105 protein-coding genes, 1 rRNA gene and 1 pseudogene (1 of these 107 only partly in view) are annotated in these 113,721 nt (G+C 70.8%); 73 read left to right on the top strand and 34 right to left on the bottom strand.

What is annotated here, in order from left to right; translation table 11 throughout:
- The 9 genes from rrf to EOT10_RS36185 form a co-directional block, all read left to right on the top strand.
- A 5S ribosomal RNA gene (gene rrf / locus EOT10_RS43280) occupies window positions 1-67 on the top strand; the annotation flags it as partial.
- A gap of 89 nt (window positions 68-156) precedes the next feature.
- Window positions 157-801, top strand: a complete 645-nt coding sequence (locus EOT10_RS36150) for an HAD family hydrolase (protein ID WP_127832635.1) — start codon at window positions 157-159, stop codon at window positions 799-801.
- A gap of 86 nt (window positions 802-887) precedes the next feature.
- Window positions 888-2,114 (top strand): MFS transporter, encoded by a 1,227-nt coding sequence (locus EOT10_RS36155; protein ID WP_127832636.1) that lies wholly within the window; start codon window positions 888-890, stop codon window positions 2,112-2,114.
- On the top strand, window positions 2,065-3,240 hold the full coding sequence (locus tag EOT10_RS36160; RefSeq protein WP_127832637.1) for an acetoin utilization protein AcuC: 1,176 nt from the start codon (window positions 2,065-2,067) through the stop codon (window positions 3,238-3,240). Before EOT10_RS36155 ends, EOT10_RS36160 begins: the two co-directional genes overlap by 50 nt.
- A 175-nt stretch (window positions 3,241-3,415) precedes the next feature.
- Window positions 3,416-4,231, top strand: a complete 816-nt coding sequence (locus EOT10_RS36165; RefSeq protein ID WP_127832638.1) for a phosphatase — start codon at window positions 3,416-3,418, stop codon at window positions 4,229-4,231.
- Between the two features lie 129 nt (window positions 4,232-4,360).
- Window positions 4,361-4,573, top strand: coding sequence for a helix-turn-helix domain-containing protein (locus EOT10_RS36170; protein WP_127832639.1), 213 nt, complete (start codon window positions 4,361-4,363; stop codon window positions 4,571-4,573).
- A 120-nt stretch (window positions 4,574-4,693) separates the two neighbouring features.
- Entirely contained in the window at window positions 4,694-4,792 is a 99-nt protein-coding gene (locus EOT10_RS36175; RefSeq protein WP_003948845.1) for a 30S ribosomal protein bS22, read from the top strand.
- A 276-nt stretch (window positions 4,793-5,068) separates the two neighbouring features.
- Window positions 5,069-6,130 carry an NAD-dependent epimerase/dehydratase family protein gene (locus EOT10_RS36180; RefSeq protein WP_127832640.1) on the top strand — a complete coding sequence of 354 codons (1,062 nt, stop codon included), beginning with the start codon at window positions 5,069-5,071 and terminating at the stop codon, window positions 6,128-6,130.
- A 14-nt stretch (window positions 6,131-6,144) separates the two neighbouring features.
- On the top strand, window positions 6,145-7,194 hold the full coding sequence (locus tag EOT10_RS36185) for a lysophospholipid acyltransferase family protein (RefSeq protein ID WP_127832641.1): 1,050 nt from the start codon (window positions 6,145-6,147) through the stop codon (window positions 7,192-7,194).
- Window positions 7,195-7,283: 89 nt separating this feature from the next.
- On the opposite strand, the gene EOT10_RS36190 is transcribed toward EOT10_RS36185, so the two are convergent.
- From EOT10_RS36190 to EOT10_RS36200, 3 genes are all read right to left on the bottom strand, one after another.
- A complete protein-coding gene (locus EOT10_RS36190; RefSeq protein ID WP_127832642.1) occupies window positions 7,284-8,489 on the bottom strand; it encodes a DUF5667 domain-containing protein in 1,206 nt (401 codons plus the stop codon).
- A gap of 257 nt (window positions 8,490-8,746) precedes the next feature.
- The gene (locus tag EOT10_RS36195; protein ID WP_127832643.1) at window positions 8,747-9,538 is read right to left on the bottom strand and encodes an ECF subfamily RNA polymerase sigma factor, BldN family; all 792 of its coding nucleotides are present in this window, start codon (window positions 9,536-9,538) and stop codon (window positions 8,747-8,749) included.
- Window positions 9,539-9,864: 326 nt separating this feature from the next.
- Window positions 9,865-10,809: an HAD family hydrolase gene (locus EOT10_RS36200; RefSeq protein ID WP_127832644.1), complete on the bottom strand. Its 945-nt coding sequence runs from the start codon at window positions 10,807-10,809 to the stop codon at window positions 9,865-9,867.
- A 127-nt stretch (window positions 10,810-10,936) separates the two neighbouring features.
- Between EOT10_RS36200 and EOT10_RS36205 the strand changes: the two genes are divergently transcribed.
- From EOT10_RS36205 to hemB, 6 genes are all read left to right on the top strand, one after another.
- Window positions 10,937-11,233, top strand: a complete 297-nt coding sequence (locus EOT10_RS36205) for a glutaredoxin family protein (protein ID WP_127832645.1) — start codon at window positions 10,937-10,939, stop codon at window positions 11,231-11,233.
- Window positions 11,234-11,562: 329 nt separating this feature from the next.
- Window positions 11,563-12,363, top strand: coding sequence for a redox-sensing transcriptional repressor Rex (locus EOT10_RS36210; RefSeq protein WP_127832646.1), 801 nt, complete (start codon window positions 11,563-11,565; stop codon window positions 12,361-12,363).
- A complete protein-coding gene (locus EOT10_RS36215) occupies window positions 12,360-13,727 on the top strand; it encodes a glutamyl-tRNA reductase (RefSeq protein ID WP_127832647.1) in 1,368 nt (455 codons plus the stop codon). The genes EOT10_RS36210 and EOT10_RS36215 overlap by 4 nt, the downstream gene beginning before the upstream one ends.
- Window positions 13,724-14,683 carry a hydroxymethylbilane synthase gene (hemC, locus tag EOT10_RS36220; RefSeq protein WP_127832648.1) on the top strand — a complete coding sequence of 320 codons (960 nt, stop codon included), beginning with the start codon at window positions 13,724-13,726 and terminating at the stop codon, window positions 14,681-14,683. The genes EOT10_RS36215 and hemC overlap by 4 nt, the downstream gene beginning before the upstream one ends.
- The gene (locus tag EOT10_RS36225; protein ID WP_127832649.1) at window positions 14,680-16,365 is read left to right on the top strand and encodes a bifunctional uroporphyrinogen-III C-methyltransferase/uroporphyrinogen-III synthase; all 1,686 of its coding nucleotides are present in this window, start codon (window positions 14,680-14,682) and stop codon (window positions 16,363-16,365) included. The genes hemC and EOT10_RS36225 overlap by 4 nt, the downstream gene beginning before the upstream one ends.
- Before the next feature lie 115 nt (window positions 16,366-16,480).
- A complete protein-coding gene (hemB, locus tag EOT10_RS36230) occupies window positions 16,481-17,473 on the top strand; it encodes a porphobilinogen synthase (protein ID WP_127832650.1) in 993 nt (330 codons plus the stop codon).
- 77 nt (window positions 17,474-17,550) lie between these two features.
- On the opposite strand, the gene argS is transcribed toward hemB, so the two are convergent.
- Window positions 17,551-19,317, bottom strand: coding sequence for an arginine--tRNA ligase (gene argS / locus EOT10_RS36235; protein WP_127832651.1), 1,767 nt, complete (start codon window positions 19,315-19,317; stop codon window positions 17,551-17,553).
- 118 nt (window positions 19,318-19,435) lie between these two features.
- Window positions 19,436-21,745, bottom strand: a complete 2,310-nt coding sequence (locus tag EOT10_RS36240; RefSeq protein ID WP_127832652.1) for a PA14 domain-containing protein — start codon at window positions 21,743-21,745, stop codon at window positions 19,436-19,438.
- Between the two features lie 157 nt (window positions 21,746-21,902).
- Between EOT10_RS36240 and lysS the strand changes: the two genes are divergently transcribed.
- Window positions 21,903-23,705, top strand: a complete 1,803-nt coding sequence (lysS, locus tag EOT10_RS36245) for a lysine--tRNA ligase (protein ID WP_127832653.1) — start codon at window positions 21,903-21,905, stop codon at window positions 23,703-23,705.
- Between the two features lie 57 nt (window positions 23,706-23,762).
- On the opposite strand, the gene EOT10_RS36250 is transcribed toward lysS, so the two are convergent.
- The 3 genes from EOT10_RS36250 to EOT10_RS36260 form a co-directional block, all read right to left on the bottom strand.
- Window positions 23,763-25,019, bottom strand: a complete 1,257-nt coding sequence (locus EOT10_RS36250; protein ID WP_189492551.1) for a DUF2637 domain-containing protein — start codon at window positions 25,017-25,019, stop codon at window positions 23,763-23,765.
- Between the two features lie 200 nt (window positions 25,020-25,219).
- Window positions 25,220-26,044: a DUF3558 domain-containing protein gene (locus EOT10_RS36255; protein ID WP_127832654.1), complete on the bottom strand. Its 825-nt coding sequence runs from the start codon at window positions 26,042-26,044 to the stop codon at window positions 25,220-25,222.
- 129 nt (window positions 26,045-26,173) lie between these two features.
- Entirely contained in the window at window positions 26,174-27,055 is an 882-nt protein-coding gene (locus EOT10_RS36260) for a DUF3558 domain-containing protein (RefSeq protein WP_127832655.1), read from the bottom strand.
- 204 nt (window positions 27,056-27,259) lie between these two features.
- Here EOT10_RS36260 and EOT10_RS36265 point away from each other — a divergent pair, with 204 nt between their 5' ends.
- Window positions 27,260-28,453, top strand: coding sequence for an RtcB family protein (locus EOT10_RS36265; protein WP_127832656.1), 1,194 nt, complete (start codon window positions 27,260-27,262; stop codon window positions 28,451-28,453).
- Between the two features lie 26 nt (window positions 28,454-28,479).
- Here the strand turns inward: EOT10_RS36265 and EOT10_RS36270 are convergent, their stop codons facing one another.
- The 3 genes from EOT10_RS36270 to EOT10_RS36280 all read right to left on the bottom strand — a co-directional run bounded on the left by EOT10_RS36270 (window position 28,480) and on the right by EOT10_RS36280 (window position 29,851).
- Entirely contained in the window at window positions 28,480-28,662 is a 183-nt protein-coding gene (locus tag EOT10_RS36270) for a hypothetical protein (RefSeq protein ID WP_127832657.1), read from the bottom strand.
- A complete protein-coding gene (locus EOT10_RS36275; RefSeq protein WP_127832658.1) occupies window positions 28,662-29,438 on the bottom strand; it encodes an SDR family NAD(P)-dependent oxidoreductase in 777 nt (258 codons plus the stop codon). Before EOT10_RS36275 ends, EOT10_RS36270 begins: the two co-directional genes overlap by 1 nt.
- 74 nt (window positions 29,439-29,512) lie before the next feature.
- Window positions 29,513-29,851: a YnfA family protein gene (locus EOT10_RS36280; RefSeq protein WP_127832659.1), complete on the bottom strand. Its 339-nt coding sequence runs from the start codon at window positions 29,849-29,851 to the stop codon at window positions 29,513-29,515.
- Window positions 29,852-30,014: 163 nt separating this feature from the next.
- Here EOT10_RS36280 and EOT10_RS36285 point away from each other — a divergent pair, with 163 nt between their 5' ends.
- The gene (locus tag EOT10_RS36285) at window positions 30,015-30,512 is read left to right on the top strand and encodes a hypothetical protein (protein ID WP_127832660.1); all 498 of its coding nucleotides are present in this window, start codon (window positions 30,015-30,017) and stop codon (window positions 30,510-30,512) included.
- Between the two features lie 30 nt (window positions 30,513-30,542).
- On the opposite strand, the gene EOT10_RS36290 is transcribed toward EOT10_RS36285, so the two are convergent.
- Window positions 30,543-31,358, bottom strand: coding sequence for a helix-turn-helix domain-containing protein (locus tag EOT10_RS36290; RefSeq protein WP_127832661.1), 816 nt, complete (start codon window positions 31,356-31,358; stop codon window positions 30,543-30,545).
- Between the two features lie 61 nt (window positions 31,359-31,419).
- On the opposite strand from EOT10_RS36290, the gene EOT10_RS36295 reads away from it, so the two are divergent.
- The 3 genes from EOT10_RS36295 to EOT10_RS36305 all read left to right on the top strand — a co-directional run bounded on the left by EOT10_RS36295 (window position 31,420) and on the right by EOT10_RS36305 (window position 33,938).
- A complete protein-coding gene (locus EOT10_RS36295) occupies window positions 31,420-32,040 on the top strand; it encodes a TIGR03086 family metal-binding protein (protein WP_127832662.1) in 621 nt (206 codons plus the stop codon).
- Window positions 32,041-32,166: 126 nt separating this feature from the next.
- The gene (locus EOT10_RS36300; RefSeq protein ID WP_189492554.1) at window positions 32,167-33,327 is read left to right on the top strand and encodes an LLM class flavin-dependent oxidoreductase; all 1,161 of its coding nucleotides are present in this window, start codon (window positions 32,167-32,169) and stop codon (window positions 33,325-33,327) included.
- Window positions 33,324-33,938, top strand: a complete 615-nt coding sequence (locus tag EOT10_RS36305) for an FMN reductase (RefSeq protein WP_127832663.1) — start codon at window positions 33,324-33,326, stop codon at window positions 33,936-33,938. Before EOT10_RS36300 ends, EOT10_RS36305 begins: the two co-directional genes overlap by 4 nt.
- 9 nt (window positions 33,939-33,947) lie before the next feature.
- Here the strand turns inward: EOT10_RS36305 and EOT10_RS36310 are convergent, their stop codons facing one another.
- Window positions 33,948-35,804, bottom strand: coding sequence for a hypothetical protein (locus tag EOT10_RS36310; protein ID WP_223281407.1), 1,857 nt, complete (start codon window positions 35,802-35,804; stop codon window positions 33,948-33,950).
- Window positions 35,805-35,822: 18 nt separating this feature from the next.
- On the bottom strand, window positions 35,823-37,103 hold the full coding sequence (locus EOT10_RS36315) for a glycosyltransferase family 4 protein (protein WP_127832664.1): 1,281 nt from the start codon (window positions 37,101-37,103) through the stop codon (window positions 35,823-35,825).
- Window positions 37,104-37,315: 212 nt separating this feature from the next.
- On the opposite strand from EOT10_RS36315, the gene EOT10_RS36320 reads away from it, so the two are divergent.
- From EOT10_RS36320 to EOT10_RS36330, 3 genes are read left to right on the top strand one after another with little or no spacing between them, the layout of a single operon-like run.
- Window positions 37,316-38,020: a response regulator transcription factor gene (locus EOT10_RS36320; protein WP_127832734.1), complete on the top strand. Its 705-nt coding sequence runs from the start codon at window positions 37,316-37,318 to the stop codon at window positions 38,018-38,020.
- Window positions 38,021-38,023: 3 nt separating this feature from the next.
- Window positions 38,024-39,496 (top strand): sensor histidine kinase, encoded by a 1,473-nt coding sequence (locus EOT10_RS36325; protein ID WP_223281408.1) that lies wholly within the window; start codon window positions 38,024-38,026, stop codon window positions 39,494-39,496.
- On the top strand, window positions 39,493-40,692 hold the full coding sequence (locus EOT10_RS36330; RefSeq protein ID WP_223281409.1) for an MFS transporter: 1,200 nt from the start codon (window positions 39,493-39,495) through the stop codon (window positions 40,690-40,692). The genes EOT10_RS36325 and EOT10_RS36330 overlap by 4 nt, the downstream gene beginning before the upstream one ends.
- Window position 40,693: 1 nt before the next feature.
- Here the strand turns inward: EOT10_RS36330 and EOT10_RS36335 are convergent, their stop codons facing one another.
- The 3 genes from EOT10_RS36335 to EOT10_RS36345 are packed head-to-tail and all read right to left on the bottom strand — an operon-like array spanning window position 40,694 to window position 43,414.
- Window positions 40,694-41,314, bottom strand: a complete 621-nt coding sequence (locus tag EOT10_RS36335; RefSeq protein ID WP_127832665.1) for a DedA family protein — start codon at window positions 41,312-41,314, stop codon at window positions 40,694-40,696.
- A gap of 34 nt (window positions 41,315-41,348) precedes the next feature.
- Complete coding sequence (locus EOT10_RS36340) at window positions 41,349-42,746, bottom strand: sensor histidine kinase (RefSeq protein WP_127832666.1); 1,398 nt, start codon at window positions 42,744-42,746, stop codon at window positions 41,349-41,351.
- Complete coding sequence (locus tag EOT10_RS36345; protein WP_127832667.1) at window positions 42,743-43,414, bottom strand: response regulator transcription factor; 672 nt, start codon at window positions 43,412-43,414, stop codon at window positions 42,743-42,745. Before EOT10_RS36345 ends, EOT10_RS36340 begins: the two co-directional genes overlap by 4 nt.
- A gap of 234 nt (window positions 43,415-43,648) precedes the next feature.
- On the opposite strand from EOT10_RS36345, the gene EOT10_RS36350 reads away from it, so the two are divergent.
- Genes EOT10_RS36350 through EOT10_RS36360 form a run of 3 tightly spaced genes read left to right on the top strand, consistent with a single transcriptional unit; the run spans window position 43,649 to window position 46,028 of the window.
- Window positions 43,649-44,338 (top strand): DUF4956 domain-containing protein, encoded by a 690-nt coding sequence (locus tag EOT10_RS36350; protein ID WP_127832668.1) that lies wholly within the window; start codon window positions 43,649-43,651, stop codon window positions 44,336-44,338.
- Window positions 44,335-45,177 (top strand): polyphosphate polymerase domain-containing protein, encoded by an 843-nt coding sequence (locus EOT10_RS36355; protein WP_127832669.1) that lies wholly within the window; start codon window positions 44,335-44,337, stop codon window positions 45,175-45,177. The genes EOT10_RS36350 and EOT10_RS36355 overlap by 4 nt, the downstream gene beginning before the upstream one ends.
- On the top strand, window positions 45,174-46,028 hold the full coding sequence (locus tag EOT10_RS36360; RefSeq protein ID WP_127832670.1) for a phosphatase PAP2 family protein: 855 nt from the start codon (window positions 45,174-45,176) through the stop codon (window positions 46,026-46,028). Before EOT10_RS36355 ends, EOT10_RS36360 begins: the two co-directional genes overlap by 4 nt.
- A 172-nt stretch (window positions 46,029-46,200) precedes the next feature.
- Here EOT10_RS36360 and EOT10_RS36365 read toward each other — a convergent pair whose 3' ends face one another.
- Window positions 46,201-46,809 (bottom strand): hypothetical protein, encoded by a 609-nt coding sequence (locus EOT10_RS36365; protein WP_189492557.1) that lies wholly within the window; start codon window positions 46,807-46,809, stop codon window positions 46,201-46,203.
- A gap of 216 nt (window positions 46,810-47,025) precedes the next feature.
- Between EOT10_RS36365 and hemL the strand changes: the two genes are divergently transcribed.
- The 8 genes from hemL to EOT10_RS36410 all read left to right on the top strand — a co-directional run bounded on the left by hemL (window position 47,026) and on the right by EOT10_RS36410 (window position 55,402).
- Entirely contained in the window at window positions 47,026-48,390 is a 1,365-nt protein-coding gene (hemL, locus tag EOT10_RS36375; protein WP_127832672.1) for a glutamate-1-semialdehyde 2,1-aminomutase, read from the top strand.
- Window positions 48,387-49,085: a histidine phosphatase family protein gene (locus tag EOT10_RS36380; RefSeq protein ID WP_127832673.1), complete on the top strand. Its 699-nt coding sequence runs from the start codon at window positions 48,387-48,389 to the stop codon at window positions 49,083-49,085. The genes hemL and EOT10_RS36380 overlap by 4 nt, the downstream gene beginning before the upstream one ends.
- 141 nt (window positions 49,086-49,226) lie before the next feature.
- Window positions 49,227-50,468 carry a polysaccharide deacetylase family protein gene (locus EOT10_RS36385; RefSeq protein ID WP_127832674.1) on the top strand — a complete coding sequence of 414 codons (1,242 nt, stop codon included), beginning with the start codon at window positions 49,227-49,229 and terminating at the stop codon, window positions 50,466-50,468.
- A 99-nt stretch (window positions 50,469-50,567) separates the two neighbouring features.
- Window positions 50,568-51,188: a TlpA family protein disulfide reductase gene (locus tag EOT10_RS36390; RefSeq protein WP_127832675.1), complete on the top strand. Its 621-nt coding sequence runs from the start codon at window positions 50,568-50,570 to the stop codon at window positions 51,186-51,188.
- 6 nt (window positions 51,189-51,194) lie between these two features.
- Complete coding sequence (locus EOT10_RS36395; RefSeq protein WP_127832676.1) at window positions 51,195-51,971, top strand: cytochrome c biogenesis CcdA family protein; 777 nt, start codon at window positions 51,195-51,197, stop codon at window positions 51,969-51,971.
- A 3-nt stretch (window positions 51,972-51,974) separates the two neighbouring features.
- The gene (resB, locus tag EOT10_RS36400) at window positions 51,975-53,711 is read left to right on the top strand and encodes a cytochrome c biogenesis protein ResB (RefSeq protein ID WP_127832677.1); all 1,737 of its coding nucleotides are present in this window, start codon (window positions 51,975-51,977) and stop codon (window positions 53,709-53,711) included.
- A complete protein-coding gene (gene ccsB / locus EOT10_RS36405) occupies window positions 53,708-54,802 on the top strand; it encodes a c-type cytochrome biogenesis protein CcsB (RefSeq protein WP_127832678.1) in 1,095 nt (364 codons plus the stop codon). Before resB ends, ccsB begins: the two co-directional genes overlap by 4 nt.
- A gap of 48 nt (window positions 54,803-54,850) precedes the next feature.
- The gene (locus tag EOT10_RS36410; RefSeq protein ID WP_127832679.1) at window positions 54,851-55,402 is read left to right on the top strand and encodes an SRPBCC domain-containing protein; all 552 of its coding nucleotides are present in this window, start codon (window positions 54,851-54,853) and stop codon (window positions 55,400-55,402) included.
- A gap of 7 nt (window positions 55,403-55,409) precedes the next feature.
- Here EOT10_RS36410 and EOT10_RS36415 read toward each other — a convergent pair whose 3' ends face one another.
- From EOT10_RS36415 to EOT10_RS36425, 3 genes are all read right to left on the bottom strand, one after another.
- Window positions 55,410-56,003: a TetR/AcrR family transcriptional regulator gene (locus tag EOT10_RS36415; protein ID WP_127832680.1), complete on the bottom strand. Its 594-nt coding sequence runs from the start codon at window positions 56,001-56,003 to the stop codon at window positions 55,410-55,412.
- Between the two features lie 236 nt (window positions 56,004-56,239).
- On the bottom strand, window positions 56,240-56,698 hold the full coding sequence (locus EOT10_RS36420) for a nucleoside deaminase (RefSeq protein ID WP_127832737.1): 459 nt from the start codon (window positions 56,696-56,698) through the stop codon (window positions 56,240-56,242).
- A gap of 17 nt (window positions 56,699-56,715) precedes the next feature.
- The gene (locus EOT10_RS36425) at window positions 56,716-57,114 is read right to left on the bottom strand and encodes a PLD nuclease N-terminal domain-containing protein (RefSeq protein ID WP_127832681.1); all 399 of its coding nucleotides are present in this window, start codon (window positions 57,112-57,114) and stop codon (window positions 56,716-56,718) included.
- Window positions 57,115-57,202: 88 nt separating this feature from the next.
- Between EOT10_RS36425 and EOT10_RS36430 the strand changes: the two genes are divergently transcribed.
- Genes EOT10_RS36430 through EOT10_RS36440 form a run of 3 tightly spaced genes read left to right on the top strand, consistent with a single transcriptional unit; the run spans window position 57,203 to window position 60,265 of the window.
- Entirely contained in the window at window positions 57,203-58,654 is a 1,452-nt protein-coding gene (locus EOT10_RS36430; protein WP_127832682.1) for a menaquinone biosynthesis decarboxylase, read from the top strand.
- Entirely contained in the window at window positions 58,651-59,553 is a 903-nt protein-coding gene (gene mqnP, locus EOT10_RS36435; RefSeq protein ID WP_127832683.1) for a menaquinone biosynthesis prenyltransferase MqnP, read from the top strand. The genes EOT10_RS36430 and mqnP overlap by 4 nt, the downstream gene beginning before the upstream one ends.
- Before the next feature lie 31 nt (window positions 59,554-59,584).
- The gene (locus EOT10_RS36440) at window positions 59,585-60,265 is read left to right on the top strand and encodes a UbiX family flavin prenyltransferase (protein WP_127832684.1); all 681 of its coding nucleotides are present in this window, start codon (window positions 59,585-59,587) and stop codon (window positions 60,263-60,265) included.
- Here the strand turns inward: EOT10_RS36440 and EOT10_RS42710 are convergent.
- On the bottom strand, window positions 60,262-60,393 hold the full coding sequence (locus tag EOT10_RS42710) for a hypothetical protein (protein ID WP_262985465.1): 132 nt from the start codon (window positions 60,391-60,393) through the stop codon (window positions 60,262-60,264). The genes EOT10_RS36440 and EOT10_RS42710 overlap by 4 nt on opposite strands.
- Window positions 60,394-60,565: 172 nt before the next feature.
- On the opposite strand from EOT10_RS42710, the gene EOT10_RS36445 reads away from it, so the two are divergent.
- Together EOT10_RS36445 and mqnE are read left to right on the top strand one after the other, a co-directional pair.
- The gene (locus EOT10_RS36445) at window positions 60,566-61,021 is read left to right on the top strand and encodes an Lrp/AsnC family transcriptional regulator (RefSeq protein ID WP_127832685.1); all 456 of its coding nucleotides are present in this window, start codon (window positions 60,566-60,568) and stop codon (window positions 61,019-61,021) included.
- A gap of 89 nt (window positions 61,022-61,110) precedes the next feature.
- Window positions 61,111-62,274: an aminofutalosine synthase MqnE gene (gene mqnE / locus EOT10_RS36450; protein WP_127832738.1), complete on the top strand. Its 1,164-nt coding sequence runs from the start codon at window positions 61,111-61,113 to the stop codon at window positions 62,272-62,274.
- Between the two features lie 127 nt (window positions 62,275-62,401).
- Here the strand turns inward: mqnE and EOT10_RS36455 are convergent, their stop codons facing one another.
- Window positions 62,402-62,923, bottom strand: a complete 522-nt coding sequence (locus EOT10_RS36455) for a GNAT family N-acetyltransferase (RefSeq protein ID WP_127832686.1) — start codon at window positions 62,921-62,923, stop codon at window positions 62,402-62,404.
- Between the two features lie 98 nt (window positions 62,924-63,021).
- Here EOT10_RS36455 and EOT10_RS36460 point away from each other — a divergent pair, with 98 nt between their 5' ends.
- From EOT10_RS36460 to EOT10_RS36470, 3 genes are all read left to right on the top strand, one after another.
- Window positions 63,022-63,312, top strand: coding sequence for a DUF4229 domain-containing protein (locus EOT10_RS36460; protein WP_127832687.1), 291 nt, complete (start codon window positions 63,022-63,024; stop codon window positions 63,310-63,312).
- 389 nt (window positions 63,313-63,701) lie between these two features.
- The gene (locus tag EOT10_RS36465; protein ID WP_127832688.1) at window positions 63,702-65,039 is read left to right on the top strand and encodes a dicarboxylate/amino acid:cation symporter; all 1,338 of its coding nucleotides are present in this window, start codon (window positions 63,702-63,704) and stop codon (window positions 65,037-65,039) included.
- A gap of 114 nt (window positions 65,040-65,153) precedes the next feature.
- On the top strand, window positions 65,154-65,801 hold the full coding sequence (locus EOT10_RS36470) for a TetR/AcrR family transcriptional regulator (RefSeq protein ID WP_127832689.1): 648 nt from the start codon (window positions 65,154-65,156) through the stop codon (window positions 65,799-65,801).
- A gap of 210 nt (window positions 65,802-66,011) precedes the next feature.
- Here EOT10_RS36470 and EOT10_RS36475 read toward each other — a convergent pair whose 3' ends face one another.
- Together EOT10_RS36475 and EOT10_RS36480 are read right to left on the bottom strand one after the other, a co-directional pair.
- Window positions 66,012-66,875: a MaoC family dehydratase gene (locus EOT10_RS36475; protein ID WP_127832739.1), complete on the bottom strand. Its 864-nt coding sequence runs from the start codon at window positions 66,873-66,875 to the stop codon at window positions 66,012-66,014.
- Between the two features lie 5 nt (window positions 66,876-66,880).
- Window positions 66,881-68,194, bottom strand: coding sequence for a 3-oxoacyl-ACP reductase (locus EOT10_RS36480; protein WP_127832690.1), 1,314 nt, complete (start codon window positions 68,192-68,194; stop codon window positions 66,881-66,883).
- A 70-nt stretch (window positions 68,195-68,264) separates the two neighbouring features.
- On the opposite strand from EOT10_RS36480, the gene EOT10_RS36485 reads away from it, so the two are divergent.
- Window positions 68,265-69,566 (top strand): acetyl-CoA C-acetyltransferase, encoded by a 1,302-nt coding sequence (locus EOT10_RS36485; RefSeq protein WP_127832691.1) that lies wholly within the window; start codon window positions 68,265-68,267, stop codon window positions 69,564-69,566.
- A 55-nt stretch (window positions 69,567-69,621) separates the two neighbouring features.
- Here the strand turns inward: EOT10_RS36485 and EOT10_RS36490 are convergent, their stop codons facing one another.
- Entirely contained in the window at window positions 69,622-70,494 is an 873-nt protein-coding gene (locus EOT10_RS36490) for a helix-turn-helix domain-containing protein (protein ID WP_127832692.1), read from the bottom strand.
- Window positions 70,495-70,940: 446 nt separating this feature from the next.
- Between EOT10_RS36490 and EOT10_RS36495 the strand changes: the two genes are divergently transcribed.
- Complete coding sequence (locus tag EOT10_RS36495; RefSeq protein ID WP_127832740.1) at window positions 70,941-72,359, top strand: MFS transporter; 1,419 nt, start codon at window positions 70,941-70,943, stop codon at window positions 72,357-72,359.
- Window positions 72,360-72,377: 18 nt separating this feature from the next.
- Here EOT10_RS36495 and EOT10_RS36500 read toward each other — a convergent pair whose 3' ends face one another.
- Together EOT10_RS36500 and EOT10_RS36505 are read right to left on the bottom strand one after the other, a co-directional pair.
- Window positions 72,378-73,412: an AAA family ATPase gene (locus tag EOT10_RS36500; protein ID WP_127832693.1), complete on the bottom strand. Its 1,035-nt coding sequence runs from the start codon at window positions 73,410-73,412 to the stop codon at window positions 72,378-72,380.
- 488 nt (window positions 73,413-73,900) lie between these two features.
- A complete protein-coding gene (locus tag EOT10_RS36505) occupies window positions 73,901-74,104 on the bottom strand; it encodes a cold-shock protein (protein ID WP_006138897.1) in 204 nt (67 codons plus the stop codon).
- 337 nt (window positions 74,105-74,441) lie between these two features.
- Here EOT10_RS36505 and EOT10_RS36510 point away from each other — a divergent pair, with 337 nt between their 5' ends.
- The 8 genes and pseudogenes from EOT10_RS36510 (at window position 74,442) to EOT10_RS36545 (ending at window position 82,207) form a co-directional block, all read left to right on the top strand.
- The gene (locus EOT10_RS36510) at window positions 74,442-75,305 is read left to right on the top strand and encodes a menaquinone biosynthetic enzyme MqnA/MqnD family protein (protein ID WP_127832694.1); all 864 of its coding nucleotides are present in this window, start codon (window positions 74,442-74,444) and stop codon (window positions 75,303-75,305) included.
- A gap of 390 nt (window positions 75,306-75,695) precedes the next feature.
- Window positions 75,696-77,483, top strand: a complete 1,788-nt coding sequence (locus EOT10_RS36515; protein WP_127832695.1) for a serine/threonine-protein kinase — start codon at window positions 75,696-75,698, stop codon at window positions 77,481-77,483.
- Between the two features lie 31 nt (window positions 77,484-77,514).
- Window positions 77,515-78,261, top strand: a complete 747-nt coding sequence (locus tag EOT10_RS36520) for a prepilin peptidase (RefSeq protein WP_127832696.1) — start codon at window positions 77,515-77,517, stop codon at window positions 78,259-78,261.
- Between the two features lie 79 nt (window positions 78,262-78,340).
- Window positions 78,341-79,540, top strand: a complete 1,200-nt coding sequence (gene mqnC, locus EOT10_RS36525) for a cyclic dehypoxanthinyl futalosine synthase (RefSeq protein WP_127832697.1) — start codon at window positions 78,341-78,343, stop codon at window positions 79,538-79,540.
- 43 nt (window positions 79,541-79,583) lie between these two features.
- Window positions 79,584-80,183, top strand: coding sequence for a hypothetical protein (locus tag EOT10_RS36530; RefSeq protein ID WP_127832698.1), 600 nt, complete (start codon window positions 79,584-79,586; stop codon window positions 80,181-80,183).
- A 50-nt stretch (window positions 80,184-80,233) separates the two neighbouring features.
- Window positions 80,234-80,923 carry a demethylmenaquinone methyltransferase gene (locus EOT10_RS36535; RefSeq protein ID WP_127832699.1) on the top strand — a complete coding sequence of 230 codons (690 nt, stop codon included), beginning with the start codon at window positions 80,234-80,236 and terminating at the stop codon, window positions 80,921-80,923.
- A gap of 195 nt (window positions 80,924-81,118) precedes the next feature.
- Window positions 81,119-81,187: pseudogene (locus EOT10_RS43285) on the top strand (zinc-ribbon domain-containing protein); the annotation flags it as partial.
- Between the two features lie 123 nt (window positions 81,188-81,310).
- The gene (locus tag EOT10_RS36545; RefSeq protein ID WP_189492560.1) at window positions 81,311-82,207 is read left to right on the top strand and encodes a hypothetical protein; all 897 of its coding nucleotides are present in this window, start codon (window positions 81,311-81,313) and stop codon (window positions 82,205-82,207) included.
- Window positions 82,208-82,345: 138 nt separating this feature from the next.
- On the opposite strand, the gene EOT10_RS36550 is transcribed toward EOT10_RS36545, so the two are convergent.
- Together EOT10_RS36550 and EOT10_RS36555 are read right to left on the bottom strand one after the other, a co-directional pair.
- The gene (locus EOT10_RS36550) at window positions 82,346-82,687 is read right to left on the bottom strand and encodes a PASTA domain-containing protein (protein WP_127832702.1); all 342 of its coding nucleotides are present in this window, start codon (window positions 82,685-82,687) and stop codon (window positions 82,346-82,348) included.
- A 98-nt stretch (window positions 82,688-82,785) separates the two neighbouring features.
- The gene (locus tag EOT10_RS36555) at window positions 82,786-83,292 is read right to left on the bottom strand and encodes a GNAT family N-acetyltransferase (protein ID WP_127832703.1); all 507 of its coding nucleotides are present in this window, start codon (window positions 83,290-83,292) and stop codon (window positions 82,786-82,788) included.
- Window positions 83,293-83,390: 98 nt separating this feature from the next.
- Between EOT10_RS36555 and EOT10_RS36560 the strand changes: the two genes are divergently transcribed.
- The 3 genes from EOT10_RS36560 (at window position 83,391) to EOT10_RS36570 (ending at window position 86,987) form a co-directional block, all read left to right on the top strand.
- Window positions 83,391-84,674, top strand: coding sequence for a geranylgeranyl reductase family protein (locus tag EOT10_RS36560; RefSeq protein ID WP_127832704.1), 1,284 nt, complete (start codon window positions 83,391-83,393; stop codon window positions 84,672-84,674).
- Window positions 84,675-84,735: 61 nt separating this feature from the next.
- Window positions 84,736-85,062, top strand: coding sequence for a putative quinol monooxygenase (locus EOT10_RS36565; protein WP_127832705.1), 327 nt, complete (start codon window positions 84,736-84,738; stop codon window positions 85,060-85,062).
- A 122-nt stretch (window positions 85,063-85,184) separates the two neighbouring features.
- A complete protein-coding gene (locus EOT10_RS36570) occupies window positions 85,185-86,987 on the top strand; it encodes a hydroxysqualene dehydroxylase (RefSeq protein WP_127832706.1) in 1,803 nt (600 codons plus the stop codon).
- Between the two features lie 69 nt (window positions 86,988-87,056).
- On the opposite strand, the gene EOT10_RS36575 is transcribed toward EOT10_RS36570, so the two are convergent.
- Window positions 87,057-87,860 (bottom strand): C40 family peptidase, encoded by an 804-nt coding sequence (locus EOT10_RS36575; RefSeq protein WP_127832707.1) that lies wholly within the window; start codon window positions 87,858-87,860, stop codon window positions 87,057-87,059.
- A gap of 715 nt (window positions 87,861-88,575) precedes the next feature.
- On the opposite strand from EOT10_RS36575, the gene EOT10_RS36580 reads away from it, so the two are divergent.
- The 15 genes from EOT10_RS36580 (at window position 88,576) to recQ (ending at window position 106,678) form a co-directional block, all read left to right on the top strand.
- On the top strand, window positions 88,576-88,935 hold the full coding sequence (locus EOT10_RS36580; RefSeq protein WP_007383963.1) for an NADH-quinone oxidoreductase subunit A: 360 nt from the start codon (window positions 88,576-88,578) through the stop codon (window positions 88,933-88,935).
- Between the two features lie 13 nt (window positions 88,936-88,948).
- Window positions 88,949-89,503, top strand: a complete 555-nt coding sequence (locus EOT10_RS36585) for a NuoB/complex I 20 kDa subunit family protein (RefSeq protein ID WP_016640165.1) — start codon at window positions 88,949-88,951, stop codon at window positions 89,501-89,503.
- Window positions 89,500-90,240, top strand: a complete 741-nt coding sequence (locus tag EOT10_RS36590; RefSeq protein ID WP_127832708.1) for an NADH-quinone oxidoreductase subunit C — start codon at window positions 89,500-89,502, stop codon at window positions 90,238-90,240. The genes EOT10_RS36585 and EOT10_RS36590 overlap by 4 nt, the downstream gene beginning before the upstream one ends.
- Entirely contained in the window at window positions 90,240-91,583 is a 1,344-nt protein-coding gene (locus EOT10_RS36595; protein WP_127832709.1) for an NADH-quinone oxidoreductase subunit D, read from the top strand. Before EOT10_RS36590 ends, EOT10_RS36595 begins: the two co-directional genes overlap by 1 nt.
- A gap of 41 nt (window positions 91,584-91,624) precedes the next feature.
- Window positions 91,625-92,383, top strand: coding sequence for an NADH-quinone oxidoreductase subunit NuoE (nuoE, locus tag EOT10_RS36600; RefSeq protein WP_127832741.1), 759 nt, complete (start codon window positions 91,625-91,627; stop codon window positions 92,381-92,383).
- Window positions 92,380-93,738: an NADH-quinone oxidoreductase subunit NuoF gene (gene nuoF / locus EOT10_RS36605; RefSeq protein ID WP_189492564.1), complete on the top strand. Its 1,359-nt coding sequence runs from the start codon at window positions 92,380-92,382 to the stop codon at window positions 93,736-93,738. The genes nuoE and nuoF overlap by 4 nt, the downstream gene beginning before the upstream one ends.
- Window positions 93,735-96,233, top strand: coding sequence for an NADH-quinone oxidoreductase subunit G (locus EOT10_RS36610; protein ID WP_127832711.1), 2,499 nt, complete (start codon window positions 93,735-93,737; stop codon window positions 96,231-96,233). The genes nuoF and EOT10_RS36610 overlap by 4 nt, the downstream gene beginning before the upstream one ends.
- Window positions 96,230-97,612: an NADH-quinone oxidoreductase subunit NuoH gene (nuoH, locus tag EOT10_RS36615; RefSeq protein ID WP_127832712.1), complete on the top strand. Its 1,383-nt coding sequence runs from the start codon at window positions 96,230-96,232 to the stop codon at window positions 97,610-97,612. The genes EOT10_RS36610 and nuoH overlap by 4 nt, the downstream gene beginning before the upstream one ends.
- Window positions 97,605-98,216: an NADH-quinone oxidoreductase subunit NuoI gene (gene nuoI, locus EOT10_RS36620; protein ID WP_127832713.1), complete on the top strand. Its 612-nt coding sequence runs from the start codon at window positions 97,605-97,607 to the stop codon at window positions 98,214-98,216. Before nuoH ends, nuoI begins: the two co-directional genes overlap by 8 nt.
- Window positions 98,213-99,037 carry an NADH-quinone oxidoreductase subunit J gene (locus EOT10_RS36625; protein WP_127832714.1) on the top strand — a complete coding sequence of 275 codons (825 nt, stop codon included), beginning with the start codon at window positions 98,213-98,215 and terminating at the stop codon, window positions 99,035-99,037. The genes nuoI and EOT10_RS36625 overlap by 4 nt, the downstream gene beginning before the upstream one ends.
- Complete coding sequence (nuoK, locus tag EOT10_RS36630; protein WP_004927567.1) at window positions 99,034-99,333, top strand: NADH-quinone oxidoreductase subunit NuoK; 300 nt, start codon at window positions 99,034-99,036, stop codon at window positions 99,331-99,333. Before EOT10_RS36625 ends, nuoK begins: the two co-directional genes overlap by 4 nt.
- Before the next feature lie 14 nt (window positions 99,334-99,347).
- Window positions 99,348-101,249 carry an NADH-quinone oxidoreductase subunit L gene (gene nuoL, locus EOT10_RS36635; RefSeq protein WP_127832715.1) on the top strand — a complete coding sequence of 634 codons (1,902 nt, stop codon included), beginning with the start codon at window positions 99,348-99,350 and terminating at the stop codon, window positions 101,247-101,249.
- Between the two features lie 5 nt (window positions 101,250-101,254).
- Window positions 101,255-102,826 carry an NADH-quinone oxidoreductase subunit M gene (locus tag EOT10_RS36640; protein WP_127832716.1) on the top strand — a complete coding sequence of 524 codons (1,572 nt, stop codon included), beginning with the start codon at window positions 101,255-101,257 and terminating at the stop codon, window positions 102,824-102,826.
- The gene (nuoN, locus tag EOT10_RS36645; protein WP_127832717.1) at window positions 102,823-104,472 is read left to right on the top strand and encodes an NADH-quinone oxidoreductase subunit NuoN; all 1,650 of its coding nucleotides are present in this window, start codon (window positions 102,823-102,825) and stop codon (window positions 104,470-104,472) included. Before EOT10_RS36640 ends, nuoN begins: the two co-directional genes overlap by 4 nt.
- A gap of 190 nt (window positions 104,473-104,662) precedes the next feature.
- Complete coding sequence (gene recQ, locus EOT10_RS36650) at window positions 104,663-106,678, top strand: DNA helicase RecQ (RefSeq protein ID WP_127832718.1); 2,016 nt, start codon at window positions 104,663-104,665, stop codon at window positions 106,676-106,678.
- Window positions 106,679-106,730: 52 nt separating this feature from the next.
- On the opposite strand, the gene fahA is transcribed toward recQ, so the two are convergent.
- The gene (gene fahA, locus EOT10_RS36655; RefSeq protein WP_127832719.1) at window positions 106,731-107,987 is read right to left on the bottom strand and encodes a fumarylacetoacetase; all 1,257 of its coding nucleotides are present in this window, start codon (window positions 107,985-107,987) and stop codon (window positions 106,731-106,733) included.
- Between the two features lie 181 nt (window positions 107,988-108,168).
- Here fahA and EOT10_RS36660 point away from each other — a divergent pair, with 181 nt between their 5' ends.
- Window positions 108,169-108,990, top strand: a complete 822-nt coding sequence (locus EOT10_RS36660; RefSeq protein WP_127832720.1) for an HAD family hydrolase — start codon at window positions 108,169-108,171, stop codon at window positions 108,988-108,990.
- A gap of 62 nt (window positions 108,991-109,052) precedes the next feature.
- Here EOT10_RS36660 and EOT10_RS36665 read toward each other — a convergent pair whose 3' ends face one another.
- A complete protein-coding gene (locus EOT10_RS36665; protein WP_127832721.1) occupies window positions 109,053-111,146 on the bottom strand; it encodes a CocE/NonD family hydrolase in 2,094 nt (697 codons plus the stop codon).
- A 10-nt stretch (window positions 111,147-111,156) separates the two neighbouring features.
- A complete protein-coding gene (locus EOT10_RS36670; RefSeq protein ID WP_127832722.1) occupies window positions 111,157-112,671 on the bottom strand; it encodes a peptide MFS transporter in 1,515 nt (504 codons plus the stop codon).
- 224 nt (window positions 112,672-112,895) lie between these two features.
- On the opposite strand from EOT10_RS36670, the gene EOT10_RS36675 reads away from it, so the two are divergent.
- On the top strand, window positions 112,896-113,721 hold the 5' portion of the coding sequence (locus EOT10_RS36675; RefSeq protein WP_127832723.1) for a polyprenyl synthetase family protein. It continues 185 nt past the right edge of the window; the window shows 826 of its 1,011 coding nt (coding positions 1-826); it begins with the start codon at window positions 112,896-112,898; its stop codon lies off the right edge, out of view.

Consider the following 113,721-nt stretch of genomic DNA (forward strand, 5'->3'; position numbering starts at 1 on the left):
AGCTAAGCCTCACAGCGCCGATGGTACTGCAGGGGGGACCCTGTGGGAGAGTAGGACGCCGCCGAACTAATTTTGAAGAAAACCCCCGTAACGGATGAGAATCCTGTTACGGGGGTTTTCTGCGTTCTGGTCTTGTCCGGAGTTTAGGGTCGAGCCATGCGATACGACCTGGTCATCTTCGACAATGACGGCGTTCTCGTCGACAGCGAGCCGATTTCCAACAAGCTTCTCGCCGGGTATCTCACCGAACTTGGGCACCCCACCTCGTACGAGGACTCCCTCAGGGACTACATGGGTGCCGCAATGCACCGCGTCCACGATCTCGTCGAGGAGCGGACCGGGCGGCGGCTGCCGGCCGACTTCGACGATGTTTTTCACCAGCGGGTATTCGCTGCATTCGAGCGGGAGCTGGCGCCGGTGCCCGGGGCCGTAGAGGTTCTGGAGAAGCTGGCCGCAGATGGGGTGCCGTATTGCGTGGCCTCTTCCGGGAGTCATGAGCGGATCCGAGTCGGGCATCGCATGACCGGGCTCGACAAGCGGTTCGATGACGGGCGGATCTTCAGCTCGCAGGATGTCGGGCGGGGGAAGCCGGCGCCGGATCTCTTCCTGTACGCGGCTCAGCGCATGGGTGTGGCGCCGGAGCGGTGTGTGGTGGTCGAGGACAGCCCGCTCGGGGTGCGGGCCGCCGTGGCCGCCGGGATGGACGTGTACGGGTTCACCGCCATGACGCCCGCCGGCAGGCTCAGCGAGGCCACCGAACTGTTCAGTGACATGCGGGAGTTGCCCGACCTGCTCTCATGACCGACGACGACGGCGGCCGGGAATTTGTTCGAGATCTTCGAGATCCATCTACCCACGGGTAGCTCTGACGCATACGCTGTGCCGCCATGACGGAAGTACTGCGGCGTGGCAGAGGCTCGCTGGCGTTCAGTTTCTTTGTGCAGGGTGCCGCGTTCGCGCTCCTGGTGACCCGAATACCGGCGATCCAGGATCAGTACGCGATATCGGACGGGCTGTTGCCCGTGTTCCTGGCCGCGGTGCCGATCCTGGCGGGTGTCGGGAGTGTGTGCACCGAGAAGCTGGTGAAACGGGTGCGGCCGAGCCGCGTCCTGAGGTGGTCGCAGCCGGTCGTGCTGCTCGCGCTGCTCGGTGCGGGGGCGGGGGACGCGCTGTGGCAAGCGGCCCTGGCGCTGGGGGCGTTCGGGCTCGCGGTGGGCGCGCTGGACGCGTCGATGAACATGCTCGGGGTGAGCCTGCAGCGGGCGTACGGGCGCAGCATCATGCTCGGGTTCCACGCGGCGTACAGCCTGGGCGGGATCGTGGGGGCGTCGCTGGCCTGGGTGGGGGCGCACTGGCAGCTTTCGCTGTTCGTGTCGTATCTGCCGGTGGTCGTGCTGCTGCTGCCCGCGGCCTTCGTGGGGAGCCGCTGGTACGTCGACGGGGACGGCGGGGCCGGCGAGGGTGTGGACGGCGCGGAGGGGGCCGCGGGCGGGTCCTCGGTGGTCTTCAAGATGCTGCTGCCGCTGTGCCTGGTGATGACGTTCGCGTACATCGGGGACTCGACGGTCTCCAACTGGAGTGCGAAGTACCTCCAGGACGTGCTGGGGAGTTCGGAGCAGCTGTCGACGGTTCCGTACAACGTCTACATGGTGATGACGCTCGTGGGCCGGGCGCTCGGGGACCTCGGGGTGCGGCGGTTCGGGGCGGTCGTCGTGGTGCGGTTCGGGGCCGTGGTGGCGGCGGCCGGGTTCGGGGTCGTGGCGGTGGCGCCGGGGGCCTGGGTGGGGATGCTCGGGTTCACGCTGCTGGGGCTCGGGTTGTGTGTGATCGTGCCGCAGACCTTCGCGGCGGCGGGCCGGCTCTTCCCGAACGCCTCGGACTCGGCGATCGCACGGCTCAATGTCTTCAACTATGTGGGGTTCCTGGTCGGTTCGCCCCTTGTGGGAGCTCTGGGCGATGCGTGGAACTACCGCGGGGCGATGCTCGTTCCCATGGTGTTGGTGCTCGTGACTCTCGTGTACGCCCGGTCCTTCGCCCCCGGAGCGGACCGATACGGTGACGGGCATGAGCGGCCGCGCACAGTTGATGTGGGACGAGGCAGTAACGGGCTATGACTTCGGTCCGGATCACCCGATGGATCCGGTCCGGCTGGCCCTGACGAGGAGTCTCGTCGGGGCTCTTGGGCTCGATCGTGAGGTGGAGGTCGTCGCCGCCAAGCGGGCGGGCGAGTCGACGCTGCGCCTCGTGCACCGCGAGGACTACGTGGAGGCGGTCAAGGCCGCGTCCGCCGATCCGGCTTCGGCGGACGGGGCCTACGGTCTCGGGACGGTCGACGACCCGGCCTTCGCGGGGATGCACGATGTGTCGGCGCTGATCGCCGGGCAGTCCGTGGGTGCGGCGGAGGCCGTGTGGGGGGGCGACGCGCTGCACGCGGTGAACTTCGCGGGCGGGCTGCACCACGCGATGCCCGGGGGCGCCTCCGGGTTCTGTATCTACAACGACGCGGCGCTGGCCATCGCGCGCCTGCTGGAGCTGGGTGCCGAGCGGGTGGCGTACGTCGATGTGGACGTGCACCACGGGGACGGGGTGCAGGCGGCGTTCTGGGAGGACCCGCGGGTGCTCACCGTCTCGCTGCACGAGCATCCCCGGACGCTGTTCCCGCAGACCGGGTGGCCTCAGGAGACGGGCGCCGACGGTGCCGCGGAGGGTTCGGCGGTCAATGTGGCGCTGCCGGCGGGGACGGGGGACGCGGGCTGGCTGCGGGCCTTCCACGCCGTCGTGCCCGAGGTTCTCGCGGAGTTCCGGCCGCAGGTCCTGGTGACCCAGCACGGGGCCGACACGCACTTCGAGGACCCGTTGGCGCATCTCGCGGTGTCCCTCGACGCGCAGCGCGCCGTACAGGTCGCCTGTCATGAGCTGGCGCACGAGCACGCGGACGGGCGGTGGGTCGCGCTGGGCGGTGGCGGTTACGCCGTGGTGGACGTGGTGCCGCGGTCCTGGTCGCATCTGGTGGGGATCGCGGCGGGGCACGAGGTGGCGCCCGAGACGGTGATCCCGGACGGCTGGCGGCAGGAAGTGTTCGCGAGGACGCGGCAGTTGGCGCCCACGCGGATGACGGACGGGCGGTGGCCGGTCGCGTACCGGGAGTGGGAGGCGGGGTACGACCCGGCCGACCGGCTCGACCAGGCGGTCCTGGCGACGCGGCGGGCGGCGTTCCCCCTACGGGGGCTGCTGCCGTAAGGATGCCGTTGCGGTAAGCGTGTGGCAGCCGTAAGGGTGTTGTGCAGGGGCCGTTGTCGAGGCGGGCGGCCTGCGAGGGCACTGACGGTACTGAGGGTACGGGGTGTTACGCCAAGTGTGCGGTGTTCTGGGGTTTTAGCGATGCCGGGGACCCCAATGCGCCAGCATTTCAGGCGTGTTGAGCACCGGAGCGTTGCGTGCGCATCTGCTGGCCGCCCGCCTGGCCGGGCCCGTGGCGACGTCCCGCGAGGAGAGTCTGCGCAGTTATCGGCTCTTCGCGGCGAGGGATCCCCGGATACTGCTCGGCCTGGACCCCGAGTGGAGCTGGGGGCAGCGGGACCTGCTCGCGCTGATGGCGGACAAGTGCGGGGTCTCGGGCGATCCGCGGGACACCTCGGGGTACGACGTGATCGACCCGGAGCGGACCCTGGTGGCGCTCGACGCGTTCGCGAAGCGGCTCGGCGAGGCCGCGCGGGGCCGCGTCCCGGTGCTCTTCGGGACGGGTCACCCGCATCGACTCCTCGGTTTCTACGCCGGGTTGGCGGACGCCCTGTCGGCGGCGGGATGTCCCGTCCTCACCCCCGCGCAGGGTGAGAGTGTCGACATAACGACCCGGTTCGGACTACGTACGTACAACCTCGACTACGTACAGGGAGTCGCGCTGGTGCGGGAACCCGGCGCGCGTTCGCCCGGGAGTGAGACCGGCGCGCACACCCACTCACCGCTCCCTGTTCGCACGGTCCTCGCGGCGGCCGCGCAGTCCGGCGGGCTGCTGCCGGAACTGGTCGTGGGTGACCATGGATGGGTCTGCGGCGCAGGTCAGTTGGGGTTCGACGCGATCGGGCTCGCGGACACGGACGATCCCGCGCTGTTCGTGGGGGAAGCCGAGGGGCAGGTGTCCGTTGCCGTTCCGCTTGATGATGCTGTGCGGTCCGATTACTACCGGCCGCTTACTCGCTATGTACTCAATCGAGCGTGTCTGTCACAGTAGGCGGCCATACGCTGCTCCTCTTCCCCACTCGCACCACACGCCCCTACTCTGGGGAGTGAGCACGCAACGACGTTGAGTCACCGGAAGGGGAAGCCGGGGGCCGTCGAGTGCGGAAGGTTCAGGTGTGTCATGGCTGCTGGTGAGAGTAGGCCTCTGAACGAGGTGCAGTTCCTGACCGTGGCGGAAGTCGCCTCGGTGATGCGAGTCTCGAAGATGACCGTGTACCGGCTGGTGCACAGTGGTCATCTGCCCGCCATCCGGGTCGGAAGGTCTTTCCGAGTCCCGGAACAAGCGGTTCACGAGTACCTCCGCGAGTCCTACGTGGGGGTGGGAACAGCCTGACGGCATCCTTCGGGATCCCTCGATTACAGGCTCAGCGCTGGGCCGGGTAGGCTAGGCCGACGTAGGTCGTGTGGGCCCAGACGCCCCGCACCGAGTGAAGAGAAGTGAGCGAGGGTAGTCGTGGGCTCTGTTATCAAGAAGCGGCGTAAGCGGATGGCCAAGAAGAAGCACCGCAAGCTGCTGAAGCGCACCCGCGTGCAGCGTCGCAACAAGAAGTAAGCGACCGCTGCATCAAGCGCGCTCTGTGGCCCCTCCACCGTCCGGTGGAGGGGCCACAGTCGTTCCACGGGCCTGATGGGGCCGCTTTCGCGGGGTTGTGTGGGAACGTAGGGCCACGTTCCGGCGACCTCGGGCTGTACGTACGTCTGTGGCTGTCGTCACTTCCTGCATCGTGCGGTCATCACAGCGCAACATCCAGCCGCTAACGTTGTGGCCAGAGCCTGGCGGTGCGGAACCGGGGCCCGGCAGGGCTGCGACGGAAGGTAGGCGCTGATCTTGGGCAAGGTCGTGCTCGTGACCGGGGTGGCCCGGCAGCTCGGGGGCCGTTTCGTGCGGCGGATCCAGCGTGACCCCGAGGTGGACCGGGTGATCGGCGTGGACGCGGTGCCGCCCGCGCATCACCTGGGGGGCGCCGACTTCCTCCAGGCGGACATAAGGCAGCCCGCGATCGCCCGGGTGCTCGCCGAGCATTCCGTCGACACGGTGGTCCACCTGGACGTCACGGGTACCCCGCTGGGCGGCGGCGGCCGGGGCTCCGTGAAGGAGGCCAACGTCATCGGCACGATGCAGCTGCTCGGCGCCTGCCAGAAGTCGCCGGCGGTGAAGCGGCTCGTCGTGAAGTCCAGTACGAATGTGTACGGGTCCGCGCCGCGCGACCCGGCCGTGTTCACGGAGACGACGCCGCCCAAGTCGCTGCCCAGCGGCGGCTTCGCGAAGGACACCGTGGAGGTCGAGGGGTATGTGCGCGGGTTCGCCCGGCGCCGGCCCGACGTCGCGGTGTGTGTCCTGCGGTTCGCGAACATCCTTGGGCCCGCCGCCGACTCGCCCCTCGCCGAGTACTTCTCGCTGCCGGTCCTGCCGACCGTCCTCGGCTACGACCCGCGGCTGCAGTTCGTGCACGAGGACGATGTCATCGAGGTGCTGCGGATCGCCTCGCACGATCCGGCGCGGGGCACGCTCAACAGCGGCACGTTCAATGTCGCCGGTGACGGCGTGCTGCTCCTGTCGCAGTGCTCGCGCCGGCTCGGGCGGCCGACGGTGCCGGTGTTCCTGCCGGCCGTGACCTGGGTGGGATCGGCCCTGCGTACGCTGGGCGCGACGGACTTCTCGCCCGAGCAGATCAGGCTGCTCACGCACGGGCGGGTGGTGTCGACAACCCAGATGCGCGAGACGCTCGGCTACCGGCCCAAGTACACGACGGCGGAGACCTTCGCGGAGTTCGTCCGTGGCCGCGGGCCCGGACTGCTGCCGCCGGAGGCCCTCGCGGGGGCCGTCGACCGGATCGCCTCGCTGCCCTTCCTGGGCGGCGGCCACCCCCCGACGCACAGCGCCAGCTGAGGAGCGCATCAACGATGGCGGATGCCAAGGTCATTCCGTTCGACGACGACCGGTCGCGCGGCGGCGCCGGCAAGGTCGTGCCGCGCCGCCGTGGCGCGAGCGGCAGGCGCAAGGGCGAGCCCATGGCCGTACGCGAGGTCGCGCCGCTGCCCGGGCAGCAGGACGGCGAGCCGTCACCGGGCGCCGGGCGGTACGAGGCGCCGCCGGAGCGGCCGCGGGACGGCGGCGGCCTGGAGCGGCGCGTGGCGGGCGGCCTGGCCTTCCTGAGGCGGCGCCTGACGGGTGATTACGACGTCGACGAGTTCGGCTACGACAAGGAACTCACCGACCAGGTCCTGATGTCCCTGGTGCGGCCCCTGTACGAGAAGTACTTCAGGGTCGAGGTGAAGGGCATCGAGAACATCCCGGCGGAGGGCGGCGCGCTGATCGTCGCCAACCACTCGGGGACGCTGCCGCTGGACGGCGTGATGATGCAGGTCGCCGTCCACGACAACCATCCGCAGAACCGGCATCTGCGGCTTCTGGCCGCGGATCTCGTGTTCATGCTGCCGGTGGTCAACGAGCTGGCGCGCAAGGCCGGTCACACGCTGGCCTGCGCGGAGGACGCGCAGAGCCTCCTGGAGCGGGGTGAGCTGGTCGGGGTGATGCCGGAGGGGTTCAAGGGCATCGGCAAGCCGTTCAGCGAGCGGTACAAGCTCCAGCGGTTCGGCCGGGGTGGTTTCGTCTCGACGGCGCTGAAGGCCGGCACACCGATCGTGCCGTGCTCGATCGTCGGGGCGGAGGAGATCTACCCGATGATCGGCAACGCGAAGACGCTCGCTCGTCTGCTGGGCTTCCCGTACTTCCCGATCACGCCGACGTTCCCGTGGCTCGGGCCGCTGGGTGCGGTGCCGTTGCCGACGAAGTGGACGATCCAGTTCGGCGAGCCGATCCCGACGGACGGGTATCCGCCGGAGGCGGCCGAGGATCCGATGCTGATGTTCAATCTGACGGACCAGGTGAGGGAGCAGATCCAGCACACGTTGTACAAGTTGCTGGTGCAGCGCAGGTCGGTGTTCTTCTGAGTTCGTGAGTTCGTGAGTTCGTCGTGAGTTCATACGTGTTGGGGGCGGTCACCGGATTCGGTGGCCGCCCCCAACACGTAACGGAGTTACTAGCTTGCGTCCTCGCTGTCGATGCCCAGGCCGGGCAGGAGGCCCGGGAGGAGCGGCGGGAGGGTGACGTCGGGTTTCGGGGCGGTGTGCTTGCCCTCGGACGGGGTGGGGCTGGTGTTGTCCTTGGGCGGGTCGAGGAGGCCGCCTGTGGTGTCGCCGAGGAGGCCGTCGTCGTGGGTGCCGGAGGAGGACGGGCGGGGTTTGCCCGAGCTGTCCCCGTGGGCGCCCGACGCGCCGCCGGCCGTCGGGGTGGAGCGGTCGTCGCCGGAGGCGCCGGGCGTCGTGCCATGGGTGCCCGCCTGCCCGCCGCTGGGGGTGCCCTTCTCGGGGGCCTGCGGCAGCAGGGACCGTAGCGGACCGACCTCTTGGTCTATGGCGTCGAAGACCGAGCTGACCTGCGCGCCCACGTCACCGAGCTGGACGGGGAGCCGGTCGCGCAGCGCGTCCCAGTTCTGCCGGTGTGACTGGGAGAAGGACGAGAGGGCCTGGATGGGGCCCAGAGAACCGTCCCTGCGGTACGCCTCGAAGAGCAGGCGGTGGCCCTCGGACGCGTCGTACTGCACGCCGGAGAGGGTGCGCCGCACTTCGCTGAGGGATTCGTGGTCGAGCTGGCCGCTGCGGCCGCGCTCCATGAGCCGGCGCGCCTCGCCGAGGCGGGCGGAGGCCTGGTCGAGATAGATCTGGCCGCGGTCGGAGTCGCCGTCGGCCATGCCGAGTTTCAGGTCCTCCATCCCGCGTTTCAGCCCGTAGAGATGGTCACCGGGGAGGGCGTCGGAGCTGGCGGCGGCGACGCCGCCGAACGCTCCCGCGGCGACACCGACGGTGAGCCCGCCGGCCGCGATGCCCTTGGACAGGCGTGAGCGGGGTCGCAACTTCCCCAGCGGGCTCGCCCGGTGAGCGCCCTTGCGTGCGCGCTGCTCGGGCACCGAAGGGCCTGGGCCCGCACCCCCGGTGGCCGTGCCTTCGAGCAGCATGGCCTCCATGGCGGCCACGAGCTGGGCTCGCTGAACCACCTTGACCTCGGGGTCAAGCTCAGGCTTGGGCAGCTCGTCCAGTCCGGTCGCCAGAGCCAACAGCTTGCCCTGCTCGCCTTGATCGGCGAGGGGCTCTTCCTGCTGTACGGCCGCCGCTTCCCGGTCGGACTGCTCCTCCAGGGCCTGGGCGAAGGCGTTCGCCCGCCGGTGTGCCGATACGTTCGCGATCACTGGCGGCACCTCCTCTCGTCATGACGGTCGACTCCCCAGGGGGTCCTGAGGGTTGCACACCCTGAGCGCTTCCACTCGATCGAGTGAGTGGGAGCGGTCCGGGAGTGACCACAGGGAGCCTGCATCCCGCATAACGAGCGACGCGGCACTTGGGTTACGGACGGCGGATGATCGGACCGCGATCTCATCTGCCCCTCACGGAAGGTGAGTTGACGGATACGGAGCGGTGCGACGGGTGGGGCGGTCCCCACCGGCGGCTAGCGGGCGTCGTCCGGGAGCAGCCGCGCCAGTGTGCGTACGGCGCGGTACTGGAGGGTCTTGATCGCACCCTCGTTCTTGCCCATGACATGAGCGGTCTCGGCGACCGAGAGACCCTGCAGGAAGCGCAGGGTCACGCACTCCTGCTGCTGGGGGTTGAGGCGGCGCACCGCGTCGAGCAGGGCCGCGTTGGACAGGGACTCCAGGACGGAGTCCTCGGGGCTGCGTTCGACCTCGTTCGCGTCGAGCATTTCGCCGGTGGTCACTTCGAGACGGAAACGGCTCGACTTGAAGTGGTCGGCGACCAGGTTCCGCGCGATCGTGACCAGCCAGGCGCCGAAGTCGCGGCCCTGCCAGGTGAAGGTCCCGATGCGGCGCAGCGCCCGCAGGAAGGTCTCGCTGGTGAGATCCTCCGCCGTCGCCTTCCCGCCGACGCGGTAGTAGATGTAGCGGTAGACGGTGTCGCTGTACTGATCGTAGAGACGGCCGAACGCGTCGGCCTCGCCCGCCTGGGCGCGCTCGACGAGATCCATCATGCGGGCGCTGTCGCTGTCCGCGGCGGGGCGGCGGGCGGTGGACGTACCGGCGGAACCGGAGCGCGCGCGTCTTCCGACGGTTGTGCTCCCGCTCGCCAGGGCATAGCAAGGACCGGTAGGGCCGTTCGCGGCAGGGGCCGCGAGGGCGAGGGCGGGGACGGCGTACGCGGTGGGGACGAAGCCGCGCAAGCGGTCGGCGACCGTTGCGCGCAGCGTAGCCAGGCCCGAGGCGTCAACCCCGACGTGTGGGTACACGGGACTCCCAGAGGCAGAGCTTCCATCACGTGCAGTGCGGGACCGTTCACCCGTCGTGTTGACGTGTGGGTACCGGTTTGCGTCTGAGGAGAATAACGCTTCGTGCAGGGAGCGCTACACCCAGTTGCTCAAATCGCCGATTACGACGCTTCCGTAACTGAACGGAGTCGATTCAAGTGCCGGAGAGTGACCGCTTGTTGATCGGATTAGGTCATGTTCCGTCTGAGCGCGGGGTGTGTTGTGGCCGAGTTGAACCAGCGGGACTGGCGGGAGCCGTGCCGGGGTAAGGGGTGGGGAATGGCACGGCCGCCCCGGGGTGGCGCGGGTCAGCGGCGACGGCGGTGCAGGGCGACCGCGGCCGCCGTACCGCCGGCGAGCGCGCCGACTCCCGCCGCTGCCGGGATGCCGACCTTCGCGGCCTTGCGGCCGGTGCGGTAGTCGCGCAGCCGCCAGTCACGTTCGCGCGCGTGCTTGCGCAGTTTGGCGTCCGGATTGATCGCGTACGGATGTCCCACGAGCGACAGCATCGGGATGTCGTTGTGCGAATCGCTGTACGCGGCGCAGCGGCCCAGATCGAGGCCCTCGGCGGCGGCGAGCGCGCGGACGGCCTCGGCCTTCGCGGGGCCGTGCAGGGGTTCGCCGACCAGCTTGCCGGTGTAGACGCCGCCGACGGACTCGGCGACGGTGCCGAGGGCGCCGGTCAGGCCGAGGCGGCGGGCGATGATCGTCGCGGTCTCCACGGGGGCCGCGGTGACGAGCCACACCTTCTGGCCCGCGTCCAGGTGGGCCTGGGCGAGGGCGCGGGTGCCGGGCCAGATGCGTTCGGCCATGTACTCGTCGTAGATCTCCTCGCCGATGGACATCAGCTCGGCGACGCGGTGGCCCTTGACGATGGACAGCGCGCTGTCGCGGGCGTCCTGCATGTGCTCGGGGTCCTCGACCCCGGCGATCCTGAACCAGGCCTGCTGCCAGCCGAACTTGACCAGCTCGCGGCGCTGGAAGAACTTCCGCTTGTAGAGGCCGCGTCCGAAGTGGAAGATCGCGGCGCCCTGCATCACGGTGTTGTCGAGGTCGAAGAAGGCGGCGGCCCTGTCGTCGCCGACGACGGGGAACTCCGGTTCCGGGGTGCCTTCTTCGGGCTGTGTCGCCTCGCCGAGCTGTTCCAGCTCCTGCGACGACTTGCGGGCGGCCTCGGCCGAGGCCTCGCCAGCCAATACGCTCCGCGCGGTGGCGGAGCGCCTACGGGGTGTGAGCCATCCGAGAGCGGCCATGTCGTGAGCATAGCCAGTTTGTTCGGTGGTTCCGGAGTCGCGAGGATTCGGCCTTGTGAACTCTCCGCGACCGAGCCGTTAAAGAAGTGGCCGGGGAGGTGCGCCGGGTGGCGCGGGCGGGGCGAGAATGGCCCGTATGAGCCCCATTTTTCGCCGGAGCGACCGGAGCGAGAAGAAGAGTCCCGAGGAACGCCTCGTCACCCTGATCGGGAAGCCCGGCTGCCATCTGTGCGACGACGCGCAGGAGGTGATCGAGAAGGTCTGCGGTGAGCTCGGATCCTCCTGGGAGAAGAAGGACATCAATCAGGACGAGGAGCTGTACCGCTTGTACTGGGAGCAGATTCCCGTGGTGCTCGTGGACGGAGCACAGCATGACTTCTGGAAGGTGAACGAAGACCGACTTCGGCGTGCCCTGACGCGCTGACGCACCGGCGGCCGGCGGGGGAGTAGCGGCCGTCACTGACCGAGCAGTCCAAGTGGTCCGGAAATTCGCCTAGGATCGTGGGCGGTTTTGGTCTCGGGGGCGCGGATCGTAGAAGAGAGTGTGCGGTTTTGCCCCCATCCAGTAGGCAACGAAGCGGCTTGCGCGCTGGTTCCATATGCGCACGCCAGGGGCGCGTGACCCCGGTCACGTTGCCCGGGCAAATCGGACACAATCTTTGTGCACGCGTTCACAAAGACATAGCCTGCATTCGACGGGGCGGTCACGGGACGTACGACCGCCCGCAGCCCCGCTCTACCCGCAGGAGCACCGTGGCAACTGGCCGAACTCACCGACCGGCGACCCGCAGCCGAGGGATTCCCGAGGCCACCGTCGCCAGGCTTCCGCTGTACCTCCGAGCCCTCACCGCTCTGTCGGAGCGCTCGGTGCCCACGGTCTCCTCGGAGGAGCTCGCGGCCGCGGCGGGGGTCAACTCCGCGAAGCTGCGCAAGGACTTCTCGTACCTCGGCTCGTACGGCACCCGCGGTGTGGGGTACGACGTCGAGTACCTCGTCTACCAGATCTCCCGTGAACTCGGCCTGACCCAGGACTGGCCGATCGTGATGGTCGGTATCGGTAACCTCGGCGCCGCTCTCGCCAACTACGGCGGGTTCGCCTCCCGTGGCTTCCGTGTCGCGGCCCTCATCGACGCCGACCCGGCGATGACCGGCAAGTCCGTCGCGGGCATGGCCGTCCAGCACGCCGACGAGCTCGAGAAGATCATCGACGCGAACGGCGTCTCCATCGGTGTCATCGCGACCCCCGCGGGCGCGGCCCAGCAGGTCTGCGACCGGCTCGTCGCCGCCGGTGTCACCTCGATCCTGAACTTCGCGCCGACCGTCCTGTCGGTGCCGGACGGTGTCGACGTGCGCAAGGTCGACCTCTCCATCGAGCTGCAGATCCTCGCCTTCCATGAGCAGCGCAAGGCCGGCGAGGGCCAGGAGGAAGACGTGGCCGACGTGGACGTGGCGGGCGCCGTGGACGCGGGCGGTTCCGCCGCCGCTGCCGCCGCCGCGACGAAGCAGACCCGTAAGGGACCGGACGGGGACGTCCCCGCCGTGATGCCGGCATGAGTCTCCTCGTCGTAGGCCTGAGCCACCGCAGCGCCCCCGTCAGCGTCCTCGAGCGCGCGGCGCTCTCCGCGGACGCCCAGGCCAAGCTGCTCCAGGACACGCTCGCCGCCGAGCCCGCCGTCGAGGCCTCGGTGCTCTCGACGTGCAACCGCATCGAGCTGTACGCCGACGTGGACAAGTTCCACGCGGGCGTCGCCGAGCTCTCGACCCTCCTCGCCCAGCACAGCGGCGTCGGTCTCGAGGAGCTCACTCCCTATCTTTATGTGCACTACGAGGACCGGGCCGTCCACCACCTCTTCTCGGTGGCGTGCGGGCTCGACTCGATGGTCGTGGGCGAGGGCCAGATCCTCGGCCAGATCAAGGACGGCCTCGCGCGCTCCCAGGAGCTGCACACCGCGGGCCGCCTCCTCAACGACCTGTTCCAGCAGGCCCTGCGGGTCGGCAAGCGGGCCCACTCGGAGACCGGCATCGACCGGGCCGGCCAGTCCCTGGTCACGTTCGGTCTGGAGCAGCTGGCCGCCGGGCGTCCCGTGGACGTGTGGGCCAAGGACAAGCGTGCCCTGGTGATCGGCGCGGGCTCGATGTCGTCGCTGGCCGCGGCCACGCTCGCGCGCGCCGGTGTCGCCGAGGTCGTCGTCGCCAACCGCACCCTGGAGCGCGCCGAGCGCCTCGCTCAGATCCTCAGTGAGCCCGGCGGCACCGGGGTGACCGCGCGCGCCGTGCCCATGGACGCCGTCGGCGGCGAACTGACACGTGCCGACGTCGTCGTCTCCTGCACCGGTGCGACCGGGCTCGTCCTCACCGAGGCCGAGATCCGCCGCGCCGTCGAGGAGCGCACGGGCGGGCTCTCCCTCCTCGACCTCGCCATGCCGCGCGACATCGACGCCGCCGCCCACCGCATCGGCGGGGTACGCCTCGTCGACATCGAGTCGCTCGCCGAGGCCTCCGCCGACGCGCCGATGGCCGCGGACGTGGACCAGGTGCGGGGCATCGTCTCCGACGAGGTCGCCGCGTTCGGCGCCGCCCAGCGCGCCGCGACCATCACGCCGACCGTCGTCGCCCTGCGCACGATGGCCGCCGACGTGGTCACCGGCGAGATCGCGCGGCTCGACGGGCGCCTCCCGGAGCTCGACGAGAAGCAGCGCGCCGAGATCACCCAGACCGTGCGGCGCGTCGTGGACAAGCTCCTGCACGCGCCGACCGTGCGGGTCAAGCAGCTCGCGGCCGAGCCCGGCGGCGCCGGGTACGCGGACGCTCTGCGGACCCTCTTCGACCTCGACCCGGAGGCGGTGGCCGCCGTCTCGCGGGCCGATCTGAACGAGCTGAACGAGCCGGTAGCCAAGAATCGAGGCCGGGCATCATGACGGACAGGGCACTCAGGCTCGGGACCAGGCGCAGCAAGCTCGCCATGGCCCAGTCCGGGCACGTGGCGGAGGCCGTGCGCCAGGTGACGGGACGACCCGTCGAGCTGGTCGAGATCACCACGTACGGCGACACGTCCCGCGAGCAGCTGGCACAGATCGGCGGCACCGGGGTGTTCGTCGTGGCGCTGCGCGAGGCGCTGCTTCGCGGCGACGTCGACTTCGCCGTGCACTCCCTCAAGGACCTGCCGACCACGCCCCACCCTGGTCTCACGCTGGCGGCCGTGCCGCTGCGCGAGGACCCCCGCGACGTCCTCGTCGCCCGTGACGGACTGACCTTCGCCGAGCTCCCCGACGGGGCTCGCGTGGGTACCGGTTCGCCGCGCCGCATGTCGCAGCTGAACGCGTACGCGCGCAGCCACGGCATGCGCATACAGACCGTGCCGATCCGGGGGAACATCGACACCCGCGTCGGTTACGTGCACAACGGGGAGCTCGACGCCGTCGTGCTCGCCGCCGCCGGACTGAACCGGATCGGCCGCGCCTCGGAAGTGACGGACTTCCTTGCGGTCGACATGGTTCTGCCCGCCCCCGGCCAGGGGGCTCTGGCGGTCGAGTGCGCCGCGTCCGACGCGGACCTCGCCGCCGCGCTCGCCGAGCTCGACGACTCGTTCACCCGAGTCGCCGTGACCGCCGAGCGATCCCTGCTCGCCGCCCTGGAGGCCGGCTGCAGTGCACCTGTGGGTGCGCTGGCCGACCTGCTGGCCGACGGGCAGATTGCCAACGAAATGCGCCTGCGTGGCGTCGTCGGTAACCCCGACGGCTCCGCGTTGGTGCAGCTGTCCACCACCGGTCCCGTGCCCGAGACGGAAGACCAGGCCCTTGCGCTCGGTCGCGAACTCGCTGCCGAGATGCTCGCCAAGGGCGCGGCCGGTCTGATGGGGGAGCGAGCACTTTGAGCCCCACCACCTCTGACCCTTCGGCCACCTGGGCAACCGGGCACGTCACCTTCCTCGGTGCCGGACCCGGAGATCCAGGACTACTGACGCTGCGCGCCGTGGAGGCGCTCGCCCGAGCGGATGTGCTGATCGCCGAGCCCGAAGTGCTCGACGTGGTCCGCACACACGCGAAGGCGGGCGTGACCGTCCTCGGCGCGGAGAACCCGGGCACACCGGGGCAGACGGCTGCTGACGATGCGTCAACTGCCGCCGCAGTCCCCGCGTTGAGGGACTGCGCCAATCTTGTCATGGAGGCCGCGCGGGGCGGCAAGCGGGTCGTACGTGCCGTCAGCGGCGACCCCGGGCTCGACACCTACGCGGCCGGGGAGATGCTGGCCTGCGCGGCCGACGGCGTCTCCTTCGAGGTCGTTCCCGGCATCGCGGCGGCCGTCGGCGTGCCCGCGTACGCCGGTGTTCCGCTGCGGGACGCGCAGGGCGCGGACGTGCGGTTCGTCGACGCCCGCACCGCCTCCGAGCGCTGCTGGACCGAGGTCGGCGCGTCCGACGGCACGGTCGTCGTCTCGACGACGCTCGACGCGGTGGCCGCGGCCGCCGGCGAGCTGGTCGCGGCGGGCCGCAAGCCGGACACCCCGCTGACCGTCACGGTCGCCGGTACGACGACGCGCCAGCGCACCTGGAACGCGACGCTCGGGACCATCGCCCAGACCTTCAAGCAGGCGAAGGTGCTGCCGTCCCCGGAGGGCGGGCGTCCCGTCATAGCCGTGGTCGGCGAGCGCTCCGCGGCCGCCCAGCGCGACCAGCTGTCGTGGTTCGAGTCCAAGCCGCTGTTCGGCTGGAAGGTGCTCGTACCGCGTACGAAGGAGCAGGCGGCGTCGCTCTCCGACCAGCTCAGCTCGTACGGGGCCGTGCCGCACGAGGTGCCGACGATCGCCGTCGAGCCGCCGCGCACGCCCCAGCAGATGGAGCGCGCGGTCAAGGGCCTCGTCACCGGACGCTACGAGTGGATCGCCTTCACCTCGGTGAACGCGGTCAAGGCCGTGCGCGAGAAGTTCGAGGAGTACGGGCTCGACGCCCGTGCCTTCGCCGGGATCAAGGTCGCGGCGGTGGGCGAGCAGACGGCGAACGCGCTGATCGCCTTCGGCGTGAAGCCGGATCTCGTGCCGAGCGGTGAGCAGAGCGCGGCGGGCCTCCTCGAGGACTGGCCGCCGTACGACCCGGTCTTCGACCCGATCGACCGTGTCTTCCTGCCGCGCGCCGACATCGCCACGGAGACGCTTGTCGCCGGGCTCATCGATCTCGGGTGGGAGGTCGACGACGTGACCGCCTACCGGACGGTGCGGGCGTCGCCGCCGCCGGCGGAGACGCGCGAGGCGATCAAGGGCGGCGGGTTCGACGCCGTGCTCTTCACCTCGTCGTCGACCGTGCGGAACCTGGTGGGTATCGCAGGTAAGCCGCACAACGTGACCGTGATCGCGTGTATCGGTCCCGCGACGGCCAAGACGGCCGAGGAGCATGGGCTTCGGGTGGACGTGATGTCTCCGGAGCCGTCGGTTCACCGGCTGGCTCAGGCGCTTGCCGATTTCGGGGCGAAGCGGCGGGCTGCGGCGCTTGAGGCGGGGGATCCTGTGTCCCGGCCGTCGGAGCGGCGGCCGGGGGCCCGGCGGCGGCGCGCGGCGCCGTAGGTGAGAGGGGTGGGCGCCTGCGTGCCGTTGCCCGGCGCGTGGGCTGTGCCCACCCGTTCCGCCCTGCGGAACGCCTGCCCACAGAGGTACGAGTAGTCAGACGTGGAGTGTTGGTGTGACTGAGTACGGAACGTTTCCCGGGGCGCGGCCGCGGCGGCTGCGTACCACCCCCGCGATGCGGCGCATGGTCGCCGAGACCCGGCTGCATCCGGCCGATCTGATCCTGCCCGCCTTCGTGCGGGAGGGCATCAGTGAGCCCGTCGGGATCGGGTCCATGCCCGGTGTCGTGCAGCACACCCGGGACACCCTGAAGAAGGCCGCCGTCGAGGCGCTGGAGGCCGGGGTCTCCGGGATCATGCTCTTCGGCGTTCCGGAGGACGAGAAGAAGGACGCCTTGGGGACGGCCGGTACCGACCCCGACGGCATCCTCCAGGTCGCCCTGCGGGACGTGCGCGCCGAGGTCGGTGACGAGCTCATCGTCATGTCCGACCTGTGCCTCGACGAGTTCACGGACCACGGGCACTGCGGTGTCCTCGACGCCGAGGGTCGTGTCGACAACGACGCGACGCTCGAGCGTTACGCCGAGATGGCGCAGGTCCAGGCCGACGCGGGCGCCCATGTCGTGGGCCCCAGCGGCATGATGGACGGCCAGGTCGGTGTCGTACGCGACGCGCTCGACACCATCGGCAAGGAGGACGTCTCGATCCTCGCCTACACCGCCAAGTATTCGTCGGCGTTCTACGGGCCGTTCCGTGAGGCCGTCGGCTCGTCGCTCACCGGCGACCGCAAGACGTACCAGCAGGACCCGGCGAACGTCCGGGAGTCCCTGCGGGAGCTGGCGCTCGACCTCGAAGAGGGCGCCGACATGGTGATGGTCAAGCCGGCCGGCCCCTACCTCGACGTCCTCGCCAAGGTCGCCGAGTCGGTGGACGTGCCCGTCGCCGCGTACCAGATCAGCGGCGAGTACGCGATGATCGAGGCCGCGGCCGAGCGCGGCTGGATCGAGCGGGACCGCGCCATCATGGAGACGCTGCTCGGCATCAAGCGGGCCGGCGCGAACATGATCCTGACGTACTGGGCGACCGAGGCGGCGCGCTGGTTGCGCTGAGCCCAGTGACTGCGACTGTGTAGCAGAACGGCCCGGCCCTCAGGGAGACCTGAGGGCCGGGCCGTTCTGGGTCGTCGTCAGAGCTTCTCGGGCGTCCGGATGCCCAGGAGCGCCATTCCCTGGTGCAGCGTGCGGGCCGTCAGGTCGCACAGGAACAGGCGGTTCTCGACCTGCGCCGGGGTGTCCGCCTTCAGGACCGGGCACTGGTCGTAGAACGTCGTGTAGAGCGACGCCAGCTGGTACAGGTACGCGGCCAGCTTGTGCGGGGCGTACTCGGCGGCGGCCTCGAAGACCGTGTCGCCGAACCCGTCCAGGTGCAGGCCGAGCGCGCGCTCCGCCGGTGCGAGCGCCAGCTCCGGGTGGGCCACCGGGGCCGCGCCTTCGGCCTTGCGCAGGATGGACCTGATGCGGGCGTAGGCGTACTGGAGGTAGACCGAAGTGTCGCCGTTCAGGGAGACCATCTGGTCCAGGTCGAACTTGTAGTCCCGGCTCGGCGACGTCGACAGGTCGGCGTACTTCACCGCGCCGATGCCCACGTACCGGCCGTTCTCCACGATCTCCTGCTCGGTCAGGCCGACCTTCTCGGCCTTCTCGCGCACGACCGCCGTGGCCCGCTCGGCGGCCTCGTCGAGGAGGTCCTCCAGCTTGACCGTCTCGCCCTCACGCGTCTTGAACGGCTTGCCGTCCGCGCCGAGCACCGTGCCGTAGCCCATGTTGTGGGCCGTGACCTCGTCGCTCAGCCAGCCCGCCCGGCGGGCCGTCTCGAAGACCATCTTGAAGTGCAGCGACTGGCGCACGTCCACGACGTAGATGAGCGACGTGGCGTGCAGGTCGAAGACGCGGTCGCGGATCGCGGAGAGGTCGGAGGCCGCGTAGCCGAAGCCGCCGTCCTTCTTCTGCACGATCAGCGGGACCGGCTGGTCGTCCTTGCCCTTGATGTCGTCGAAGAAGACCACGAGGGCGCCCTCGGAGCGCACGGCGACACCCGACTCCTCCAGGAGGCGGGCCGTCTCGGCCATCATGTCGTTGTAGGCGCTCTCGCCGACGATCTCCTCGTCGCGGATCTCCATGTCGAGCTTCTCGAAGACCGAGTAGAAGTAGACCTTCGACTCGTCCACGAACCGCTGCCACAGGTCGAGCGTCTCCTTGTCGCCCGACTGCAGCGCGACGACCCGCTTGCGGGCCCGCTCCTTGAAGTCCTCGTCCGCGTCGAAGACGGCGCGGGACGCCTTGTAGATCCGGTTGAGGTTCGACATGGCCTGCTCGCCGTCGACCTCGTCGGCGGGGGCGAGCTCGCCCGGGTGCTCGATCAGGTGCTGGATGAGCATGCCGAACTGGGTGCCCCAGTCGCCGATGTGGTGCCGGCCGATCGTCTGCTCGCCCGTGAAGTCGAGCATGGCGCGCAGGGCGTCGCCGATGACCGCCGAGCGCAGGTGGCCGACGTGCATCTCCTTCGCCACGTTCGGCTGGGCGTAGTCGACGACCGTGACGCCCGCGTTCTCCTTGAGCGGGACGCCGAGGCGGTCGCCGTCGGCGGCGCGGGCGGCGAGCGTCTCGGTGATCGCCTTGTCGGTGACCGTGATGTTCAGGAAGCCGGGGCCCGAGACCTCGACCTCGGCGAGCAGGTCGCCGGCCGTGATCCGCTCGACGACCTGCGTGGCCAGCTCCCGCGGGTTCGCCTTGGCCTTCTTGGCGAGCGCGAGGATCCCGTTGGCCTGGTAGTCGGCCCGGTCGCTACGTCGCAGCAGCGGGTCCGCGCCCGCACCGGCCTCGGGGAGGGCGGCGCTGAGGGCGTCGGCGAGACGCTGGTTGACGGAGGACGTGAGGGACGTGACCGAGGCCATGGAGTGGTTGCCGTTCCGCTCGTAGGAGTACAGAAGAGGTGCAGAAAACGTCTTCAGTCTCCCACGGGGGCGGGCGGGCGGTCGCATGGATTCCCGCCTGCCCCCGGTGGCCGCCTCGTCAGGCCGCGGGCGCGAGGGACACGGCCGCGAGCGCGGGTGCCGACTCGGTGCCGTCCGCGTACACGGCCGTCACCCGGTAGTAGGCGGCGGTCCCGGCGGGGGCGTTCTCGTCGCGGTAGTGACGGAACTGCTGCGAGTACGGGTTCTCCAGGGCGCCTTCGGCGATCCGCTCGTAGGTGCTCGTGGTGCGGTTCCAGCGGTAGACCCGGTAGCTGGTGGCGCCGTCGAGGGTGTCCCAGTTCAGGGCGACGTCACCGGTGTTCTCCACGGCTTCCAGACCCGCGACGGGGGAGCCCGGTGCGGTCGCCTCCGTGGGGCGGGTGTCCTGCTCCGTTGCGTGGACGGTGACCGGCTCCGAGGCGTTGCCCGCGCCGTCGGCCGCGCGCACCTCCCAGCAGCGCTCCTCGCCGTCCGGCAGGCCCGACGTGTCCTGGAACGACGTGACGTTCCCGTCGACGACCTCCGAGCTGCCGCCCGCGCAGGTCAGCACCCCGTCGACCGTCTCGGGCCGGCCGGACCGCACCCAGTACGCGTGCACGTCGGCGGCGGTGGACTTGTCCCAGCGCAGGGCCGTGCCCCACGGCTGGGGGGTCGCGGTGAGACCGGTCGTGGCGGGCGGCGCGGTGGTGTCGTCGTAGCGGATCGTCTTGAGGTCGGTCGAGGTCACGCCGTTGCCGGCCACGGCGACGACGGTGACGTAGTGGTCCGTCGAGTCGCGGAAGTCGGTGAGGACGCAGCCGTACTCGATGTACGTGCCGGTGGCGGAGAGTTCCTTCGGCTCGCAGGCGCGCGGGTTCGTGCGGGCCGTGGAGGCGTAGGTGCCGGAGTAGACCCGGAAGCCGCCGCTGTGGTCGTTGTCCGCCGCCACCCTGAAGCGCAGCTCGGGACGGCCGTCCGCGTCCGGGCGCAGGTACACGGGCACGGCCGGTGCCACCTGGCGGCGCGCGGAGATCTTCACGCCGGACGAGCGGTGCCCGGCCGCGTCGACCGCGTACACGGTGTACGTGCGGACGACGCCGGGCTTGGCCGTCGTGTCGGAGTACGCGGCGGAGTCGGCGGTGCCGAGCAGGGTCGGTGTCGCCGTGCCGTCGGCCCCGTACACCTGCCAGCGCACGGCGTCGTCGGCCGGTGCGGCCCAGGTCAGCGCGACCTTGTCGGGGTCCGCCTTGGCCGCGAGGCTCGTCACGGCACCCGGCGCCGACGTGTCCGGCGTGGTCACCGCGACGGGCGTGGTGCGCGCCGAGGTGTTGCCGGCGGCGTCGGTGGCCGACGCCGCGTAGTAGTACGTCTGCTTCTCGGCGGGCGTCTCGTCGTACAGGTACTGCTCGTCCGGGGTCTCGCGCAGGTCGAGGGTCGCGACCTTGGTGTACGGGCCCGCCTCGGCCGTGGCCCGCCACAGGGTGAAGACGGGGCCGTCGGACGGCTTGACCTGGCCCAGCCAGACGTTGACGCGCGGCGTGCCCAGGTCCGTCGACACGGTGACGTCGGAGGTGCGCACGGCCGGGGCGGCCGGGGCCGTCTGGTCCGGGGTGCCGACGTACGGGCCGCACGCGGTGGCGCCGTAGTTCGTCCACTTGTCGACGGCCTGGATGCAGAACCGGTACTTCCGGCCGTCCTTCGGCAGCGCGTACGAGGTGCTGGTGCCGGTGGTGTCCCAGTCCGCGATCCCGGTCGTGGAGGTCTCGACGAGGACCCGGTAGTGGTCGATGTCGAGCTCGCGGTTCTTCGTCCAGCTCGCGGTGGCCTTGCCGGTCGCCGCGTCGTACGAGGTGGTGATGCCGGTCGGGGCCAGCGGCGCCTTGCTGTCGGAGGAGGCGGGCCAGGTGAACTTCACCCGGGAGAGCCCCGTCCAGTTCGCGTGGTCGACGCGGACGGTGTGGTTGCCCGAGCCGATGCAGAAGGTGCCCGGAACGCTGTTGCCCGCGTCACCGGTGTTCGTCCACTTGTTCACCTTGCGGACGCCGTCCACGTACAGGCGCAGGCCGTCCGTGCCGGAGAGGCGGTACGTGAAGCAGCCGCCCGAACCGAAGTCCCGGGTGAGCGACCAGCGCACGGAGAAGTTGTTCGTCGCCATCCCGGAGACCGGAGCGCCTGTCCAGTTCTGGTCGATGGTGGTGTCGCAGTCCGTCTTCTTCGGCGTACCCGAGAACGACGTGTTGGTGTAGAACGTCCGCTTGAACGTGGTGTTGCCGCAGGTCACGGCGGCCGAGGCCGACGGCGCTGCCAGGACGAGGCAGGCCGTGGGCAGGGTCATGGCGAGCCCGGCGGCCCCCACGCGCAGCCCGGCGCGGAATCTGTCTGTGATCACGAAAAGAGGACACGCGTGGGGTCCGTGGGGTTGTACGGAGGGACCCACCGGTTTTACCCGGCCTTGGCTCTCGTCTTTACCTGGCCTTGGCGCCCGATTTTGCCTGGCCTTGGCGCTCGCGGAACACGTTTCCCCCAAGCCCCCGGTAGCTGGGAGAATGGACCGAGCAGAGCTCACCCGCTCCACCCGACTCGCAGAGAAGGACGACCGAATCGTGGCCCAGAGCACAGGCGCGGAGACCCAGGACTGGGTCTCCCGTTACGCGGACGATGTCATCGCCGAGTCCGAGCGCCGCGCCCCGGGCAAACCGGTCGTCGTCGCGTCCGGACTCTCACCCTCCGGACCCATCCACCTGGGCAACCTGCGCGAGGTCATGACCCCGCACCTGGTCGCCGACGAGGTCCGCCGCCGCGGGTACGAGGTCCGGCACCTGATCTCCTGGGACGACTACGACCGGTACCGCAAGGTCCCGGCCGGCGTCCCCGGCACCGACGCGTCGTGGGCCGAGCACATCGGCAAGCCGCTCACCTCGGTCCCGGCCCCGGCCGGTTCGGAGTACCCGAACTGGGCGGAGCACTTCAAGGCCGCGATGATCGACGCGCTCGGCGAGCTCGGTGTCGAGTTCGACGGGATCAGCCAGACCGAGCAGTACACGTCGGGTGTCTACCGCGAGCAGATCCTGCACGCCATGAAGCACCGCGGTGACATCGACGCGATCCTCGACCAGTACCGCACCAAGAAGGCCCCGGCCAAGAAGCAGCAGCAGGGGCAGAAGCCGGTCGACGAGGCCGAGCTGGAGGCCGCCGAGGGCTCCGGCGCCGCGTCCGAGGACGACGGCAGCGGCGGCGCGGGCGGCTACTACCCGTACAAGCCGTTCTGCGGCGAGTGCGGCAAGGACCTCACCACCGTCACGTCGTACGACGACGCGACGACGGAGCTGTCCTACACCTGCACCGTCGACGGCTTCACCGAGACGGTCCGGCTCTCCGAGTTCAACCGCGGCAAGCTGGTCTGGAAGGTCGACTGGCCGATGCGCTGGGCGTTCGAGGGCGTCATCTTCGAGCCGTCCGGCGTGGACCACTCGTCGCCGGGCTCGTCGTTCCAGGTCGGCGGGCAGATCGTCGAGCTGTTCGGCGGCAAGCAGCCGATCGGCCCGATGTACGCGTTCGTCGGCATCAGCGGCATGGCCAAGATGTCCTCCAGCAAGGGCGGGGTCCCGACCCCGGCCGACGCGCTGCAGATCATGGAGCCGCAGCTGCTGCGCTGGCTGTACGCCCGCCGCCGCCCCAACCAGTCGTTCAAGATCGCCTTCGACCAGGAGATCCAGCGGCTCTACGACGAGTGGGACAAGCTGGCGGGGAAGGTGGCCGACGGTTCCGTGCTGCCGGCGGACGCCGCCGCGTACATGCGCGCCGTGGGCACCGCCGCCGGTGAACTGCCGCGCACGCCGCGCCCGTTGCCGTACCGCACGCTGGCCTCCGTCGCCGACATCACCGCGGGCCACGAGGACCAGGCCCTGCGCATCCTCGGCGAGCTCGACCCGGAGAACCCGGTCACCACGCTCGACGAGGTACGGCCGCGGCTCGACCGCGCCGACGCGTGGATCAGCAAGTACGTGCCGGCCGAGTCGCGCACCGTCGTGCGCTCCGAGCCCGACACGGAGGCGCTGGCCGCGCTCGACGACGACGCGCGCGAATCGCTGCGGCTCCTCCTGGAGGGCCTGGACTCGCACTGGTCGCTCGACGGCCTGACGCACCTCGTCTACGGCGTGCCGAAGGTCCAGGCCGGCTTCTCGCCGGACGCGACGCCGAAGGAGCTGCCGCCGGAGATCAAGACGGCCCAGCGGTCGTTCTTCGCGCTCCTGTACCACCTGCTCGTCGGCCGTGACACGGGGCCGCGCCTGCCCACGCTGCTGCTCGCGGTGGGCGCGGAGCGGGTGCGTAGCCTGCTCGGCGCGTAAGCAGAGGAAAGGGCCGCACCGGATGCTCCGGTGCGGCCCTTTCGCGTAAGCGGCGCGTCAGGCGATGTGGTTCTCGATGAACTCGCCGTTCAGACGGGACGTGAACTGATCCATGTAGCGCTGCAGATCACGCGCTTCCAGCTTCAGTCCGTACGTCGCCTCGATGTTCGCGGCGAACGCTCCGGGCGTCGGCATGCCCTCACCCTCTATCGACTTCTTGAACACCTGGTAGAAGCCGTCCTCGGAAGGCGGCTCCTCCTCGGCGACGGGGATCCCGTCACCGAGCGGCCGGGTGCGGCCGGGGCCGGCGGGGACGGGGAACTCCGGGTCCTGGGGCTGGGGCTGGGGCTGCTGGGCCTGCGGCACGGGCTGCTGCGGCTGGGCCTGAGCGGGGATGAAGGCCTCACCCGTGCCCTGATGGGCCTCGTACCAGTCCTCGTACTGCTGCTCCGGGTCGTACGTCGGGTCGTAGCCACCGTCGTACGACGCGGTCTGCGGCGGCGTCTGGAACCACGGGCTCGCCTCCTCCTCGGCGGCGGGCCCGACGGGCGCCCCCTGCTGCGCGAGGGCCGGGGCCTGGACCAGTTCCGGCGTGGCCGGTGCCGGTGCGGGCGGCAGCAGCGCCGGCTCGATGCCCGCCGCCGCGAGACCCGAAGGGGCCGTCTCCGAGAGCGGGACGCCGTAGCGCGCCAGGCGCAGCGGCATCAGGGACTCGACGGGGGCCTTGCGGCGCCAGGCGCGGCCGAAGCGGGAGTGCAGGCGCGCCTGGTAGACCATGCGCTCCTGCTCCAGCTTGATGACCGCCTCATAGCTGCGCAGCTCCCACAGCTTCATGCGGCGCCACAGCAGGAACGTGGGCAGCGGGGAGAGCAGCCAGCGCGTGAGGCGCACGCCCTCCATGTGCTTGTCGGCGGTGATGTCCGCGATGCGGCCGATCGCGTGCCGCGCGGCCTCGACCCCGACGACGAACAGGATCGGGATGACCGCGTGCATGCCCACGCCCAGCGGATCCGGCCAAGCGGCCGCGCCGTTGAACGCGATCGTGGCCGCCGTGAGCAGCCACGCCGTCTGGCGCAGCAGCGGGAACGGGATGCGGATCCAGGTCAGCAGCAGGTCAAGGGCGAGGAGTACGCAGATGCCCGCGTCGATGCCGATCGGGAACACATAACTGAAGTTCCCGAAGCCCTTCTGGATCGCGAGCGCGCGCACGGCCGCGTACGAACCCGCGAAACCGATGCCGGCGATGACCACCACTCCGGCGACGACCACGCCGATGAGTATCCGGTGCGTCCGTGTCAGCTGTGGCGCGGCCACACGTGTCCCCTCCCTGTACGGCTTGTTGCGTGCGACAGCCTCGCACATCGAAGCGGAGGCCCGTGTCCCGGTACGGCGGGAGCCCGGCCCCATAAGGGACCGGGCTCCGCAAAAGGCGTGACCGGGTGGCGAGTTGAGGCCGGCCGGGGGCCGACGGGGGGCGGCGGAGGGCCACTTGACGCCGCCGCCGCGCTCACGCCTTAGTTGGACGGCTTCGTGGACGCCTTGCCGGACGGCTTCGCCGAGGACTTCGAGGAGGGCTTCTCGGAGGGCTTCTCCGAGGGCTTCGCGGTGGCGGAACCGTCGGGCGCGCCCGACCCGTTCGCCGCGACGACCGCCGCGACGGCCTCCTTCGCCGCCTTCTCGGCGTCCTTCACCAGCGCGGAGGCGTCCGGCGCGCTCTGGCCCGCGAGACCCGCACCGTTGTAGTCGATCGTCACGACGACGTTCTCGACGCGCGCCACGATCGTCTGCTGCTTGAAGGTGCCTTCCTTCTTCTTCAGCTCGTACGTCACGGCCGTCGCCTCGTCGCCCGTGCCGCTCACCGGCTCGGCCTTCGGGGACTTCGCGCCCTCGGCCGACTGCGCGTCCGTCACCTGCTTGGTGAAGTACGCGTGCGCCAGCTTGTTGCCGCTGCCACGGGCCGCGTCCGAGTCGAAACGCATCAGCGACGCGTTCAGCCAGCGGAACTGCGAACCCTGCACGCCCTTGTTGTCGAGGCTCGACCAGGAGCAGGTGCCCCGCACCGACTCGTCGTCGGAGGAACCCGACTTGCCCGACTTCGCCTCCGGAACGAGGCTGTCGAGCGTCTTCTTGGAGATCGCCGAGCACGGCTGCGGCAGCGAGTCGAACGCCGCCTTCTTCACCTGGGGGGCCGCGGTGGCCGAGGCGGAGGACTTCGAAGAGCCCTTCTTCGCCCCGTCACCGGAGCCCGAGTCGGAGGAGCAGCCGGATGCGACGAGGATCACCGGCACGGCGGCTGCGCAGACGAATATGCGGGTGAGTCGCTTGGTCGGTCGGTGCATGGTTCCTTATTCTCCGGGTTGCCTGATACGTACCCGGAAGGTGCGGCCCGGGTCCGATGGGTCACCGTACGCCCAAGCCGCGCCGGACGGATCAGCTTCCCCGGACCCGCCCGGACGGGATACCGCCGGTTACTCGCTCAGCGTCCCGGCCTGCCGACGGGCCAGTTCCTGCGCCCTGTCCTGCATTTCCTTGCTGTCCGGGGCCTGTGCGGCGGGGCCGGACTGCTGCTCGTACTCGATGGTCACGATGACGTTCGACGTGCGAAACACCACAGTCACCGTCCGGTGGCCGCCCACGGACGCGGACCCCGACAGCTGGTCGTCGAGGAACGCCTCGTCGCCCAGACCCTGGAGGGCCCGGGGCTGAAGATCGGCGCTCGGCACGGCGTCGCCCGCACCGGACGAGGCATCACCTGACGGCGCACCCGAACCACTTCCCTTAGTCCCCTTCTTTCCCGTCCCCCCCTTCTCGCCCTTCTTTCCTGCAGACGAAGAAGACGAAGAGGATGCCGAAGAGGACACCGACGGGGAGGACGGCGACGACGTGTCCGACGGAACCGGCTCCGGCAGGTGCGCCGCGATCATCTTCGACGCGAAGACCTGACCGGCCTCCGTGTCGTCGCTCACCGTGTTGTCGTAGGAGACGACCCGCTCGAAGTCGATCAGCAGACGGTGCGAGGCGTCCACCCCGTCGTCCTTCCAGCGGCAGCCCACGTGCCGGTCCGTGTCGTACGTGACCGTGGCCGCGCCCTCGTAGGCCTTGTTGCGCTGGTCTTCCTCGGGGATCTCCCTGATGCCGGGCAGCATCCTGTCCAGCGTGCCCCGGTCGAGCTGACGGCACGGCTCGGGCAGCGTGCGGTACTTGCCGGGGCGGGCGGCCGGGGCGCTGGTGCCGGCGTCACCGGGCTTCGAGTCGACCGGGTCACCGGACGGGCCCGGCCCCCCGGTGCAACCGGTGAGCAGCGCTGCGAGGAGCGCGGCGACGCCGGGTACGTACGCCTTCCGCTGCACGGTGGGGGCCCCTCTCGACAAAGGTGACACGTCGTCGGACGTGCTTATTCGGTTGCCGCCACCAGGCGGCCGATGGACACAATGTCTATCGCACGCACAGCTGTGGACGCCGGTCCGATATCCCATTCGTTGACCTTGGCGCCGGTATTTGCGATTACAGACTTTTGATCAAGTATGGGAATGTACGGGGGAAACGAGGACACCATGTCGTACGTAGAGGTGCCGGGCGCGAAGGTTCCGATCCGGATGTGGGCGGATCCGGCGACGGTCGAGGACGTCGCGATGCAGCAGCTGCGCAATGTCGCGACGCTGCCGTGGATCAAGGGCCTGGCCGTGATGCCTGACGTGCACTTCGGCAAGGGCGCGACGGTCGGCTCGGTGATCGCCATGCACGGGGCGGTCTGCCCGGCGGCGGTCGGCGTGGACATCGGCTGCGGCATGTCGGCGGTGAAGACGTCACTGACGGTGAACGACCTGCCGGGCGACCTGTCCCGCCTGCGCTCGAAGATCGAGCAGGCGATCCCGGTCGGCCGTGGCATGCACGACGGCCCGGTGGACCCGGGTCGCCTGCATGGCTTCGGCACGGCGGGGTGGGAGGACTTCTGGGGGCGGTTCGGGGGTGTCGCCGACGCGGTGAAGTTCCGGGAGGACCGGGCGGTCAAGCAGATGGGGACGCTGGGCGGCGGCAACCACTTCATCGAACTTACGTTCGACACTGAGGGTGTCATCTGGCTCATGCTGCACTCCGGTTCGCGCAACATCGGCAAGGAACTGGCCGACCACCACATCGGCGTCGCGCAGAAGCTGTCCCACAACCAGGGCCTGGTCGACCGGGATCTGGCGGTCTTCATCGCGGAGACGCCGCAGATGGCGGCGTACCGGAACGACCTGTTCTGGGCGCAGGAGTACGCGAAGTACAACCGCGCGATCATGATGGCGCTCTTCCAGGACGTGATCCGCAAGGAGTTCAAGAAGGCGAAGCCGACGTTCGAGCCGGTCATCTCCTGCCACCACAACTACGTGTCGGAGGAGCGGTACGAAGGCATGGACCTGCTCGTCACCCGTAAGGGCGCGATCCGCGCGGGCTCCGGCGAGTACGGGATCATCCCGGGCTCCATGGGCACGGGTTCGTACATCGTGAAGGGTCTGGGCAACGCGGCTTCGTTCAACTCGGCGTCGCACGGCGCCGGCCGCCGGATGAGCCGGAACGCCGCGAAGAAGCACTTCACGACGCGGGACCTGGAGGAGCAGACGCGGGGTGTGGAGTGCCGTAAGGACTCCGGCGTCGTCGACGAGATCCCGGGCGCGTACAAGCCGATCGAGCAGGTCATCGACCAGCAGCGCGACCTCGTCGAGGTCGTCGCGAAGCTGAAGCAGGTCGTCTGCGTGAAGGGCTGAACGGCTGAACGGCCGTCGGCCCGGGCCTACTTCGTGTGGGTGACCGCGTAGATCATGACCAGGGCTACGAGGTGGATGCCGAAGAGGAAGTAGGCGAGGTACCACCACATGTGGCGTTCGCCGCGCTTTTCCGCTGCGCGGCGGCGCTCGTCGTGTTCCTGTTCCAGGGCCTCGAGCGGGTCGGGGGCCTCGTGCTGGTCGTGCGGCATCACAGCTCCCTGTGCACCTTGGTGTTGGAGGCCTGGGCGCGGGGGCGGACCACGAGCAGGTCGATGTTCACGTGGCTGGGGCGGGTGACGGCCCAGGTGATCGTGTCGGCGACGTCGTCCGCGGAGAGGGGCTGGGCGACGCCCTGGTAGACCTTCTCGGCCTTCTCCTTGTCGCCGCCGAAGCGGGTGAGGGCGAACTCCTCGGTCTTGACCATGCCGGGCGCGACCTCGATGACGCGGACCGGGGTGCCGACGATCTCCAGGCGCAGGGTCTCGGCGAGGACGTGTTCGGCGTGCTTGGCGGCCACGTAGCCGGCGCCGCCCTCGTACGTGGCGAAGCCGGCCGTGGAGGAGAGGACGACGACCGTGCCGTCGCCGCTCGCGGTGAGCGCGGGGAGCAGGGCCTGGGTGACGTTCAGGGTGCCGATGACGTTCGTCTCGTACATCTGGCGCCACTCGGCGGGGTCGCCCGTGGCGACGGGGTCGGCGCCGAGCGCGCCGCCCGCGTTGTTCACGAGGACGCCGATGGTCTTGAAGGCCGTGGCGAACTCGTCGACCGCGGCGCGGTCCGTGATGTCGAGCGCGTACGCGGCCGCCTGGTGGCCCGCGTCGCTGATCTCGGCGGCGAGCGCCTCGATGCGGTCCTTGCGGCGGGCGGTGAGCACGACCCGGTACCCGGCCGCCGCGAGCTGTCGGGCGGTGGCCGCACCGATTCCGCTGCTCGCGCCGGTGACGACGGCGATGCGGGAGGCGGCTGCGGGCGCGGCGGCGGTCATGGACTGGCTCCTCGGGACGTGCGTCGGACGGGCGATCGACTCCAGCCAGGATAGGCAGGCCGCTCGCGAAGCCGTCACCGGCCGCCGCGGGGGGCGTACATGATCACGGCCATGCCTGCGAGGCAGATGAGGGCTCCCGTGACGTCCCAGCGGTCGGGTCGGTATCCGTCGGCGACCATGCCCCAGGCGAGCGACCCGGCGACGAACACGCCCCCGTACGCGGCGAGGATGCGGCCGAACTCGGCGTCGGGCTGGAGCGTGGCCACGAAGCCGTAGACGCCGAGGGCGATGACGCCCGCGCCGATCCAGGCCCATCCGCGGTGTTCGCGTACGCCCTGCCAGACGAGCCAGGCGCCGCCGATCTCGAAGAGGGCGGCGACGACGAAGAGGAGCGCGGAGCGGGCGACGAGCATGCGGACAGGCTGTCATGCCGGTTCCGGGCGGCTGCCACGCAGTCACCTGTTGGACGGCGCCTGCCGCGCGGGATGCGTGGGATAGATCAGGAGACCCGCGTCGGTGGAGCCGCCTCGGGGCGATCGGTGATCCGTGCTTGAGGACGAGATGGCGGCGAGAAACATGCTGGTGAGGCGAGTGTTGGGGCGTGGGTTCGGGGCGGTCGGACTGGGTGTGGTCGTGGTCCTCGGAGCGGGTCCTGCGGTCGCCGACGGGCCACGGCTGCCGTTGCCCGCTCCGGAGGCGGATCTGGCGTATCACGGTCAGGTCGCCGTCTCCGCGGGCCGGGTGGACGTCGGGTTCATCCCGCAGAACCACGGTCCGTCGGCGGTGGGGGACGCCACGGTGCGGTTGCGCTGGTCCGCGCCGGTCGCGTTCGTGCCGGGGCTGCCGCAGCAGTGCGTGCGGGCGGAGGCGCGGACGGTGCTGTGCCGGACGGGTGCGCTGCCGGCGGACGGCACGGGCGGGCGGATCGGGGTGTCGGTGTGGCTCGCGGGGGTGCCGTCGGAGGTGACGGTGCGGATCGACACGGTGTGGAGCGACGGCAAGGTGGACCGCAATCCGCAGAACAGCCGCCATCAGGTGCTGGCCCTGGACACGGGGGACGTCTACTACTTCTAGGGCGCACTTACTTGTAGCGCGCCCCTACTTCTAGCGTGCCGCCGGTGCGTATGCCGTCGGTGGTACGCCCACCGTGGTGGTGAAGTCCCGGACGAGGTGGGCCTGGTCGGCGTAGCCGAGGTCGGCGGCGAGTGCGGCCCAGTCGACGGTGGCCTCCGAGTCGGCGCGTTCCAGGGCCTGGTGGATGCGGTGGCGCAGGATGACCCATTTCGGTCCGACGCCGACGTAGGCGGAGAAGAGGCGCTGCAGGGCCCGTACGGAGAGGCCCTGTGCGGTGGCGAACTCGCCGACGCGGTGCACGGTGGCGTCGGTGCGGATGCGGTCGACGAGGTCGACGGCGAGGTCGGCCTGCGGGTCGTCGGCGGCGCCGAGGCCCAGCATGAAGGCGTCGAGCGCGGCCACGCGGGCCTGCTCGTCGTCGGGGCCGGTCACCGCGTGGGCGGCGTCGGCCGGGGCGCTGGTGAACACGTCGTGCGCGGGCAGTTCGCGGCCGGTCCACTGCATCACGGGTACGTCCGGGGCGAAGGGCCGGAAGCCCCCGCTGCGGAACTTCACCCCGCACACCCGGCCGCGTCCGGTCAGCTTCTTGGTGTAGAGGCCGAGCGAGACGCCGGTGAACACGCCGGTCGCCGGCTCGTCGTCGTAGCGCTCGAAGGTCAGGTTGACCGAGGGGTGCGGGACGATGTGGGAGGCGTAGGGCTCGGTCAGGTCCCAGTCGATGAACCAGTAGTTCTCGACGTAGCGGCGCAGTGGCGCGGCGGGGTCGTGGCGGCGGAACCGCACACGGGTCAGGAGCTCGGTGGGGTCGACGATGCCGCGGGTGTCGCGGCGGAGTGCGGCGGCCATGGCCGGATCGTATGTCGCCTTTCTTCAAGACGGCCGTCTTTCGGGTTCGTAGTTTGGCGTCATGGACGAGGTCAAGGACATCCGCGAGAACGCTCCACGCATCGGTGATCTTCTGGGCATGGCCGCCGAGCGGGCCGTCCCCGTGGTGGCCGCCCTGCCCGACGACCGGCTCACCGTGGTCACGCCGTGTGCCGAGTACGACGTGAAGGCCCTGGTGAACCACCTCTTTCACGTGGTGGTCGAGTTCCGGAAGCTGGCCGGGAAGCAGAACTCCGACTTCACGGTTTCCCCGGACTATGTGGGTGAGGGGCCCGACTGGCGTGAGCGGTTCGCGGAGGCTGCCCGGAAGCTGGTGGCGGCGTGGTCCGCGCCGGGGGCCGACGAGGGGACGACCGGGGCGATGAACATGCCTGCGGTCACGGTCGGTTCGATGGCTCTGCTCGACATGACGGTGCACATCTGGGACCTGGCGCGGGCGACCGGGCAGGAGTACGAGCCGGAAGGTGAGGCGCTGGCCGTCCTCGACCGGCTGGCGGGTGCGGTCGCGGAGCTGGCGCCGACGGCGCGGGCGATGGGGATGTTCGGGGAGCCGGTGGCGGTGCCGGAGGGCGCGTCGGCGTTCGAGCGGCTGCTGGGGGAGACGGGGCGGGATCCGCGGTGGGAGGCGCCCGTCGCGGGGTGAGGCGACTCCCGGGGGCAGGCCGGGGCCCCCGGGAACAGGGTGATCCGGGCCACAGGGAATAGCCGGGAGGGCGCCGCCGTTCGAGGGTATAGTTGAATCATCAACAACCTCGAAGGGTGAGCAGCCATGCAGTTCGGGATCTTCAGCGTCGGCGACGTCACAGCCGATCCGACGACGGGCCGTACGCCGACAGAGCACGAGCGCATCAAGGCCATGCTCGCCATCGCGCAGAAGGCCGAGGAGGTCGGGCTCGACGTCTTCGCCACCGGCGAGCACCACAACCGGCCGTTCGTGCCGTCCTCGCCGACGACGATGCTCGGCTACATCGCGGCGCGCACCGAGAACCTGATCCTCTCCACGTCGACGACGCTGATCACCACGAACGACCCGGTGAAGATCGCCGAGGACTTCGCGATGCTCCAGCACGTCGCGGACGGCCGCGTCGACCTGATGATGGGCCGCGGCAACACCGGCCCGGTCTACCCCTGGTTCGGCAAGGACATCCGGGACGGCATCGACCTCGCGATCGAGAACTACGCCCTGCTGCGCCGCCTGTGGGACGAGGACGTCGTGAACTGGGAGGGCAAGTTCCGTACGCCGCTCCAGTCGTTCACCTCGACGCCGCGCCCGCTCGACGGGGTCGCGCCCTTCGTGTGGCACGGCTCGATCCGCTCGCCCGAGATCGCCGAACAGGCCGCGTTCTACGGGGACGGGTTCTTCCACAACAACATCTTCTGGCCGATGGAGCACACCAAGCAGATGGTGAACCTCTACCGGCGCCGCTTCGCCCACTACGGGCACGGCGCGCCCGAGCAGGCCATCGTCGGGCTCGGCGGCCAGGTGTTCATGCGCAAGAACTCGCAGGACGCGGTGCGTGAGTTCCGCCCCTACTTCGACAACGCGCCCGTCTACGGGCACGGCCCGTCCCTGGAGGAGTTCACCTCGCAGACCCCGCTCACCGTGGGATCCCCGCAGCAGGTGATCGAGCGGACGCTCGGCTTCCGCGACCACGTCGGTGACTACCAGCGCCAGCTGTTCCTCATGGACCACGCGGGCCTGCCTCTGAAGACCGTCCTGGAGCAGCTCGACATCCTCGGCGAGGAGGTCGTGCCGGTGCTGCGCGAGGAGTTCGCGAAGAACCGTCCGGCGAACGTGCCGGACGCCCCGACGCACGCGTCCCGCGTCGCCGAAGGATTCGTCACGCCGGTCTCGTACACCACGCCCGCCACGCAGGACGCCACTCAGAACGCCACTCAGGAAGTCACGCAGGAAGGAAGTGCCGCATGAAGCTCGTCGTCGTGTCGGCGGGGCTCAGCGCCCCGTCGTCGAGCAGGATCCTCGCGGACCGGCTCGCGAAGGCGGTGACCGGACAGGTCACGGACGCCGGCGTGGACGTGGCCGTGGACGTGACCGTCGTCGAGCTGCGTGACCTGGCCGTCGAGATCGCCCACAACCTGGTCACCGGGTTCCCCGGGCCCGCCCTCAAGGCGGCGCTCGACGCGGTGGCCGGGGCGGACGGCCTGATCGCGGTCTCGCCGGTCTTCTCGGCCTCGTACAGCGGCCTTTTCAAGTCGTTCTTCGACGTGCTCGACAAGGACGCGCTCACCGGGAAGCCCGTGCTCGTCGGGGCGACCGGCGGGACGCCGCGGCACTCGCTCGTCCTGGAGCACGCGATGCGGCCGCTGTTCGCCTACCTGCGGGCCGTGGTCGTGCCGACCGCCGTGTACGCGGCGTCGCAGGACTTCGGGGCGGAGGGGCTGCAGGAACGCGTGGACCGGGCGGCCGGGGAGCTCGCGCGGCTCATGACGGGCCTCGCGGCGGCCCGCCCCGCGCAGGGCCTGGAGTGGGGCGACGACGTCGTCCCCTTCGAACAGCAGCTCGCCGCGCTGCGGGTTTAGGGAGAGCGGTTACGGGGCCTTCGGGCGGGTCGGGGCGAGCCAGGCCGTCCAGCCGGGGGTGCCCCGCAGGGGATACGGCGTCCAGTCGCGCGCATAGTGCGGCGGGCGCTGTCCCTTTTCCGTGAGCAGGGCCGTCGGCACCTTCGCGGCGCGCTCCAGGAGGCCCGCGACGGACGTCGACGCGTTGTTGCCGGACACCTCGGCGGAGGCGCAGCCCGCGTCGTAGGCGATCGGGAGGGCGCGCTGGCCCGAGACCAGGCAGGGCGGGCGCAGGCCCAGGGTGCGCAGCCCGTCGGCGGCGGCGCGGTAGCGGTGGTTCGTGGCGGCGGTCGACTCCGTGACCTGGTTCAGTACGGCGACCTGCGAGACGAGCTGCGCCGCGACCACGACTCCTACGACGACCAGTACGCTCCGCGCGCTGAAGCGGGTGAACAGGCCCGCGATCGGCAGCGCGACGAGCGCGTACGCCGGGAGCAGGAAGCGCGGGGCGGAGTAGTCGAGCAGGAGGAGATACGGCACCGCGAGCGCGGCGGCGCAGGCGACGGGGAGCGCGGTCTGCGGGAGCCGGTGCTCGCGCAGCGCGAACACGAGCGCGGCGGCGGCGAGGACGGGCAGGGTCAGCCACCACAGGCCGAGGCCGGGGTAGTCCAGGGTCGCCGTGCAGGGGCGGCAGAGCAGGGGACCGTCGAGGCTGTTCCAGGCGTTGCCGAAGTTGGGGTGCAGGCGCATGGTGCCCTCGGTGGCGCTGGACACGTGCAGTCGTTCCTGGATGGACCCGAAGCGGATGAATGCCTCCGCGACCCACTGGGCCAGGCCCACGGCGACCCCGCCCACGAGGTAGGGGAGGGTGCGGCGGGCACGGAACAGGGCCACTACGAACAGCGGCAGCGTGAGCCAGGCGACGTCCGACGCGCGGAACAGGGCGGCCGCGGCGACGCAGCCGGCGAGCCACCAGCCGGCGCGGGGTTCGCGCCGGAGCACCGCTCGCAGGAACCAGCCCACCGCGCCGACCGAGGCGAACGCCACCCAGAGGTTGGGCATGGCCTGCGGCCCGTAGAGCTGGGTGACCCAGAGTCCCGCGAACAGGAGCGCGGCGAGCGCGGTCGTACGGGCCCCGACGATGGGCCGCCACACGCGGAACGCGGCGTACAAGGCGGCCGACGACAGCAGCGTGAGCGTGATCCGCAGGGCGAGCGTGGACGAGGTGGCCGCGATGACCGGCGCGGTCAGGAAGCTGATGCCGCGGGAGCGGGGCGCGCTGAAGAAGGCGGCGGGGACACGGGGGTCGTACTGCGACACGTACACGGTCTCGTCCCACCCGAGCGCGTGCGCGAGCGGCGGCACGACGAGGACGAGCTGCACGAGCGCGTACCCGACGGCGACGACGAGGAGCCAGGGCACGCCCCGGGCCCGCTGCCCCAGGGACGTGCCGGCCGTTCCGGCCCGGGCGGGGGGAGGGTCGGGGAGGGGGGCTTTGGGGGAGGCCGTGGTGCCATCGGTGGGCGCGGTGGCGACGGTGGTCGTGGTGCCGTCAGCGGCCCCGGTGCCAGCAGTGGCCGCGGTGGCCGTGGTGCCGTCAGCGGCAGCAGTAGCCGCAGTGGCCGTGGTGCCGGGAGCGGCGCTGGTGGTCGCCTCGCGGCCGGGGTGCGTGGACGCGGGCGACGTGGACGCGGGTGACGTGGACGGCGTGGGGTCCGGGTTCCGGTACGGCGCGGGGTGGGGCCGGGGGGCGGGTCGCCGCCGGTTCTGATCGGCCCGCCTGCCCCGGCCCTCCGTGGCTCGTTCCCGCTTGGCCCCGGGGGCCAGTGGGCTTCGCGGGTGAGCCGGTTCCGGGGTCGACGTGCCGCGTCGCGGGTCGTCGCTCATGTGCCTTCCCCTCGTGCGTCAGGTGGTCCGCGGGTCGGAGCGGGCCCCGCGCGCGGCCTTGGGCGAGGTCCGTGCCGGTCCGCGGGTCGAACGGACCTTGCGGCGCGCCCAGTTGGCCGCGCGGTAGCGCAGCCGCTGCCAGGACCTGAGGCGCCGCGTCTCACGGAGTTCGGAGAACAGGAGCTCGTAGCGGGCGACGATCGGGTCCGGGTCGTAGCGGTGCGCCGACGCGAACGCGGCGCGGGCCATGGTGTGGCGCAGCGGCTCGTCCGTGATGAGGTCGACGACGGCCTCGGCGAGGGCCCGCGCGTCCCCGACCGGCACGAGCCGGCCATCGACGCCGTCGGTGATGATCTCGGCGGGGCCGAGCGGCGCGTCCGTGCTGACGACCGGGACCCCGCAGCGCATCGCCTCGACGAGCGTCATCCCGAAGGACTCCGCGTCGGACGCGGACACCACGATCGAGGCCTGTGCGAACTCCGGCTCGATCGGCGAGTGCGCGCCCATCAGGTGGGCGCGCCCGGTCAGGCCGAGCCCGGCGATCAGGTCGCGCAGCTTCGCCTCCTCGGGCCCGCCGCCGTAGATCCGCAGCTGCCAGTCCGGGGCCTGCGCGGAGACCGCCGCGAACGCCTCCAGGAGCAGGTCGAAGCGCTTGCCAGGGGCGAGCCGCCCCGCGCTCGCGATGATCTTGGCGGAGCCGTCGGAGGGCGGGCAGGGCGCCTCCGGCACGATGTTCGGGACGGACAGGACCTGTACGCCCGGCAGGGTCATGCGGGCCCGGTACACCTCGGCGTCGGCCGCCGTCATGGTGACGACGGCGTCGAGGGAGCGGTAGTGGCGGGCGAGTACCGCCCGGAGCTTCTTGCTGTGGGCGTCGTGGCGCAGGTGCTCCTGCCCGATGCGCAGCGCGGTGCGCGGGCCGTACATCGCCAGGTAGACGTTGATGCCGGGGCGCGTACCGATCACGACGTCAGCGTCGCAGTGCTCCAGGTACTCGCGCACGCGCAGATCGTGCAGTCGGGTGTACTGCTTGTGGCGCTTCTCGGCCGCGGGAAAGTCCTGTGCGGGCTGCCCGTACGCCTCGTGCTGCGTGTCGGTGCTGCCGATCCGGGTGTCCACGAGGGGGACCAGGGTGACCTCGGGGTCGACCGTGAAGCGCGGCACCTCGCGGTGCCGGGACATCGAGACGATCTCCACCTCGTGTCCCCCGCGCCCGGCGAACGCGGCCGCGAGGTTGAGCGTGGTCCTCACGGTCCCGCCGATCGCGTAGGCGTTGTGCAGCAGGAACACGATCTTCATGGACAGGCCCTCCCGGCGGGCCGGGTGCCCGCGACAATACGGGGGCAGCCTGGTCCAGGGAGGTAAGCCGACGTTCCCGGCCGGGTGAGAGGGGGGTAAGAAGGCCCAGGGTCGGTCCCTGATCGCGGGTTGAGCTGCGGCGACCTCAGGGCACACTGGAACGCGTGTCCCCTACCGCTGCGTCCGCCACGCCCCGCCCCGCGTCCCCGACCGTGCTGCTCGCCGAGGACGACCGTGCCATCCGCCATGCCCTGGAGCGGGCCCTGACCCTGGAGGGGTACGAGGTCACGGCCGTCGCCGACGGGGTGGAGGCGATCGCCCAGGCCCACCGCAGCGCGCCCGACATCCTCGTCCTGGACGTGATGATGCCGGGCATCGACGGGCTCCAGGTGTGCCGGGTGCTGCGCGCCGAGGGCGACCGGACGCCGATCCTGATGCTGACGGCGCTCGTCGAGACGCCGGACCGGATCGCGGGTCTGGACGCGGGCGCCGACGACTACGTCGTGAAGCCGTTCGACGTGGACGAGGTCTTCGCCCGGCTCCGCGCGCTCCTGCGGCGTACCGACGTCGGCGCCTCCCCGGACGAGGGGAACGGCGCGTTGCCCGAGGCCTCCGACGGCCAGGTCACGGCCGCCGACCTGAGGATGGACCCGCAGGCCAGGCGCGCCTGGCGCGGGGAGCGTGAGCTGGAACTCACCCGCACCGAGTTCGACCTCCTGGAGCTGCTCGTGCGCAACGCGGGCATCGTCCTCGACCACGCCACGATCTACGACCGGATCTGGGGCTACGACTTCGGCCCGGGGTCGAAGAACCTCGCCGTCTACGTCGGCTATCTGCGCCGCAAGGTCGACGAGCCCGGCGCCACCTCCCTGATCCACACCGTGCGTGGCGTCGGCTACGTGCTGCGGGAGGACTGAGGAGTGGTACGCCGCCGCCTGCGCGCGTTCCTGCGGGGGCGGGTGAGTGCCCGGTCCCTGCGCACCACGTTCGCCGTGTCCTTCGCCGCCGTCGCCGCGGTCGTCACCGTCCTGGTGGGCCTGCTGTCGTACGACGCCGCGGCCCGGCTCGTCCGCGTCGACCAGAAGGCCGTCTTCAACGAGGTCGTCCACGACCTGCGGGTGCAGGTCAAGGAGGAGAAGCTCACCCCGTACGACTTCGCCTCGGGTGACCCCGACCATGACGGCCCGCGCGACGACCTGATCCGGCCGTCACGCACGGACGTCCAGATACTCGGGTCCGGCGGCGTGATCGTCGACCGGGGGAGCCCGCAGCTGCCCGTGAACGCGGCGGACCGGCAGACCGCCGACTACGAGAAGCCCGGCCGGACCTCGGACGGCAAGGGCGTCGTGGGCCCCGGTTCACGGCGCGACGTGCAGCTGGCCGGCGACGGGTACCGCATGACGACCGTGTCGCTGGGGGGCGGGCGCGGGGCCGTCCAGATCGCGCAGCAGTTCAGCGACACGGAGGACCTGCTGCGCCAGCTCCAGCGGCGTACGGGTGTGGTGGCCCTCGCAGTGATCCTCGCCTCGGCCTTCGTCGGCTGGTGGCTGGCCCGGCGCATCACGCGCCGCCTGGTCCGGCTCGCCGGGGCGGCGGAGGAGGTCGCCGGCACCGGGCATCTCGATGTGCGGGTGCCGGTCGAGGGCGGCGACGAGGTCGGCAGCCTGGGCCGGTCCTTCGACCGGATGCTGGGGCGCCTCGCGCGCTCCATCGAGGACCAGCGGCGCCTCGTCCAGGACGCCGGGCACGAACTGCGTACGCCCCTCACCTCGCTGCGGACGAACATCTCGCTGCTGCGCCGCATCGAGGACCTGCCGCCCGCCGCCCGCGAGGAGCTGATCGCCGACCTGGCGCAGGAGTCCCGCGAGCTGACCGACCTGGTCAACGAGCTGGTCGACCTGGCCGCGGGCAAGGAGGACGACGAGCCGGTCGTCGAGGTGGCGCTCGCCGAGACCGCCGAGGACGTGGCGGTACTCGCGCGCCGCCGGACCGGCCGTGAGATCGCGGTGCGCGCGACGGGCGACACCGTGATCCAGGGCCGCCCGGCCTCGCTCCAGCGCGCGCTGTCCAACCTGGTGGAGAACGCCGCCAAGTTCGACCGCGGCGGCACGGAGCCGATCCGGATCGTGGTCACGGGAGGCATCCCGGACGGCGTACGGGTCGAGGTCCTCGACCGGGGCCCCGGCATCGCGGACACCGACCTCGAACGCGTCTTCGACCGCTTCTACCGGGCCCCGGCGGCGCGCAGCCTGCCCGGCTCGGGCCTGGGCCTGTCCATCGTCCAGGAGGTCGCGTCGGCGCACGGCGGGCGGGCTTTCGCGGAGCGGCGCACGGGCGGGGGAGCGGCGATCGGGTTCACGGTGCGGGGGGTGCGGACGGGGGCGGACCTATGACCACGCCACCCGCACCCGCACCCGCCCTCGCATCCGCCCGCCAGATGTGGCCCCTGTACGCGGCCGGGTTCACCACCGCCTTCGGCGCGCACGGCATCGCCGCCAACCTCGGTGGCCGCACCCATGACGCCGTCACCTCCCTGCTGGTGCTCGGCGGGCTGCTCGCCCTCTACGACGGCGCCGAAGTGCTGCTCAAGCCCGTCTTCGGCACCCTCGCCGACCGCGTCGGCGCCCGCCCCGTCCTGCTCGGCGGGCTCGTCGCCTTCGCCGCCGCGTCGGCGGTGTACGCCGTGGCCGACAGCCCTGGCTGGCTGTGGGCCGCGCGCCTCGGACAGGGCGCCGCCGCCTCCGCCTTCTCACCGTCCGCCTCCGCGCTCGTCGCCCGCCTGAACCCGGCCGCGAAACACGGCCGCGCCTTCGGCAGCTACGGCTTCTACAAGTCCGTCGGCTACACCCTCGGCCCCCTGCTCGGCGGCGTCCTCGTATGGGCCGGCGGCCTGCGCCTGCTGTTCGTCGTCCTCGCCGTGCTGGGTGCGGCGGTCGCCGTATGGGCCGGGCTCGCCGTGCCCGCCGTACCGCCCCTGCCGAAGTCCCGGCAGACCGTTCTCGACCTGGCCCGGCGGCTGGCCGACCCCGCCTTCCTCACCCCGACGACCGCGCTCGCGGCGGCCACGGCGGCTCTGTCGGTCGGGGTCGGTTTCCTTCCGGTCTCGGGCCGCGTGGACGGGCTCGGCACGGTCGCGACCGGGGCGGCGGTCTCGGTGCTCGCGGGCTGCGCGGCCATCGTCCAGCCGCACGCCGGGCGCGCTCTCGACGAGGGGCGCCTCACCACCCGTACGGGCCTGACGGCCGGGCTGCTGGTCACCGCCGTGGGCATGGCCTGCGCGATGCTTCCGGGCCTGACGGGCATCCTCGTCGGAGCCGCGCTGACCGGCGCCGGTACGGGACTGATCACCCCGCTCGGCTTCGCCGCACTCGCCGCGAGCACTCCCGCGGAACGCCTCGGCCAGACCATGGGCGCCGCCGAACTGGGCCGCGAACTGGGCGACGCGGGCGGCCCGTTGCTGGTCGCCGCCGTGGCCTCGTACACGACGCTCACGTACGGCTTCGGGGTGCTCGCCGTCCTGATCGGGGGTGTGGCGGCGGTGGTGTTCGCGCAGCGTCGGCCGGTGTCGCGCGTGCCCGGAGAAGTGTGACTCAGGTCTGGTGCCGGGCCCGCAGCACGTGCCGGCTGACCAGGGCGGCGATCAGGAGGCCGAGGGCGATGAGCGCGTAGAGCTGGTAGCGGCTGATCGCGTCGTACACGGCGGTGATGTGGGTGCCGGTGACGTAGGCGAGGGTCGCCCACAGGCCGACCCAGAGCGCCGCCCCTATGGCGTTGAAGACGAGGAAACGGCGCCAGGGCATGCCGCTGGTCCCGGCGATGATGCCGTTGACCTGGCGCAGCCCCTCGATGAACCGGGCCACGATGACGATCGTGCCGCCGTGGCGTTTGAAGAAGTCCTCCGCCTTGGCGAACCGCTCGGGAGTGATGAAGAGGTAGCGCCCCCAGCGGTGGACGAAGGCGCGGCCGCCGTAGTGGCCGATCAGATAGCCGATGTTGTCGCCCACGACAGCGGCCGCGAAGGCGATGGCGGCGACGGCCACGATGTTCAGCCGGCCGGCACCGGCGTAGACCCCGGCGGCGATCAGAATCGTCTCGCCCGGGGCGGGCACCCCGAAGTCCTCCACCAGCACCACGGCGCCGACGGCCCAGTACCCGTAATGGCTGAGCAACGGAGCGAGATGGGCCAACGGGCCCGGAAGGGGCGTCGTCATACCTGAACCGTACGCCGGGCAGGCGCCGCCGCCCTCAGCACGGCAGGTCAAGCGTGACCGCGCCCCCGTCCGCCGTGTTCTCGGCGTACGCGCCGCCCCCGTGGGCCACCGCCGCCGCCCGGACGAAGGCGAGCCCAAGGCCTGAGCCCTGGCTCGTGCGGCTCGCCTCCGCACGCGCGAAACGGTCGAACGCCCGGGGCAGGAACTCGGCCGGGAAACCGGGACCCTCGTCCGCCACGCGCAGCCGCAGCCGCCCGCCCCCGGCCGTCGCCGTCACCCGTACCGTCCCGTCGCCGTGGCGGAGCGCGTTGTCGACGAGGTTGCCGATCGCGGGCTGCAGCCAGCGGGCGTCGGCGTCGACGGTCGCGTCGGGCACCTCGACGGTCAGGGCGCGCCCCGCCCGTTCCGCCGTGCGCAGATGCGGGGCGACCGCCGCCTCGACGAGGCCGGGCAGACGCAGCGGGAACCGCGTGATGTGGGCGTTGCCGCCCAGCTCCTCCAGGTCGAGGAGCGCGTTGGAGAGGTCGATCAGGCGCTGGACCTCCGTGTCCACGGAGCGCAGGGTCTCGGTGAGTTCGCCGCGGGAACGGGGCCGGTGCAGCGCGACGTCGAGTTCGGCGCGCATGAGCGTCAGCGGCGTCCGCAGTTCGTGACTGGCGTCCGCGACGAACCGCCGCTCGCGCTCGGCGGACGCCTCGAGGCGCTCCAGCATGTGGTTGAGGGTGTGCCCGAGCCGGGTGATCTCGTCGTCACGGTCGGCGGGCACGTCGAGCCGGGTGTTCTGCGCGCCGTCGGCGAGCGTCGCGGCGCCGCTGCGGTACCGCTCGACGGGGCGCAGGGCCGCGCGGGCGGTGCGGTAGCCGACGTAGGACGCGGCGATCAGGGTCAGCGCGGACGCGAGACCGAGCTGGGCGAGGAGTTCACGCAGCGCCTCGTCCCGGTGCCCGCGGCGGAGCGCGGCGATCACGATGCGGGGCTGTCCGTCCGCCGTGACGCGCCGGGCCTGGAGGCGCAGGGTGCCGGACGTGATGGGCAGCAGGGAGCCGATGTCCCGCCGGATGGTCGCTCCGCCCGCGACGGCGGCCAGTTCGGCGGGCGTGAGCAGTCGGCGGGGGAGCGCGTCGCTGGACCGCAGGACGTGACCCTGTCCGTCGAGGACCTGCTTGAGGCTGCCGCTGGGGCCCGGCGGCAGGGGCGATCCGGCGCGAACGGCCCGGTCGAGCCCGCGCTGGTAGGCGGTGAGGTCGTCGTTGAGCTGCTGGTCGAGGGCAGTCTTGACCCGCCAGTAGACGAGTCCGGCCGCCCCGGTCAGGACCAGGGACATGGTGACGGCGACGGCGAGGACGAGGCGGGTGACGACGGGCAGCCGGCGCAGCCGGGCCCGTGTACCGGCAGGTTCGCCCGGTCCGCCCGGTCCGTGCTGCCCGGTCACGGGGCCGTCTCCAGGCGGTAGCCGCGTCCGCGCAGGGTCGTGATCGTCGTACGGCCGAAGGGGCGGTCGGCCTTGGCGCGGACCTTGGAGACATGGACGTCGATGGCGTTGCTGCGCAGGTCGGTCTCGCCGTCCCAGACCTCGTCGAGGAGCTGGAGCCGGGTGACGACCCGGCCCGCGTTCTCCATCAGCACTCTCAGGACGTCGAACTCGCGCCGGGAGAGGTCGAGTTCGGTGTCACCGCGCCAGGCCCGCTGCTGCTCGGGGTCGAGGACGAGGTCACCGACCCGGAGGCGGCCGGAGCCGTCGGGGCGGCGCCGGGATATGGCGCGCAGCCGGGCGAGGAGCTCCTCCATGGCGAAGGGCTTGACCACGTAGTCGTCGGCGCCGGCGTCGAGGCCGGCCACGCGCTCGCTGATCGCGCCGCGCGCGGTGAGCAGGATCACGGGTACGTCGATGCCTTCGCCGCGCAGGGCGCGGCACACCTGGACGCCGTCCGTCCCGGGCAGCATGACGTCGAGGAGTACGGCGTCCACGCGCGGATCACGGGCGGCGGCGAGCCCGGAGGGCCCGTCGTAGTGCCCCTCGGCGGTGTGCCCGGACTCCGTCAGGAAGCGGACGACCAGATCCGTGAGCCGCTTCTCGTCATCGACGACCAGGTAGTGCATGGCGGTCAGGTTAACGGGGGCCCTGACCGGGCCGACCGGGCCCGACAAGGCCGACCGGGCTGACCGGGCTGAACGGCTGCCGGCCCCTCGGCCGAACCCCGCCGCCCCGACCCCGACGCCCGTCAGAAACCTTCATGGTCTGTTCATGTGACTTCCCTACCTTCCGTCATGTCGCGGTGCTCCGCGGGCCGCGACCGGTCCGCCGTCCGTCATGCCGTGACGGAAGGGACAGACATGTACGCAGCGACAGCGGTCACCGTGCTCGCCGGCAAGGGCATCACCGACCACATAGCCCCCGCGGACCTCATCTCCCGCGGTGGCCTCGACGTCGTGGCGCTGCTGGTCCTGGTCGGCTGGCTCTACCGGCGCCGCCCCAGCGCGCCCGAGATCCCGCTGGTCCTGGCCGGCCTGAACATCGGCCTGTTCGCCGCGATGAGCACGATCAGCGCGGGCAAGTTCCCCGCCGGCGTCGGCTTCGGACTGTTCGGCATCCTCTCCCTGGTGCGCCTGCGCAGTGCCGCGTTCACCCTGCGCGACGTCGCCTACACCTTCGTCACCCTGGTCATCGCCCTGTGCACCGGCCTGCCGCAGCGCCAGACCTGGATGGTCGTCGCGCTCGTCGCCGTCGTCCTGGTCGCCGTGCTCGTGGTCGACGACCCCAGGTCGTACGCGCCGCCGACCCGGACCGTGAAGCTCACCCTCGACCGGATCTACCCCGAGCCCTCGCTCATCGCCGCCGACGTGGCGCGCCGCTTCGGGCAGGCCCCGCTCTCCGTGGCCGTCGACGAAGTCGACTACGTACGCGAGACCACCCGGGTCTCCGCGCAGTACCCGGCCGGGCCGGACGCGACCGCTGCCGACACCGGTACCGAGACCGGCACCGCCGTGGACGCGGAACCGCGCGAGCAGGTGGTCGTGTCATGACCCCGGCGTCCGCCTTCGCGGCCGGGCTCGGCCTGTCCGCCCTGCGGGGCGCCACGCTCGCCGAGGTCGACGCGGCCGCCGCGCTCCAGCACCGCACGGACCGTAAATATCTGCTCCCGCTCGACGTGGCCCGCGTCTTCGTCCGCCGGCTCGCCGACCACCACCACGTCCTCGACCTGGGCGGACGCCGTACGACGAGCTACCTCAGCGCCTACTTCGACACCGAGCGCCTCGCCTCCTGGCACGCGCACGTCCAGGGCCGGCGCCGTCGCTGGAAGGTCCGCACCCGCCTGTACGCGGAGGACGGCCTGTGCCGCGTCGAGGTGAAGACGAAGGACGGCCGGGGCAACACGGTCAAGCACGCACTGCGCGTCCCGGCCACCGCCTACGGCGAACTGGGCGCGCAGGCCGCCGACTTCGTGGACGAGACCCTGGAACGGTCCGGGATCCCCGTAAGGGCCGCGGACCTGTCGCCCGCCGCCGAGATCCGCTACGTCCGCGCCGCCCTCGCCGACCTGGACCACGGCACCCGCGTCACCCTCGACGGCGCCCTCACCTGCGGCCACGGCGACCGCACCGCCGCCCTCGACCCCGGCCACGTGCTCGTGGAGACCAAGGGTGGCCTTCAACTCGCCCCCGCGGACCGCCTGTTGCTGCACCTGAGGGTACGTCCCGTGTCCCTGAGCAAGTACGTCGTCGGCCAGTCCCTGCTCACGCCCGGCCTGCCCGACAACGACGTACGCCGTCTCGCCCGCACCCACTTCACCGCACCGACGAGCACGGACCTCCGCACGGAACCCCGCCCGGACCCCCTCCTCGAAAGGATCTCCGCCGCATGAACGCCCTGCGTGGCATCAAATGGCCGTACGCGCTGATCGCACTGGTCGCCGTCGCCGCAGCCGCCTTCGGCCTGCTGCACCCGGCCGCCGCAGCACCGACCGCCGCCAAGAAGAAGAAGCCCGGCGCCACGGCGCGGATCAAGCAGAACCCGCCGCCCCAGCTGTTCACCGACGCCGAGATCGCCAAGATCGGCAAGGCGGCGGCGGACCAGCACAGGAAGGCCGACGCGCTCTTCGCCAAGTGGAAGGCCCAGCACGGCACCGCCCGCGACGACAAGGCATTCGCCGCCTGGGCCGCGCAGCAGGTCCCGGCCGCGCCGCCGGCCAAGCAGCGCACCGCCGAACTCCACGACGTCCAGGCGCTCGCCAAGACCCGTACGGCCGCCGGCGAGAAGGCCGCGACCTGGCTGGAGGCGCATGGCAAGAAGGACATCTGGAAGCTCTACCTCCACGACCAGCGCGAACTGATCCCCGCCGCGCAGGGCAAGGTGGAGAAGGCCCAGCTCAAGGCCGCCCTGAAGATGGCCAAGAACGTCAGTGACCAGGTCGCCGCCAAGGACAAGCAGCCGGCGCCGTTCGTCATGGACCCGACGCTGCGCCCGGAGAAGCGCATCAAGCCCGGCGCCAAGGGCCCGTACTCCTACCCGTCCCGCCACGCGGCCCGCTCCGCCGCGGCCGTCACCTTCCTCAGCGCCCTCTCCCCGCACCGCGCCGCGGACTACGAGTGGATGCGCGCCGAAGTCCTGTACTCCCGCCTCTACATGGCCGGCCACGTGGACAGCGACCTCACCGCCGGCACGCTCCTCGGCGACCTGATCGGCGACTACGAACTCGCGATCAACGGCCACTGACCGACTCCGTCACACCGGCGGCATCCCCCTTGCGCGTACTGCGGCTCGGGGGGTGCCGCCGCCGTGGTCGAGGACGATGGCCACATGAAAGACGGTGGCCACGTGACGAGGACGATGGCCACATGAAAAGGGCGGAGCCCGAAGGCCCCGCCGAACGGTGTGAAACCCCGGCCTAGGGCCACACCAGGCAGTACGCCTGGTGGCCCGCGTCGTGCAGGCGGTGGCTGAAGTCCTGCCATTCGTGCAGCAGTTGGTACACGTTGAACGCGTCGCGCGGGCCGCCGCGGTCCGGGACCGTCGACCAGATGAACGCCGCCGCGCCCACCGCCTCCTCGCCCACGCCGCGCAGCGGGTCGACGACCGTCATCGGGAGCTTCACGACGGCGTAGTCCGGGTGCAGGACGACCAGTTCGAGCGGGGGCACCTTGTGCAGGGGTATGCCCTCGATGCCGGTGAGGACCATCGCGGCCATCGTCTCCGGCTTGATCTTGGTGAACATGCCGCCCATGCCCAGCTCGTCACCGCCGAGCTCCTCGGGACGCATCGAGATGGGAACGCGGGCAGCCGTGGCGCCGTCGGGCGCGCCGAAGTATTTGTACGTCACCCCCACCCGGCCACCATTCCTGCTCCCGGTCCCGCCCCGTGCCTGCCCCGCGTCCGCTTCGCCCGGGTTCCCCGCTGCTGCCGCTGCCGCCTCCGCGTCGCGCCGGTGCTTTCCCCGCCGGGCACGCCGGGGGCCCAGATCGTCGGTCCCCTCGCCCAGTCCGCCACCGCGATGCATATCTCCACCCGACTGCTTTTCCAGGGCGCCTGGCCCCCTTTTCTAGGCCGCGCGGCCACCACCGCGCAACCCGATCATCGTGTCAGTGACCTCCCCCACGGTCACTCGCCGAAACGTGCGGCGGAATACCTGGGAGTCTAGGTAGTCGGTTCCCGCCGTGGCCAGAGAAGCAGGGGATGAGCCGGGCTCCCGGAGGCTGCCCGTACGCTGAGAGGCATGGCAGAGGCGAACAACATCCCCGGGTCCGAGGCGCCGCTCTCGGGCGCGACCGCACCGTATCCCTACGAAGCACCGGTCTCGCAGGGTCTCTTCGACCGCGCGGCCCTCGTGACGCCGGGCGGCGTGAACTCGCCCGTACGCGCGTTCCGAGCCGTCGGCGGTACGCCCCGGTTCATGGTGTCCGGTACCGGTCCGTACCTGACGGACGCCGACGGCCGCGAGTATGTGGACCTCGTCTGCTCCTGGGGGCCGATGATCCTCGGCCATTCCCGGCCCGAGGTCATCGCCGCCGTCCAGGAGGCCGTCGCGCGCGGCACGTCGTTCGGTACGCCGGGCGAGGGTGAGGTCGCCCTGGCCGAGGAGATCGTCGCCCGCATCGCGCCGGTCGAGCAGGTGCGGCTCGTGTCCTCCGGGACCGAGGCGACCATGTCCGCGATCCGGCTCGCGCGCGGGTTCACCGGACGCGCCAAGATCATCAAGTTCGCCGGCTGCTACCACGGGCACGTGGACGCGCTGCTCGCCTCCGCCGGTTCGGGCGTGGCCACGCTCGGCCTGCCGGACACCCCGGGCGTCACCGGCGCCCAGGCGGGCGACACCCTCGTCGTCCCCTACAACGACCTCGACGCCGTGCGGGCCGCGTTCGCCGCGAACGAGGGGCAGATCGCCTGCGTCATCACCGAGGCGTCGCCGGGCAACATGGGCGTCGTGCCGCCGGCCGCCGGCTTCAACCAGGGCCTCGCGGACCTGTGCCGGGCGAACGGCGCGCTGTACATCTCCGACGAGGTCATGACGGGCTTCCGCACGTCGAAGGCCGGCTGGTTCGGCGTCGACGGTGTCGTGCCCGACCTGATGACCTTCGGCAAGGTCATGGGCGGTGGCTTCCCGGCCGCCGCGTTCGGTGGCCGTGCGGACGTCATGGGGCACCTCGCCCCGGCGGGCCCGGTCTACCAGGCGGGCACGCTGTCCGGGAACCCGATCGCCACGGCGGCCGGCGTCGCCCAGCTCCGCCTCCTCGACGACGCGGCGTACGCGAAGATCGATGCCGTCTCCGAGGAGCTGCGCACCCTGGTGAGCGCCGCGCTCACCAAGGAGGGCGTCGCCCACCGCGTGCAGAACGCCTCGAACATGTTCTCCGTGTTCTTCACGGAGAACGAGGTGCGCAATTACGAGGACGCGAAGCGCCAGGAGTCCTTCCGCTTCACCGCGTTCTTCCACTCGATGCTGGAGCAGGGCGTGTATCTGCCGCCGTCGGCCTTCGAGTCCTGGTTCGTCTCGACCGCCCACGACGAGCGGGCGGTCGAGCGCATCGCCGCCGCGCTCCCCGGTGCCGCGCGCGCGGCTGCGGAGGCCACGCAGGCATGAGCGCTGCTGCTGACAATCCCGACCAGGACATCACCGTCGTCCACGTGATGCGGCACGGAGAGGTGCACAACCCGGAGGGGATCCTGTACGGGCGGCTGCCCGACTACCACCTCTCCGAGCTCGGCCGGCGGATGGCCGACCGGGTCGCCGAGCACCTGTCCTCGCGTGACGTGACCCATGTCGTGGCCTCGCCGCTCGACCGGGCGCAGGAGACGGCGATGCCGATCGCGAAGGCGCACGGGCTCGACCTGGCGACCGACCCCCGGCTCATCGAGGCGGGCAACGTCTTCCAGGGCAAGACCTTCGGCGTCGGCGACGGTGCGCTGCGCAGGCCGGAGAACTGGAAGCACCTCGTCAACCCGTTCAAGCCGTCCTGGGGCGAGCCGTACGTCGATCAGGTCGTGCGGATGATGGGCGCGCTCGACGCGGCGAAGGACGCGGCGCGCGGGCACGAGGCCGTGTGTGTCAGCCATCAGCTGCCGATCTGGATCCTGCGCAGCTATGTGGAGAAGCGGCGCCTGTGGCACGACCCGCGCAAGCGGCAGTGCACGCTGGCCTCGCTCACGACGTTCACCTACCGCGGTGACCGGATCGTGTCCGTCGGCTACTCGGAGCCCGCGCGGGATCTCGTGCCCGCCCATCTCCTCGCGGGCGTCAAGCCCGTGAAGGGGAAGGACAAGGCCTTCGGCGCCTGACTCTCCGTCACCACGCACGTCCCCCTGGTGCGCATTGCCCAAATTTGTGTGACTTGACGGAACCCCTCCGTTCGTCCCGCCCTCTATGCAGGTGCCCCCTCTCGCAGGGGGAGACAGGGCGCGACGAATGGGGACCAGGGGATGCCGGACATCACACGAAGGGGACTGATCGGGCTCGGGGCGGGTGCGGCCGCGGCGGCCGCGCTCGCCGGGTGCGGTACGAGTGACGGCCGGGGCGGTACGGCCGCGCCGGGGGGCAGGCCGAAGGGCGGCGGACCGGAGGCGCCCGACGGGCCCGCGGCCCGGCTGATCGGTGACGGTTCGACCTCGTACACCGGCAGGCAGCCGAAGCAGCCCGCCGGGCCCGTCCCCCTCGAACCCGGCCAGACGCCGCCGCAGTTCGTCGTCTTCTCCTGGGACGGCGCGGGCGAGGTCGGCAACGGTCTCTTCCCGCGCTTCCTGAAGGCGGCCGAGGACCACGGCGCGCACATGACGTTCTTCCTCTCCGGTCTCTATCTGCTGCCCGAGTCGAAGAAGCGGCTCTACCGCCCGCCGAACAACGCGGTCGGGGCCTCGGACATCGGCTATCTCACCGACGCCCACATCGAGCAGACGCTGACGTACGTCCGCCAGGCATGGCTGGACGGCCACGAGATCGGCACGCACTTCAACGGCCACTTCTGCGCGGGCTCCGGCACCGTCGCCAACTGGACGCCGGCGCAGTGGCGCAGCGAGATCGACCAGGCCATGTCCTTCGTCAAGGAGTGGCGCACGAACACGGGCCGCCACGACCTGCCCTCGCTGCCCTTCGACTACGACAAGGAACTCGTCGGCGGCCGCACGCCCTGTCTGCTCGGCCAGGACAACCTGCTGCCCACGGCCCGCGAGCTCGGCTGGCGCTATGACGCCTCGTCGCCGGGCGGCCGGCAGCGCTGGCCGTCCAAGCGGGGCGGGGTGTGGGATCTGCCGCTGCAGGCCGTCCCGTTCCCCGGGCGCAGCTTCGAGGTGCTGTCGATGGACTACAACATGCTGGCCAACCAGTCGGTCAACACCACCCGGGCGCCCGCCTACAACTACCCGGCCTGGCGCAAGCAGTCGACCGAGGCCTACATCGCCGGCTTCAACCGGGCATACGAGACGAACCGGGCGCCCTTCTTCATCGGCAACCACTTCGAGGAGTGGAACGGCGGGATCTACATGGACGCCGTCGAGGAAGCGCTCAAGCACATGGCCGGCAAGAAGGACGTACGCCTGGTGTCCTTCCGGCAGTTCGTCGACTGGCTCGACGTCCAGGACCCGAAGGTCCTCGACAAGCTGCGCTCCCTCGACGTGGGCATACGCCCCGAAGGTGGCTGGAAACGCTTCCTGCGCGCGGCGGCGTGAGCGACACGCCGAACTCCGTCCGACCCCTGCTGAAATGGGGTTTTCCGTACACAAGGGGGGTGCGGAAGATCCCCTAAACAGACATGCGAAACTTTTCACATGAGTGCCGCCTGCCGCGTTCCCCACCTCGCTGCAACCAAGCGCCGTACCGTCCTCCTCGCCACGGGAGCCGCCGTCGCTGCGCTGACGCTCTCCGCCTGCGGCTCCGGCGGAACGGCGCGTGGCGGCAACAACACCAACTTCGTGTCGAGCTCCGGCGGCGTCTCCACCGTCAAGCAGGGCGAGCGCAACCCCGCGCCCCAGCTCGACGGCAAGGACCTCGACGGCAAGGCACTGAGCACCGCCGACTACAAGGGCAAGGTCCTCGTCATCAACGTGTGGGGCTCCTGGTGCCCGCCGTGCCGCGCCGAGGCCAACTACTTCTCGAAGGTCGCGAAGGCGACCGCGGGCAAGGACGTCCAGTTCCTCGGCATCAACACCCGTGACGCGCAGACCGAGCCGGCCGTCCAGTTCGAGAAGGACTACGGGATCCCCTACCCGAGCTTCTACGACCCCTCGGGCAAGCTGCTGCTCCGCTTCGACAAGGGCACGCTCAACCCGCAGGGCATCCCCAATACGCTGGTCGTCGACCGCCACGGCAAGATCGCGGCGCGCTCCCTCAAGGCGCTCAACGAGACGAGCCTGCGCAAGATGATCGACCCCGTGATCGCGGAGAAGTGAGCCACGGTGACCCCCACGCTCACCGCTCTCGCCGCTGACGACGGCTACAACCACACCGTCCTGAACGGCGCCCTCCTGCTCGCCGTGCCGGTCGCCCTCCTCGGCGGCCTCATCTCCTTCTTCTCGCCCTGCGTCCTGCCGCTCGTGCCCGGCTACCTCTCCTATGTGACCGGGGTGAGCGGCACCGACCTGGCCGAGGCCCGGCGGGGGCGGATGGCGGCGGGCGCCGGCCTGTTCGTCCTCGGCTTCACCGTCGTCTTCGTCTCCGGCGGTGCCCTGTTCGGCTATTTCGGCTCGACGCTCCAGGAGTACCGGGACGTCCTGAGCAAGGTCCTCGGCGTCCTCATGATCCTCATGGGGATCTTCTTCATGGGCCTGATGCCGTGGCTCACCCAGCGCGAATTCCGTCTCCACAAGCGGCCGGTGAGCGGTCTGGTGGGGGCGCCGCTGCTCGGCGCGCTGTTCGGCATCGGCTGGACCCCGTGCATCGGGCCGACGCTCGCCTCCGTGACCGCGCTCTCCCTGAACCAGGCGAGCGCGGGGCGCGGGGCCATACTGACCGTTGCGTACTGCGCCGGGCTCGGCATTCCCTTCGTGCTCGCCGCCGTCGCCTTCCGCAAGGCCCTCGGCGCCTTCGGCTGGGTCAAGAAGCACTACGCCTGGGTGATGCGGATCGGCGGCATCATGATGATCCTGACCGGAGTACTGCTGCTCACAGGAGCCTGGGACACCCTCGTCCAGCAGATGCAGACCTGGTCCGACGGCTTCACGGTGGGAATCTGATCCATGAGCACGACTGAATCCGGCAAGACGAGCACGGCGAGCGAGGCGAGCGACGCGGACGCGGTGACCGGCGACGAGCTCGGCGCGGCCGGCTCGCACCTGTCCACCGCCCCGGAGGAGGACCGCGAGGACCGCGGCCCGAACCTGCCCCGCCTCGGCGTCATCGGCTGGGTCCGCTGGTTCTGGCGGCAGCTCACCTCGATGCGGGTCGCCCTGATCCTGCTGTTCCTGCTGTCGCTCGGCGCGATCCCCGGCTCGCTGATCCCGCAGTCCGGGGTCGACGAGATGAAGGTGCAGACGTTCAAGGACGCGCACACCACGCTCGCGCCGGTCTACGACAAGCTCGGCCTGTTCCACGTCTACAGCTCGGTGTGGTTCTCCGCGATCTACATCCTGCTGTTCATCTCCCTCATCGGCTGCATCGTCCCGCGCACCTGGCAGTTCGTCGGACAGCTGCGCGGCCGCGCGCCGGGCGCCCCCAAGCGCTTCACGCACCTGCCGGCCTCCGTTACCTGGCGCACCGACACCGAGCCCGAGCAGGTCCGCGCCGCCGCGCTCGCCCTCCTCAAGAAGCGCCGCTTCCGCGCCCATGTCGCGGGAGACGCCGTCGCCTCGGAGAAGGGCTACCTGCGCGAGGCCGGCAACCTGATCTTCCACGTCGCGCTGATCGTGCTGCTCGTCTCCTTCGCCTGGGGCCAGCTCTTCAAGTCCGAGGGCGGCAAGCTGATGGTCGAGGGCGACGGAGGCTTCTCCAACGCCCTGCCGATGTACGACGACTTCAAGTCCGGCAGCCTCTTCGACTCGGACACCGACCTCACGCCGTTCAGCTTCCAGCTCGACAAGTTCGTGGGGACGTACGAGCGGACCGGGCCGAACAAGGCGACGCCGCGCACCTATCGCGCCGACGTCACCTACAGCGTCGGAGCGGACGGCAAGGCGCAGAAGACCGCGATCGAGGTCAACAAGCCCCTTGAGATCGACGGCACGAAGGTCTACCTCAACGGCCACGGCTACGCGCCCACCGTCACCGTCCGCGACGGCCGCGGCAAGATCGTCTCCCGCCAGGCCGTGCCGCTGCTGCCCATCGACTCGAACGTCACCTCAACCGGTGCCATCAAGGTCATGGACGGCTACCGCGACAAGAGCGGCAAGAAGGAACAGCTCGGCTTCAACGCCTTCTTCGTGCCGACCTTCGCGGGGTCCGGCAAGGGCAACATGTTCTCCCAGTTCCCCGCGCTCGACTATCCCGTCCTCGCGGTGTCCGCCTACCACGGAAGCCTGGGCGTCGACTCGGGCATCCCGCAGAACGTGTACCAACTGGACACCTCCAACATGAAGAAGTTCAAGGACTCGAAGGGGGAGCTGCTCAAGGAGCGGCTGCGGCCCGGCGAGACCATGAAGCTTCCGAACGGTGCCGGGTCGATCACGTTCGACAAGGACATCAAGCAGTGGGCGAGCTTCCAGATCACCCACCAGCCCGGTACGGGCTGGGCCCTCACCGGAGCGCTCGCCGCCATCGCGGGCCTCGCCGCCTCCCTGTTCATCCAGCGCCGCCGCGTCTGGGTCAGGGCGGCCCCGGGCGCCGACGGCGTCACCGTCGTCGAGATGGGCGGCCTCGGCCGCAGCGAGTCCTCGAAGGTGGCCGAAGAGCTCGGCGAGCTGGCCGCACACCTCCACGAACAGGCGCCCAGCGCCGCCGATCCCCGACCTGCTGTTCCTGCCGAAGGGGCTGAGAAGTGAATCTCGCCGCCGCAACCAACGAGAATCTCGCGCACATCAGCAATGTGCTGATCTACTCGTCGATGGCCGTGTACCTCCTGGCCTTCTTCGCGCACATGGCCGAGTGGCTCTTCGGCAGCCGCAGCAAGGTCGGCCGTACGGCCGCCGCGCTGACCCAGCAGAAGGACTCCGCGACCGCCACCCCCGGCACCGTGAAGGTGCAGGTCAAGGGGAAGAACGGCGGCACCACGACCCTGGAGCGCCCCGCTGTCGTGACCCGCGCCGTCGCCGGCGCGCGTGATGTGCCGGACGGCCCCGGCGCCTCCGGCGGCGACGAGCAGGGCGACCTCTACGGCCGTATCGCCGTGTCCCTCACCGTGCTCGCGTTCCTCGTCGAGGCGAGCGGTGTTCTCACCCGCGCGCTCTCCGTGCAGCGCGCGCCGTGGGGCAACATGTACGAGTTCAACATCACCTTCTCCACCGTCGCCGTCGCCGTGTACCTCGGCTTCATGCTGGCGAAGAAGAACATCGGCTGGCTCGGCCTCCCGCTGGTCACCACGGTCCTGCTCGATCTCGGCCTCGCCGTCACGGTCCTGTACACCGCGAGCGACCAGCTGGTTCCCGCCCTCCACTCGTACTGGCTGTACATCCACGTCTCCACCGCGATCTTCTGCGGCGCCGTGTTCTACGTCGGCGCGGTCGCCACGCTGCTCTACCTCTTCCGCGACGCGTACGAGAGCAAGCTGGCGAGCGGCGGACAGCCCGGCAAGTTCGCGACCTCCGTCATGGAGCGCCTGCCCGCCGCGGCCTCGCTCGACAAGTTCTCCTACCGCGTGAACGCGGCCGTCTTCCCGCTGTGGACGTTCACGATCATCGCGGGCGCGATCTGGGCCGGCGACGCGTGGGGCCGCTACTGGGGCTGGGACCCCAAGGAGACCTGGTCGTTCATCACCTGGGTCGCGTACGCCTGCTACCTGCACGCCCGCGCCACCGCCGGCTGGAAGGGCCGCAAGGCCGCCTACCTGGCCCTCATCGCCTTCGGCTGCTGGCTCTTCAACTATTACGGCGTCAACATCTTCGTCACCGGCAAGCACTCCTACGCGGGCGTCTGAGTCCCCCGGCGGGGTGCGCGAGCCGCGCGGGCGGGCCAGCCTGGAGGTATGAGCGACTCCACCGGAACCGAACCCGCCGGAACCGAACCCACCGCGCTTGTCGAGCCCGGTACGAGCAGGACCGAGGGACGGACTCACACCCTCCACTTCACGATCGCCCTGCCCCACCCCGTGGAGCAGGTCTGGGCGGCGGTGGCCACCGCGGAAGGACTTCCGGGGTGGCTGGCCGCCGCCGACGTGCTGGAGCCCCGGCTCGGCGGGACGGTCACGCTGCGGTGGCTCACCAACGGCGAGGTCCACACGGGCCACGTCACCGCGTGGGACGGCGAGCGCGTCGCCGAGTACACCCTGGAGGGACTCCACGGCCGGATGCGGTTCCATCTGGAGCCGACCGCGCGCGACGCGACGACCCTGCGCTTCACGAACGAGTTCGACGGTGACGACGAGCTGCGCCTCGACCGCCTGGCCGGCTGGCACGACCACTTCGAGCACCTCGTCGCCGCGCTCGACGGGCACCCGACGGACGAGCGGACCTGGGCGGCCTGGACCCCGGACCGGTGGCTGCTGCTGAGGGGCCGGTACGCCGCCGTCGCGGAGTAGCAGGGGCTCAGGCGCTGAGCGAACGCCAGATCCGGTCGGGCAGGATGCGCGCGGCCTGATCGAGGTCGACGTCGTCGACACCGGACAGCCAGCGGCGCGCCGTCGCGACGACGGGCCCCATGACCAGGCCCTCGACCAGCGGCAGGGGCAGCGGGGCCAGCTCACCCGAGTCGATGTACTGCCGCAGCCACTCCGCCATCGGCGAGAGCCGGGCCTCCTGAGCGTCCCGCAGCTGCCGCGCCTGCTCCATGCCGAGCCGGTCCGCGTAGGAGGAGTGCAGGAGCCGGGCGGCGTCCGGGTGCTCCTGGATGAAGGCCAGATAGGTCCGCACGAGGGCCCGGATCCCGGTCCGTGCGGTGCGGGACCGGCCCAGGGCGGCGCCGAGGTCGGTGAGCAGACGGCCCAGCCAGCGCACGACCAGCGCGTTCATGAGCCCGTCGACGCTGCCGAAGTGGTGGTAGAGGCTGCCGAGACTGACCCCGCTGGCCCTGGTGAGCGCGCTCACGGTGACGCCCTGCTCGCCGGCGTCGGCGTACACCTGGAGGGCGGCGTCCAGGAGGCGACCGGCCGTCTCCGCGCCGCGCTGTTGCTTGGGAGCCATGGTGAAAACCAGCCTAGAGCACGCGGATTATCCGGTTCCGTGTCGGGTCAGAGTGAAATGTGTTTCTAGAAAGAGCTACCAATCAGTACGGCCGATGGGTCAGACTGGTCGGCAGGCCGGTGATCGGGGACAGCGTGGACGGGGGGACCACCCCGGCCGAGGCCGTCGAGCGGTACGGGGGGCCGCTCGACGGTCACCGTGCCCGTGCGACGTACGTACCTGCCTGCGCGTCCGCGCTACTCGCCGATGTCCTCGTTCCACAGCTCCGGCCGGGACGCGATGAACTCCGTCATCAGGGCGACGCATTCGGGGTCGTCGAGCACCACGACCTCCACGCCGTGTTCGGCCAGCCAGTCGTGGCCACCGTGGAACGTCCGCGCCTCGCCGACGACCACCCGTGAGATCCCGAACTGCCGCACCAGGCCCGAGCAGTACCAGCAGGGCGAGAGCGTCGTCACCATCGTCGTGCCCCGGTACGACCGCTGCCGGCCCGCGGCGCGGAACGCGTCGGTCTCGCCGTGCGCGGACGGATCGCCGTCCTGGACACGGCGGTTGTGCCCGCGCCCGAGGACCTTCCCGTCCGCCGAGTAGAGGGCCGCGCCGATCGGGATGCCGCCCTCGGCGAGCCCCGCCCGCGCCTCCTCGACGGCCGTCGCCAGCCAGGTCCGCGCCAGTTCGGGGTCGAGCGGCGCCAGTTCGGGGCCGAAGGCGGTCACGCCTGCGGCTCCCCGCCCTGCTCCCGCTCGCGCCGCTTGAGTTCCTCCTCGCGGCGGCGCAGGTCGGCCTCCCAGTCCTTGAGGAGCGACTCGTCCTTCTTGTTCTCTTCCCTGAGGGACTGCAGGAACTCGGGGTTGTCGTCGGGCGCGACGAACGTGGTGCGGTGGTTGCGGTGCCACTCGGACGGTGTCGACCCGCCCGCGGGCGCGTGCCGCAGCCGGCCGGCGACGAGCCAGGCGATCGGCCCGACCAGCACCTCGCCGAAGAGCAGGATGATGATGACCCACACCACCTTCGGCAGGCCCCTGACCTGTTCCTCCGGAGTGTTCAGGCAGTCGATGAAGGCGTAGATCCACAACGCCAGGACCAGCAGGAACGGGATATAGCGGAGCATGGTGTCGCGATCCCCCAAGGAGCGGCATGGAGGCGACGCAGGCCCCCGGTGACCGGGCCAGGGTAGCGGTTGCCCGATACTGGGTCGTATGGCTTACGACGATCTTCGCTCCCTCCTCCGGGCGCTGGAGCGCGAGGGCGACCTCAAGCGCATCAAGGCCGAGGTCGACCCCTATCTGGAGGTCGGTGAGATCGTCGACCGGGTGCAGAAGTCCGGCGGCCCCGCTCTCCTCTTCGAGAACGTGCGCGGCTCCTCGATGCCCCTCGCGATGAACGTGTACGGGACCGACCGGCGCCTGCTGAAGGCGCTCGGCCTCAAGTCGTACGAGGAGATCAGCGAGAAGATCGGCGGGCTCCTGCGGCCCGAGCTGCCGCACGGGTTCGTGGGCGTGCGCGAGGCGTTCGGGAAGCTCGGCTCGATGGTCCACGTGCCGCCGAAGAAGGTGAAGGAGGCCCCCGTCCAGGAGGTCGTCCTGACCGGCGACGACGTCGACCTCGACGCCCTGCCCGCCCTGTTCACCTGGCCGCAGGACGGCGGCTCCTTCTTCAACCTCGGTCTGACCCACACCAAGGACCCCGAGAGCGGCATCCGCAACCTCGGTCTCTACCGCCTCCAGCGCCACGACCGGCGCACCATCGGCATGCACTGGCAGATCCACAAGGACAGCCGCAACCACTACCAGGTGGCCGCCAAGCGGGGCGAGAAGCTGCCGGTCGCGATCGCGTTTGGCTGCCCGCCTGCCGTGACGTACGCGTCGACGGCGCCGCTGCCCGGGGACATCGACGAGTACCTGTTCGCCGGGTTCATCCAGGGCAAGCGGATCGAGATGGTCGACTGCAAGACGGTGCCGCTCCAGGTGCCGGCGAACGCCGAGGTCGTGCTCGAGGGCTGGCTGGAGCCGGGCGAGATGCTCCCGGAGGGCCCGTTCGGCGACCACACCGGTTTCTACACACCGCAGGAACCGTTCCCCGCGCTGACGATCGACTGCGTGACGATGCGGAAGCGTCCGCTGCTCCAGTCGATCGTGGTGGGGCGCCCGCCGACGGAGGACGGTCCCCTCGGGCGGGCCACGGAGCGGTTCTTCCTGCCGCTCCTCAAGATCATCGTGCCGGACATCGTGGACTACCACCTGCCCGAGTCGGGCGGTTTCCACAACTGCGCGATCGTCTCGATCGACAAGAAGTACCCGAAACACGCGCAGAAGGTGATGCACGCCGTGTGGGGCGCCCACATGATGTCGCTGACCAAGCTGATCGTCGTCGTCGACGCGGACTGCGACGTGCACGATCTGCACGAGGTCGCGTGGCGGGCGCTCGGCAACACGGACTACGCGCGTGACCTGACCGTCGCCGAGGGCCCGGTCGACCACCTCGACCACGCCTCGTACCAGCAGTTCTGGGGCGGCAAGGCGGGCATCGACGCGACGAGGAAGTGGCCCGAGGAGGGCTACACGCGGGACGGCGGCTGGCCCGAGATGGTGCTGCCGGACCCGCAGACGGCGGCGACGGTCGACCGCCGTTGGAAGGAGTACGGCCTGTGACCAGCGCCTCCGCCGCGATCCCGCAGCCGGGCCGGACCAAGGCGTTCCTGCGCCTCGTCATGATCGAGCACTCGGTGTTCGCGCTGCCGTTCGCGTACATCGCCACGCTCACCGCGATGTTCCAGGCCGACAGGAGCATCCACTGGTGGACGCTGCTGCTCGTCACCGTCGCGATGGTCGGCCTGCGCACGTTCGCGATGGCGGCGAACCGGATCATCGACCGCGAGATCGACGCCCGTAACCCGAGGACCGCGCACCGCGAGCTCGTCACGGGCGCGATGTCGGTGAAGTCGGCCTGGACCGGCGCGCTCATCGCGCTCGTGATCTTCCTGGGCGCGGCGGCCCTGCTCAACCCCCTGTGCCTGGCGCTCGCGCCCATCGCGGTGATCCCGATGGTCGTCTATCCGTACGGCAAGCGGTTCACGAACTTCCCGCAGGCCATCCTCGGTCTCGCGCAGGCGATGGGGCCGATCGGCGCCTGGCTCGCGGTCACCGGCCAGTGGTCCTGGGAGGCGGTGATCCTGGGGCTCGCCGTGGGCGTCTGGATCGGCGGCTTCGACCTCATCTACGCCTGCCAGGACGTCGAGACGGACCGCGAGGTCGGCGTGATGTCGGTGCCGGCCCGCTTCGGTATCCCGGCCGCGATCCGGGGAGCCCGTGCCTGCCACGCCGTCACCACGGCCCTGTTCGTCTGGTACGCCCTGGCCACGGACGCGGGCGTGTTCTTCTGGCTGGGTCTCGTGATCGTCGCGGGTGCCTTCCTCTACGAGCACACGATCGTACGGCCGAACGATCTGTCCCGCCTCAACCGGGCCTTCTTCCAGGTCAACGGGTTCATCGGGATCGCGCTGTTCGTGTGCGCGCTGCTCGACCTGCTGGTGCGCGGCCTGACTGTCTGACAGTGACCGCGTGCCGGATAGGCTCGGTGGCATGACCGCAGGAGAAATTGGGCGCCGGCCTTGGATCGTGGGGGTGTCCGGCGCGTCGGGGACCCCGTATGCCGCCGCCGTTCTGCGCGCGCTGCTGGACGCCGGTGAGAGCGTGGACCTCGTCGTGTCGCGGGCCTCGCGCCTCACGCTGCTCGACGAGACGGGGATCGCGTTCAGGGACGCGCACTGGCGGCAGGACCTGGGGGAGTGGCTGGCGCGCGGGGCGGACGGGAAGCCGGACGCGTTCGCGGTGGGTGACGCCCTCGGTCAGGTGCGGTACTGGGCCGCGGGGGATCTGGCGGCCGGGCCGTCGTCCGGGTCGTATCCGGCGAAGGGCATGATCATCGTGCCGGCCTCCACGGCGTGCGTGGCGGGGGTGGCGCTCGGTCTGTCGAAGGACCTGCTCCAGCGTGCGGCGAGCGTGACGCTCAAGGAGGGGCGCAAGCTGGTCGTCGCGGTGCGCGAGACACCGCTGAACGGGCAGACGCTGAAGCATCTGGTGGCGCTGGACGAGGCGGGCGCCGTGGTGCTGCCCGCCTCTCCGGCGTTCTACGCGGGGGCGACGCACATCCAGGATCTGGTGGACTTCGTCGCCGGGCGGGCGCTCGACGCGGCGGGGGTGCCGCATCGGCTCTACCGCCGGTGGGAGGGAGAGCTCGGGGGAGGCTCTCCGGACCGTTAGCGCTTCTTGGAACGCGCGGCCCGCTTCTCCGCGGTACGCGCCTCGACGGCGGACTGGTGGGCACGCGAGCGGTTGGCCTGGTCCTGCAGCTCGCGCATACGGGCGTAGGCCATCTCGATCGTGTACACGGTGACAACGCTCCTGAATGATCGTCTTTGATCGGTAGTTGAAGATCGTTTGAAAGGCCAGCCGAAGGTGAAACCCGGATTCGGCTGAAGGATTCGCAGGGCTTCCGTCCTGCATGCCTTAGATTCTACACGTAAAGTCGCGTCAACGCAGAATAATGAAAGGCATGGACCTATGGACGCCGTGGACAGGCAGCTCATTCAGGCCCTGCGAGAGAACGGCCGCGCCTCGTACGCCGAGCTGGGACGCCTCGTCGGCCTGTCCGGGCCCAGCGTCACGGACCGCATCAACCGTCTCGAGGCGGCCGGCGTCATCACCGGCTACCGCGCGACCGTCGACGCGCCCTCGCTCGGGCTCGGTGTCACCGCCCTGATCGGCATCTCGCTCTCCGACGCCGCCGACCACGAGGACGTGGCGCGCCGGCTCAAGGACCTGCACGAGATCGAGGACTGCTGGTTCATCGCGGGCGACGACTCGTACATGCTCAAGGTGCGGGCCGGTGACGTGGACGGCCTGGAGCGCACGATCCGCCGGCTCAGCGGCACCAAGGGCGTCTCGCGCACGCGCACGACGATCGTGCTGTCGACCAAGTGGGAGAACCGGGTGGGGGAGCTGCCTGAGGAGGAGTGACACGGGCACGGAGTGCCTGATGGGGGCCCCTCCCGCCCGGAGGGTGGGGGAGTACCGTTACCCGCAGTCTTTGGTGAGGAGCAATGGCAATGGACGTAGGGCTCAAGCGCGAGCTGGAGCAGAAGGTGCTCGACGGTGAGCGGCTGTCCCGTGAGGACGGCATCGCGCTCTACGAGTCGGACGACCTGGCCTGGCTGGGCGGTCTCGCCCACGAGGTGCGGACCCGTAAGAACGGCGACGTCGTCCACTTCAACGTCAACCGCCACCTCAACATGACGAACGTGTGCACCGCGTCGTGCGCGTACTGCTCGTTCCAGCGCAAGCCGGGCGAGAAGGACGCGTACACGATGCGTATCGAGGAGGCCGTCCGCCTCGCCAAGGCGATGGAGAACGAGAACCTCACCGAGCTGCACATCGTCAACGGCCTGCACCCGACGCTGCCCTGGCGCTACTACCCGCGCTCCCTGAAGGCCCTCAAGGAGGCGCTGCCGAACGTCGCCCTGAAGGCGTTCACGGCGACGGAGATCCACCACTTCGAGACGATCTCCGGGCTCTCCGCCTCCGAGATCCTCGACGAGCTGATCGACGCCGGCCTGGAGTCGCTGACCGGCGGCGGCGCCGAGATCTTCGACTGGGAGGTCCGGCAGCACATCGTCGACCACGCCACCCACTGGGAGGACTGGTCGCGGATCCACCGCCTCGCGCACGAGAAGGGGCTCAAGACCCCGTCCACGATGCTGTACGGGCACATCGAGGAGCCCCGCCACCGCGTCGACCACGTGCTGCGCCTGCGCGAACTGCAGGACGAGACGAACGGCTTCCAGGTCTTCATCCCGCTGCGCTACCAGCACGACTTCGTGGACATGCAGGACGGCAAGATCCGCAACAAGCTGCAGGCGCGCACGACCATGGCGACCGGCGCGGAGGCCCTGAAGACCTTCGCGGTCTCGCGCCTCCTGTTCGACAACGTGCCGCACGTGAAGTGCTTCTGGGTCATGCACGGCGTGCAGACCACCCAGCTCGCGCTCCAGCACGGCGCCGACGACATGGACGGCTCGGTCGTCGAGTACAAGATCACGCATGACGCGGACAACTACGGGACGCCGAACAAGCTGACCCGTGAGGATCTGCTCGACCTGATCCGGGACGCGGGCTTCCGGCCGGTCGAGCGGAATACTCGGTACGAGATCATCCGGGAGTACGACGGGCCCGACGCGGGGCGGCGTGATGTGCCGCAGGCTATGCGGGTCTGACGCCGGTTCGCCGTAGGCGTTTCTCTGTCTGGGCGGCTGCGGGTTCGCCGTGGTTGCTCGCGCCCCGCGGCGGAGCCGCTGATCGACACAGCCCCGCGCCCCTGTAGGCGTGCGGCTTCGCCGCTACCTACAGGGGCAGCATCATGTGGATGTCGTCTCGGTCGTCGCCCTGGGCCACGCGGATCGCGCCGGGGATGCGGCCGACCTCCTTGTAGCCGCAGGCCGCGTAGAAGCGGTCGGCGCCCGTGCCGCCGCGGCAGGTGAGGCGGATCGCCTCGATGCCGTCGAAGCCGCCGGCGGCCTCGGTCGCCGCGGCCATGAGCTCGCGGCCGTACCCCTTGCCCTGGTGCCGGGGGTGGACCATCACCGTGTAGAGCCAGATGTGGTGCCGCATCAGGCGGTGCGGGTTGAAGGAGAAGAACGCCGTCGCGCCGACCGCGCCCTCCGCGTCGCGTCCGACGAGGAGCCGGGTGCGGCCCTCGGCCATCGCGGCGAGGTGCTTGACCAGCTCGGGGCGTATGTCCTCGGCGGTGACGGGCGGGACGAAGCCGACGGCTCCGCCCGCGTTCGACACGTCGGCCCAGAGGGCGAGTACGCCGTCCCGCAGTGCCGGGTCGATGGGCGGGTCCAGCTGAAACGTAAGGGCCATAGGCTCAATGTAGCCATTACCAGCGGTGCCGCTCAATGGTGTCCGGACGGCACGTGCTTCACTGGTACGACCGATTCGGAACGGAAGAGTGGATTGACATGCTCCGCTACACGCTGATGCGCTTCGGGATCTTCGTGGGCTGCTTCCTCGCCGTCTGGGGTCTCGCCTCGACGGGCATCGTGCCCAGCGGCCTCGGCGGTTCCTACTTCCTGTGGATCGCTCTCCTCGGCCTCGTGATCTCCGCGCCCATCAGTTACGTGGTGCTGCGCAAGGAGCGCGACCGCGCGTCCGTCCAGATCGTCGAGCGCGTCGACCGTGCGAAGGCCAACATGGAGCGCAACCGCGCCCAGGAAGACCTCGCCGACGACGCGGCCCGCGCCCAGGGCTAGCTGTAAAGGCCTCGTAAGCTTCGTCACAGACAAGATGGCCCCAGCATCGATCAGATGCCGGGGTCATTTGTGTTTCCCCAGGTCGGCCGGGCAGGCGCCTGTGTTTCGCAGGTCGACCGACCCGAGAAGGGTCATGTTTAACCCAAAGAACCCCTTTGATGTTGTCAAAGGCTGGGTGTTAACGTGATTGTCATGAAGACATCCGCAGCCCGCATGCCCCTGAGCGTTCCGCTCGTGGCGCGCCTGCATGTCGATCTCTGCCGCTGCCTCTCCGCGGCCTGTCGCCTCTGACGCGACCCCTCGATGCAGCGGCGCCCCTGGTTCTTCCTCCCGCGGTGGCCGCTTCCTTACGTCCGACCCCACCCGCGCGTCATCACTGGAGTGTGTCCGTGTCCGCGAACACCGCGTCCGCGTCCGAGAAGCAGAAGCCCCGCTTCCGGATACCCATCCCCTTCTGGGCCCAGGTCCTGCTCGGCCTCGTCGTCGGCCTCGCGCTCGGCTTCGTCGCCCGCACCTACGACGTCTCCTGGCTCGGCACGACCCTCGACAAGGTCGGCGGCATCTTCATCCAGCTCCTGAAGCTGGCCGTCGCCCCGCTGGTCTTCTTCGCGATCATGGTGTCGATCACCAACCTGCGGAAGGTCAACAACGCCGCACGGCTGGCGACCCGCACCCTGCTCTGGTTCATGATCACCTCGCTGATCGCGGTCGTCATCGGCCTCGCGATCGGCCTGATCACCAACCCGGGCAACGGCTCGAACCTCACCCCGGCCGACGGCGCCAAGCCCGACCACGCCGGCTCCTGGCTCGACTTCCTGACGGGCATCATCCCGACGGACATCATCACGCCGTTCACGCAGCTCAACGTGCTGCAGATCGTCTTCATGGCCGTCGTCGCCGGTATCGCCGTCCTGAAGATCGGCCCGAAGGCCCAGCCGATCCTCACCCTCTCCGAGTCCGTCCTGGAGCTCCTGCAGAAGGCCCTGTGGTGGGTCATCCTGCTCGCCCCGATCGGCTCCGCCGGCCTCATCGGCCGCGCCATCGTCCAGTACGGCTGGGACCTGCTCGGCAACTACGCGACATTCACCGTCGACATCTACGTCGGCTGCGCCATCGTCCTCTTCGGCGTCTACCCGCTGCTCCTCGCGACCGTCGCCAAGCTGAACCCGCTCCAGTTCTTCAAGGGCGCCTGGCCCGCGATCCAGCTGGCCTTCGTGTCCCGCTCCTCGGTCGGCACCATGCCGGTCACGCAGCAGTCGGCGATCCGCCTCGGTGTCCCGAAGGACTACGCCTCCTTCGCCGTGCCGTTCGGCGCGACCACCAAGATGGACGGCTGCGCCGCGATCTACCCGGCGATCTCCGCGATCTTCGTCGCCCAGATCTTCGGTGTGCACCTCGGCATCAAGGAGTACATCCTCATCGCGTTCGTCTCGGTCATCGGCTCCGCCGCGACCGCCGGCCTCACCGGCGCCACGGTCATGCTGACCCTGACCCTGTCGACGCTCGGCCTCCCGATGGAGGGCGTGGGCCTGCTGCTCGCCATCGACCCGATCCTGGACATGATGCGCACCGCCACGAACGTGGCCGGCCAGGCGCTCGTCCCGGTCATCGTGTCCGCCCGCGAGAACATCCTGGACCGCGCGAAGTATGACCGCGCGACCGCATCTCCCGTCGAGGAGCTCGAAGAGTTCGTGGACGAGCCGCAGGTGGCGGTCGCCGCCGCCTGAGTCCCCCGGACCGTCCCGCCGCACCCCGCGCCCGCCCAGGGCGCGGGGTGTGCGCGTTTGCGGTGACCGTACGCTTGTGGGTGGACTTGGTACGGAGAGAGGCGGGCGGCCGGGGTGGGCGAAGTGAGGGCGAAGCGGATGCCGCGCGCCGAGCGCGAGCGGCAGATGCTCGACGCGGCGGTGCGGGTGTTCGGGGAGCGGGGCTACCGGGCCGCGTCGATGGACGACATCGCCGACCTCGCCGGGGTGTCGAAGCCGCTCGTCTATCTGTATCTGAACTCCAAGGAAGAGCTCTTCTCGGCGTGCATCCAGCGTGAGTCGGCGGCCTTGATCGCGGCGGTGCGCGAAGGGGCCATGGGCGGCGGCGCCGCCGACCGGCAGCTGTGGGACGGGCTGCGGGCGTTCTTCACGCACACCGCCCGCAACCCGTACGGCTGGGCCGTCCTGCACAGTCACGCGCGGACGGGCGGCGAGGCGTTCGTCGCCGAGGTCATGGCGATGCGCGAGGAGATCGTCGCGTTCGTGACCGGCCTGATCGTCGAGGCGGCCAGGGAGGCGCACGGTGATCCCGCGCTGCCCGGCCGCGAGGTGGCCGGGCTCGCGCAGGCCCTGGTGGGCGCCGCGGAATCGCTGGCGGGCTGGGCCAACACGGACGCGTCGGTCACCGCCAAGGAGGCCGCGGCCACCCTGATGAACTTCGCCTGGGCCGGCCTCGGGAACCTGATGGAGGGCCGGCGCTGGTCACCCCCGCCCGGCGCGTAGCGCTTCGCGTCAGGCGTTCGGAGTGGGCGGCCGGTGGCGGTCATCCCCGCCCGGCACGTAGCACCCCGCACGGGGCGGTCGACGTGGGCGGGCGGCGCTGGTCACCCCCGCCCGGCGCGCAGCACCCCGCACGGGGCGGTCGACGTGGGCGGGCGGCGCTGGTCACCCCCGCCCGGCGCGTAGCACCCCGCACCGGGCGTTCGGTGGCGGTCATCCTCCGGCGCGTAGCACCTCGCCCGTGACGTGGGTGCGGGTCGAGCGGAGTTCGAAGGCGGCTCCCCGGGACGCGTACGTCACCGTGGCCGGCAGGAGGACCGGGGCCTTGAACCGGGCGCTCACCTGGACCTCGCCGTGTGCGTCGCCGTGTTCGGCCAGGCAGCGGGCGACCGTCCACATGCCGTGCGCGATGGCGCGAGGGAAGCCGAAGAGGCGGGCCGTGAGCGGGTGCAGGTGGATCGGGTTGCGGTCGCCCGACGCGGCGGCGTAGCGGCGGCCGAGGTCGCCGGGCAGCCGCCACTCGGCGACGGCGGGCAGGGGCTCCGGCCGCCCCTCGGCGGGTGCCGTGTCCCCGGGGGCGTCGGTGCGGTGGCGCGCCAGGTACGTACTGGCCGACGTCCACGCGCGCGTGTCGCCCGCCCGCAGCTCGGTCACGACCGTGGCCTCGGTGCCGCGCCGGTGCGGCGTCAGTTCCTTCACGTGGACGGAGAGTTCGTACCGCTCGCCCACCGGCAGGTCGTGCCCCTGCGTGACGGTGAGGGAGGTGTGGACGAGGCCGAGCAGGGGGAGCGGGAAGCGCCGCTCCGCCATGATCCGCATGGCCAGGGGGAAGCCGAGTACGTGCGGATACGTGACCGGGAGTACGGCGGAGTCCGCGTCGAAGCCGCACACCTCGCGGTACGCGGCGAGCCGGGCGCGGTCGGCGCGGGCGTCCGGCAGTACGAGGCGGGTCGCGGGGGCCTCGGCGCCCGGGCCCGGCCGCTTGAGCGGGGAGAGCAGGGCGCCGCGGGCCAGGAGGGGCGGCAGGGACGGTGGGGCGGTGAGGGTGACGGTGGTCATGGAGGCCGCGGTGGTCATGGTCGTCACGCCCCGAGCAGGCTCTGGCCGCAGACCCGGACGACCTGGCCGTTCACGGCGCCGGAGGCCGGGTGTGCGAACCACGCCGTCGTCTCCGCCACGTCCACCGGCAGGCCGCCCTGCCCGAGCGAGTTCATGCGGCGGCCCGCCTCACGGATGAACAGGGGGACCGCGGCCGTCATCCTCGTCTCGATGAAGCCGGGTGCCACCGCGTTGACCGTGACGCCGTGCTCGGCGAGCGCCCTGGGCGCCAGGGAACGGGTCATTCCGGCGATGCCCGCCTTGCTGGCCGCGTAGTTCGTCTGGCCCGCGTTGCCCGCGAGGCCCGCGATGGAGGCGGTGGCGACGATGCTGCCGCCGCGCGTGAGCGTGCCGGACTTGAGGAGGGCGTCGGTGGTGGTCAGGACGCTCGCCAGGTTCACGTCGAGGACGGTGGCCCAGCGGTCGGCGGGCATCTTGGCGAGGGTGCGGTCGCGGGTGATGCCCGCGTTGTGGACGAGGGTGTCCAGGGCGGGCACGGTGTCCGTGATCCGCTCGGCGGCGTCGGGGGCCGTGATGTCGAGGGGCAGCGCCGTCGCGTCCAGGCGTGCGGCGAGGGCCTCCAACTCGCCCTGGGCGGACGGGATGTCGAGCAGGACGAGGTGCGCGCCGTCCCGCGCCAGGACCTCCGCGACCGCCTCGCCGATGCCCCGGGCGGCGCCGGTGACCAGGGCCGTGCGGCCGGCGAGGGGGCGCGACCAGTCGGTGGGCGCGGTCGTGTCGCTCGCCGCCACCTCGATCACCTGGCCGCTGACGTACGCGGACTTGGGGGAGAGGAGGAAGCGGAGGGTCGACTCGGCGGCCGCCACGGGGCCCGCGACCCGGACGAGCGTCACGGTGCGACCGCGGCCGGTCTCCTTGGCGAGCGAGCGCACGAACCCCTCCAGCGCCTGCTGGGCGGCGGCCTGGTGGTGGTCGTCGCCGGACAGCGGGGCGCCGAGGACCACGATCCGGCCGCCGGTCGCGACCGACCGCGCGACCGGGTGCAGGGCCGCGTGGACCTGCGCGAGCGCGGGGACGTCCGCGACCGCGGTGGCGTCGAGGACGATCGCGGCGGGCCGGTCGGCCGTGGCCCGTACGTCGAGGCCGGTGCGTGCGAGAAGGTCCGCGAGGTCGGTCGTCTGTGCGGGTTCGCCCGCCGTGAGGTGGAGCAACGGGCCGTCGAGTGCGGGGTGTTCGGGGCTCCAGCGGTGGAGCCTGGCGGGCTGGGGGAGGCCCAGGCGGCGGGTCAGGAAGCGGCCCGGGGCCGTGCCGGTGAAGTTCAGATAGCGGTCGGCCATTGGCCAACTCCCTGCTCGGTCGGTAATTTACTTCTGAGTAAGGTTACTCAACAGTCAGGAGTTGGTCGAGATGGAACGCCCCGCCCGCCCGGTCCGCGCGGACCTGCCGCGCCGCGTCGCCGTCGTCGGCGGCAGCCGCATCCCCTTCGCCCGCTCCGACGGCCCCTACGCGACCGCCTCGAACCAGGACATGCTGACCGCGGCACTCGACGGCCTCGTCACTCGCTGCGGACTCCAACAGCCGGGCGCGGTCGGTGAGTTCGTCGCCGGAGCCGTCCTCAAGCACAGCCGCGACTTCAACCTCGCCCGCGAGACGCTCCTCGGCTCCGCACTCGACCCGCGCACCCCCGCGTACGACATCCAGCAGGCCTGCGGCACCGGCCTCCAGGCCGTCATCGCCGCCGCCAACAAGATCGCGCTCGGGCAGCTCGACAGCGCCGTCGCCGGCGGCGCGGACACCGCGAGCGATGCGCCTCTCGGCGTGAACGACTCCCTGCGCCGGATCCTCCTCGACGCGCGCCGGGCCAAGTCCGTGCCTGCGCGCCTCAAGGCCCTCGCCCGGGTCCGCCCCCAGCACCTCGTCCCCGACATCCCGCGCAACGCCGAGCCCCGTACCGGTCTGTCCATGGGTGAGCACGCCGCCGTCACCGCGCGCGCCTGGGGCATCGCCCGCGAGGCGCAGGACGAACTCGCCGCCGCCAGCCACCAGCGCCTCGCCGCCGCCTATGACCGGGGCTTCCTCGACGACCTCGTCGTCCCGTACCGCGGGCTCGACCGCGACCAGAACCTGCGCCCTGGTTCGACCGTGGAGAAACTCGCCACCCTCAAGCCGGTGTTCGGCCTCGACGGCCCGAACGCGACGATGACGGCCGGGAATTCGACCCCGCTGACCGACGGCGCGGCCGTGGTGCTGCTCGCGAGTGAGGAGTGGGCCGCCGAGCGGGGCCTCGAACCGCTGGCCTACCTCACCGCGTACGAGACCGGCGCGGTGGACTTCGTGGACGGGGACGTCACCGGTGGCGAAGGGGACGGACTGCTCATGGCGCCCGCCCACGCCGTGCCCCGCATGCTGGAGCGGGCCGGGCTCGGGATCGAGGACTTCGACCTCTTCGAGGTGCACGAGGCGTTCGCCTCACAGGTGCTCGCCACCCTCGCCGCCTGGGAGAAGCAGGGGCTCGCGCCCGTCGACCGGGCCCGCCTCAACGTCGCCGGGTCCTCTCTCGCGACCGGCCACCCCTTCGCCGCGACGGGCGCCCGCATCGTGGCCACCCTGGCCAAACTCCTGAGCGAACGCGACGCCCCCGCCCGCGGCCTCATCTCCATCTGCGCGGCGGGCGGACAGGGCGTGACGGCGATCCTCGAACGGGCCTGAGGCGTCAACGGGCCTGAGGAGTCAGCGGGCCTGAGGCGTCGACGGGCCTGAGGAGTCAGCGGGCGTCCTGCGCGGCGCGGGCGGCCGGATCGAGGCGGAGCATCGCCGCCTCGTCCGGACTGCCGGGCGTGGCCTGGTACGTCACGAGCCGCTGACCGCCCGTGCGGGCCAGCTGCATGACCTCGAAGGTGAGGGTCATCGGGCCGACCTTGGGGTGGGCGAAGGTCTTGGTGCCGCCGCCGCGCTCAAGGACCTCGTACCGGTCCCAGAGCTTCGCGAACTCCGGTGACTTCAGGACGAGTTCGCCGACGAGGGTGGTCAGCTCCGGCGAGTTCGGGTCCTTGCCGCCCACCGCGCGCAGGTGCGCCACCGACTGGGCGACCGTCTCCTCCCAGGGGACGTAGAGGGTGCGGCCCACGGGGTGCAGGAACAGATACCGCGTGATGTTGCGCTCCGCCTCCGGCCAGTCCCACAGTCCGGGCAGGAGGCGGCGGCCCGCCGGGTTCGCCGCCAGGACGTAGTTGTGCCGGCTCACCACGTACGCGGGAAGCGGACTCAGCGCCTCCAGGACCCGCAGGACCGAGTCGCGCACCGTGCGGTCGGTCGTGGGGTGCGGCTCGGTGAGGCGGCCCGAGGCGAGCTCGGCCAGGTCGTGCAGCCGCTCGTGGGCGTCACCGCACAGCCGCAGGGCGCGGCTGATCGCGTCGATCACGGCGGTGGAGGGGTTCGTCTCACGGCCTCGCTCCAGGCGCGTGTAGTAGTCGACGCTGACCCCGGCCAGCGTCGCCAGCTCCTCCCGGCGCAGGCCCGGGGTGCGCCGGATCCCCGCGCCCGCGGGAAGTCCCGCGTCCGCCGGGCTCACGAGCGCGCGCCGCGCCTTCAGATACCTGCCGAGCTCAGTGCCGTCGTTCGTCGCTCCACCAGCCATACGTCCATTGTCCCTGCTGGGCGAGGTCCCTGGGGGGCCGTGTCAGGGCCAGGAACACCGCACCCCGGTGAACCGCGGCCTGCCACGCGGCACCGAAGCCGAGCAGAGTGGATCCCGTTGCGGGCGGCCCGGCCACCGCGGACCCAGGGGGTGCACGACACCGGACCGCGGCCGCGGTCGCCGGATCCGCCCGCACGACGCCACACCAACGACCCGCTCCGCCCGCCCATCCCCGGGCGACCACGAATTCCGCCCCCGCACCCAAGGAGTCCCGTATGCCGACGACGGTTCGCAGGTTCGGCCGGCGTGGTCCGGCGCGGCTGCCGGAGGTCGACGGGCGGACCGCATCCCCTTCCCCGGTGCTCGACGGGCGGACCGCATCCCCTTTCCCGGTGCTCCACCCCGAGCGGCCCGGGAGTTTCGACCCCACACCTGAGGAGTCCCGTATGCCGACCACCGTCCGCAGGTCCGGTCCGGCCCGTGTGCAGAGTTCCGCGCCGGTCCCGGAGGGGGGCGGGCGGAGTGGGGCCGGGTTCGCCCTCGGCGCCGCCCTCCTCGGGTTCACCGTCATCTCCATCGACGTGTCCGCGGTCAACATCGCGCTGCCCGCGATCCGTTCGTCGCTGCACGGCGGCATCACCGGTCTGCAGTGGATCGTCGACGCGTACACCCTGATGTTCGCCGCCCTGATGCTCTCCGCCGGGGCGCTCGCCGACCGGGCCGGTGCCCGGCGCGCCTATGCCTGGGGCGTCGGCCTGTTCACCCTCGCCTCGCTGGCCTGCGCCCTCGCGCCCGGCATCGGCACGCTCGTCGCGGCGCGCGTCGTCCAGGGCGGCGCCGCGGCCGTCGTCATGCCCGCCTCGCTGGCCCTGATCCGCCAGGCCTACGACGACGCCCGGCACCGCGCACGGGCCATCGCCTTGTGGACGGTGGGCGGTTCGGTCGCCATGGCCGTCGGCCCGGTCCTCGGCGGCGTCCTCACCGAGACGGCCGGCTGGCGCGCCGTCTTCTTCCTCAACCTCCCTGTGGGCGCGCTCATCCTGGCGTTCCTCGCCCGGGTCCCGCGCTCCGCGCGCCGCCCCGCCCCGCTCGACCTGGCCGGCCAGGTCACCGCCGTACTCACCCTCGCCTCGCTCGCCTTCGCCGTCATCGAGGGCGGCCACGCCGGCTGGACCGCGCCGCAGGTCCTCGCGGCCCTCGCGGTCACCGTCGCCGGCGCCCTCGCCTTCCGCGCCGCCGAACAGCGCCACCGCGCGCCCATGGTCCCGCTGCCCCTGCTGCGCCGCCGCGAGGTGAGCGTGTCCCTCGCCATCGGCTTCGCGGTCAACGTGGCTTTCTACGGCGGGATCTTTCTCCTCGGCCTCTACTACCAGCAGCTGCGCGGCATGTCCGGCACCGAGGCGGGCCTCATGTTCGTACCGATGGCGGCGATCATCACGTCGACGAACCTGATCTCACCGCCGATGGCAGAACGCTTCGGCCGCCGTCCCGTCATCGTGATCGGTCAGGCCGTCCTCGCCCTCGGCATGTTCAGCCTGCTGCCGCTGGCCCCGCACACCCCGGTCTGGCTGATCCTCGTACTCCTCGTTCCGACGGGCATGGGCGGCGCGTTCGCGGTCCCCGCGCTGACCGCGCTGCTCATGGACAGCGTGCCCGCCCACCGCGCGGGCACGGCGTCCGGTCTCCTGAACGCTTTCCGGCAGACCGGCGGAGCGCTGGCCGTCGCGCTGTTCGGCTCGCTCGTCGCGGGCGGCGCCGGGGACGGTTTCTCGCTCGACGGCATGCGGACGAGCCTGGTCATCGCGGGCGCAGTCCTGTGCGTGACCGCGGGGCTGGCGGCCTGGGGTCTGCCTAGGAAGCGCTGACGCCTCCCGGTGCCCGGCTCACGCTTCCTGGAGGCAGTGGGCCAGGCAGCGGCGTCTGAACTCGGCGTCCTCGCCCAGGAGTTCCAGCATCTGCTTCCCGTACGCGCGGGTGGCGGCGGACATGCGGAAGGCGCCGGATCCGGACGGGACCGGGGTGATCAGGGAGTGGGCCGCGAGGCCGTCGAACGCGACGGCGAGGTCGTCCGGCGGCAGGCGGTCGTCCGCGCACACCGTGACGGCGTCGGCCCGCGTGAACGGCCCCGTGAACACGCCGGCCCGCGCCCACAGCAGCCGCTCGCCGGGTGTGCACAGCCGCACGCTCCAGCACAGCGACCCGCGCAACGTACGCAGCCGGTGCGGCAGTTCCGGCATCGGGGCGGGCAGGTCGAGCAGCTGCCCGGGGCGGCCGATGAGCGTGAGCAGGTCGTCGGCTTCCCGGTGCGCGAGCTGGCCCGCCGCGATGCGCAGCGCGAGCGGCAGGCCGTCGAGGGACGCGCAGATCCGGTACGCCAGGTCGGGGTCGGGGTCATCGGGCGCCCCCGCCTCCCGCGCGGCCGAGGTGAGCAGCGGGACCGCGCTGTCGGGGGCGAGCGGGGCCAGCGGGAAGGTGCCCGGGGCGGCCGGCGGGATCCTGCTGGTGGCCAGGACGTGCAGCGCGGGGCACGCCTCCACCAGTTGCTCCAAGGTCTCGGCGCACTCCTCGGCCAGGCGTTCGCAGGTGTCGACGACGAGGAGCACCGGGCGCCGCCCGATCTCGGCGGCGAGCGCGGGAAGTTGCGGCAGCGCGGGACTTCCGTCGATCCGCAGGGCGCGGGCGAGGCTGTGCGGCACGAGACCGGGGACGTCGAGCGCCGCCAGGTCGGCCGTGCCCGCGGCGGCCCACGGCTCGTCGAGCAGACGCCCCGCGACCTGCGCCGCGAGCGCGCTCTTGCCGACCCCGCCGGGCCCGACGACGGTCACCAGGCGCTTCGCGCGCAGCAGCGACTCCAGCTCGGCCGCGGCGCCGTCCCTGCCGACGAGTCCTGCGGACCGGGTCTCCAGGAGCTCCCGCATGTTCTGGTGCCTCCGTGGGCTTGCGTTTCGTTCGGACGCGGCCAGCATGTGCCGGGCGGGGACGCCCCGGCATCGGTGGGTACCGGGAATCGGTATACCTACGTCTGCGCCGGGTCCGGTCCGGTGACGCGGAGGGCGATCACAGTAGCGGCGGTTCCGGCGCCACCGGCCCGTGCGACCGGTCGGGTCCGCTATCGGTCCGTACGGTGCGCAATGCGTTCGACCCGGGCCGGATCGGAGGCGGTAGTCGCCCGATCGGGAACGAAATCCCGCACACTGTCCCGCGCACTCGGGGTCCCGCGTACTCGCGCACTCGCCCCGGAGGCGGGGAACCCGGGGAACCCGGGGAGCCCAGGGAACCCGGGGAGGGAAAGGCAGGAGCCCCGTCTCCTCCGTGTGCCGGGGCACGCGGGGGAGCGGGGCTCCTTGGGTACTGCATCCGTTCCGGAGTCACGACGTCCCTAGGGGGAAACCCTGGGACGCCCCACTTACATGGGGGTGACGTTCTCCGCCTGCGGGCCCTTCGGACCCTGCGTGACGTCGAAGCTCACGGCCTGGTTCTCCTCGAGGGAGCGGAAGCCGTTTGCGTTGATCGCGGAGTAGTGGACGAAGACGTCCGGGCCGCCGCCTTCCTGGGCGATGAAGCCAAAGCCCTTTTCAGCGTTGAACCACTTCACGGTTCCGGTAGCCATAAGCCCTCCTTGGGCCAAAGGGTCGCCCTGCTCCAGAACCTGCAAATGCACTTGCGAACAACTGCAAAAGTCTGAAAACGACGAGAGCCCGCGGTCACATGCTCCGCAGGCTCTGTACTGCAAGGGAAACCAAACTGCAACTTGCGGCGAGCCTAGCACGCAGGCAGCCGAATGCAATAGAGGGCTAGATCACGTCACCCGGAGGTTTGACACGGGGTGCGGAAGGGTTGACACAACTGGTTCGGAAGGCTTGACAAAGCCGGTCCGGGGACTCGTCCGGGCGCCTCTCCGGGACCCTGGAGCCTGCACCGTACCGCATGGGGTCTAGCCTCGCGATGTGGACAATTCTCCCGAGACCCCGCAGCGCGTCCGGCCGCGTGTCGGCCACATCCAGTTCCTCAACTGCATGCCCCTGTACTGGGGGCTCGCCAGGACGGGAACGCTCCTCGACCTCGAGCTCACGAAGGACACCCCGGAGAAGCTCAGCGAGAGCCTCGTGCAGGGCGACCTCGACATCGGCCCCATCACCCTCGTCGAGTTCCTGAAGGCTTCCGACCAGCTCGTCGCGTTCCCCGACCTCGCGGTCGGCTGCGACGGCCCGGTGATGTCCTGCGTGATCGTCTCGCAGGTACCGCTCGACGAGCTGGACGGGCGCCGCGTCGCGCTCGGCTCCACCTCGCGCACCTCCGTGCGCCTGGCGCAGCTGCTGCTCTCGGAGCGTTTCGGCGTACAGCCCGACTACTACACGTGCCCGCCCGACCTGGGCCTGATGATGCAGGACGCGGAGGCGGCCGTCCTCATCGGTGACGCGGCCCTGCGCGCCAACCTGCACGACGCGCCGCGCCTCGGGCTCCAGGTGCACGACCTGGGCGCCCTGTGGAAGGAGTGGACGGGCCTGCCGTTCGTCTTCGCCGTGTGGGCCGCCCGCAAGGACTACGTGGAGCGCGAGCCGCTCATCACGCGCAAGGTGCACGAGGCGTTCCTCGCCTCCCGCGACGTGTCCCTGGAAGAGGTCACCAAGGTCGCCGAGCAGGCCGCCCGCTGGGAGGTCTTCGACGAGGAGCTCCTGGAGCGCTATTTCACGACGCTCGACTTCCGCTTCGGCGCGCGGCAGCTGGAGGGGGTCACGGAGTTCGCCCGGCGGGTGGGCCCGACGACCGGCTTCCCGGCCGACGTCCGGGTGGATCTGCTGCAGCCGTGACGCGGTAGCTCCGCGCCGGCGGGAAGGCGTACGGGAATTCCTCCGCGGGAATTCGCGTACGCCTTCCTTGTGCGGTCGGTGTGGTCCTCTCGGAGCTGCCTCTCGGGGCTCTCTCGGAGCTGTCTGTCGGATCTGCCTCTCTGGTGTGGGCAATTCCGGCTATCCGGAAACAACGGGCCGCCCCGGGGTGAGCGTCCGTGCTCCCCGGGAATTTCACCGGTGAAGTTTTTTTGGAATACCATTTGCCGCGATATGGGGCGGCGGGGGCGCGGGGGCGGGTGCGGTGCGTTATCGGCTCCCGGATATCGGAACGGTCCATTCCACGAAGGCCGGTGCGGGGGAGGACTACCCTGGCCCGACCGACGCATGGGCACAGGGGGAGGCCAGGTCATGCAGCCGCTGGAAGCCGGCGAACCGACCGCGATCGGGCCGTACCGGCTGCTCGGCCGGCTCGGCTCGGGCGGAATGGGCCGGGTCTATCTGGGGCGCAGCGCCGGCGGCCGCACCGTCGCCGTGAAGGTCGTCCATCCCCACTTCGCGCTCGACGAGGAGTTCCGGGCCCGCTTCCGGCGCGAGGTCGACGCCGCGCGGCGCGTCGGGGGCGCCTGGACCGCGCCGGTCCTCGACGCCGACCCGGAGGCGTCCGTGCCGTGGGTGGCGACCGGTTACGTCGCCGGCCCCTCCCTCGCCCAGGCCGTGAAGGAACGCGCGCTGCCCGACCACTCCGTACGGGTCCTGGGCGCGGGACTCGCCGAGGCGCTGTCGGCGGTGCACGCGCTCGGGCTCGTCCACCGCGACGTGAAGCCGTCGAACGTCCTGCTGACCGTGGACGGCCCGCGCCTGATCGACTTCGGGATCGCCCGCGCCACTGACGGGACGGCCTCCCTCACCTCCACCGGCGTCTCCATCGGCTCGCCGGGCTACATGGCGCCCGAACAGATCCTCGGCAAGGGGGTCACGGGCGCCGCGGACGTCTTCTCCCTCGGCGCGGTCCTCGTCTACGCGGCGTGCGGCACGTCCCCGTTCCCCGGCGACTCGTCCGCCGCGCTCCTCTACAAGGTGGTGCACGAGGAGCCCGAACTCGGCCTGGCGCGGGGGGAGCTGCGCGACGTCGCCGCGGCGTGCCTCGCGAAGGACCCGGCGGCGCGTCCCACCCCCGACGAGGTGGCGCGCGCCCTGGCCCCGCAGGGCGCGGCCCGGGCCGTGGCGGCGGGGTGGCTGCCGGGCGCGCTGGTCGAACAGGTGGGACGCGGCGCGGTGGCGCTTCTCGACCTGGAGGGGGCGGCGCCGACGGGGGAGGCGGAGCGTTCCGGGCCGGTCGGGTTCAGCGAGCCGTCGGTCGACTGGCCCTCGGGTGCGGGTGCGGGGGCGGGTGTGGGGGCGCCGGCCGGGGTGTTCGGGCCGCCCGATCCGGCGTTCGGGTCGGCCGATTCCGCGTACGGGCCGGCCGCTGCGCAGACGCCCGCGCCCGCGCAGACGCCCGTAGCCGGGCAGGCGCCCGTGCCCGCGCCGCGTACCGAGGTGCCGGGTGCCGGGAAGGTCTCCGTCAGTGTGGCCGCGACGTCCGTGCCGGGTGCCGGTGGGCGCGGGCGCAGGATCAGCTGCACGGTCGCGCTCGGGGTCGCGGGCGCGCTGGCCGCGGTCACCGTCGGCTCGGCGTTCCTCCTCGACCTGCTGCCCGGCTCCTCGAAGGGGGGAGGCGACACGGCGGGTGGGCGACCGCCCTCGGCGACCGCGTCCGCGCTCCCCTCCGCAGGAGCGGAGCCCTCGCCGGTCACCACCCCCTCGTCGGGAACGACCCCCGTGAAGGGTGCGGTCCCCGCCTCCTACATCGGCACCTGGGAAGGCCCCGCCACCGGGCTCGACGGCAAGCTGCCGATGGGCACGTTCCGCGTGACCGTCGAACAGGGCGCGACCGGCGAGGAGTTCGGCACGTTCCACCAGACCGACCCGATCGGCGCGGTCTGCGAGGACGTGCTCGTCCTCAGGAAGGTGGAGAAGGACCGCATCGTCGCGACGGGCATCGCCGAGAAGTCGAACGGCGGGCAGTGCACCACCGGCCGCCACGAGGTCCGTCTGATCCTGTCGAGGTCGGGTGACCGCCTCACCTACGAGACGGACAATCCGCGCGCCGGCGACCCCGTCGCCACGATGCGGCGCACCGACTCAAGCAGCTGAACCAGCTGAACCAGCGGAAAAGGGGGCGGGGATGGTCGATGTGGTGCCGGTGGTCGTGGTCCTGGTCGCGGCGGCGTGGGGCGCCGTCGCCGGGCTGCTCGTGCCGAGGGCCGCGTACCGGCTCGGCGTGGAGCCCGACGAGAACTGGCTCGCGAGCTGCCCGGACGGGCATCCGCTGCCGGCCGGTGCACGCGGGTGGCTGGGCCGCGGGCGGTGCGGGACGTGCGGGCGCGGGCTCGGCCCCGGCTCCCTCCTGCCCGTCACCGTCACCACCGCCGTCTGCGCCGCACTCGCCGCCGCCACCGGCACCCGGCCCGAGCTGGCCGCCTGGCTGCTCCTCGCGCCCCCCGGCGTGCTCCTCGCGGTGGTCGACGCCCGGGTCAGACGGCTGCCCGACGTCCTCACCCTGCCGCTCGCCGTGGCCGCCCCCACCCTGCTCGGCCTCGCGTCGCTGCTGCCCGAACCGGGCGGCCACTGGTCCGCGGCCCTGCTCGGCGCGCTCCTGCTCGGCGGCGGCTACCTCGTCCTGTTCCTCATCCACCCCCAAGGCCTCGGCTTCGGCGACGTGAAGCTCGCCGTCGGTCTGGGGGCCGTACTCGGCTGGTACGGGTGGGGCGTGGCGTTCATCGGGACGTTCGCCGGGTTCCTGTTCGCCGCCCTGTACGGCGCGGGTCTCGTGCTCGCCCGGCGCGCGGGCCGCAGGACGGCGATCCCGTTCGGCCCGTTCCTGCTCGCGGGCGCGCTGACCGGCGTACTGCTGGGCGCGTACGCCGCCTGACGTCGGGGGCCGGGACCCGCTGGCGTAGGCTGAGTCGGTCCGTCCACAACCCTTACGAACACTACGAAAGGGACGCCCGGTGACCGAGAAGGCCGACCTTCAGACCGTCCTCGACCGTGCCGCCGCGGGTGGACGCATCACCCCCGAAGAGGCGCTCGACCTGTACCGCGACGCCCCGCTGCACGCGCTCGGCGCGGCCGCCGACGCCATCCGGCGCCGCCGCTACGCCGGCACCGAGCACATCGCGACGTACATCATCGAGCGGAACATCAACTACACGAACGTCTGCGTGACGGCGTGCAAGTTCTGTGCCTTCTACGCCGCCCCCAAGGACACCGCCAAGGGCTGGACGCGCGACCTCGACGACATCCTGCGCCGCTGCGCCGAGACCGTCGAACTCGGCGGCACGCAGATCATGTTCCAGGGCGGCCACCACCCGGACTACGGCGTCGAGTACTACGAGGAGCACTTCTCCGCGATCAAGAAGGCGTTCCCGCAGCTGGTCATCCACTCCCTCGGCGCGTCCGAGGTCGAGCACATGGCCCGCATCTCCAAGTGCTCCGTCGAGGAGGCCATCCAGCGCATCCACGCGGCGGGTCTCGACTCCTTCGCGGGCGCCGGCGCCGAGCTGCTCCCGGAGCGCCCCCGCAAGGCGATCGCCCCGCTGAAGGAGTCCGGCGAGCGCTGGCTGGAGATCATGGAGGCCGCGCACAACCTGGGCGTGGAGTCCACGTCCACCATGCTCATGGGCACCGGCGAGACCAACGCCGAGCGCATCGAGCACCTGCGCATGATCCGCGACGTACAGGACCGGACGGGCGGCTTCCGCGCGTTCATCCCGTACACGTACCAGCCGGAGAACAACCACCTGAAGGGCCGTACGCAGGCGACGCTCTTCGAGTACCTGCGCATGATCGCCATCGCGCGGATCTTCCTCGACAACGTGGCCCACATCCAGGGCTCGTGGCTGACCACGGGCAAGGAGGTCGGCCAGCTGTCGCTGCACTACGGCGCGGACGACCTCGGCTCGATCATGCTGGAGGAGAACGTCGTCTCGTCGGCCGGTGCCAAGCACCGCTCCAACCGCATGGAGATCATCGAGCTGATCCGCAAGGCGGGCCGCGTCCCGGCGCAGCGCGCCACGACGTACGAGCACCTCGTCGTGCACGGCGACCCGGCGAACGACCCGGTCGACGACCGCGTCCAGTCGCACATCTCGTCGACCGCGATCGAGGGCGGCACGGCGCACCCCGAGCTGAAGCTCGTCTCCACCAACTGATCCACCGGCCCATTCACCGGCTGATTCACCAACTGAGGCTCTGTTGCTGACGATCCATGTGGCCGAGGCCTCCCCGGAGGCCGCGGTCCTCGTCGACGGCGCGTCCGTCGCGGCGGTCGGCCCGTACGAGGACCTGTCCGCCGTCCGGCCCGACGCACGGGTGCGGCGCTGGCCCGGCATCCTCACGCCCGGCCTGCTCAACCCGTACGGCCCCGAGATCCTGGAGGCCACGTACCACCCGGATCCGCGCGAGGCCGACGAGTTCGGCACCAGGCCGATCGTCGGGGAGCGCGCGCAGGAGATCTTCCGCGCCGATCCGTCCCGGGTCGGGGCGAGCGCGCGGCGCGGCATCCAGCAGCTGTTCGCGCACGGCACGGTCGCCGTGGCCGGGGAGCTGCGGGCCCGCGCCGTGGTGGACGCGGTGCGCAGGGCCGGGCTCGCCCTCGGGCAGCGCCCGCCGAACCAGCCGGGCCCGGTGTCGTTCTCGCCCGTCCCGCTCGTGCTGCTGCCCCGCCTCACGCCGGGCGGGCCCGCGCGGTTCGCCGTGTTCGACGTGCCGGACCGGGCCGCGCTGGCCCGGCAGGGCGCGGCCACCTGCGTCGCCACGGTCGTCGAGGGACGCCTGGTGTACCGGCGCCGCTGACGGTGGTGCCCTGCCCGCCGGGGCCGGGGGCGTACTGCCACAATGGACGCGTGACCCGCGCATCCCTGGACAAGCAGCCGCACGAAGTCGCCTCGATGTTCGACGACGTGGCGGCGAACTACGACCTCACCAACGACGTGCTCTCGCTCGGCCAGGCCCGGCTGTGGCGCAAGGAGGTCGCGAAGGCCGTCGACGCGCGGCCCGCGCAGAAGATCCTCGACCTGGCGGCCGGTACGGCGACGTCCTCCCAGCCGTTCGCGCGGGCCGGCGCGTACGTCGTGCCGTGCGACTTCTCGATCGGGATGCTCCAGGTCGGCAAGAAGCGCCACCCGTGGATGCCGTTCACGGCGGGCGACGCGACGAAGCTGCCGTTCAAGGACGACACGTTCGACGCCGTGACCATCTCCTTCGGGCTCCGGAACGTGCAGGACACGGACTCGGCGCTGCGCGAGATGTACCGGGTGACGAAGCCGGGCGGGCGCGTCGTGATCTGCGAGTTCTCGCAGCCGACGTGGACGCCGTTCCGCACCGTCTACACCGAGTACCTGATGCGCGCGCTGCCGCCGGTGGCCCGCGCGGTGTCCTCGAACCCGGACGCGTACGTCTATCTCGCCGAGTCGATCCGCAGCTGGCCCGACCAGCCGGCGCTCGCGGCCCGCCTCCAGAAGGCCGGCTGGTCGAACGTGGCGTGGCGCAACCTGACGGGCGGCGTGGTGGCGCTGCACCGGGGAACGAAGTAGCCAAGTAGCGGCTCTCGGGCCGCAAAGTGGCGGCTCTCCGGCCGCCAAGTAGCGCTTCGCGCCCGTCCGTTGTGCCGAATCCCCGCCACGGGGAACCGGCCACCGGGAAAGATGTGTCCGTTGAGTACGTGGTGACGGCCGGTCACCGTCGGTGACGGTACGACTTCCGACTTCCCGGATGACGGAGCATTTCCCATGGCGTCGCTCTGCCCGCACTGCGGAGCCCAGGCTCCCGAAGAGGCCCGTTACTGCCTGACGTGCGGGCGCGAACGTGCTTCGGAGGGGGAGCGTCCGGTAACGGCCGTACCGGAGCGGCCACTTCAGGCGCCGGGCGGGGCGCCCGCCCCTGTGGAGTGGCCCGCCCCCGCTGAGTGGACAGCCCCGGACGTGCCTCCGGCCCCTGCCGAGTCACCGGCCCCCACCGAACCGCCCGCTCCCACCGAACCCCCCGCCCCCGCAGGCCCGCCCGACCCCGCCGCGGCGGCCGCCGCCCTGCCCACAGCCACAGCCGCTTCCTCCCCCTACTACGGCCCCCATGCCTTCCAGCCGGCCGCGCCGCAGGCCCCCGCACCCGTCAAGTCCCCGCGGCGCGCCGGAATCTGGGTCGCCACCGTCGCCGGGGCGTTCCTCATCGGGGGCGGTGTGGCCGCCGGAGCGCTCCTGCTCCAGAACGGCGGCGGCAACGACGACAAGGCGGGCCGGGACGACAAGCCCGCCGTCAGCACCGAGCAGCCCGCCGCCACCTCCCAGCAGCCGACTCCGACGCCGACGCCGAGCCCCACCCCGAGCCGGACTCCGGACGCCACGCCCGCCGGGACCCCGGACGCCACGGTCCCGGCCGGTTACCGCAAGGTCGCCGACCCGATGGGCTTCTCCTTCGTCATCCCCGACGTGTGGTCGCGCCAGGGCGTGGCGAACGGCAGCCAGATCACGTACGCGGGCAGCACCGGCGCCGAGCACTACCTCATCGGCGTCATCCCCAACGCGGGCTACACCTCGTACGACAACGTCCTCAACATGGAGAAGCACGCCAAGGAGGACAAGAAGAAGAGCGACTACCAGCGGATCGACCTGCGCCGGAACACCTTCCAGGGGCGGCCGGGCGCGATCTGGGAGTACACGTACCGCGACGAGGGCGGCCGCACGATGCACGGCATCGACCAGTCGTACGTCGCCGAGGACGGCACCGAGTACACGATCTTCCTGGTGGGGCAGCAGAACGTCTGGGCCGACATGAAGAAGACGTACAGGACCGGCCTGGAGTCCTGGCGCCTGACGGGCTGACCCGGCCACCAGCCCCGACGGCACCCTGACGGCAGTCCGGACACCAGCCCGGACGACAGTCCTGACGGCACCCTGACGCCGACCCGACCCGACCCGACCCGACCCGACCCGACTCGGCCCCGCCCGCGACGGACGTCGCTACGTGCCGACCACGGAGTACGGTTCGCCCGGCTCGTCCAGCTCGCGTTGCAGCCCGCCGCCGCGCGGCCCCGGCATACGGGGCTCGTTCACCCCGGCGCCTCCGCCGCCCTCGCCCTCGGGAAAGTCGAACCAGACGGTGACGACGGCGCCGCGGGGCACCTCGGTGTCGGGCAGTGGGTACTGGCGTACGACGTAGTCGACCACGGTGCGACGGAAATCGGGGCGGTCGGGCGCGGCGAGCAGTACGCCGCGCGCCGCCGCGGCCTCGCGCGCGTCGACGGCCATGAGGCCGACCAGTTTCGGTACGCGCACTTCGGGCGTCTTGGGTGTAATGCGCACAGACTTCACCCCCAGCGGTACCCGAAGGGTAGCTCCGCCCGGGCCCCGACCGGAAGCGGCCTACAGCCCCCGCCGTACAGCTCCCTCCGTACGGCCCTCTACAGCTCAAGCCTGAAACAGACGCCCCGGCGCAGGCCCCCCGGCACGGTGAACGTCTCGGCCGGTGTCATCCCGAGCCGCCGCGTCACCGCCACGGACCGTTCGTTGCGCGCGTCGACCATCGCCACCACGCTCCGCACACCGGCGGTCCGTACGCGTTCCAGGGTCGCGAGCGCGGCGGCCGTCGCGTATCCGCGGCCCCAGTGCGCGCGCCCGAGCCGCCAGCCGATCTCGATCTCGCCCGCCGGACCCCACGCGTGCGGCCACGGCTGCGCGCCCGTGAAGCCGATGACCTCGCCGTCCGCGTCGGTCATCGTCCACAGACAGAAGCCGCGCTCCGCGTCGTGCCGCCGCTGCCGCGCGGTCAGCTCCTCGTACACGGACAGCTCGGCCGCGGCCCCGCCGTGGAACTCCATGACCTCCGGGTCGCCGAAGACGCGGTGCCAGGCGAAGGCGTCCTCGTCGGTCGGGACACGGAGCTGTACATCAGGCAGAGCTCGGTTCACAGGGCGGCCCTTCGGCTGGGTGATCGGTACCGCTGCATAGACTGCCCATATCCGGTGCCGCGCGGCACGCAGATTTCGAGTCTTCGGGAGAACCCGCCGTGACCGAGCCCCTCTCCGAGCACAGCGCAGATGTGATCGTCGTCGGGGCCGGGCCAGCCGGCTCGACGACCGCGTACTACCTGGCCAAGGCCGGTCTCGACGTACTCCTCCTGGAAAAGACCGCTTTTCCCAGGGAGAAGGTGTGCGGCGACGGCCTCACGCCCCGCGCCACCAAGCAGCTCGTGTCGATGGGCATCGACATCTCCGAAGAGGCGGGCTGGCTGCGCAACAAGGGCCTGCGCATCATCGGCGGCGGCGTCCGGCTCCAGCTGGACTGGCCGGATCTCGCCTCCTACCCGGACTACGGACTCGTCCGCAAGCGTGACGACTTCGACGAACAGCTCGCCCGCCAGGCGCAGAAGGCGGGCGCGCGCCTGTACGAGCGCTGCAACGTCGGCGCCCCGATCATCGACGACCGCACGGGCCGGATCACCGGCGTGAACGCCAAGCTCGGCGAGGAGAAGCGCGAAGTCACCTTCCACGCGCCCCTCGTCGTCGCCGCCGACGGCAACTCGACCCGACTGTCCCTCGCGATGGGCCTGCACCGGCGCGAGGACCGCCCGATGGGCGTCGCGGTGCGCACGTACTTCGAGTCGCCGCGCCACGACGACGACTACCTGGAGTCCTGGCTGGAGCTGTGGGACCGCCGAGGCGCCCAGGACCGGCTGCTGCCGGGCTACGGCTGGATCTTCGGCATGGGCGACGGCACGTCGAACGTCGGCCTCGGCATCCTCAACTCCTCCAAGGCCTTCCGCGAGCTGGACTGGCGCGAGATCCTGAAGGCCTGGTGCGCGTCGATGCCGGAGGACTGGGGCTACACCCCGGAGAACATGACGACGCCGATCCGCGGCGCGGCCCTGCCGATGGCCTTCAACCGCCAGCCGCACTACACCAAGGGCCTTCTCCTGGTGGGCGACGCGGGCGGCCTGGTCAACCCGTTCAACGGCGAGGGCATCGCGTACGCCATGGAGTCCGGTCAGATCGCGGCCGACGTCATCGTGCAGGCGCACGCCCGCGCGACCGACGCCCAGCGCGAACTCGCCCTCCAGCGCTACCCGAAGGTCCTCAAGGACACCTACGGCGGCTACTACACGCTGGGCCGCGCCTTCGTGAAGATGATCGGCAATCCGAAGGTCATGAAGATCGCGACGCAGCGCGGCCTGACGCACCCGGTGCTCATGAAGTTCACCCTGAAGATGCTCGCCAACCTGACCGACCCCACGGGCGGCGACGCGATGGACCGCATCATCAACGGCCTGAGCAAGGTCGCCCCGAAGGCCTGACCTCCGGGTAAGCCCTGCGCCCGATTTGGCCCCCGCACCCCGCGGGGGTCACCCTGGTCGCATGATTTTCATCGCCGTCAAGTTCACCGCCCGGCCCGAGTACGCCGACTCCTGGCTGGAGCACACCGCCGAGTTCACCCGCGCCACGCGCGCCGAGGACGGCAACCTCTTCTTCGACTGGTCCCGCAGCGTCGAGGATCCGAACCAGTACGTCCTCCTGGAGGGCTTCCGGGACGGGGACGCGGGGGCCGCGCACGTGGGGTCCGACCACTTCAAGGCCGGCCTGGAGACGATGTCCGGCCTGATCGCCTCCGTGCCGGAAATCATCAACACCGAGATTCCGGGCGGAAGTTGGGGCCCGATGGGGGAACTCTCGCCGCAGGACTGAAGTGCGGACGCGGTGTGAGGGTGCTGTGGGCGCTGCCGCGCACCGGGTTACCGGGAGTACCCCGATTCCCTAGCCTGACGCATTCATGTCAGTGATGTGTCATATGTGTCAGGGGGAACGGAATGACCACTTCCACCGGACCGGGCGGACCGACCCGGAGACGGATCCTGGCGGGCACTGGCGCCGCGGTCGGGGCCGCCGCGCTGCCGGCGACCGGAGCCGCGGCAGCCGCCGGCACTCGTACCCGCGTCGCCGTCCTCGGCGGCGGCGTCTCGGGCCTCTCAGTCGCCCATGAACTGGCCGAGCGGGGCTACGCGGTGACGGTCCACGAGTACTACGACGTCCTCGGCGGCAAGGCCCGCTCCATGGACGTGCCGGGCTCGGCCTCGGGGGGCCGCAGGCCCCTCCCCGGCGAGCACGGCTTCCGCTTCTTCCCCGGCTTCTACCGGAACCTGCCCGACACGATGCGCCGCATCCCGTTCCCGGGCGGTGCGGGCGGGGTGCGGGGCAATCTCCGTAACGCCACCGAGGAACTCTTCGCCCGGCACGCGGGCCGCCCCGACCTGCACTTCCCGCTCCGCCGCGTCACGAATCCGCCGACCCTCGGCGCTGTCACGACGACCTGGCTGCGCGACGAGATCACGGCCGCCCTGGACACGGCGACCCGGCTGCCCGCGCACGAGGTCGCGTACTTCGTGAACCGTCTGCTCGTCCACCTCACCAGCTGCGACGCCCGGCGCGAGAGCGAATGGGAGGCCACCGCGTGGTGGGACTTCATCCGCGCCGACGACTTCAGCGAGGAGTACCGCACGGTCCTCGGCATCGGCCAGACCCGCAATCTCGTCGCTACCCGCGCACAGGAGGCCTCCACCCGCACGGTCGGCCGCGTCATCATCGAGGCGCTGATCCTTTGGGGACTGCTCGGCCGCGGCCTCGACGGGCCCGACGCCGACATCGACCGCGTGCTGAACGCCCCCACGAGCGAGGCGTGGATCGACCCTTGGCGCACCCACCTCACCTCCCTCGGCGTCGACTTCCAGTTCTCCAGCGACGTACGGGAGGTGATGTTCGCCGATGGACGCGTCACCGGTGTCCGGATCACTGACCCCGACGGCGGCCGCCCGCGTGTCGTCACCGCCGACTACTACGTCCAGGCCATGCCCGTCGAGCACGCGCGGCCCACCTGGGGTGCCGCCCTGCGCGCGGCCGACCCGCAGCTCGCCCGCTGCGACGGGCTCCGCACAGACTGGATGACCGGGATCATGTTCTATGTGCGGCGGCCCGTTCCGTTGGTGCACGGACATGTCAACTGCCTGGACTCGCCGTGGGCGGTGACGGCCATCGGACAGGCGCAGTTCTGGGACGGGCGGGACTTCGCGGCCGACTACGGCGACGGGCGGGCCGTCGACTGCGTCTCGACGATCGTCTCCGAATGGGATGTTCCCGGCATTCTCTACGGCAAGCCGGCCCGGCAGTGCACCCGCGAGGAGATCGTGGAGGAATGCTGGGCGCAGCTCAAGGACGGCGTGAACGACAGCGGGCGCACGCTCATCGAGGACGCGGACCGGCTGTCCTGGTTCATGGACCCGGCGGTGACGGGGCTGGGCGGGCCCGCCCCCGCCAACCGCGAACCGCTGTTCATCCACCCGACCGGCACCTGGCACCTGCGCCCCACCGCCCGTACGGCGGTGCCGAACTTGTTCCTCGCCGGGGACTACGTCCGCACCGACGTTGACCTCGCCACGATGGAAGGCGCCAACGAGTCCGCGCGGAGGGCCGTCAACGCTCTCCTGGACCAGGATAATTCGGGCGCCGAGCGCTGCCGGATCTGGGAGCTGTACCGCCCGCCGGAGCTCGAACCCCTCAAGCGCGTCGACGAGACCCGCTTCCGACTCGGTCTGCCGAACACTTTCGATCTGGGCTGAGGCGCCCGCGAACGCCGAAGGGCCACCGCTCCCGCGAGGGGAGGGTGGCCCTTCGGCGTTGTTCGGTGCTCAGAGGAGGCGGACAGCGCCGCTCGCCGGGTAGCCGGACAGGTCCTGGATGACAACGCCCTTGGAGGGGTTGGCGGCGTCCAGGTACTGGCCGTTACCGATGTACACACCCACGTGGTACGCCGAGCCTGCGCCGCCCCAGTAGAGGAGGTCGCCGACCTGCAGGTTGGAGAGCGAGACCGGGGTGCCCGTCGTCGACTGCTCCTGCGAGGTGCGGGGGAGGCTCACGCCGGCCTGGCGGAACGCGGCCTGCGTCAGACCGGAGCAGTCCCAGGAGTTGGGGCCGGTGCCGCCCATGACGTACGCGTCGCCGAGCTGCGCCTTCAGGAAGGCGACGACGGACGCGACGCTGCCGCTGGCGGGGATCGAGACGTCCGCCGAGGCGGAGGGGGCGGAGAGCGTGGCGCGGGCGGCGGCGCGCGACGCACGCGCTTCCTCGGCCTTGCGGCGCGCCTCGGCCTCGGCCTTCTTCTTGGCCTCCGCCTTCTTCTCCGCGAGAGCCTGGTCCGCCTTGGCCTGCTTCGCGGCCTTTGCGACGGCCTGGTCCTGCTCGGCCTGCAGCGCATAGGAGTTCGCGGCCTGCTGGGTGGCTTCCGCGGACTGCGCGACCTGGGTGGAGAGGTCGGCCGTGATGGTCGGCATCTCGATGGTCTGGGTCACCGGCTCGGCAGCCTGGGCCGCGCCGGACGCCCCGGCAACGGCCAGGGTGCTGAGGACGCCACCGGCAACTCCGGCGCGCAGGCCGATTTTCGACGCGCTGCGGCGGGGCTTCCGGTGGCTGGGTATGTGAGCGGTGTGGGACATGAGTACAACCGCTATCAGGGCCTCCATGGTTCCTTCAAGAAACGTGTGGTGCGCCACAGTTGCCGTGTCGCCGTGTGAATCCCGGGCGTGGCGGCCTTTATTGACGCCGTAACGGGCAATCCGGACAGGGCCGATCAGGCCTGTGATCATGGGCTTTCCGCAATACGCCCGAATTGCCCGCGGCTTACCATCCGTTGATACCGATGGCCAAGCCCGGTTTCCAAACGGTTACGGCCCATGTGGCGCAGGTCACAAAGGGGCCACCTTCGGGGAGTGGTCGCCTCTCGTGAACGTGTGCACGCGTCCACTTACGTACACACCTCTCCCTCTGACGTGTGAATGCCGTCCACTATCAGCCAGTTGTGTCCAGCGCCAATTTGCTTGTGTGGGCCATCTCTTGATAGGGCGACAGCGCTTCTACCTGGGGTAACGAGCCAAGATGTCACCTCTGGTGATCACTCAGGCGCTTCGCGTGTGAAGATCACCGCTCATCCGACTTCATGATCCTTCGTCAGGTGGTGGAGATCACAAAGCTGTTGGCGCACCCCGTGTCGCAGATCACAGACCGGCGGGCATAGGATGCGGGGCAGTTGGGCTTGTGACCTGCTTCACATGTGGGCGATCTTCGTGCGGTCGGGGGGTGGCTTTCGCGGAAGCGGGGGCGGGTCCGACGTATCCGCCAGCAGTCAGCGCCGACTGAGAGGAGCGAGGAGCGGTGAACGCGTATGCGCCCATCCTCGTACTGGGAGCCCTCGGGGCAGGCTTTGCGATCTTCTCCGTGGTCATGGCCACGCTTATCGGTCCAAAGCGGTACAACCGGGCGAAGCTTGAAGCCTACGAGTGCGGCATTGAGCCGACCCCCACGCCGGCCGGCGGCGGGCGCTTCCCCATCAAGTACTACCTGACGGCGATGCTCTTCATCGTCTTCGACATCGAGATCGTCTTCCTCTACCCCTGGGCCGTCACCTTCGACGCCCTGGGTGTTTTCGGGCTCGTGGAGATGCTGCTCTTCGTGCTCACCGTCTTCGTCGCGTACGCGTACGTATGGCGGCGCGGCGGCCTGGAATGGGACTGAGGGGCCTTAAGCCATGGGACTCGAAGAAAAGCTGCCGAGCGGCTTTCTGCTGACCACCGTCGAACAGGCCGCGGGCTGGGTGCGCAAGTCATCCGTCTTCCCGGCCACGTTCGGCCTCGCGTGCTGCGCCATCGAGATGATGACGACGGGCGCGGGCCGCTACGACCTGGCGCGCTTCGGCATGGAGGTCTTCCGCGGCTCACCGCGGCAGGCCGACCTGATGATCGTGGCCGGGCGCGTGAGCCAGAAGATGGCGCCCGTCCTGCGGCAGGTCTACGACCAGATGCCGAACCCCAAGTGGGTCATCTCCATGGGCGTGTGCGCGTCGTCGGGCGGGATGTTCAACAACTACGCGATCGTGCAGGGCGTCGACCACGTCGTCCCTGTGGACATCTATCTCCCCGGCTGCCCGCCGCGGCCCGAGATGCTGATGGACGCGATTCTCAAGCTCCATCAGAAGATCCAGACCTCCAAGCTCGGCGTGAACGCCGAGGAGGCGGCCCGCGAGGCGGAGGAAGCGGCGCTCAAGGCGCTCCCGACGATCGAGATGAAGGGGCTGCTGCGGTGAGCGACGCGCACAGCGAAGGGGTCAACCCCGAGAAGGACCTCAGCGCGGCCAACCTCCCGGGGCAGCGCGGCGACCAGGGCGAGGAGATCCGCGTCCAGCGCGGCATGTTCGGCGCGAACAACGGCGGCGACACCTCGGGTTACGGCGGCCTCGTCCGCTCGGTCCGGCTGCCGGGCGCCGCCTCGCGGCCGTACGGCGGCTGGTTCGACGAGGTCGCGGACGAGCTGGAGGGGGCCCTGGAGGAACAGGGCCTCGTCCCCGAGAACGCCATCGCGAAGACCGTCGTCGACCGCGACGAGATCACCTTCCACATCGAGCGCGAGTACCTGGTGCGCGTCGCCCACACCCTGCGCGACGACCCGGCCCTGCGCTTCGAGCTCTGCACGGGCGTCAGCGGAGTGCACTACCCGGACGACAAGGGCCGCGAGCTGCACGCCGTCTACCACCTGCGCTCGATCACCCACAACCGGCTGATCCGCCTCGAGGTCAGCGCCCCCGACGCGGATCCGCACGTCCCCTCGCTCGTCGCCGTCTACCCGACGAACGACTGGCACGAGCGCGAGACGTACGACTTCTTCGGCCTGGTCTTCGACGGCCACCCGGCGCTGACGCGGATCATGATGCCGGACGACTGGCAGGGCTTCCCGCAGCGCAAGGACTACCCCCTCGGCGGCATCCCCGTCGAGTACAAGGGCGCCCAGATCCCGGCTCCGGACCAGCGGAGGTCGTACAGCTGATGTCCACTTCTTCTGCTTCTTCTTCTGCTTCGTCGGCGTCGCCTCGGGAGACGACCGAGGGGACCGTGTACACGGTCACCGGCGGCGACTGGGACGAGGTCGTCCAGTCCGCGGCCAAGGCCGACGACGAGCGCATCATCGTCAACATGGGCCCGCAGCACCCGTCCACGCACGGCGTGCTCCGCCTGATCCTGGAGATCGACGGCGAGACGGTCACCGAGGCCCGCTGCGGCATCGGCTACCTGCACACCGGCATCGAGAAGAACCTCGAGTACCGCACGTGGACGCAGGGCACCACGTTCGTGACGCGCATGGACTATCTGACGCCGTTCTTCAACGAGACGGCGTACTGCCTCGCGGTCGAGAAGCTCCTCGGCATCGAGAACGAGATCCCCGACCGGGCGTCGATCATCCGGGTGCTCCTCATGGAGCTGAACCGGATGTCCTCGCACCTCGTCGCCATCGCCACCGGCGGCATGGAACTCGGCGCCACGACGATCATGATCTACGGCTTCCGTGATCGTGAACTGATTCTCGACATCTACGAACTCATCACCGGCCTGCGCATGAACCACGCGTACATCCGGCCCGGCGGACTCGCCCAGGACCTGCCGCCCGGCGCGGTGGACCAGATCCGCGAGTTCGTGAAGAAGATGACGAAGAACCTTCCCGAGTACGACAAGCTCGCCACCGGGAACCCCATCTTCAAGGCCCGTATGCAGGACGTCGGCTATCTCGACCTCACCGGCTGCATGGCCCTCGGCGCCACCGGGCCGATCCTGCGCTCGGCCGGCCTCCCGCACGACCTGCGCAAGGCCCAGCCGTACTGCGGCTACGAGAACTACGACTTCGAGATCCCGACCGCCGACAGCTGCGACTCCTACGGGCGTTTCCTGGTCCGCCTGGAGGAGATGCGCCAGTCGCTGCGCATCGTCGAGCAGTGCCTGGACCGGCTCGCCCCGGGCCCGGTCATGGTCGAGGACAAGAAGATCGCCTGGCCGGCGCAGCTCGCGCTCGGCCCGGACGGCCTCGGCAACTCGCTCGACCACATCAAGAAGATCATGGGCACCTCCATGGAGGCCCTGATCCACCACTTCAAGCTGGTGACCGAGGGCTTCCGGGTCCCCGCCGGGCAGGCGTACGCCGCCGTCGAGTCACCCAAGGGGGAGCTCGGGGTGCACGTCGTGTCCGACGGGGGTACCCGTCCCTACCGGGTCCACTACCGCGACCCGTCCTTCACCAACCTGCAGGCCATGGCGGCGATGTGCGAGGGCGGCCAGGTCGCCGACGTCATCGTCGCCGTCGCGTCCATCGACCCCGTGATGGGAGGCGTCGACCGGTGACCACCACTCCTTCCGATCAGGGCCAGGGCGTCAGCCTGGGCATGCCCCAACTGCCCGCGCCCGACTACCCGGACGACGTACGAGCCAGGCTCGAGACGGACGCGCGCGAGATCATCGCCCGCTACCCGGACTCCCGCTCCGCGCTCCTCCCGCTGCTGCACCTCGTGCAGTCGGAGGAGGGATACGTGACGCGCACGGGCATGCGGTTCTGCGCGGACATGCTGGGCCTGACCACGGCCGAGGTGACCGCGGTCGCGACGTTCTACACGATGTACCGCCGCAAGCCGAGCGGCGACTACCAGGTCGGCGTCTGCACCAACACGCTGTGCGCCGTCATGGGCGGCGACGCCATCTTCGAGGCACTCCAGGAGCACCTGGGCGTCGGCAACGGCGGGACCACCGAGGACGGCAAGATCACCCTCGAGCACATCGAGTGCAACGCGGCCTGCGACTTCGCTCCCGTCGTGATGGTCAACTGGGAGTTCTTCGACAACCAGACCCCGGGCAGCGCGAAGCGTCTCGTCGACGACCTGCGCGCGGGCGCCCAGGTCGAACCCACCCGCGGCGCGCCCCTGTGCACGTACAAGGAGACCGCGCGGATCCTCGCCGGATTCCCTGACGAGCGGCCGGGCGCCGTCGAGGCGAGCGGCAGCGCGGGCCCCGCCTCCCTCATCGGGCTGCGCCTCGCCAAGGGGGAGGCCGCCCCCGCGCGCGTGGTGCACCCGCGTACCTCGGGCCCCCAGGACGTCACGCCGAACGACGAGCCGGAGACCGGCCAGGCCACCGAGGAGGGGGAGTGATGACCTTGGCAGCCGAGATCGACAACAACGACACCAGCCCCGAGAAGCTGCTGGCGCCGGTGCTCTCCGCGTTCTGGGACGAGGAGAAGTCCTGGTCCCTCGACGTCTACCGACGGCACGACGGCTACGAGGGCCTGCGCAAGGCGCTCGCCATGTCGCCGGACGACCTCATCGCCTATGTGAAGGACTCCGGCCTCCGCGGGCGCGGTGGCGCCGGCTTCCCCACCGGCATGAAGTGGCAGTTCATCCCGCAGGGCGACGGCAAGCCTCACTATCTTGTTGTCAACGCCGACGAGTCGGAGCCGGGGACCTGCAAGGACATCCCGCTCCTCTTCGCGAACCCGCACAGCCTCATCGAGGGCATCGTCATCGCGTGCTACGCGATCCGTTCGTCGCACGCGTTCATCTATCTGCGGGGTGAGGTCGTCCCCGTGCTGCGCAGGCTGCACGAGGCCGTGCGCGAGGCGTACGCGGCGGGCTTCCTCGGCGAGAACATCCTGGGCAGCGGACTCGACCTCGAACTCACGGTGCACGCGGGCGCGGGCGCGTACATCTGTGGTGAAGAGACCGCACTGCTCGACTCGCTCGAAGGCCGCCGTGGCCAGCCGCGACTTCGTCCCCCCTTCCCTGCCGTCGCGGGCCTCTACGCGTGCCCCACTGTTGTCAACAACGTCGAGTCCATCGCGTCGGTTCCCGCGATCCTGAACCGGGGCAAGGACTGGTTCAAGTCGATGGGCAGCGAGAAGTCCCCGGGCTTCACGCTCTACTCGCTCAGCGGGCACGTCACCAACCCCGGCCAGTACGAGGCGCCGCTCGGCATCACGCTGCGCCAGCTCCTCGACATGAGCGGCGGCATCCGGCCGGGCCACCGCCTCAAGTTCTGGACCCCGGGCGGCAGTTCGACCCCGATGTTCACCGACGAGCACCTCGACGTGCCCCTCGACTACGAGGGCGTCGGTGCCGCGGGCTCGATGCTCGGCACCAAGGCGCTCCAGTGCTTCGACGAGACGACGTGCGTCGTGCGCGCGGTCACGAGGTGGACCGAGTTCTACGCCCACGAGTCCTGCGGCAAGTGCACTCCGTGCCGTGAAGGGACGTACTGGCTCGTGCAGTTGCTGCGCGACATCGAGGCCGGCAAGGGCTCGATGAGTGACCTCGACAAGCTGAACGACATCGCCGACAACATCAACGGCAAGTCGTTCTGCGCGCTCGGTGACGGCGCCGCGTCCCCGATCTTCTCCTCGCTCAAGTACTTCCGCGAGGAGTACGAGCAGCACATCACGGGCAAGGGCTGCCCCTTCGACCCCGCCAAGTCGACCGCTTGGGCGGACCAGCGCACGGAGGTGAACGCATGACGGTAACCACAGGCGCTCCCTCCGGGGGCGGCGAGGCGGCGGTGCCGCCGGAAGATCTCGTCTCGCTGACCATCGACGGCATCGGGATCAGCGTGCCCAAGGGCACCCTGGTCATCCGCGCCGCCGAACAGCTCGGCATCGAGATCCCCCGCTTCTGCGACCACCCCCTGCTCGACCCCGCCGGCGCCTGCCGTCAGTGCATCGTCGAGGTCGAGGGCCAGCGCAAGCCGATGGCGTCCTGCACCATCACCTGCACCGACGGCATGGTGGTCAAGAGCCAGCTCACCTCGCCCGTCGCCGAGAAGGCGCAGCGCGGTGTGATGGAGCTGCTGCTCATCAACCACCCGCTGGACTGCCCGGTCTGCGACAAGGGCGGCGAGTGCCCCCTGCAGAACCAGGCGATGTCGCACGGCCAGGCCGACTCCCGCTTCGACGGGAAGAAGCGGACGTACGAGAAGCCGGTCGCGATCTCGACGCAGGTGCTGCTCGACCGCGAGCGGTGCGTGCTGTGCGCGCGCTGCACCCGGTTCTCGAACCAGATCGCCGGCGACCCGATGATCGAGCTGATCGAGCGCGGCGCGCTCCAGCAGGTCGGCACCGGTGAGGGCGACCCCTTCGAGTCGTACTTCTCCGGGAACACCATCCAGATCTGCCCGGTCGGCGCGCTGACCTCGGCGGCGTACCGATTCCGTTCGCGCCCGTTCGACCTCGTGTCCTCGCCGTCGGTGTGCGAGCACTGTGCGGGCGGCTGTGCCACTCGTACCGACCACCGGCGCGGCAAGGTCATGCGCCGCCTGGCGGCCAACGACCCCGAGGTCAACGAGGAGTGGATCTGCGACAAGGGACGCTTCGGCTTCCGTTACGCGCAGAAGCCCGACCGGCTGACCACGCCGCTCGTCCGCAACTCCGACGGTGTTCTGGAGCCCGCCTCCTGGCCCGAGGCGCTGGAGATCGCCGCCCGGGGACTCACCTCGGCCCGTGGCCGTGCCGGGGTCCTCACCGGCGGCCGGCTCACCGTCGAGGACGCGTACGCGTACAGCAAGTTCGCGCGCGTGGCGCTCGACACGAACGACATCGACTTCCGCGCGCGCGTGCACAGCAGTGAGGAGGCCGACTTCCTGGCCTCGCAGGTCGCAGGGCGCGGGCGTGACCTCGACGGCGTCGGCGTCACGTACACCTCCCTGGAGAAGGCGCCCGCCGTCCTTCTCGTCGGGATCGAGTCCGAGGAGGAGGCGCCCGGCGTCTTCCTGAAGCTGCGCAAGGCGTGGCGCGGGCACGGCCAGCGGACGTTCGGGCTCGCCCCGTTCGCCACCCGGGGTCTGGAGAAGGCGGGCGGCACGCTGCTGCCGGCCGCGCCGGGCACCGAGACGGAGTGGCTGGACGCGCTCGCCTCCGGCTTCGGCCTGGAGGACGGCGGCGCGGAGGCGTCCGAGGCGCTGCGCGCCGAAGGCGCCGTCATCGTCGTCGGCGAACGGCTCGCCTCCGTACCGGGCGCCCTGACCGCCGTCGTACGGGCCGCGACCGCGACCGGCGCCCAGCTGGTGTGGATTCCGCGCCGGGCCGGGGAGCGCGGCGCGATCGAGGCGGGCGCCCTGCCGTCGCTGCTGCCCGGCGGACGCCCGGCCACCGACCCGCGCGCTCGGGAGGAGGTCGCCGCCGCTTGGGGCGTGTCCGAACTCCCGCACCGCTACGGGCGCGACATGGGCCAGATCGTCGAGGCGGCCGCCGGCGGCGAGCTGCGGGCGTTGGTCGTCGCCGGTGTCGAGGTCGCGGACCTGCCGGACCCGGCACGCGCGCGTGAGGCACTGCGCGAGGTCGCGTTCGTCGTCTCCCTGGAGCAGCGCCCCAGCGAGGTCACGGACCGCGCGGACGTCGTCTTCCCGATCGCCGCGGTCGCCGAGAAGGCGGGCACGTTCCTCAACTGGGAAGGCAGGGCACGCCTCTTCGAGGCCGCGCTCAAGCCCGACCACATGACCCGCACCCTGGCGCCCACCGACGCGCGGGTGCTCCAGATGCTCGCTGACTCCATGGACGTGCACCTGGGACTGCCTGATCTGCGGTCCGCGCGCGGGGAGCTGGACCGGCTCGGCGGCTGGACCGGGCCGCGCGCGACGGAGCCCCTGGAGACGTCGGTGCAGCCGCCGCGGCCCGCCAGTGGTGAGGCCGTTCTCGCGGGGCACCGGCTCCTGCTCGACCAGGGCCGCCTCCAGGAGGGCGACGACGCGCTCGCCGGGACGCGGCACGCGGCCCACGCGCGCGTGTCCGCCGCCACGGCCTCCGAGGCGGGCGTCAAGGACGGTGACGTACTCGCCGTCACCGGACCGGCCGGGACGGTGCGACTGCCGCTCCAGGTCACTGAGATGCCGGACCGCGTCGTGTGGCTCCCGTTGAACTCCACCGGCGGGGGCGTCGCCTCCGACACGGGAGCGGTGCCCGGCGAACTCGTCCGGATCGGTCCCGCGGGCATCGACGAGGCCAAGGAGGTGCAGTCATGATCCCGCTCGCTCTCGAAGACCTCTCGCTTTTCGGCCGCGACCCCTGGTGGCTGGTCGTGATCAAGGCGGTCTTCTGCTTCGCCTTCCTGATGGTGACCGTGCTGTTCTCCATCGTGTGGGAGCGCAAGGTCGTCGCCTGGATGCAGCTGCGCATCGGCCCCAACCGGCACGGCCCCTGGGGCATGCTCCAGTCGCTCGCCGACGGCATCAAGCTGATGCTGAAGGAAGACGTCGTCGTCAAGCGCGCCGACAAGGTGGTCTACATCCTGGCGCCGGTCGTCGCCGCGATCCCGGCCTTCATGGCGATCGCCGTGATCCCCTTCGGGCCCTCGGGCAACGAGGTGTCGATCTTCGGCCACCGTACGACGATGCAGCTCACCGACCTGCCGATCGCGATGCTCTACATCCTCGCGGTCGCCTCGGTCGGCATCTACGGGATCGTGCTCGCGGGTTGGAGTTCCGGATCGACCTACCCCTTGCTGGGTGGTCTGCGGTCCTGCGCGCAGATGATCTCGTACGAGATCGCGATGGGCGCCGCGTTCGCCTCGGTGTTCCTCTACTCGGGTTCGATGTCGACCTCGGAGATCGTCGCCCAGCAGCACGACCGCTGGTACATCGTGCTCCTGCCGGTCTCGTTCCTGATCTACATCATCACGATGGTCGGCGAGACGAACCGCGCACCCTTCGACATGCCGGAGTCCGAGGGCGACCTCGTCGGCGGCTTCAACACCGAGTACTCGTCGATCAAGTTCGCCCTGTTCATGCTCGCCGAGTACGTGAACATGGTGACGGTCTCGGCCGTGTCGGTGACGCTCTTCCTGGGCGGCTGGCGGGCCCCGTGGCCGGTGTCCACCTTCTGGGAGGGCGCGAACCACGGCTGGTGGCCGATGCTCTGGTTCGTCATCAAGGTCCAGCTCCTGCTGTTCTTCTTCATCTGGCTGCGCGGCACGCTCCCGCGCGTGCGCTACGACCAGCTGATGAAGCTCGGCTGGAAGGTCCTCATCCCGGTCTCGGTGGTCTGGCTGATGCTCGTCGCCACCGTGCGGACGCTGCGGAACCAGAACTACGACTTCGCCTCGATCGCCCTGTACGTGGGCGGCGGTGTACTCACCCTGCTGCTGCTCTCGTTCGTCGTCGACATCTTCAGGGACCGCGGCGGCAAGGAACGTGCGGAGCGCGAGGCGGCCGCGGAGCCCGCGGCCTTCGACCCGATGGCGGGCGGCTTCCCGGTCCCGCCGCTGCCCGGCCAGACCCCGCCGGCTGTGCCGCGCCGACGCCCGCGCAGGGAGCGGGAGTTGATTGTCAGTGGCGGGCCGGATACTGCCAGTGACGGAACTGATGACGGTTCTCGTGACGGAAAGGAGGCGTCCCATGGCTGAGGAGTCGACGGAGGGCGGGCAGATCAAGCCCGGTTTCCAGAATCCCGTGGCCGGCTTCGGCGTGACCTTCAAGGCCATGTTCAAGAAGCGGCTGACGGAGCAGTACCCGGAGCAGCCCAAGACCACGGCCCCGCGCTTCCACGGCCGGCACCAGCTCAACCGTCATCCGGACGGCCTGGAGAAGTGCATCGGCTGTGAGCTCTGCGCGTGGGCCTGTCCCGCGGACGCGATCTACGTGGAGGGCGCGGACAACACCGACGAGGAGCGCTACTCGCCGGGCGAGCGGTACGGCCGCGTCTACCAGATCAACTACGCCCGCTGCATCCTGTGCGGCCTGTGCATCGAGGCGTGCCCCACGCGCGCGCTGACGATGACGAACGAGTTCGAACTCGCCGACAGCAGCCGCGAGAACCTGATCTACACCAAGGAGCAGCTGCTCGCCGGCCTGGAGGAGGGCATGGTCGACACGCCTCACTCGATCTTCCCCGGTACGGACGAACAGGACTACTACCGGGGCCTGGTGACCGAGGCCGCGCCCGGCACGGTGCGTCAGGTGGCCGTATCCAAGGGCGAGAAGCCGGAACCCGAGGGGGCGGGCGCATGACTCAGCTCGCCGCCGCAGCCACTCTTTCTGCTGGGACCTCCACGGGTGAGGCCTTCCAGTTCTGGGTTCTCGGCACCTTCGCGGTGCTCGGCGCCCTGTGCACGGTCCTGATGAAGAAGGCGGTGCACAGTGCGCTGTGCCTCGCCGGGACCATGATCGTCCTGGCGATCTTCTACCTGGCCAACGGCGCCTACTTCCTGGGCGTCGTCCAGATCATCGTCTACACCGGCGCGATCATGATGCTGTTCCTCTTCGTGGTCATGCTCGTCGGCGTCACCGCAGCGGACTCCCTGAAGGAGACCATCAAGGGCCAGCGCTGGCTGGCCCTGCTGTGCGGCCTCGGCTTCGGGATCCTGCTGATCGCGGGCATCGGGAACGCGTCGCTCCACCATTTCAACGGCCTCGGCAAGGCGAACGCCGGGGGGAACGTGCAGGGCCTGGCAGCCCTCCTCTTCACGAACTACGTCTTCGCCTTCGAGATCACCGGCGCCCTGCTCATCACGGCCACCCTCGGAGCGATGGTGCTCACGCACCGCGAGCGCACCGAGCGGGCCAGGACGCAGCGCGAGCTGGCCGAGCAGCGCGTGCGCGAGGGCAAGCACCTGCCGCCGCTGCCCGCCCCCGGTGTCTACGCCCGGCACAACGCGGTGGACATCGCGGGCCTGCTCCCCGACGGCACCCCGTCCGAGCTCACGGTCAACAGGACGCTGCGCCAGCGCGGTCAGATCCGCGACGTGTCGGCCGAGGCGCTCGGCGATCTGAAGGCCCTGGAGCAGCGCTCTGCCGAGCGCCTTGAGAGGCCCGAGGAGGCGTCGAAGTGAATCCGGTCAACTACCTGTATCTCGCCGCCCTGTTGTTCACGATCGGCGCCACCGGCGTGCTCATCAGGCGGAACGCGATCGTCGTGTTCATGTGCGTCGAGCTGATGCTCAACGCGTGCAACCTCGCGTTCGTCGCGTTCTCCCGGATGCACGGCAATCTCGACGGCCAGATCATCGCCTTCTTCACGATGGTCGTCGCCGCCGCCGAGGTCGTGGTCGGGCTCGCGATCATCGTGTCGCTGTTCCGTTCCCGCCACTCGGCCTCGGTCGACGACGCCAGCCTGATGAAGCTGTAAGGGGTCGCTGCACAGTGGAAAACCTGATCGCGCTGCTGGTAGCGGCGCCACTGCTCGGAGCGGCCGTACTGCTGTGCGGCGGACGGCGGTTGGACCGTGTGGGCCATCTGCTCGGCACGCTGCTCGCGGCCGCCTCCTTCGTCATCGGTGTCGTGCTCTTCGCCGACATGCTCGGCAAGAACGCCGACGACCGCACCTTCACCCAGCACCTGTTCAGCTGGATCCCCGTAGAGGGCTTCCAGGCGGACGTCTCCTTCCAGCTGGACCAGCTGTCGATGACGTTCGTGCTCCTGATCACCGGTGTGGGCTCGCTGATCCACATCTACTCGATCGGTTACATGGAGCACGACGAGCGGCGCCGCCGCTTCTTCGGCTACCTGAACCTGTTCCTCGCGGCGATGCTCCTCCTGGTCCTCGCCGACAACTACCTGCTTCTGTACGTCGGCTGGGAGGGCGTGGGCCTCGCCTCGTACCTCCTGATCGGTTTCTGGCAGCACAAGCCCAGCGCGGCCACCGCGGCGAAGAAGGCCTTCCTGGTCAACCGCGTGGGCGACATGGGCCTGTCGATCGCTGTCATGCTGATGTTCACGACGTTCGGGACGTTCGCCTTCGGGCCGGTCCTCAAGTCGGCGGAGGAGCACCTGGGCGGCGGCGCCACGCTGACGGGCATCGCCCTGATGCTGCTGCTCGCCGCGTGCGGCAAGTCCGCCCAGGTGCCGCTGCAGTCCTGGCTCGGCGACGCGATGGAGGGCCCGACCCCGGTCTCGGCCCTCATCCACGCGGCGACGATGGTGACCGCCGGTGTCTATCTGATCGTCCGCTCCGGCGCGGTGTTCAACGCGTCGCCGGACGCACAGCTCGTCGTGGTCGTCGTGGGTGCGGTCACGCTCCTGTTCGGTGCGATCGTCGGTTGCGCGAAGGACGACATCAAGAAGGCGCTGGCCGGCTCGACGATGTCGCAGATCGGCTACATGGTGCTCGCCGCGGGCCTCGGCCCCATCGGCTACGTCTTCGCGATCATGCACCTGGTGACGCACGGCTTCTTCAAGGCGGGCCTCTTCCTCGGCGCCGGTTCGGTCATGCACGGCATGAACGACGAGGTGGACATGAGGAAGTACGGGGCCCTCAGGAAGTACATGCCGGTCACGTTCGTCACGTTCGGCCTCGGCTATCTCGCGATCATCGGCTTCCCCGGTCTGTCCGGCTTCTTCTCCAAGGACAAGATCATCGAGGCGGCGTTCGCGAAGGGCGGCACGGAGGGCTGGATCCTCGGTTCGGTGGCCCTGCTCGGCGCGGCCATCACCGCGTACTACATGACGCGCGTGATGATCATGACGTTCTTCGGTGAGAAGCGCTGGCAGCCCGATGGCGAGGGCCACGAGCCGCACCCGCACGAGTCGCCGAAGTCCATGACGATCCCGATGATCGTGCTCGCCGTCGGATCCGTCTTCGCGGGTGGCTTCTTCAGCATCGGCGACCGCTTCCTGCACTGGCTGGAGCCGGTCACCGAGCACAGCCACGGGAACGCGCCGATCAGCGCCACGACCGTCACCGCGGCCACCATGGTGGTCCTGGTCGTCGGCGCGGGTCTCGCCTACCTCCAGTACGGCCGGCGCCCGGTCCCCGTCGTCGCCCCGCGCGGCTCGCTGCTCACCCGGGCCGCCCGCCGCGACCTCCTCCAGGACGACTTCAACCACGTGGTCCTGGTCCGCGGCGGCGAACACCTCACCCGCTCCCTGGTCTACGTCGACCACACCCTGGTCGACGGCGTGGTCAACGGGACGGCGGCCTCGGTCGGCGGGCTCTCCGGCCGGCTGCGCAAGCTCCAGAACGGCTACGCCCGCTCGTACGCCGTCTCGATGTTCGGCGGTGCGGCACTCATCGTCGCCGCGACCCTGCTGATGAGGGCGGTCTGATAGCAATGTCCTTTCCTCTGCTGACAGCGACGGCGGTGCTCCCCGCCGTGGGAGCCGTCGCCACGGCCGCCGTCCCGGCGGCGCGGCGCACCGCGGCGAAGTGGCTCGCGCTGCTCGTCTCGCTCGCCACGCTCGTGCTCGCCGCGGTCGTACTCGCCCGCTTCGAGCCCGGCGGCGCCCGCTACCAGCTCACCGAATCGCACGCCTGGATCAAGGAATTCGGGGTGCGGTACGAGCTGGGCGTGGACGGCATCGCGGTGGCGCTCATCGCGCTCACCGCCCTCCTGATGCCGTTCGTGATCCTCGCGGGCTGGCACGACGCCGACCCGCAGGAGACGGGCAGTTCGAGGTGGCGGCCGACGCAGGGCTTCTTCGCCCTGATCCTCGGCGTCGAGGCGATGGTGATCATCTCCTTCGAGGCCACCGACGTCTTCCTCTTCTACATCTTCTTCGAAGCCATGCTCATCCCGATGTACTTCCTCATCGGCGGCTTCGGAGACCGCGCCCACGCGGGCAGCGACGAGCACGCGGCGGCCCAACGCTCGTACGCCGCCGTGAAGTTCCTGCTCTACAACCTCGTCGGCGGCCTCATCATGCTGGCCGCCGTGATCGGTCTCTACGTGGTGGCGGGGAACTTCTCGCTCCCGGAGATCGTCGCCGCGCGGGCGAACGGTTCGCTGCACATGGCGACCAGCACGGAGCGCTGGCTCTTCCTCGGCTTCTTCTTCGCCTTCGCGGTGAAGGCGCCGCTGTGGCCGCTGCACACCTGGCTGCCGAACGCGATGGGGGAGGCCACCGCCCCGGTCGCCGTCCTCATCACGGCGGTGGTCGACAAGGTCGGCACGTTCGCGATGCTCCGCTTCTGCCTCCAGCTCTTCCCGGAGGCGTCGAAGTGGGCGACGCCGGTCATCCTCGTCCTGGCCCTGATCAGCATCGTCTACGGCGCGCTGCTCGCGGTCGGCCAGCGGGACATCAAGCGCCTGGTGGCGTACGCGTCGATCTCGCACTTCGGGTTCATCATCCTCGGCATCTTCGCGATGACGAGCCAGGGCCAGTCGGGCGCGACGCTGTACATGGTCAACCACGGCATCTCGACGGCCGCGCTGATGCTGGTGGCGGGATTCCTGATCTCGCGCCGCGGCTCGCGCCTGATCGCGGACTACGGAGGCGTGCAGAAGGTCGCCCCGGTGCTCGCCGGCACGTTTCTGATCGGCGGCCTCGCGACGCTCTCGCTGCCGGGCCTCGCGCCCTTCGTGAGCGAGTTCCTGGTCCTGGTCGGCACGTTCGCGCGGTACCCGGTCGTCGGGATCATCGCGACCTTCGGCATCGTGCTCGCCGCGCTGTACACGCTCGTCCTCTACCAGCGGACGATGACGGGCCCGGTGAAGCCGGAGGTCTCGGCGCTGCCCGACCTGCGCGTGCGTGAGCTCGCGGTGGTCGTCCCGCTGATCGCCGCGCTGATCTTCCTCGGCGTCTACCCGAAGCCGGTCACCGACCTGGTGAACCCGGCGGTCAAGCACACCTTGTCCGACGTACACAAGACGGACCCGAAGCCAGCGGTGGAGGCGGCCAAGTGAGCGCAGCAGCCGTCCACAGCCTGTGGACAACGGCAGCCGATCCCATGTTGAAGATCCCGGCGCCGAAGATCGAATACGGGCAATTGTCGCCCACCCTGATCGTCATCGGTGCGGCGGTCGTCGGGGTACTCGTCGAGGCGTTCGTGCCGCGCAGGTCCCGGTACTACGTCCAGGCGTTCCTCGCCGTCGTCGCCCTGGCCGCCGCGTTCGCCGCGGTGGTCGGGCTCGCCGCCGGCGGGTACGGCACCACGAAGGCGCACATCGCGGCCATGGGCGCGATCTCCGTCGACGGCCCGGCCCTGTTCCTCCAGGGCGTCATCCTGCTCACCGGACTCGTCGCGATCTTCACCTTCGCCGAGCGCCGGCTCGACCCGGAAGCCCACGGCAACCGCGTCGACTCGTTCGCCGCGCAGGCCGCGTCCGTGCCCGGCAGCGACAGCGAGAAGGCCGCGGTCAAGGCCGGGTTCACGACCACGGAGGTGTTCCCGCTCGCGCTCTTCGCGATCGGCGGCATGCTGGTCTTCCCCTCGGCGAACGACCTGCTGACGCTGTTCATCGCCCTGGAAGTCTTCTCCCTGCCGCTCTACCTCCTGTGCGCCCTGGCCCGCCGCAAGCGGCTCATGTCGCAGGAGGCCGCGGTCAAGTACTTCCTCCTCGGCGCCTTCGCCTCGGCGTTCACCCTGTTCGGCATCGCCCTCCTCTACGGGTATGCCGGCTCGGTGTCGTACGGGAAGATCGCCGACGTCGTCGACGGGTCGGTCCAGAACATCGACCCGGCGCTCGCCGACACCATGGGGAACGACGCGCTGCTGCTCATCGGCGTCGCGATGGTCGCCATGGGCCTGCTGTTCAAGGTCGGCGCGGTCCCGTTCCACATGTGGACCCCGGACGTCTACCAGGGTGCGCCCACGCCTGTCACGGGCTTCATGGCGGCCGCCACGAAGGTCGCCGCCTTCGGCGCCCTCCTGCGGCTCCTGTACGTCGTCCTGCCCGGCATGCGCTGGGACTGGCGGCCGGTCATGTGGGGCATCGCGATCATCACGATGCTGGGCGGCGCGATCGTCGCGATCACCCAGACCGACATCAAGCGGCTCCTCGCGTACTCGTCGATCGCGCACGCCGGGTTCATCCTCGCCGGTGTCATCGCCACGACGCCCGACGGCATCTCGTCCGTGCTCTTCTACCTGGGCGCGTACTCCTTCGTGACCGTCGGCGCGTTCGCGGTGGTCACCCTGGTCAGGGACGCGGGCGGCGAGGCCACGCACCTGTCGAAGTGGGCGGGGCTCGGGCGGCGCTCACCGCTCGTCGCGGCCGTGTTCGCGGTGTTCCTGCTCGCCTTCGCCGGTATCCCGCTGACCTCGGGCTTCGCCGGAAAGTTCGCCGTGTTCAAGGCGGCGGCGGAGGGCGGGGCCGGGGCGCTCGTCGTCATCGGTGTGATCTCGTCGGCGATCGCCGCGTTCTTCTACATCCGTGTGATCGTGCTCATGTTCTTCAGCGAGCCGAAGGCGGACGGCCCGACGGTCGCCGTGCCGTCGCCGCTGACGATGACCACGATCGGCGTGGGTGTGGCGGTCACCGTGGTGCTGGGCCTCGCGCCCCAGTACTTCCTGGACCTGGCGAACCAGGCGAGCGTGTTCGTCCGGTAAGCCGTTGTACGAGTGTGCTGCCGCCCGGTGTCCCGAGAGGGGTGCCGGGCGGTGGCATCTCCAGGGCCCGGTCACCCTCAGCCTGTGGATAACTTTTCGGGCTGTCGGTGCGGAGCCCTATCGTGGCAGCAGTGGTCGAACCACGGAGTACGGACGTACGGGGGACAGGGCGATGAATGGGATCGGTGGCATGAGCGAGGTGACGGAGCCCGGTGGGGCGACGGCGATGACGACGGCGGTGCGGAGCGACGCGCTGGAGACACTGCACCGTGTCTTCGGATACGACGCGTTCCGCGGCGAGCAGGAAGCGATCATCGGGCACGTCGTGGACGGCGGGGACGCCGTCGTCCTGATGCCGACCGGCGGCGGAAAGTCCCTCTGCTACCAGATTCCGGCCCTGGTCAGGCCCGGCACGGGCGTGGTGGTGTCGCCCCTGATCGCTCTCATGCAGGACCAGGTGGACGCGCTGCGCGCGCTCGGCGTCCGCGCCGGGTTCATGAACTCGACGCAGGACTTCGACGAGCGCCGCACCGTCGAGGCCGAGTTCCTCGCCGGCGAGCTCGACCTCCTCTATCTCGCCCCCGAGCGGCTGCGCCTCGACTCGACCCTCGGCCTGCTCTCCCGCGGCAAGGTCTCCGTCTTCGCGATCGACGAGGCGCACTGTGTGGCCCAGTGGGGTCACGACTTCCGGCCCGACTATCTGTCCCTGTCCGTTCTCGGCCAGCGCTGGCCGGACGTGCCGCGCATCGCGCTCACGGCGACCGCGACACACGCCACGCACCAGGAGATCACCCAGCGCCTGGGCATGCCGGACGCGAAGCACTTCGTGGCCAGCTTCGACCGGCCCAACATCCAGTACCGGATCGTGCCGAAGGCCGACCCGAAGAAGCAGCTCCTCGCCTTCCTCAAGCAGGAGCACGAGGGCGACGCGGGCATCGTGTACTGCCTGTCGCGCAAGTCGGTGGAGGCGACCGCCGAGTTCCTCAGCCGGAACGGCGTCGAGGCGGTCCCGTACCACGCGGGTCTCGACGCGGGCACCCGTGCGGCGCACCAGTCCCGCTTCCTGCGCGAGGAGGGCCTGGTCGTCTGCGCGACCATCGCGTTCGGCATGGGTATCGACAAGCCCGACGTCCGGTTCGTCGCGCATCTCGACCTCCCCAAGTCCGTCGAGGGCTACTACCAGGAGACGGGCCGCGCCGGGCGTGACGGGCTCGCGTCCACGGCCTGGATGGCGTACGGGCTGCAGGACGTCGTGCAGCAGCGGAAGCTGATCAACATGGGGGAGGGGGACGAGGCGTTCCGGCGCCGGGCGGGGGCCCACCTCGACGCGATGCTGGCGCTGTGCGAGACGGCGCAGTGCCGCAGGTCCCAGCTGCTCATGTACTTCGGGCAGGAGCCGCAGACGGCCGCCTGCGGCAACTGCGACACGTGCCTCTCGCCGCCGGAGACCTGGGACGGCACCGTCGCCGCGCAGAAGATCCTTTCCACGGTGGTGCGCCTCGACCGGGAGCGCAGGCAGAAGTTCGGTGCGGGCCAGGTCATCGACATCCTGATGGGCCGGCGCACCGCCAAGGTCATCCAGTTCGACCACGACCAGCTCTCCGTCTTCGGTATCGGCGAGGACCTGAGCGAGGCCGAATGGCGCGGCGTGGTGCGGCAGTTGCTGGCGCAGAGCCTCATCGCGGTCGAGGGCGAGTACGGGACGCTGGTGCTCACCGAGGAGAGCGGGACCGTGCTCGGGCGGCAGCGGGAGGTGCGGCTGCGCAAGGAGGCGCCCCGGCCCGCGACGTCCCGCTCGGCCTCGCGCGACCGCAAGGCGAAGTCGCCCGCGGCGGACCTGCCGGAGCAGCTGTTGCCCGTCTTCGAGGCGCTGCGCGCGTGGCGCGGCGCGCAGGCGAAGGAGAACGGGGTCCCGGCGTACGTCATCTTCCATGACGCGACGCTCAAGGAGATCGCCCTCCAGCACCCCACGTCCATCGGTCAGTTGGGCACGATCGGCGGCGTCGGCGAGAAGAAGCTGGCGACGTGGGGCGAGGGTGTCCTCGAGGTCCTGGCGGGCCTGGACGGCGCCGGCGCTGGAGCCGGCGGCAGCCAGGGCGCAGCGTCCGGCGGCCAGGCGCCGGCCGGCCACGCCGCCGGGGAGGAGCCGGAGCCGGACCCCGGCTGGCCCGAGGACGAGCCGGCGCCGGAGGACATCGACTGGTGAGGTGACGGCGGCGGCGCCCCCTCAGGTCACTGACAGCGCCGCCGCCACGCCCTTACCCCGCCGCCACGATCCGACCCGTCACCTCGCCGATGCCCACCCGGGTGTTGTCGGGGCCCGGGGCCCACGCCGTCATCGTCACCACGTCGCCGTCCTCCAGGAACGTCCGCTTGCCGTCCGGGAGTTCGATGGGGTCGCGGCCGTTCCAGGTGATCTCGATGAGGGAGCCGCGTTCGTGCTCGGAGGCGCCGCTGATGGTGCCGGACCCGTACAGGTCGCCCGTGCGCAGGGACGCGCCTCCCACCGTCATGTGGGCCAGCATCTGCGCCGCCGTCCAGTAGAGCGCGGCGGACGAGGTCTCCGCGATGACATGGCCGTTGAGGGTGACGGTGATGCGCAGGTCGTAGCCGCCGGGCTCGTCCGCCATGCCGTCGCCGGGCGGGGCCGTGTCGTCCAGGTAGGGGAGGAGCGGGACCGAGCGCTCCGGCGGGGCCACCCGCGCCGCGTCGAGGGCGTCGAGCGGCGTGATCCAGGCCGACACCGACGTGGCGAACGACTTGCCGAGGTGCGGGCCGAGCGGCACCGTCTCCCACGACTGGATGTCGCGCGCCGACCAGTCGTTGAGGAGGCAGAGCCCGAACACGTGGTCGCGGTACGCGGACAGCGGCACCGGCGTGCCCCGCTCGGACGGTGTCCCGACGACGAAGCCGAGCTCCGTCTCGATGTCGAGCCGCACCGACGGGCCGAAGACGGGGGCCGGGTCGGCCGGGGACTTCCGCTGGCCCGAGGGGCGCACGACGTCCGTCCCGGACACCACGACGGTGCCGGACCGGCCGTGGTAACCCACCGGAAGATGCTTCCAGTTGGGCTTCAGGGGCTCCTCGTCCGGGCGGAACATCCGGCCCAGGTTGGTGGCGTGGTTCTCGGAGGCGTAGAAGTCCACGTAGTCCGCGACCTCGAACGGGAGGTGCAGCGTGACGTCGTCGAGCGGGTGCAGCAGGGGCAGTACGGCCTCGCGGTGCGCCGGGACCGTCACCCAGGCCGTGAGCGCGCGCCGCACGTCCGACCAGGCGGTGCGGCCCGCGGCGAGGAGCGGGTTCAGGGTGGGCCGCGCGAGCAGGGAGACGTAGGGCGAGCCGAGCGCGGCCGCCGCGGCGCCCGCGTCGAGCACGTACGAGCCGAGGCGCACGCCGACCCGGCGCAGCTCCACGGCCTCCCCCGGCAGGGAGAACACCCCGTACGGGAGGTTGTGCGGGCCGAAGGGGTCGCCTTCGGGGAGGTCGAGGGGGGTGAGCGGGGTCTGCTCGGACATGCGTACCTGCCTCGCTTTCCATGTGGGTGGGCCACACGTTACGTGGGAGCGAGCCGTTGGGGCAGTGCCTGAAGAGTTCACAATGTCCGAATAAGCCCTGCTGGAGTGGTCAACTCCGGCTCAGCGCCCTGTCGGGGCACGGGCGGGGTGGGTGCGCGGAGCGGTCCGTATTCTCTCGATCATGGCCGCTCCGTTTCGCTCCGCCCTCTTCGATCTCATCGCCACCGACCTGGACGGGACGCTGCTGCGCGGTGACGACACGGTCTCCGGCCGGACCCGCGCCGCGCTCGCGGCGGCGGCCGACGCCGGGGCGCGACACCTGGTGGTGACGGGGCGATCCGCGCCGGGCGTACGGGAGTTGCTCCGCGCACTCGGCGGCCGGGGGCTCGCGGTCTGCGCGCAGGGCGCCCAGCTGTACGACGCGGCGGCCGACCGCATCGTGTGGTCCCTGACCCTCGACCGTGACCTCGCCGAGCAGGCCCTGGGCAAGATCGAGGCCGAGGTCGGCCAGGTCGACGCGGCGGTGGACCAGAACGGAGCGGACGGCCTGACCCTCATCGAACCGGGCTACGTGATGTCGCACCCCGGGCTGCCTTCCGTGCGGATCGGGCGCCGCGAGGAGCTCTGGGCCGCACCCATCAGCAAGGTGCTGCTCCGTCATCCCCGCCTGGCGGACGACGAGTTGGCGGCGACGGCCAGGGCGGTCGTCGGCGACCTGGCCACGGTCACCATGTCGGGCCCCGGCACGGTCGAGCTCCAGCCGTACGGCGTGACCAAGGCGACCGGGCTGGCGCTGGCCGCCGAGCGGCTCGGCGTGACGCCGGAGCGCACGATCGCGTTCGGGGACATGCCGAACGACCTGCCGATGTTCGCGTGGGCGGGCCACGGCGTGGCCATGGCCAACGCCCACGACGAACTCAGGGCGGCGGCGGACGAGGTGACGCTGTCCAACGAGGAGGACGGCGTGGGGGTCGTCCTGGAGCGGGAGTTCGGGGTCGGGTAGCCCGGGTCACCCCGCCCCCGTACCCAGGCCCGCCCCCGCCTCACCCCGCGTATGCGGCCGCCTCACCCCGACGTGCGCGGAATCCGCTGCTCCCACGTCCGGTGGAAGACCACCTCGCCCCCGTCCCGGCACACCACCTCGTTGCTGGTGATGAAGTCGGTCGCGTCGCAGGTGATCTCGGAGCGGGTGGTGACGGTGACGTCCCAGGCCAGTTCCGGCCGGTGGAGCCGGATCGTCCAGTCGGAGCGGGTACGCGCGCTCAGGGGGTCCGCCTCCTGGATGACGTACGTCTCCACAGCGTCCTCGGTGAATTCGAGGCCGTCCGGGTAGACCCGGGTGCCGCCGTAGCGCGGGTCCACCTCCAGGCGCCATTCGCCCTTGGCGATGTCGCGGACGCAGAGGCGCTCGGGGCGCTGTTCGTCCAGGGTGACGGGGTGGACGACGCCGAGCGGTGCGGACTGCTCGGGTGCCTCGAACGTGATGCCGCTGTCCGCTCCGCCCACCCTGACCGGCAGTTCGAGGGCGCTGCCCGCCGGGTCGAGGGTGAAGCCGGCCTCGGAGCCGGGCTGCGGCCAGATCCACGGCCAGTAGGCGGAGGACACCGCGAGCCGGATGCGGTGTCCGGGCGGGAACGTGTGGCCGATGCCGTTCAGTTCGAAGGAGACCTCGTCCGTGGTGCCGGGGGGCCAGTCGACGGACTTGTCGCGGCCCTCGCGGGCGGACAGGTTCAGGACGCCGCGGGTGACGAGCGTCGACGAGCCGTCCGGGGCCACGTCGCACACGCGGGCGACGACCTGGCCGCGCGGCACCTCCGAGGTGATCCGCAGCGTCACCCGCGGCCGGCCGAGAACCCGTACCTCCGAGGGCACCTCGAACTCGAAGCACGCCGACTTCGCGTCCTCGTCCCGCTGGTCCGGCGGCAGGTCGGCGTCGTTCCCGAAGGGGAAGAAGCGGCCCGCGTCCAGGCCCGTCTGCTGGGGCGACCTCACGATCACGGGCGGGCCCTGAAGGGCGTACGCGAGCGGGGCGATGTTCGGGGACGGCCAGGACGGGTCGCCGACCCAGTGGCCCGACAGCTGGGGGTAGACGGTGGCGGGCGGGTGCGAGTCGCTGATCCAGGAGCGGAGCTTGGGCTCGGCCATGACGCCATTGTCTTTGCCCTTGAGGTGGTGATCCCACCAGCGGAGCGTCTCCTGGAGGAAGCCGATGGCCGGGCCCGGCGGCAGCCCGCGGTCCGGGTACTGGTGCGACCAGGGGCCGATGATCCCGCGCACCTGCCGGTCGGGCAGGTGCTCGACCAGGCGCAGCACGGTGTCGCGGTACGGGTCGTGCCAGCCGCCCACCGCGAGGACGGCCGCCCGGACGGCCGAGTAGTCCTCGCAGACGCTGCCGTGCTTCCAGTAGGCGTCGCGGGTCTGGTGGGCGAGCCAGGTGTGGATGAACGGGTCGACCGCCTCCAGGCGCTTGAGCCACATGTCACGCCAGCCGTCGCCGACGAACTGCGGGTCCGGCGGCCGGGACACGAAGGCGAGCATGGTCGCCGCCCACGCGTGCATGTCCACCGCGAGGACGGAACCTCCCATGTAGTGCACGTCGTTGTCATAGCGGTCGTCCGTCGAGCAGACGGTGACGATCGCCTTGAGCGGCTCGGGCGCGAGGGCCGCGATCTGGAGGGAGTTGAAGCCGCCCCAGGAGATGCCGAACATGCCGACCCTGCCGTTGCACCAGGGCTGTGCGGCGAGCCAGTTGACGACCGCGACGCCGTCGGCGAGTTCCGTCGAGTCGTACTCGTCGCCGGGCATGCCCTCGGAGTTGCCGTGCCCGCGCACGTCGACGCGCACGGAGGCGTAGCCGTGGCCGGCGTACCAGGGGTGGCGCTGCCAGTCGCGCGGCGCGGTCCAGTCGCTCAGCCGGTAGGGGAGGTACTCGAGGATCGCGGGCACCGGTTCGTCGGTCACCGGACGCCAGACGCGCGCGAACAGCGTGGTGCCGTCCGCGAGGGGTACACGGACGTCTTCGCGGGTCGTCTCGTAGGGGAAGGAGGTCCGGATGGTGAGGGGCGGGGACTTCGACGGTTGCGGCGTTTTCAGCGGGTTCAACGGGTTCAACGGGTTCGGCGGGTTTGGCGGGTGCGGTGGGTTCAGCGGTTCTGACATACGAGTCACCTCAGTGAACGGGGTGCATGGTCCTGCGCAGCCACGGCGCGAGGGCGATCACGGCCAGGCCGGCGACGACGGCGACGGCGCCGTTGACACCGAAGTAGGCGGGGTTGGAGACCGTGCCGTAGAGCTTCACGGTCTGGGCCTGGATACCGTTGGCGAGGGCGAGCGACAGGAACCACAGGGACATGGTCTGGCTGGCGAAGGCCTTCGGCGCGAGCTTCGTCGTCGCCGACATGCCGGAGGTCTCCAGAAGGATGTCGCCGAGGCCGAGCAGCAGATACGAGCAGACGATCCACCAGGCGGCCATCCGGTACGTGTCCCCGCTGTGGCCCGAGGTGGGGATCACCATCAGCAGGAACGACAGGCCGCCCAGGATCACACCGAACGCGATCTTGTTGGAGGCGTGGGGCTGGCGCGGCCCCATCCGTGCCCACAGTCCGGCCACCACCGGCGCGAGGGCGACCTCGAAGGCGCCGAGGGCGGACGCGTACCAGCCGGCGGGGAAGTGGAAGCCGAGGATCTCGGTCCTGGCGTTCGTCGAGGCCAGCAGGATCATCGTCGAGTACGCCTGGAACAGAATGAAGTTGAAGACCACCGACGCCAGGAAGAGGACGACGTAGGGCCGCAGCCGGCCCCGTTCCTCCGCGGTCACGCGCGGGCTGCGGAACATCACCACGAAGTACACGACGGGCGCGATCACGGAGACGACGGTGAGGACGTCGACGAAGCGGCCCATCGTCAGCCAGCCGGCCGACGCGAGGGCCACGGCGAGTACGGCGGCAAGGAGCGCGCCGGCGATCATCAGCCGGACGGCGCGCCGCATCCCTTCGGGCGGCAGCGCGCACTCGGCGGCGTGCTTGCGCCCGGCCAGGTGACGCCGCCCGGCGACGTACTGGACAAGACCGAGCGTCATGCCGATCGCGGCGGCCGAGAAGCCCCAGTGCCAGCCCTTGTGGTCGCCGAGCCAGCCCGTGATCAGCGGGCCCGCGAAGGCGCCGATGTTGATGCCCATGTAGTACAGCGCGAAGCCGGCGTCGCGGCGCTCGTCGTCGGTGCGGTAGAGCTTGCCGACCATGGTGGCGACATTGGGTTTGACCAGGCCCGTTCCGGCGCTGATCAGGCCGAGGCCGACCCAGGTCATGCCCGCCGTCGGCACCGCCATGGCGTAGTGGCCGCAGGCGATCAGGATGCCGCCGTACAGGACTGCCCGGTACGAGCCGAGGATCCGGTCGGCGAGCCAGCCGCCGCCCACCGAGACCAGGTAGACCAGCGTTCCGTAGGCCGCCGATACGGACGCCGCCGTCCCCGCGGACATGCCCAGGCCACCGTGTGCCACCGTGTCCGCGAAGTAGAGGACGAGGATGGCCTGCATGCCGAGGAACGAGAAGCGCTCCCAGACCTCCAGGCCCGACAGGGTGAGCAGGCCGCGCGGCTGGCCGAGGAACGCGTGGTCGTCACCCGGCGGCGGCCGCCCCGTCTCAGGATCGTTCGGCTCGGCCTCGGAACTGGTGCGGGACAAAGGGGTTACCCCCGGTCTACTCGGTCCTATGAGCTGATCAAGAACATACCGGGGGTGTTCGTGGGCCGCTCGGTCTCGTCCGTGCGGGCAGGCCCCCACTGTGATCGAAACGCGACCGGATACGCTGACTTGAGTGATGGCAGCGACACATCGACGAACCGTGTCATCGAGCAAATGATCGACCGAGTTCACCATGTGATCGTCAGCAGACAGGAGAACCTCTCGTGACCGTCGTCGGGACTTTCGGTCTTAGCGTGCGGGACCAGGCTCTCGAAGCCGATGTCCAGGCCGGATTGGCGGCTGTCGAGGAGGGCCTGCTCGAGGCGACGAAGAGCGAGGTCCCCTTCATCACGGAGGCCGCGCAGCACCTCGTGCGCGCGGGCGGCAAACGCTTCAGGCCGCTGCTCGTGATGCTCGCCGCCCAGTTCGGCGACCCGTACGCGCCCGGTGTCGTGCCCTCCGCCGTCGTCGTCGAGCTGACGCATCTCGCGACGCTCTACCACGACGACGTGATGGACGAGGCGGACGTGCGCCGCGGCGTGGAGAGCGCCAACACCCGCTGGGGCAACTCGGTCGCCGTCCTGACCGGCGACTTCCTCTTCTCGCGCGCCTCCCACATGCTGGCCGACCTCGGGCCCGAGGCCGTCCGCATCCAGGCGGAGGCCTTCGAGCGCCTCGTCACCGGCCAGATCCTGGAGACGGCCGGACCGCGCGACGGCCGCGACCCGGTCGACCACTACCTCGACGTCCTCAGCGGCAAGACCGGCTCGCTGATCGCCGTGGCCGTGCGGTTCGGCGCGATGATGTCGGGCGCCGACGAGCACGTCGTGGAGATCCTCGCCCAGTACGGCGAGCGGCTCGGCGTCGCCTTCCAGCTCGCCGACGACGTCCTGGACATCGCCTCCGACTCGCACGAGTCCGGCAAGACCCCCGGCACCGACCTGCGCGAGGGCATCCCCACGCTGCCCGTGCTGCGGCTGCGCGAGCGCGCCGAGCAGCTCGGGCTGCCCGAGGACCGCGCTCTGGTCGAGCTCCTCGACTCCGACCTGA

It is taken from the genome of Streptomyces antnestii (assembly GCF_004005495.1).
Lineage (GTDB): Bacteria > Actinomycetota > Actinomycetes > Streptomycetales > Streptomycetaceae > Streptomyces > Streptomyces antnestii.

Bases quoted from the DNA above. Each gene is read 5' to 3' on its own strand.
- EOT10_RS36575 (WP_127832707.1), bottom strand. From the start codon at position 87,860: ATGTCCCACACCGCTCACATACCCAGCCACCGGAAGCCCCGCCGCAGC.
- EOT10_RS36665 (WP_127832721.1), bottom strand. From the start codon at position 111,146: ATGTCAGAACCGCTGAACCCACCGCACCCGCCAAACCCGCCGAACCCG.
- EOT10_RS36265 (WP_127832656.1), top strand. From the start codon at position 27,260: ATGTCGTACGTAGAGGTGCCGGGCGCGAAGGTTCCGATCCGGATGTGG.
- lysS (WP_127832653.1), top strand. From the start codon at position 21,903: ATGGACCGAGCAGAGCTCACCCGCTCCACCCGACTCGCAGAGAAGGAC.
- EOT10_RS36660 (WP_127832720.1), top strand. From the start codon at position 108,169: ATGGCCGCTCCGTTTCGCTCCGCCCTCTTCGATCTCATCGCCACCGAC.
- nuoH (WP_127832712.1), top strand. From the start codon at position 96,230: ATGATCCCGCTCGCTCTCGAAGACCTCTCGCTTTTCGGCCGCGACCCC.
- EOT10_RS36460 (WP_127832687.1), top strand. From the start codon at position 63,022: ATGCTCCGCTACACGCTGATGCGCTTCGGGATCTTCGTGGGCTGCTTC.
- EOT10_RS36330 (WP_223281409.1), top strand. From the start codon at position 39,493: ATGACCACGCCACCCGCACCCGCACCCGCCCTCGCATCCGCCCGCCAG.
- EOT10_RS36440 (WP_127832684.1), top strand. From the start codon at position 59,585: ATGACCGCAGGAGAAATTGGGCGCCGGCCTTGGATCGTGGGGGTGTCC.
- EOT10_RS36520 (WP_127832696.1), top strand. From the start codon at position 77,515: ATGGTCGATGTGGTGCCGGTGGTCGTGGTCCTGGTCGCGGCGGCGTGG.
- EOT10_RS36360 (WP_127832670.1), top strand. From the start codon at position 45,174: ATGAACGCCCTGCGTGGCATCAAATGGCCGTACGCGCTGATCGCACTG.
- EOT10_RS36150 (WP_127832635.1), top strand. From the start codon at position 157: ATGCGATACGACCTGGTCATCTTCGACAATGACGGCGTTCTCGTCGAC.
- EOT10_RS36345 (WP_127832667.1), bottom strand. From the start codon at position 43,414: ATGCACTACCTGGTCGTCGATGACGAGAAGCGGCTCACGGATCTGGTC.
- EOT10_RS36305 (WP_127832663.1), top strand. From the start codon at position 33,324: ATGAAGCTCGTCGTCGTGTCGGCGGGGCTCAGCGCCCCGTCGTCGAGC.
- hemL (WP_127832672.1), top strand. From the start codon at position 47,026: ATGGCAGAGGCGAACAACATCCCCGGGTCCGAGGCGCCGCTCTCGGGC.
- EOT10_RS36290 (WP_127832661.1), bottom strand. From the start codon at position 31,358: ATGGCCGCCGCACTCCGCCGCGACACCCGCGGCATCGTCGACCCCACC.
- EOT10_RS36505 (WP_006138897.1), bottom strand. From the start codon at position 74,104: ATGGCTACCGGAACCGTGAAGTGGTTCAACGCTGAAAAGGGCTTTGGC.
- EOT10_RS36280 (WP_127832659.1), bottom strand. From the start codon at position 29,851: ATGCTCGTCGCCCGCTCCGCGCTCCTCTTCGTCGTCGCCGCCCTCTTC.
- EOT10_RS36640 (WP_127832716.1), top strand. From the start codon at position 101,255: ATGTCCTTTCCTCTGCTGACAGCGACGGCGGTGCTCCCCGCCGTGGGA.
- fahA (WP_127832719.1), bottom strand. From the start codon at position 107,987: ATGTCCGAGCAGACCCCGCTCACCCCCCTCGACCTCCCCGAAGGCGAC.
- EOT10_RS36475 (WP_127832739.1), bottom strand. From the start codon at position 66,875: ATGACCACCGCGGCCTCCATGACCACCGTCACCCTCACCGCCCCACCG.
- EOT10_RS36570 (WP_127832706.1), top strand. From the start codon at position 85,185: ATGACCACTTCCACCGGACCGGGCGGACCGACCCGGAGACGGATCCTG.
- EOT10_RS36595 (WP_127832709.1), top strand. From the start codon at position 90,240: ATGTCCACTTCTTCTGCTTCTTCTTCTGCTTCGTCGGCGTCGCCTCGG.
- EOT10_RS36610 (WP_127832711.1), top strand. From the start codon at position 93,735: ATGACGGTAACCACAGGCGCTCCCTCCGGGGGCGGCGAGGCGGCGGTG.
- EOT10_RS36185 (WP_127832641.1), top strand. From the start codon at position 6,145: ATGGCGGATGCCAAGGTCATTCCGTTCGACGACGACCGGTCGCGCGGC.
- EOT10_RS36625 (WP_127832714.1), top strand. From the start codon at position 98,213: ATGACTCAGCTCGCCGCCGCAGCCACTCTTTCTGCTGGGACCTCCACG.
- EOT10_RS36410 (WP_127832679.1), top strand. From the start codon at position 54,851: ATGAGCGACTCCACCGGAACCGAACCCGCCGGAACCGAACCCACCGCG.
- EOT10_RS36355 (WP_127832669.1), top strand. From the start codon at position 44,335: ATGACCCCGGCGTCCGCCTTCGCGGCCGGGCTCGGCCTGTCCGCCCTG.
- EOT10_RS36270 (WP_127832657.1), bottom strand. From the start codon at position 28,662: ATGCCGCACGACCAGCACGAGGCCCCCGACCCGCTCGAGGCCCTGGAA.
- EOT10_RS36485 (WP_127832691.1), top strand. From the start codon at position 68,265: ATGGAACGCCCCGCCCGCCCGGTCCGCGCGGACCTGCCGCGCCGCGTC.
- EOT10_RS36500 (WP_127832693.1), bottom strand. From the start codon at position 73,412: ATGCGGGAGCTCCTGGAGACCCGGTCCGCAGGACTCGTCGGCAGGGAC.
- EOT10_RS36455 (WP_127832686.1), bottom strand. From the start codon at position 62,923: ATGGCCCTTACGTTTCAGCTGGACCCGCCCATCGACCCGGCACTGCGG.
- EOT10_RS36215 (WP_127832647.1), top strand. From the start codon at position 12,360: ATGAGTCTCCTCGTCGTAGGCCTGAGCCACCGCAGCGCCCCCGTCAGC.
- EOT10_RS36445 (WP_127832685.1), top strand. From the start codon at position 60,566: ATGGACGCCGTGGACAGGCAGCTCATTCAGGCCCTGCGAGAGAACGGC.
- EOT10_RS36515 (WP_127832695.1), top strand. From the start codon at position 75,696: ATGCAGCCGCTGGAAGCCGGCGAACCGACCGCGATCGGGCCGTACCGG.
- EOT10_RS36335 (WP_127832665.1), bottom strand. From the start codon at position 41,314: ATGACGACGCCCCTTCCGGGCCCGTTGGCCCATCTCGCTCCGTTGCTC.
- EOT10_RS36160 (WP_127832637.1), top strand. From the start codon at position 2,065: ATGAGCGGCCGCGCACAGTTGATGTGGGACGAGGCAGTAACGGGCTAT.
- EOT10_RS36350 (WP_127832668.1), top strand. From the start codon at position 43,649: ATGTACGCAGCGACAGCGGTCACCGTGCTCGCCGGCAAGGGCATCACC.
- recQ (WP_127832718.1), top strand. From the start codon at position 104,663: ATGAGCGAGGTGACGGAGCCCGGTGGGGCGACGGCGATGACGACGGCG.
- hemC (WP_127832648.1), top strand. From the start codon at position 13,724: ATGACGGACAGGGCACTCAGGCTCGGGACCAGGCGCAGCAAGCTCGCC.
- EOT10_RS36430 (WP_127832682.1), top strand. From the start codon at position 57,203: ATGGCTTACGACGATCTTCGCTCCCTCCTCCGGGCGCTGGAGCGCGAG.
- EOT10_RS36155 (WP_127832636.1), top strand. From the start codon at position 888: ATGACGGAAGTACTGCGGCGTGGCAGAGGCTCGCTGGCGTTCAGTTTC.
- argS (WP_127832651.1), bottom strand. From the start codon at position 19,317: ATGGCCTCGGTCACGTCCCTCACGTCCTCCGTCAACCAGCGTCTCGCC.
- EOT10_RS36380 (WP_127832673.1), top strand. From the start codon at position 48,387: ATGAGCGCTGCTGCTGACAATCCCGACCAGGACATCACCGTCGTCCAC.
- EOT10_RS36170 (WP_127832639.1), top strand. From the start codon at position 4,361: ATGGCTGCTGGTGAGAGTAGGCCTCTGAACGAGGTGCAGTTCCTGACC.
- EOT10_RS36495 (WP_127832740.1), top strand. From the start codon at position 70,941: ATGCCGACCACCGTCCGCAGGTCCGGTCCGGCCCGTGTGCAGAGTTCC.
- EOT10_RS36275 (WP_127832658.1), bottom strand. From the start codon at position 29,438: ATGACCGCCGCCGCGCCCGCAGCCGCCTCCCGCATCGCCGTCGTCACC.
- EOT10_RS36310 (WP_223281407.1), bottom strand. From the start codon at position 35,804: ATGAGCGACGACCCGCGACGCGGCACGTCGACCCCGGAACCGGCTCAC.
- nuoI (WP_127832713.1), top strand. From the start codon at position 97,605: ATGGCTGAGGAGTCGACGGAGGGCGGGCAGATCAAGCCCGGTTTCCAG.
- EOT10_RS36490 (WP_127832692.1), bottom strand. From the start codon at position 70,494: ATGGCTGGTGGAGCGACGAACGACGGCACTGAGCTCGGCAGGTATCTG.
- EOT10_RS36315 (WP_127832664.1), bottom strand. From the start codon at position 37,103: ATGAAGATCGTGTTCCTGCTGCACAACGCCTACGCGATCGGCGGGACC.
- EOT10_RS36300 (WP_189492554.1), top strand. From the start codon at position 32,167: ATGCAGTTCGGGATCTTCAGCGTCGGCGACGTCACAGCCGATCCGACG.
- mqnE (WP_127832738.1), top strand. From the start codon at position 61,111: ATGGACGTAGGGCTCAAGCGCGAGCTGGAGCAGAAGGTGCTCGACGGT.
- resB (WP_127832677.1), top strand. From the start codon at position 51,975: ATGAGCACGACTGAATCCGGCAAGACGAGCACGGCGAGCGAGGCGAGC.
- EOT10_RS36585 (WP_016640165.1), top strand. From the start codon at position 88,949: ATGGGACTCGAAGAAAAGCTGCCGAGCGGCTTTCTGCTGACCACCGTC.
- EOT10_RS36565 (WP_127832705.1), top strand. From the start codon at position 84,736: ATGATTTTCATCGCCGTCAAGTTCACCGCCCGGCCCGAGTACGCCGAC.
- EOT10_RS36365 (WP_189492557.1), bottom strand. From the start codon at position 46,809: ATGCATCGCGGTGGCGGACTGGGCGAGGGGACCGACGATCTGGGCCCC.
- EOT10_RS36255 (WP_127832654.1), bottom strand. From the start codon at position 26,044: ATGCACCGACCGACCAAGCGACTCACCCGCATATTCGTCTGCGCAGCC.
- EOT10_RS36415 (WP_127832680.1), bottom strand. From the start codon at position 56,003: ATGGCTCCCAAGCAACAGCGCGGCGCGGAGACGGCCGGTCGCCTCCTG.
- EOT10_RS36205 (WP_127832645.1), top strand. From the start codon at position 10,937: ATGGCCCGTATGAGCCCCATTTTTCGCCGGAGCGACCGGAGCGAGAAG.
- EOT10_RS36200 (WP_127832644.1), bottom strand. From the start codon at position 10,809: ATGGCCGCTCTCGGATGGCTCACACCCCGTAGGCGCTCCGCCACCGCG.
- EOT10_RS36480 (WP_127832690.1), bottom strand. From the start codon at position 68,194: ATGGCCGACCGCTATCTGAACTTCACCGGCACGGCCCCGGGCCGCTTC.
- EOT10_RS36285 (WP_127832660.1), top strand. From the start codon at position 30,015: ATGCTGGTGAGGCGAGTGTTGGGGCGTGGGTTCGGGGCGGTCGGACTG.
- EOT10_RS36390 (WP_127832675.1), top strand. From the start codon at position 50,568: ATGAGTGCCGCCTGCCGCGTTCCCCACCTCGCTGCAACCAAGCGCCGT.
- nuoE (WP_127832741.1), top strand. From the start codon at position 91,625: ATGCCCCAACTGCCCGCGCCCGACTACCCGGACGACGTACGAGCCAGG.
- EOT10_RS36295 (WP_127832662.1), top strand. From the start codon at position 31,420: ATGGACGAGGTCAAGGACATCCGCGAGAACGCTCCACGCATCGGTGAT.
- EOT10_RS36385 (WP_127832674.1), top strand. From the start codon at position 49,227: ATGCCGGACATCACACGAAGGGGACTGATCGGGCTCGGGGCGGGTGCG.
- EOT10_RS36425 (WP_127832681.1), bottom strand. From the start codon at position 57,114: ATGCTCCGCTATATCCCGTTCCTGCTGGTCCTGGCGTTGTGGATCTAC.